Origin of the sequence: Thermococcus nautili (assembly GCF_000585495.1) — an archaeon.
GTDB lineage: Archaea > Methanobacteriota_B > Thermococci > Thermococcales > Thermococcaceae > Thermococcus > Thermococcus nautili.
On the sequence record NZ_CP007264.1, the window covers coordinates 218,158 to 327,106 of the forward strand.

At 55.1% G+C, this 108,949-nt stretch carries 125 protein-coding genes and 1 tRNA gene (2 of these 126 running past the window's edge); 61 read left to right on the top strand and 65 right to left on the bottom strand.

The features are described 5' to 3' along the window. The 9 genes from BD01_RS01240 to BD01_RS01275 all read right to left on the bottom strand — a co-directional run. Positions 1-623, bottom strand: partial view of an aldehyde ferredoxin oxidoreductase family protein gene (locus BD01_RS01240; RefSeq protein ID WP_042689103.1) — the 5' portion only. 1,237 nt of this gene lie to the left of the window's left edge; only the first 623 of its 1,860 coding nucleotides appear in the window; its start codon is at positions 621-623; its stop codon lies off the left edge, out of view. Then, entirely contained in the window at positions 623-1,450 is an 828-nt protein-coding gene (locus BD01_RS01245) for an aldo/keto reductase (RefSeq protein WP_042689107.1), read from the bottom strand. The genes BD01_RS01240 and BD01_RS01245 overlap by 1 nt, the downstream gene beginning before the upstream one ends. A gap of 83 nt (positions 1,451-1,533) precedes the next feature. Then, complete coding sequence (locus BD01_RS01250) at positions 1,534-1,722, bottom strand: hypothetical protein (protein ID WP_042689110.1); 189 nt, start codon at positions 1,720-1,722, stop codon at positions 1,534-1,536. Between the two features lie 23 nt (positions 1,723-1,745). Beyond that, complete coding sequence (locus BD01_RS01255) at positions 1,746-2,039, bottom strand: ArsR/SmtB family transcription factor (RefSeq protein ID WP_042689112.1); 294 nt, start codon at positions 2,037-2,039, stop codon at positions 1,746-1,748. Positions 2,040-2,099: 60 nt separating this feature from the next. Next, the gene (locus BD01_RS01260; RefSeq protein ID WP_042689115.1) at positions 2,100-2,789 is read right to left on the bottom strand and encodes a DUF2202 domain-containing protein; all 690 of its coding nucleotides are present in this window, start codon (positions 2,787-2,789) and stop codon (positions 2,100-2,102) included. Further along, positions 2,786-3,418: a translation initiation factor IF-2 N-terminal domain-containing protein gene (locus BD01_RS01265; RefSeq protein ID WP_042689117.1), complete on the bottom strand. Its 633-nt coding sequence runs from the start codon at positions 3,416-3,418 to the stop codon at positions 2,786-2,788. The genes BD01_RS01260 and BD01_RS01265 overlap by 4 nt, the downstream gene beginning before the upstream one ends. Before the next feature lie 43 nt (positions 3,419-3,461). Further along, on the bottom strand, positions 3,462-3,629 hold the full coding sequence (locus tag BD01_RS11275) for a hypothetical protein (RefSeq protein WP_169730283.1): 168 nt from the start codon (positions 3,627-3,629) through the stop codon (positions 3,462-3,464). A gap of 57 nt (positions 3,630-3,686) precedes the next feature. Next, on the bottom strand, positions 3,687-4,514 hold the full coding sequence (locus tag BD01_RS01270; protein ID WP_042693083.1) for a DUF2202 domain-containing protein: 828 nt from the start codon (positions 4,512-4,514) through the stop codon (positions 3,687-3,689). A 201-nt stretch (positions 4,515-4,715) separates the two neighbouring features. Then, on the bottom strand, positions 4,716-5,951 hold the full coding sequence (locus tag BD01_RS01275; protein ID WP_042689119.1) for a 2,3-bisphosphoglycerate-independent phosphoglycerate mutase: 1,236 nt from the start codon (positions 5,949-5,951) through the stop codon (positions 4,716-4,718). A 92-nt stretch (positions 5,952-6,043) separates the two neighbouring features. Here BD01_RS01275 and BD01_RS01280 point away from each other — a divergent pair, with 92 nt between their 5' ends. The 3 genes from BD01_RS01280 to BD01_RS01290 all read left to right on the top strand — a co-directional run bounded on the left by BD01_RS01280 (position 6,044) and on the right by BD01_RS01290 (position 7,811). After that, positions 6,044-6,976: a sodium:calcium antiporter gene (locus BD01_RS01280; RefSeq protein ID WP_042689121.1), complete on the top strand. Its 933-nt coding sequence runs from the start codon at positions 6,044-6,046 to the stop codon at positions 6,974-6,976. A 40-nt stretch (positions 6,977-7,016) separates the two neighbouring features. Continuing rightward, on the top strand, positions 7,017-7,511 hold the full coding sequence (locus tag BD01_RS01285) for an HIT family protein (RefSeq protein ID WP_042689124.1): 495 nt from the start codon (positions 7,017-7,019) through the stop codon (positions 7,509-7,511). A gap of 87 nt (positions 7,512-7,598) precedes the next feature. Beyond that, positions 7,599-7,811, top strand: coding sequence for a TRAM domain-containing protein (locus BD01_RS01290; RefSeq protein WP_042689126.1), 213 nt, complete (start codon positions 7,599-7,601; stop codon positions 7,809-7,811). A gap of 6 nt (positions 7,812-7,817) precedes the next feature. Here BD01_RS01290 and BD01_RS01295 read toward each other — a convergent pair whose 3' ends face one another. Both BD01_RS01295 and thyX read right to left on the bottom strand, forming a co-directional pair. Next, positions 7,818-8,504 carry a hypothetical protein gene (locus tag BD01_RS01295; RefSeq protein WP_042689129.1) on the bottom strand — a complete coding sequence of 229 codons (687 nt, stop codon included), beginning with the start codon at positions 8,502-8,504 and terminating at the stop codon, positions 7,818-7,820. A 65-nt stretch (positions 8,505-8,569) separates the two neighbouring features. Next, a complete protein-coding gene (thyX, locus tag BD01_RS01300) occupies positions 8,570-9,307 on the bottom strand; it encodes an FAD-dependent thymidylate synthase (RefSeq protein WP_042689131.1) in 738 nt (245 codons plus the stop codon). 218 nt (positions 9,308-9,525) lie between these two features. Between thyX and argF the strand changes: the two genes are divergently transcribed. Continuing rightward, positions 9,526-10,473 (top strand): ornithine carbamoyltransferase, encoded by a 948-nt coding sequence (argF, locus tag BD01_RS01305; protein ID WP_042689134.1) that lies wholly within the window; start codon positions 9,526-9,528, stop codon positions 10,471-10,473. 167 nt (positions 10,474-10,640) lie between these two features. After that, positions 10,641-11,570, top strand: coding sequence for an NOL1/NOP2/sun family putative RNA methylase (locus BD01_RS01310; protein WP_042689136.1), 930 nt, complete (start codon positions 10,641-10,643; stop codon positions 11,568-11,570). Here the strand turns inward: BD01_RS01310 and BD01_RS01315 are convergent. After that, complete coding sequence (locus tag BD01_RS01315; RefSeq protein ID WP_042689138.1) at positions 11,557-12,555, bottom strand: hypothetical protein; 999 nt, start codon at positions 12,553-12,555, stop codon at positions 11,557-11,559. The genes BD01_RS01310 and BD01_RS01315 overlap by 14 nt on opposite strands. Continuing rightward, positions 12,555-13,127: a metallophosphoesterase gene (locus tag BD01_RS01320; protein ID WP_042689140.1), complete on the bottom strand. Its 573-nt coding sequence runs from the start codon at positions 13,125-13,127 to the stop codon at positions 12,555-12,557. Before BD01_RS01320 ends, BD01_RS01315 begins: the two co-directional genes overlap by 1 nt. Positions 13,128-13,224: 97 nt before the next feature. Here BD01_RS01320 and BD01_RS01325 point away from each other — a divergent pair, with 97 nt between their 5' ends. The 8 genes from BD01_RS01325 to speB all read left to right on the top strand — a co-directional run bounded on the left by BD01_RS01325 (position 13,225) and on the right by speB (position 20,153). Next, complete coding sequence (locus BD01_RS01325) at positions 13,225-14,298, top strand: saccharopine dehydrogenase family protein (RefSeq protein ID WP_042689142.1); 1,074 nt, start codon at positions 13,225-13,227, stop codon at positions 14,296-14,298. Beyond that, positions 14,276-14,938 carry a 16S rRNA methyltransferase gene (locus tag BD01_RS01330; protein ID WP_042689143.1) on the top strand — a complete coding sequence of 221 codons (663 nt, stop codon included), beginning with the start codon at positions 14,276-14,278 and terminating at the stop codon, positions 14,936-14,938. The genes BD01_RS01325 and BD01_RS01330 overlap by 23 nt, the downstream gene beginning before the upstream one ends. A 97-nt stretch (positions 14,939-15,035) precedes the next feature. Then, positions 15,036-16,415, top strand: a complete 1,380-nt coding sequence (locus BD01_RS01335) for a sodium-dependent transporter (protein ID WP_042689145.1) — start codon at positions 15,036-15,038, stop codon at positions 16,413-16,415. Between the two features lie 67 nt (positions 16,416-16,482). Beyond that, positions 16,483-16,893 (top strand): translation initiation factor IF-5A, encoded by a 411-nt coding sequence (locus BD01_RS01340; RefSeq protein ID WP_042689148.1) that lies wholly within the window; start codon positions 16,483-16,485, stop codon positions 16,891-16,893. Between the two features lie 60 nt (positions 16,894-16,953). Beyond that, positions 16,954-17,499, top strand: coding sequence for an adenine nucleotide alpha hydrolase family protein (locus BD01_RS01345; protein ID WP_042689150.1), 546 nt, complete (start codon positions 16,954-16,956; stop codon positions 17,497-17,499). 9 nt (positions 17,500-17,508) lie between these two features. After that, positions 17,509-18,786: an ArsB/NhaD family transporter gene (locus BD01_RS01350; protein WP_042689151.1), complete on the top strand. Its 1,278-nt coding sequence runs from the start codon at positions 17,509-17,511 to the stop codon at positions 18,784-18,786. 9 nt (positions 18,787-18,795) lie between these two features. Further along, positions 18,796-19,245, top strand: a complete 450-nt coding sequence (locus BD01_RS01355; protein WP_042689154.1) for a universal stress protein — start codon at positions 18,796-18,798, stop codon at positions 19,243-19,245. Between the two features lie 38 nt (positions 19,246-19,283). After that, positions 19,284-20,153, top strand: a complete 870-nt coding sequence (gene speB / locus BD01_RS01360) for an agmatinase (RefSeq protein WP_042689157.1) — start codon at positions 19,284-19,286, stop codon at positions 20,151-20,153. Here speB and BD01_RS01365 read toward each other — a convergent pair. The 3 genes from BD01_RS01365 to BD01_RS01375 form a co-directional block, all read right to left on the bottom strand. After that, positions 20,148-21,473: a cation:proton antiporter gene (locus BD01_RS01365; protein ID WP_042689159.1), complete on the bottom strand. Its 1,326-nt coding sequence runs from the start codon at positions 21,471-21,473 to the stop codon at positions 20,148-20,150. The genes speB and BD01_RS01365 overlap by 6 nt on opposite strands. Positions 21,474-21,622: 149 nt before the next feature. Then, a complete protein-coding gene (locus BD01_RS01370) occupies positions 21,623-23,338 on the bottom strand; it encodes a chloride channel protein (RefSeq protein WP_042689161.1) in 1,716 nt (571 codons plus the stop codon). A gap of 5 nt (positions 23,339-23,343) precedes the next feature. Further along, positions 23,344-23,814: a hypothetical protein gene (locus BD01_RS01375; RefSeq protein WP_042689163.1), complete on the bottom strand. Its 471-nt coding sequence runs from the start codon at positions 23,812-23,814 to the stop codon at positions 23,344-23,346. Positions 23,815-23,904: 90 nt separating this feature from the next. Between BD01_RS01375 and BD01_RS01380 the strand changes: the two genes are divergently transcribed. The 10 genes from BD01_RS01380 (at position 23,905) to BD01_RS01425 (ending at position 34,014) form a co-directional block, all read left to right on the top strand. Continuing rightward, on the top strand, positions 23,905-25,170 hold the full coding sequence (locus BD01_RS01380; protein ID WP_042689165.1) for a TIGR00375 family protein: 1,266 nt from the start codon (positions 23,905-23,907) through the stop codon (positions 25,168-25,170). A gap of 90 nt (positions 25,171-25,260) precedes the next feature. Then, the gene (locus tag BD01_RS01385) at positions 25,261-25,509 is read left to right on the top strand and encodes an AbrB/MazE/SpoVT family DNA-binding domain-containing protein (RefSeq protein ID WP_206205103.1); all 249 of its coding nucleotides are present in this window, start codon (positions 25,261-25,263) and stop codon (positions 25,507-25,509) included. Between the two features lie 40 nt (positions 25,510-25,549). After that, positions 25,550-26,503 carry a thiamine-phosphate kinase gene (locus BD01_RS01390; RefSeq protein WP_042689169.1) on the top strand — a complete coding sequence of 318 codons (954 nt, stop codon included), beginning with the start codon at positions 25,550-25,552 and terminating at the stop codon, positions 26,501-26,503. A 35-nt stretch (positions 26,504-26,538) separates the two neighbouring features. After that, on the top strand, positions 26,539-27,399 hold the full coding sequence (locus BD01_RS01395; protein ID WP_051482145.1) for a lysylphosphatidylglycerol synthase transmembrane domain-containing protein: 861 nt from the start codon (positions 26,539-26,541) through the stop codon (positions 27,397-27,399). Next, positions 27,375-28,520, top strand: a complete 1,146-nt coding sequence (locus tag BD01_RS01400; protein WP_042689171.1) for a glycosyltransferase family 4 protein — start codon at positions 27,375-27,377, stop codon at positions 28,518-28,520. Before BD01_RS01395 ends, BD01_RS01400 begins: the two co-directional genes overlap by 25 nt. After that, the gene (locus tag BD01_RS01405; protein ID WP_042689172.1) at positions 28,513-29,235 is read left to right on the top strand and encodes a polysaccharide deacetylase family protein; all 723 of its coding nucleotides are present in this window, start codon (positions 28,513-28,515) and stop codon (positions 29,233-29,235) included. The genes BD01_RS01400 and BD01_RS01405 overlap by 8 nt, the downstream gene beginning before the upstream one ends. 24 nt (positions 29,236-29,259) lie before the next feature. Next, positions 29,260-30,309: an AmmeMemoRadiSam system radical SAM enzyme gene (gene amrS / locus BD01_RS01410; protein WP_042689173.1), complete on the top strand. Its 1,050-nt coding sequence runs from the start codon at positions 29,260-29,262 to the stop codon at positions 30,307-30,309. Between the two features lie 2 nt (positions 30,310-30,311). Next, positions 30,312-31,106 carry a hypothetical protein gene (locus BD01_RS01415; protein ID WP_042689176.1) on the top strand — a complete coding sequence of 265 codons (795 nt, stop codon included), beginning with the start codon at positions 30,312-30,314 and terminating at the stop codon, positions 31,104-31,106. 193 nt (positions 31,107-31,299) lie between these two features. Continuing rightward, positions 31,300-33,183, top strand: a complete 1,884-nt coding sequence (locus BD01_RS01420) for an S-layer protein (protein ID WP_042689178.1) — start codon at positions 31,300-31,302, stop codon at positions 33,181-33,183. A 51-nt stretch (positions 33,184-33,234) separates the two neighbouring features. Next, positions 33,235-34,014: a hypothetical protein gene (locus BD01_RS01425; RefSeq protein WP_042689181.1), complete on the top strand. Its 780-nt coding sequence runs from the start codon at positions 33,235-33,237 to the stop codon at positions 34,012-34,014. Here the strand turns inward: BD01_RS01425 and BD01_RS01430 are convergent. After that, on the bottom strand, positions 34,004-35,749 hold the full coding sequence (locus BD01_RS01430; RefSeq protein WP_042689182.1) for a radical SAM protein: 1,746 nt from the start codon (positions 35,747-35,749) through the stop codon (positions 34,004-34,006). The genes BD01_RS01425 and BD01_RS01430 overlap by 11 nt on opposite strands. 46 nt (positions 35,750-35,795) lie before the next feature. Between BD01_RS01430 and BD01_RS01435 the strand changes: the two genes are divergently transcribed. Continuing rightward, the gene (locus BD01_RS01435) at positions 35,796-36,329 is read left to right on the top strand and encodes a ferritin family protein (protein WP_156927370.1); all 534 of its coding nucleotides are present in this window, start codon (positions 35,796-35,798) and stop codon (positions 36,327-36,329) included. On the opposite strand, the gene rsmA is transcribed toward BD01_RS01435, so the two are convergent. The 6 genes from rsmA to BD01_RS01465 form a co-directional block, all read right to left on the bottom strand. Beyond that, a complete protein-coding gene (gene rsmA, locus BD01_RS01440) occupies positions 36,307-37,140 on the bottom strand; it encodes a 16S rRNA (adenine(1518)-N(6)/adenine(1519)-N(6))-dimethyltransferase RsmA (RefSeq protein WP_042689187.1) in 834 nt (277 codons plus the stop codon). The genes BD01_RS01435 and rsmA overlap by 23 nt on opposite strands. Continuing rightward, complete coding sequence (locus BD01_RS01445) at positions 37,137-37,757, bottom strand: DUF655 domain-containing protein (RefSeq protein WP_042689188.1); 621 nt, start codon at positions 37,755-37,757, stop codon at positions 37,137-37,139. Before BD01_RS01445 ends, rsmA begins: the two co-directional genes overlap by 4 nt. Before the next feature lie 69 nt (positions 37,758-37,826). Next, positions 37,827-38,195, bottom strand: a complete 369-nt coding sequence (locus tag BD01_RS01450) for an RNA polymerase Rpb4 family protein (RefSeq protein ID WP_042689190.1) — start codon at positions 38,193-38,195, stop codon at positions 37,827-37,829. 2 nt (positions 38,196-38,197) lie between these two features. Further along, the gene (locus BD01_RS01455; RefSeq protein ID WP_042689191.1) at positions 38,198-38,494 is read right to left on the bottom strand and encodes a 50S ribosomal protein L21e; all 297 of its coding nucleotides are present in this window, start codon (positions 38,492-38,494) and stop codon (positions 38,198-38,200) included. A 178-nt stretch (positions 38,495-38,672) separates the two neighbouring features. After that, the gene (locus BD01_RS01460) at positions 38,673-40,190 is read right to left on the bottom strand and encodes a CGP-CTERM sorting domain-containing protein (RefSeq protein WP_042689193.1); all 1,518 of its coding nucleotides are present in this window, start codon (positions 40,188-40,190) and stop codon (positions 38,673-38,675) included. 60 nt (positions 40,191-40,250) lie between these two features. Beyond that, on the bottom strand, positions 40,251-41,411 hold the full coding sequence (locus BD01_RS01465) for a tRNA pseudouridine(54/55) synthase Pus10 (protein ID WP_042689196.1): 1,161 nt from the start codon (positions 41,409-41,411) through the stop codon (positions 40,251-40,253). 44 nt (positions 41,412-41,455) lie between these two features. Here BD01_RS01465 and BD01_RS01470 point away from each other — a divergent pair, with 44 nt between their 5' ends. The 5 genes from BD01_RS01470 (at position 41,456) to BD01_RS01490 (ending at position 46,256) form a co-directional block, all read left to right on the top strand. Then, complete coding sequence (locus tag BD01_RS01470) at positions 41,456-41,749, top strand: transcriptional regulator (RefSeq protein WP_042689199.1); 294 nt, start codon at positions 41,456-41,458, stop codon at positions 41,747-41,749. Between the two features lie 62 nt (positions 41,750-41,811). Next, positions 41,812-43,131: a Glu-tRNA(Gln) amidotransferase subunit GatD gene (gene gatD, locus BD01_RS01475; RefSeq protein WP_042689200.1), complete on the top strand. Its 1,320-nt coding sequence runs from the start codon at positions 41,812-41,814 to the stop codon at positions 43,129-43,131. 5 nt (positions 43,132-43,136) lie between these two features. Then, on the top strand, positions 43,137-45,029 hold the full coding sequence (gene gatE, locus BD01_RS01480) for a Glu-tRNA(Gln) amidotransferase subunit GatE (RefSeq protein WP_042689203.1): 1,893 nt from the start codon (positions 43,137-43,139) through the stop codon (positions 45,027-45,029). A 30-nt stretch (positions 45,030-45,059) separates the two neighbouring features. Beyond that, on the top strand, positions 45,060-45,575 hold the full coding sequence (locus BD01_RS11040) for a hypothetical protein (protein ID WP_051482146.1): 516 nt from the start codon (positions 45,060-45,062) through the stop codon (positions 45,573-45,575). Between the two features lie 108 nt (positions 45,576-45,683). Then, positions 45,684-46,256 (top strand): hypothetical protein, encoded by a 573-nt coding sequence (locus tag BD01_RS01490; protein ID WP_042689205.1) that lies wholly within the window; start codon positions 45,684-45,686, stop codon positions 46,254-46,256. Here the strand turns inward: BD01_RS01490 and hmgA are convergent. Then, complete coding sequence (gene hmgA / locus BD01_RS01495) at positions 46,253-47,473, bottom strand: hydroxymethylglutaryl-CoA reductase (NADPH) (RefSeq protein WP_042689207.1); 1,221 nt, start codon at positions 47,471-47,473, stop codon at positions 46,253-46,255. The two genes, BD01_RS01490 and hmgA, sit on opposite strands and share 4 nt — an antisense overlap. A gap of 16 nt (positions 47,474-47,489) precedes the next feature. Beyond that, positions 47,490-48,233, bottom strand: coding sequence for a MinD/ParA family ATP-binding protein (locus tag BD01_RS01500; protein WP_042689209.1), 744 nt, complete (start codon positions 48,231-48,233; stop codon positions 47,490-47,492). A gap of 193 nt (positions 48,234-48,426) precedes the next feature. Between BD01_RS01500 and tdh the strand changes: the two genes are divergently transcribed. The 5 genes from tdh (at position 48,427) to truA (ending at position 54,025) form a co-directional block, all read left to right on the top strand. Next, positions 48,427-49,476, top strand: coding sequence for an L-threonine 3-dehydrogenase (tdh, locus tag BD01_RS01505; protein ID WP_042689212.1), 1,050 nt, complete (start codon positions 48,427-48,429; stop codon positions 49,474-49,476). Between the two features lie 68 nt (positions 49,477-49,544). After that, the gene (gene pheS / locus BD01_RS01510; RefSeq protein ID WP_042689215.1) at positions 49,545-51,044 is read left to right on the top strand and encodes a phenylalanine--tRNA ligase subunit alpha; all 1,500 of its coding nucleotides are present in this window, start codon (positions 49,545-49,547) and stop codon (positions 51,042-51,044) included. Between the two features lie 5 nt (positions 51,045-51,049). After that, entirely contained in the window at positions 51,050-51,274 is a 225-nt protein-coding gene (locus tag BD01_RS01515) for a DUF2283 domain-containing protein (RefSeq protein WP_042689218.1), read from the top strand. A gap of 2 nt (positions 51,275-51,276) precedes the next feature. Continuing rightward, positions 51,277-52,983, top strand: a complete 1,707-nt coding sequence (gene pheT / locus BD01_RS01520) for a phenylalanine--tRNA ligase subunit beta (RefSeq protein ID WP_042689219.1) — start codon at positions 51,277-51,279, stop codon at positions 52,981-52,983. 238 nt (positions 52,984-53,221) lie between these two features. Next, positions 53,222-54,025 (top strand): tRNA pseudouridine(38-40) synthase TruA, encoded by an 804-nt coding sequence (truA, locus tag BD01_RS01525; RefSeq protein ID WP_042689222.1) that lies wholly within the window; start codon positions 53,222-53,224, stop codon positions 54,023-54,025. Here the strand turns inward: truA and BD01_RS01530 are convergent. Next, complete coding sequence (locus BD01_RS01530) at positions 53,972-55,360, bottom strand: DEAD/DEAH box helicase (RefSeq protein WP_042693090.1); 1,389 nt, start codon at positions 55,358-55,360, stop codon at positions 53,972-53,974. The two genes, truA and BD01_RS01530, sit on opposite strands and share 54 nt — an antisense overlap. A gap of 73 nt (positions 55,361-55,433) precedes the next feature. On the opposite strand from BD01_RS01530, the gene BD01_RS01535 reads away from it, so the two are divergent. Continuing rightward, positions 55,434-56,699, top strand: a complete 1,266-nt coding sequence (locus tag BD01_RS01535; RefSeq protein WP_042689225.1) for a UbiD family decarboxylase — start codon at positions 55,434-55,436, stop codon at positions 56,697-56,699. Here the strand turns inward: BD01_RS01535 and BD01_RS01540 are convergent. The 7 genes from BD01_RS01540 to BD01_RS01570 form a co-directional block, all read right to left on the bottom strand. After that, entirely contained in the window at positions 56,689-57,279 is a 591-nt protein-coding gene (locus BD01_RS01540) for a hypothetical protein (protein WP_042689227.1), read from the bottom strand. The two genes, BD01_RS01535 and BD01_RS01540, sit on opposite strands and share 11 nt — an antisense overlap. A 79-nt stretch (positions 57,280-57,358) precedes the next feature. Further along, positions 57,359-58,276: an ABC transporter ATP-binding protein gene (locus tag BD01_RS01545; RefSeq protein ID WP_042689230.1), complete on the bottom strand. Its 918-nt coding sequence runs from the start codon at positions 58,274-58,276 to the stop codon at positions 57,359-57,361. Between the two features lie 5 nt (positions 58,277-58,281). Then, positions 58,282-59,172 carry an ABC transporter permease subunit gene (locus tag BD01_RS01550; RefSeq protein ID WP_042689232.1) on the bottom strand — a complete coding sequence of 297 codons (891 nt, stop codon included), beginning with the start codon at positions 59,170-59,172 and terminating at the stop codon, positions 58,282-58,284. A 76-nt stretch (positions 59,173-59,248) separates the two neighbouring features. Next, on the bottom strand, positions 59,249-60,037 hold the full coding sequence (locus BD01_RS01555; protein ID WP_042689233.1) for an N-glycosylase/DNA lyase: 789 nt from the start codon (positions 60,035-60,037) through the stop codon (positions 59,249-59,251). Further along, complete coding sequence (locus tag BD01_RS01560) at positions 60,034-60,411, bottom strand: HEPN domain-containing protein (RefSeq protein WP_042689235.1); 378 nt, start codon at positions 60,409-60,411, stop codon at positions 60,034-60,036. The genes BD01_RS01555 and BD01_RS01560 overlap by 4 nt, the downstream gene beginning before the upstream one ends. Next, complete coding sequence (locus tag BD01_RS01565) at positions 60,387-60,788, bottom strand: nucleotidyltransferase domain-containing protein (RefSeq protein ID WP_042689238.1); 402 nt, start codon at positions 60,786-60,788, stop codon at positions 60,387-60,389. Before BD01_RS01565 ends, BD01_RS01560 begins: the two co-directional genes overlap by 25 nt. A gap of 3 nt (positions 60,789-60,791) precedes the next feature. Continuing rightward, positions 60,792-61,763, bottom strand: a complete 972-nt coding sequence (locus tag BD01_RS01570; RefSeq protein WP_042689239.1) for a beta-ribofuranosylaminobenzene 5'-phosphate synthase family protein — start codon at positions 61,761-61,763, stop codon at positions 60,792-60,794. Positions 61,764-61,811: 48 nt separating this feature from the next. Here BD01_RS01570 and folP point away from each other — a divergent pair, with 48 nt between their 5' ends. Continuing rightward, complete coding sequence (gene folP / locus BD01_RS01575) at positions 61,812-62,630, top strand: dihydropteroate synthase (protein WP_042689241.1); 819 nt, start codon at positions 61,812-61,814, stop codon at positions 62,628-62,630. Here the strand turns inward: folP and BD01_RS01580 are convergent. From BD01_RS01580 to sppA, 3 genes are read right to left on the bottom strand one after another with little or no spacing between them, the layout of a single operon-like run. Beyond that, a complete protein-coding gene (locus tag BD01_RS01580; protein WP_042689243.1) occupies positions 62,608-63,612 on the bottom strand; it encodes an AI-2E family transporter in 1,005 nt (334 codons plus the stop codon). The genes folP and BD01_RS01580 overlap by 23 nt on opposite strands. After that, complete coding sequence (locus BD01_RS01585) at positions 63,602-64,081, bottom strand: PH1570 family protein (protein ID WP_042689246.1); 480 nt, start codon at positions 64,079-64,081, stop codon at positions 63,602-63,604. The genes BD01_RS01580 and BD01_RS01585 overlap by 11 nt, the downstream gene beginning before the upstream one ends. A 4-nt stretch (positions 64,082-64,085) precedes the next feature. Continuing rightward, complete coding sequence (sppA, locus tag BD01_RS01590; protein ID WP_042689248.1) at positions 64,086-65,072, bottom strand: signal peptide peptidase SppA; 987 nt, start codon at positions 65,070-65,072, stop codon at positions 64,086-64,088. Between the two features lie 93 nt (positions 65,073-65,165). Here sppA and BD01_RS01595 point away from each other — a divergent pair, with 93 nt between their 5' ends. Then, the gene (locus BD01_RS01595) at positions 65,166-65,972 is read left to right on the top strand and encodes a sugar phosphate isomerase/epimerase family protein (protein ID WP_042689249.1); all 807 of its coding nucleotides are present in this window, start codon (positions 65,166-65,168) and stop codon (positions 65,970-65,972) included. On the opposite strand, the gene BD01_RS01600 is transcribed toward BD01_RS01595, so the two are convergent. From BD01_RS01600 to BD01_RS01620, 5 genes are read right to left on the bottom strand one after another with little or no spacing between them, the layout of a single operon-like run. Then, complete coding sequence (locus tag BD01_RS01600) at positions 65,958-66,353, bottom strand: ribonuclease III family protein (RefSeq protein ID WP_042689251.1); 396 nt, start codon at positions 66,351-66,353, stop codon at positions 65,958-65,960. The genes BD01_RS01595 and BD01_RS01600 overlap by 15 nt on opposite strands. Before the next feature lie 5 nt (positions 66,354-66,358). After that, a complete protein-coding gene (locus tag BD01_RS01605; RefSeq protein WP_042689254.1) occupies positions 66,359-67,381 on the bottom strand; it encodes a mannosyltransferase family protein in 1,023 nt (340 codons plus the stop codon). A gap of 34 nt (positions 67,382-67,415) precedes the next feature. Next, entirely contained in the window at positions 67,416-67,700 is a 285-nt protein-coding gene (locus tag BD01_RS01610) for a DNA-directed RNA polymerase subunit L (RefSeq protein WP_042689257.1), read from the bottom strand. After that, on the bottom strand, positions 67,690-68,319 hold the full coding sequence (locus BD01_RS01615) for a DUF2067 family protein (RefSeq protein ID WP_042689259.1): 630 nt from the start codon (positions 68,317-68,319) through the stop codon (positions 67,690-67,692). Before BD01_RS01615 ends, BD01_RS01610 begins: the two co-directional genes overlap by 11 nt. Then, positions 68,316-68,909 (bottom strand): exosome complex RNA-binding protein Csl4, encoded by a 594-nt coding sequence (locus BD01_RS01620; RefSeq protein ID WP_042689262.1) that lies wholly within the window; start codon positions 68,907-68,909, stop codon positions 68,316-68,318. Before BD01_RS01620 ends, BD01_RS01615 begins: the two co-directional genes overlap by 4 nt. Before the next feature lie 111 nt (positions 68,910-69,020). Between BD01_RS01620 and BD01_RS01625 the strand changes: the two genes are divergently transcribed. After that, positions 69,021-70,901, top strand: a complete 1,881-nt coding sequence (locus tag BD01_RS01625; RefSeq protein ID WP_042689265.1) for a threonine--tRNA ligase — start codon at positions 69,021-69,023, stop codon at positions 70,899-70,901. On the opposite strand, the gene BD01_RS01630 is transcribed toward BD01_RS01625, so the two are convergent. From BD01_RS01630 to BD01_RS01645, 4 genes are read right to left on the bottom strand one after another with little or no spacing between them, the layout of a single operon-like run. Beyond that, a complete protein-coding gene (locus BD01_RS01630) occupies positions 70,860-71,621 on the bottom strand; it encodes a hypothetical protein (protein WP_042689268.1) in 762 nt (253 codons plus the stop codon). The two genes, BD01_RS01625 and BD01_RS01630, sit on opposite strands and share 42 nt — an antisense overlap. Before the next feature lie 3 nt (positions 71,622-71,624). Next, positions 71,625-72,299, bottom strand: coding sequence for a TBP-interacting protein (locus BD01_RS01635; RefSeq protein ID WP_042689270.1), 675 nt, complete (start codon positions 72,297-72,299; stop codon positions 71,625-71,627). A gap of 60 nt (positions 72,300-72,359) precedes the next feature. After that, on the bottom strand, positions 72,360-73,154 hold the full coding sequence (gene uppS / locus BD01_RS01640; RefSeq protein ID WP_042689272.1) for a polyprenyl diphosphate synthase: 795 nt from the start codon (positions 73,152-73,154) through the stop codon (positions 72,360-72,362). A 5-nt stretch (positions 73,155-73,159) separates the two neighbouring features. Next, entirely contained in the window at positions 73,160-73,684 is a 525-nt protein-coding gene (locus tag BD01_RS01645; RefSeq protein WP_042689275.1) for a gamma carbonic anhydrase family protein, read from the bottom strand. Positions 73,685-73,755: 71 nt separating this feature from the next. Here BD01_RS01645 and hjc point away from each other — a divergent pair, with 71 nt between their 5' ends. From hjc to BD01_RS01675, 6 genes are all read left to right on the top strand, one after another. Next, positions 73,756-74,154 carry a Holliday junction resolvase Hjc gene (gene hjc, locus BD01_RS01650; protein WP_042689276.1) on the top strand — a complete coding sequence of 133 codons (399 nt, stop codon included), beginning with the start codon at positions 73,756-73,758 and terminating at the stop codon, positions 74,152-74,154. Further along, the gene (locus tag BD01_RS01655; RefSeq protein WP_042689279.1) at positions 74,144-75,706 is read left to right on the top strand and encodes a COG1470 family protein; all 1,563 of its coding nucleotides are present in this window, start codon (positions 74,144-74,146) and stop codon (positions 75,704-75,706) included. Before hjc ends, BD01_RS01655 begins: the two co-directional genes overlap by 11 nt. 76 nt (positions 75,707-75,782) lie before the next feature. Continuing rightward, positions 75,783-76,823 carry a lysyl aminopeptidase gene (locus tag BD01_RS01660; protein WP_042689281.1) on the top strand — a complete coding sequence of 347 codons (1,041 nt, stop codon included), beginning with the start codon at positions 75,783-75,785 and terminating at the stop codon, positions 76,821-76,823. A 60-nt stretch (positions 76,824-76,883) separates the two neighbouring features. Then, complete coding sequence (locus tag BD01_RS01665) at positions 76,884-77,447, top strand: archaemetzincin family Zn-dependent metalloprotease (RefSeq protein ID WP_042693093.1); 564 nt, start codon at positions 76,884-76,886, stop codon at positions 77,445-77,447. Beyond that, positions 77,444-77,980, top strand: a complete 537-nt coding sequence (gene cyaB / locus BD01_RS01670) for a class IV adenylate cyclase (RefSeq protein WP_042689282.1) — start codon at positions 77,444-77,446, stop codon at positions 77,978-77,980. Before BD01_RS01665 ends, cyaB begins: the two co-directional genes overlap by 4 nt. Next, on the top strand, positions 77,981-78,829 hold the full coding sequence (locus BD01_RS01675; RefSeq protein ID WP_051482148.1) for a hypothetical protein: 849 nt from the start codon (positions 77,981-77,983) through the stop codon (positions 78,827-78,829). It abuts the gene before it with no gap. Here BD01_RS01675 and BD01_RS01680 read toward each other — a convergent pair. Beyond that, positions 78,732-79,565 (bottom strand): energy-coupling factor ABC transporter ATP-binding protein, encoded by an 834-nt coding sequence (locus BD01_RS01680; protein ID WP_042689284.1) that lies wholly within the window; start codon positions 79,563-79,565, stop codon positions 78,732-78,734. The genes BD01_RS01675 and BD01_RS01680 overlap by 98 nt on opposite strands. Further along, on the bottom strand, positions 79,562-81,040 hold the full coding sequence (locus BD01_RS01685; protein ID WP_042689285.1) for a TrkH family potassium uptake protein: 1,479 nt from the start codon (positions 81,038-81,040) through the stop codon (positions 79,562-79,564). The genes BD01_RS01680 and BD01_RS01685 overlap by 4 nt, the downstream gene beginning before the upstream one ends. Positions 81,041-81,130: 90 nt before the next feature. On the opposite strand from BD01_RS01685, the gene map reads away from it, so the two are divergent. Continuing rightward, on the top strand, positions 81,131-82,018 hold the full coding sequence (gene map / locus BD01_RS01690) for a type II methionyl aminopeptidase (RefSeq protein WP_042689288.1): 888 nt from the start codon (positions 81,131-81,133) through the stop codon (positions 82,016-82,018). A 209-nt stretch (positions 82,019-82,227) separates the two neighbouring features. Here map and BD01_RS01695 read toward each other — a convergent pair. After that, positions 82,228-82,314 (bottom strand) — tRNA-Ser (locus tag BD01_RS01695). Positions 82,315-82,450: 136 nt separating this feature from the next. Between BD01_RS01695 and BD01_RS01700 the strand changes: the two genes are divergently transcribed. Continuing rightward, entirely contained in the window at positions 82,451-83,626 is a 1,176-nt protein-coding gene (locus BD01_RS01700; RefSeq protein WP_042689291.1) for a CBS domain-containing protein, read from the top strand. Here the strand turns inward: BD01_RS01700 and BD01_RS01705 are convergent. Genes BD01_RS01705 through BD01_RS01715 form a run of 3 tightly spaced genes read right to left on the bottom strand, consistent with a single transcriptional unit; the run spans position 83,619 to position 86,757 of the window. Continuing rightward, a complete protein-coding gene (locus tag BD01_RS01705; RefSeq protein ID WP_042689293.1) occupies positions 83,619-84,734 on the bottom strand; it encodes a DUF835 domain-containing protein in 1,116 nt (371 codons plus the stop codon). The genes BD01_RS01700 and BD01_RS01705 overlap by 8 nt on opposite strands. Then, a complete protein-coding gene (gene glmU, locus BD01_RS01710) occupies positions 84,731-85,987 on the bottom strand; it encodes a bifunctional sugar-1-phosphate nucleotidylyltransferase/acetyltransferase (protein WP_042689294.1) in 1,257 nt (418 codons plus the stop codon). The genes BD01_RS01705 and glmU overlap by 4 nt, the downstream gene beginning before the upstream one ends. Beyond that, positions 85,984-86,757: an undecaprenyl-diphosphate phosphatase gene (locus tag BD01_RS01715; protein WP_042689297.1), complete on the bottom strand. Its 774-nt coding sequence runs from the start codon at positions 86,755-86,757 to the stop codon at positions 85,984-85,986. Before BD01_RS01715 ends, glmU begins: the two co-directional genes overlap by 4 nt. A gap of 56 nt (positions 86,758-86,813) precedes the next feature. Between BD01_RS01715 and BD01_RS01720 the strand changes: the two genes are divergently transcribed. Genes BD01_RS01720 through BD01_RS01735 form a run of 4 tightly spaced genes read left to right on the top strand, consistent with a single transcriptional unit; the run spans position 86,814 to position 89,421 of the window. Further along, entirely contained in the window at positions 86,814-87,608 is a 795-nt protein-coding gene (locus tag BD01_RS01720) for an MBL fold metallo-hydrolase (RefSeq protein ID WP_042689298.1), read from the top strand. Positions 87,609-87,668: 60 nt separating this feature from the next. Further along, positions 87,669-88,739: an NOG1 family protein gene (locus BD01_RS01725; RefSeq protein ID WP_042689300.1), complete on the top strand. Its 1,071-nt coding sequence runs from the start codon at positions 87,669-87,671 to the stop codon at positions 88,737-88,739. Between the two features lie 54 nt (positions 88,740-88,793). Continuing rightward, a complete protein-coding gene (gene vapB / locus BD01_RS01730) occupies positions 88,794-89,021 on the top strand; it encodes a type II toxin-antitoxin system VapB family antitoxin (protein ID WP_042689302.1) in 228 nt (75 codons plus the stop codon). Then, a complete protein-coding gene (locus tag BD01_RS01735) occupies positions 89,008-89,421 on the top strand; it encodes a type II toxin-antitoxin system VapC family toxin (protein WP_042689304.1) in 414 nt (137 codons plus the stop codon). Before vapB ends, BD01_RS01735 begins: the two co-directional genes overlap by 14 nt. Positions 89,422-89,575: 154 nt before the next feature. Here BD01_RS01735 and BD01_RS01740 read toward each other — a convergent pair whose 3' ends face one another. Next, complete coding sequence (locus tag BD01_RS01740; RefSeq protein ID WP_042689306.1) at positions 89,576-89,965, bottom strand: 30S ribosomal protein S8e; 390 nt, start codon at positions 89,963-89,965, stop codon at positions 89,576-89,578. Positions 89,966-90,082: 117 nt separating this feature from the next. On the opposite strand from BD01_RS01740, the gene BD01_RS01745 reads away from it, so the two are divergent. Continuing rightward, a complete protein-coding gene (locus tag BD01_RS01745) occupies positions 90,083-90,922 on the top strand; it encodes a hypothetical protein (RefSeq protein WP_042689308.1) in 840 nt (279 codons plus the stop codon). On the opposite strand, the gene pyrG is transcribed toward BD01_RS01745, so the two are convergent. The 3 genes from pyrG to BD01_RS01760 form a co-directional block, all read right to left on the bottom strand. Beyond that, on the bottom strand, positions 90,916-92,514 hold the full coding sequence (gene pyrG, locus BD01_RS01750) for a glutamine hydrolyzing CTP synthase (protein ID WP_042689309.1): 1,599 nt from the start codon (positions 92,512-92,514) through the stop codon (positions 90,916-90,918). The genes BD01_RS01745 and pyrG overlap by 7 nt on opposite strands. 62 nt (positions 92,515-92,576) lie before the next feature. After that, positions 92,577-92,954, bottom strand: a complete 378-nt coding sequence (locus BD01_RS01755) for a DUF555 domain-containing protein (protein WP_042689311.1) — start codon at positions 92,952-92,954, stop codon at positions 92,577-92,579. Between the two features lie 10 nt (positions 92,955-92,964). Next, the gene (locus tag BD01_RS01760; RefSeq protein WP_042689314.1) at positions 92,965-93,252 is read right to left on the bottom strand and encodes a DUF357 domain-containing protein; all 288 of its coding nucleotides are present in this window, start codon (positions 93,250-93,252) and stop codon (positions 92,965-92,967) included. Positions 93,253-94,355: 1,103 nt separating this feature from the next. On the opposite strand from BD01_RS01760, the gene BD01_RS01765 reads away from it, so the two are divergent. The 3 genes from BD01_RS01765 (at position 94,356) to BD01_RS01775 (ending at position 95,956) form a co-directional block, all read left to right on the top strand. Next, on the top strand, positions 94,356-94,856 hold the full coding sequence (locus BD01_RS01765; protein ID WP_042689317.1) for a hypothetical protein: 501 nt from the start codon (positions 94,356-94,358) through the stop codon (positions 94,854-94,856). Between the two features lie 68 nt (positions 94,857-94,924). Further along, entirely contained in the window at positions 94,925-95,185 is a 261-nt protein-coding gene (locus BD01_RS01770; RefSeq protein ID WP_042689319.1) for a hypothetical protein, read from the top strand. Positions 95,186-95,194: 9 nt separating this feature from the next. After that, positions 95,195-95,956, top strand: coding sequence for a 7-carboxy-7-deazaguanine synthase QueE (locus tag BD01_RS01775; protein WP_042689320.1), 762 nt, complete (start codon positions 95,195-95,197; stop codon positions 95,954-95,956). Here the strand turns inward: BD01_RS01775 and BD01_RS01780 are convergent. Continuing rightward, complete coding sequence (locus tag BD01_RS01780) at positions 95,943-97,715, bottom strand: CGP-CTERM sorting domain-containing protein (RefSeq protein ID WP_156927371.1); 1,773 nt, start codon at positions 97,713-97,715, stop codon at positions 95,943-95,945. The two genes, BD01_RS01775 and BD01_RS01780, sit on opposite strands and share 14 nt — an antisense overlap. Before the next feature lie 222 nt (positions 97,716-97,937). Here BD01_RS01780 and BD01_RS01785 point away from each other — a divergent pair, with 222 nt between their 5' ends. From BD01_RS01785 to BD01_RS01795, 3 genes are all read left to right on the top strand, one after another. Continuing rightward, complete coding sequence (locus tag BD01_RS01785; protein WP_245599261.1) at positions 97,938-98,897, top strand: hypothetical protein; 960 nt, start codon at positions 97,938-97,940, stop codon at positions 98,895-98,897. After that, positions 98,894-99,835 carry a hypothetical protein gene (locus BD01_RS01790; protein ID WP_042689324.1) on the top strand — a complete coding sequence of 314 codons (942 nt, stop codon included), beginning with the start codon at positions 98,894-98,896 and terminating at the stop codon, positions 99,833-99,835. The genes BD01_RS01785 and BD01_RS01790 overlap by 4 nt, the downstream gene beginning before the upstream one ends. A gap of 117 nt (positions 99,836-99,952) precedes the next feature. Next, positions 99,953-101,227, top strand: coding sequence for a RuvB-like domain-containing protein (locus tag BD01_RS01795; protein WP_394296085.1), 1,275 nt, complete (start codon positions 99,953-99,955; stop codon positions 101,225-101,227). Positions 101,228-101,257: 30 nt separating this feature from the next. Here BD01_RS01795 and BD01_RS01800 read toward each other — a convergent pair whose 3' ends face one another. Genes BD01_RS01800 through BD01_RS01810 form a run of 3 tightly spaced genes read right to left on the bottom strand, consistent with a single transcriptional unit; the run spans position 101,258 to position 103,201 of the window. Continuing rightward, positions 101,258-102,256 carry a PIN domain-containing protein gene (locus tag BD01_RS01800; protein WP_042689329.1) on the bottom strand — a complete coding sequence of 333 codons (999 nt, stop codon included), beginning with the start codon at positions 102,254-102,256 and terminating at the stop codon, positions 101,258-101,260. Next, on the bottom strand, positions 102,243-102,740 hold the full coding sequence (locus BD01_RS01805) for a hypothetical protein (RefSeq protein WP_342665197.1): 498 nt from the start codon (positions 102,738-102,740) through the stop codon (positions 102,243-102,245). Before BD01_RS01805 ends, BD01_RS01800 begins: the two co-directional genes overlap by 14 nt. Beyond that, complete coding sequence (locus tag BD01_RS01810; protein ID WP_042689331.1) at positions 102,740-103,201, bottom strand: DUF2284 domain-containing protein; 462 nt, start codon at positions 103,199-103,201, stop codon at positions 102,740-102,742. Before BD01_RS01810 ends, BD01_RS01805 begins: the two co-directional genes overlap by 1 nt. 71 nt (positions 103,202-103,272) lie before the next feature. Between BD01_RS01810 and BD01_RS01815 the strand changes: the two genes are divergently transcribed. Further along, positions 103,273-103,824, top strand: coding sequence for a YbhB/YbcL family Raf kinase inhibitor-like protein (locus tag BD01_RS01815; protein ID WP_042689334.1), 552 nt, complete (start codon positions 103,273-103,275; stop codon positions 103,822-103,824). Here BD01_RS01815 and BD01_RS01820 read toward each other — a convergent pair. Both BD01_RS01820 and BD01_RS01825 read right to left on the bottom strand, forming a co-directional pair. Further along, positions 103,821-104,081 (bottom strand): hypothetical protein, encoded by a 261-nt coding sequence (locus tag BD01_RS01820; protein ID WP_042689335.1) that lies wholly within the window; start codon positions 104,079-104,081, stop codon positions 103,821-103,823. The genes BD01_RS01815 and BD01_RS01820 overlap by 4 nt on opposite strands. Positions 104,082-104,180: 99 nt before the next feature. Further along, entirely contained in the window at positions 104,181-104,648 is a 468-nt protein-coding gene (locus BD01_RS01825; RefSeq protein ID WP_449449434.1) for a hypothetical protein, read from the bottom strand. 82 nt (positions 104,649-104,730) lie between these two features. Here BD01_RS01825 and BD01_RS01830 point away from each other — a divergent pair, with 82 nt between their 5' ends. Next, entirely contained in the window at positions 104,731-105,336 is a 606-nt protein-coding gene (locus tag BD01_RS01830; protein ID WP_042689338.1) for a glutaredoxin, read from the top strand. Positions 105,337-105,397: 61 nt separating this feature from the next. Then, positions 105,398-106,123 carry an electron transporter gene (locus BD01_RS01835; protein ID WP_042689340.1) on the top strand — a complete coding sequence of 242 codons (726 nt, stop codon included), beginning with the start codon at positions 105,398-105,400 and terminating at the stop codon, positions 106,121-106,123. On the opposite strand, the gene BD01_RS01840 is transcribed toward BD01_RS01835, so the two are convergent. The 4 genes from BD01_RS01840 to BD01_RS01855 form a co-directional block, all read right to left on the bottom strand. After that, a complete protein-coding gene (locus BD01_RS01840) occupies positions 106,106-106,462 on the bottom strand; it encodes a thioredoxin family protein (protein WP_042689342.1) in 357 nt (118 codons plus the stop codon). The two genes, BD01_RS01835 and BD01_RS01840, sit on opposite strands and share 18 nt — an antisense overlap. 66 nt (positions 106,463-106,528) lie before the next feature. Next, positions 106,529-107,104: a hypothetical protein gene (locus BD01_RS01845; RefSeq protein ID WP_042689344.1), complete on the bottom strand. Its 576-nt coding sequence runs from the start codon at positions 107,102-107,104 to the stop codon at positions 106,529-106,531. Between the two features lie 11 nt (positions 107,105-107,115). Continuing rightward, entirely contained in the window at positions 107,116-107,928 is an 813-nt protein-coding gene (locus BD01_RS01850) for a sugar phosphate isomerase family (RefSeq protein WP_042689346.1), read from the bottom strand. A gap of 70 nt (positions 107,929-107,998) precedes the next feature. Beyond that, the gene (locus tag BD01_RS01855) at positions 107,999-108,385 is read right to left on the bottom strand and encodes a transcriptional regulator (RefSeq protein ID WP_042689348.1); all 387 of its coding nucleotides are present in this window, start codon (positions 108,383-108,385) and stop codon (positions 107,999-108,001) included. Between the two features lie 168 nt (positions 108,386-108,553). Here BD01_RS01855 and hcp point away from each other — a divergent pair, with 168 nt between their 5' ends. Further along, positions 108,554-108,949: the 5' portion of a hydroxylamine reductase gene (gene hcp, locus BD01_RS01860; protein ID WP_245599262.1), read on the top strand. Its footprint extends 978 nt past the window's final position; 396 of the gene's 1,374 nt are visible here — the first part of the coding sequence; its start codon is at positions 108,554-108,556; its stop codon lies off the right edge, out of view.

Genomic DNA, 108,949 nt, shown 5'->3' on the forward strand with positions numbered 1-108,949 from the left:
GCAACAGGTGGCTTCTCCCCCGGCTCAACCACAACGGCCTTAACCTTCTTGCTCCCGAGGACTGCCCCGAGACCGCCCCTTCCGCTCGCGCGCTCGGTGTCGTAAATCACGTTGGCAATCCTGCTGAGCCTCTCGCCGGCCGGGCCAATTAAAGCTAGGCTCGCCTTCGGGTGCTCCTTCCAGAGTTCTTTAGCGACCTCGTAGTTGCCCCTGCCCCAGAGGTGCTTTGCATCTCTGATTTCCACCTCCCCATCGTGGACGTAGAGGTAAACCGGCTCCTCGGCCTTCCCCTCGATGATTATCGCGTCGAAGTGCCCCTTGAGCTTGGGTCCGAAGGCGTCTCCACCGCTTGAATCGCTGATTAGCCTCGTCTCGGGGCTCTTGCTAACGGCTATGACCTTGCTCGAACCCGGAATCAGGCCGGTTAATCCACCGGTGGCGAAGACGAACTTGTTGGCCGGGCTGAGCGGGTCGGTTCCCGGCGGGACCTCCCGGTAAATCAGGTAGTAGCCGAGGCCCTTTCCGCCGACGAACTTCCTTATCACCTCATCGGGAAGTTCCTCGTAGGTGACCTTTCCCTCAGTCAGGTTCACTCTCGCTATCCTGTTCTTGTATCCATACATCAAACACACCTCCGGGCTTTCTCCCTATCTTCCCTACTCAATCTCCAGCTCATAGCGCCGGCGTTCTCTTCCACGTGCTCCTTCCTGCCGGCTTTGGGAATCGCAACAACATTCTCCTCCCATATCAGGTAGTTTAGCGCGACCTGGGCCGATGTTTTTCCGTATTTTCTCCCAATCTCGGCCAGGCATGGGTTCCTCGCGAGGGAACCCTTCTCCAGCGGGGTGTAAGCTATCAGCGCAATCTTTTCCTTCTTCATGTAGTCGAGAAGTCCACTCGTTTCGGGCCAGCGGTCGCGGAGGGAGTACTTTACCTCGTTGGCAACGATTTCGTACTTCCTCATTGCCTCCTGAGAGCGTTTCAGAAGCTCCAAGTCGAAGTTGCTGACGCCGATGTATCTTACGACCCCTTCATCAACCAGCTCCTCAAGGGCGTGGAGGGTCTCCTCTATCCTTCGCCACTCGGTTCCGGGCCAGTGGAGGAGGTGCAGGTCAATGTATGTGCCGAGCCTCTTAGCGCTCGCCCTTACCGCTTTCTTCGTCCTCTCGTAGCCGAAGTTCGTGGGCCAGACCTTGCTGATGATGAAGAGTTCATCCCTGTCAAAGCCCTCGATGGCCCGTCCAACCAGCTCTTCAGAGTGGCCGGCACCGTAGAACTCGGCGGTATCTATGAGGTTAATCCCGAGTTCGAGGCCGTAGCGGAGAACCTCAACGCTCTCCTCGTCCCGCGAGTAGTCGGGGCTCTCGTAGCCACCGATTCCCCAGGTGCCGAGGCCTATGGCGGTCACCCTATCCGAACCGATGACCTTAGGGTCTCGAAGAGCACCCACGCTATCACCTAATAAAATAGAAGCGTTTAACCCTTTTAAGGTTTCCGTTTGAACGCTAAAATCTATGTCACAAAGTTGTGGAATCAGACCTCTTCGAGCTTCTTCCTGACTTCCTCGGTGTTCCTCCTGGTTTCCTCAAGGGCGTTCTTCAGCTTCTCCAGCTCGACCTTGAACTCGTTCAGGGTCTTGTTTACCTGGTAGAACGCGAATATGAGCACGACGAGGATAATCAGACCGAGGATTATGCTTATCCATCCGCTTGGGGTCGACATATGCTCACCTCCCCAGGGCATTTTCATCCCTCCAGGTTCTTTACCACGTCGTTGTCTATGACGAGCTTGAAGGGCCTGGCCCGGTAGTACTTCTTGGCCCTCGGGTCATCTGGCTCAAGGCGGAGCTCGCTCTCGACGAGTCCTGCCTTCTCAAGCTTTTTGAGGTGGAGATACAGGAGTTGCCTCGATATTCCAAGGGTCTTGGCGAGTTCGTAAACGTACCACTCCTTTTCACAGAGTAGCTTAAGTATCTTAACCCTGACTGGGTTGGAGAGTGCATCGCATACCTTTGCCAGCTCCTCGACGCTCTGGACCATGGTCAACACCGCTGATTGGGCCTGGAGGGGATAGGAAAAGAAGAGATAAAAGCTTTCCGCTCAGCCCACTATACTTTTGTATTCCTCTTCACTCAACACCTGGGGCGTGTAGGTGACGCCATACCTGTTCTGAAGCAACCTGGTGAACGCCCTCAGGTGGTTTTCACTTCCGCTCCTCAGGCTCTCGAACACCGCTTTTATGTCCTCGTTGTCCGTCCTCTTGAGCCACTCGTCCAGGTCCTTGATGTCAATCTCCTCTATGAGCGCCCCCACTTTGAGCGCCTCAACCTCGCTTTCGCTTCCCTGGGCAACGAGCTTTTCATAGAGTTCCTGCATCTCCGTGCTGTTGAACTCGCCAACTCCCATTCCTGCAACCGGGTCGGTCAGGTTGTATTTCTTGATGAGCTCAAGCACCATGTCCATGTGGGTCTGTTCGCTTCTTGCTATGTTGTTGAATATCGGAAGGCCTGTCTCGTTGTAGAGTGTGAGATAGACGTCCCTCGCGAGCTTTTCTTCCTCCCTCATGTAGAGGATTGCCTCAATCTCGTCCTGGCTCAGGTTTTGAGCAGGATACGCGGAGACGTTTACCATCGTTCCCTCTGGACTCGCTCCGGCACCGTAGCCTTTATCCTCCGGAGGTCCCATCGTGCCGGAACTTGTCGTTGTGCTCGTATCCGTGCTCGTTATACATCCGGCCCCAACCGTGGCCAGGAGGAGCAGGGCAACGAGCAGGAAGCTCATCTTTTTCATCCACTCTCACCCCGGAGTTCGGTTATAATCTCCTCCAGCATGGCCTTGAACTCCTCCCTGTCCAGGTCGTACTTGTACTCAATCTCAACCAGCTTCTCGTCAGGGGTCGCCTCTATCCCCTTCTCCTTCAGCTTCTCTATCAGTGCGTCCGTCGAGACGTTGAACTCGTTGGCGAGCTCCTGGACGGTGTAGTACTTCATCATGGTTCCCGTTATGTAGACCGTTGAGTTGGTTGACTCCTCGTAGTAGGAGTCTGAGGTTGTGTCGCCCTCCTCGCTACCAACGTAGGCCGAAAAGGCCTGGTATCCTCCCGCGAGGAGCAGGAGGGGTATTATCAGTCCCGCGATGACCTTTACCTTGGAGCTCTTGAAAGCGGACTTCAGCATGACCCACATGCTCCTGAAGCCAACGGCCAGGTGGACTGCCACGAGACCAATCATGACGAAGCCAAGGTAGGTGTGAACGTTGGTCAGCGTGTCCTTGTCCATTCCAAGGAACGTCCACCCAATGCTGTCCGCTATCCTTCCGCTGGGCGCCAGGTACAGGCCTATTCCCGTTATCGCTATCGCTACGAAGACTATCAGGAGGAGCAGGTCAACGACTCCCCTGAGGAGTGCGGAGGCCCTCATTGGACCACCTCCGGTGGGCATTTTCCTATACAGAGCATCTTTTTCACCTCATCAACGCGTATATTATGAGCCCTATCACGATGAAGGGCAGGAGCAGGAAAGCCAGCTTGGCGAATATTATCAGCAGGGCAAAGGGGAGGAAGGGCCAGCCGAAGCCAAATCCCCTCCTCCCGTGCATTGGACCCATTACCGGGCCGAATCCCCTCGGCATTTTCACCACCAAATCACGCCGTCTGCTTTAACTCTCGACGAAAAGAAATGAAAGGCTTCAGATGCCGAACCTTCCAAGGAATCCCCTCATCCACTTCCAGGCGTGGGCGAAGGCGTTGGTGATGGTGTTGGTTATACCGCCGTCCTGGGCGGCCTTCATCTGACCACCCATGGCGCCGTGGCCGTGGCCCATACCGCCCATACCGCCCATTCCGTGGGCCGGTGCGGAGCTTAGTATCTCGTCAACCTGGTCCTGCGGAAGCACCTGGGCGGTGTAGTTCACGCCCATCGCCTCGAGCTGGCCGACGAAGGCCCTGAGGTGGTTCTCACTGCCGGCCATGAGGTTGCTGTAGACGGTCTTGATGTCATCGTTGTCGGTCTTGGCAATCCAGTCCTCGAGGTCCTTTATGTCGGTCTCCTCGATGAGGGCACCGACCTTAAGGGCGTCCTCGGTGCTCTGGCTTCCCATCTGGACGAGCTGGTCGTAGAGCGCCTGAAGCTCCTCGTTCTGGAAGACTCCTACCTGGTTGAGCGTGTCCGGGGCGGTCAGGTTGTACTTCTCTATGAGGCCGAGCACCATGTCCATATGGGTCTGCTCGCTCTGGGCTATGTTGTTGAATATCGGAAGGCCGGTCTCGTTGTAGAGCGTCAGGTAAACGTCCCTGGCAAGCTTCTCCTCTTCAACCATGTAGAGCAGGCCGTTAATCTCGTCCTCGCTCAGGGGTGCGTAGTAAGTGGTTAGCGTGCCCTTGAGCATGGGTGCCGTCTGGGTGCTCTGGCTCGCGTAGGGGTTGGGTCCCGGCTGACCGCGCCACGCCGCGACTCCTCCCAGGGTCATTCCTATTAACAGGGCAATCAGCCCCAATCCAAACCACATCTTTCTCATGTTCTCAACCTCCTCCATGTGTAACTTCAATGTTACATATGCACGGATGGTTTATAAAGTTTGCGGTTATTGAGAAAGGTAACTGGGGGACCAAAAGGGAACCACTGAAAAAGTAGGGGAGACATTCTACTCAAGGAATCCGTCAGGAAAACCCAGTGATGGTGCAACGCAGTCTAAAAAGTTGAAATTTGGAGAAAAGGATTAAGCTCCGAACTTCTCGGAGCGGTTCATGAGGTCCATCATTATCGGCACTATGTCGTGGCCCCTTATCCTGCCGAGTCCGCCACGCATGCACTCGCGCTCGCCGAAGCTCTCGGTGTGGTCTGGCCTGACGCCACCGCCGGCTATGAGAACCGGAACGGGGTCCCCGCTGTGGTTCATGACCTCGCATGGCGTGCTGTGGTCGCCGGTTATTGCTATGACCACGTCCTCGAGGTCAACGTGCTCGATGATGTAACCTATCATCCTGTCGGCCTTCTCAATCATCTCAGCCTTGAGCTTCGGGTTGTTGTCGTGGCCGGCAGCATCGGTCGGCTTGAAGTGGAGGAACACGAAGTCGTACTCCTTGAGCAGTTCGACGGTCTTCTTTGCTTTAGCCATCTCGTCGGTGTTGTACTCACCGGTTGCACCCTCCGGCGTGTAAACGTCGAAGCCTATCGCCCTCGCAACGCCCTTGACGAGTGAGACCGCTATGACGGCTCCTGCCCTGACCTTCCACTGCTCGGTGAACTTCATCGGAATGTTCGGGTAGGTTCCGGCTCCCCTTATCAGGAGGTAATTGGCCGGGGGCTTGCCCTCCTTCCTGCGCCTCTCGTTGATTGGGTGCTTCTCAAGAACCTCGTGGGCCTGCCTGACGAACTCCTCAAGGATTTCCGCGACCTTCTTGCTCTCCTCGTCCTCCCAGGTGAACCTGTGGGGGGGCTTTCCAGCCTCGTGGGGGTCGTTCTCGCCGACACGGTAGCCCTTGGCCATACCCTTGAGAACCAAGACCGCCCTGTGACCGGTGGCCCCAACGAAGATGAAGTCAACCGGGAGCTTCACCTTCTCCTGAATCGCCTTCGCGAGCTCGTGGGCTTCCTCGGTGCTTATCCTTCCCGCCCTTCTGTCAACGATTATCCCGTTCTCGATTGTTGCGAAGTTAACCCTAAACGCCAAATCGTCCTCATCCAAATCCAACCCGACGCCGAGGGCCTCAAGGAAGCCCCTTCCGCGGTAGACCTTGTAGGGGTCGTAGCCGAAGATGCTCAAATGGGCCGTGTCGCTACCAGCTGGCTGGCCGGGCTTTATCGGGTCCTGCTGGCCGAGGATTCCAAGTTTCGCAAGCTTGTCCATGTTCGGGGTTTTCGCGTACTCCAGCGGGGTCTTTCCTCCAAACTCTTTAATCGGTCTGTCGCCGAGGCCGTCGAGGATTATGAGAAGTCCCTTCCTCTTCTTCATACCTATCACCGGGGGTGATTAGTCGGGCCGGTTAATAAGTTTGTTGGGCAACCTTTTAAACGGCTCCCGGGAAGGTGTTCAGGGGGAGAAGAATGCTTGAGTTCGCAGTATGGACGCTCTCAATAGTCATCGGAATAGCGATTCTCGTGCTTGCAGGGGACAGGCTGTCCGATAAGATAATCGAGGTCGCGAGGAAGGCCGGAATCTCGCCCCTCGTCATAAGCATTGTCCTCGTGAGCCTTTCAACCACGTTGCCGGAGATAACGACGAGTGCCCTCGCAAGCTACCAGGGCGTCAACGGAATAGCCCTTGGAAACGCCCTCGGGAGCATATTCGCCAACATCGCCCTAATCCTAGGTCTCGCTTCGATGATTAGGCCCCTGAAAGCGGGTAAATCGGCCTACGAGAACTCCCTCGTCATGCTCGCTTCCCTCGTCTTCCTAATCCTCCTCTCCCTCGACGGCACCCTCAGCCGGCTCGACGGACTTCTACTCCTCCTTGCCTACGCGGTTTACCTCCGCTGGCTCCTCAAGAAGCACGCGAGGAGCGAGGTCGACTGGGAGCCAAGCGGAAACGTTACGGCCCTCGACTACGTTCTCCTAATCGTCCTCGGCCTCTTCCTCGTCGGCGGTGCCGAGGCTGTAGTCTTCGGTGGCAAGAACATCGCCCAGGCCCTTGGAATCTCGGACTTCGTGATAGGGGCGACCGTCGTCGCAATCGGAACGTCCCTCCCCGAGATGACCAACGCCCTCTACGGGGCAATAAGGGAGCGCGGGAGCATAAGCGTCGGCAACATAATCGGCGCCAACATAATGAACGCCCTCGTCGTCCTTGGAATAGCCTCCGTAATAAGGCCCATCCAGACCGGGGCTTCCGTGCTGACAATCCTCCTCGTGCTCTTCGCCATGATTCCGATGATAGTTTCGCTGAAGAGAACCGGCGGGATAGACAGGCGCGTCGGGGCGTACTTCCTCGTCCTCTACGTCGTCTACCTCGTCCTGATTTTCTCGGGCGTGGAACTGTAAGGTTTTTAAGTCCTCTCCCTTTCTTCCTTCGGTGGTGAGAATGAAGGTCCTGTGGGCACCGTGGAGAATCGAGTACATACGCTCACCCAAGCACGATGGCTGTATCTTCTGCGACTTCCCGAAGGAGAACCGGGACAAGGAGAGGCTAATCCTCTACCGCGGAAAGCACGCCTTCGTCATAATGAACAACTACCCATACAACCCCGGCCACGTGATGGTCGCTCCCTACCGGCACGTCGCCAACTGGGAGGAGCTGACCGATGAGGAGTTGCTCGAAATTATGAAGCTCACCCAGCTCATGATTAGGGCGATAAAGAAGGCCATGAACCCGGACGGCTTCAACCTCGGCGTGAACCTCGGCAGGGTTGCCGGTGCGGGAATAGACAGCCACGTTCACCTTCACATAGTCCCGCGCTGGAACGGCGATACGAACTTCATGCCTGTAATAGCGGACACCAAGGTCATCCCCGAATCGCTTGAGGAGGCCTACGACGAGCTCAAGAGGGCCATAGAGGAAGTCGAGAGGGAAGTTTGAGCTTCCATATGGATTCTCCTTCTTCTGGCAAGCTTTTTATAGTTCCTCGTCCCCTCGTTTCTTGAGAACCCTTTGGTGGTGTCTGAGTTGGAGCGGAAAAGCCTTCCCTCCAGGAAGCCCCCTGTAAAGAGGGGCGAGCGCTACAAGGTTCGGATTGAAGGCCTCGGGAAGGGCGGAGACGGCATCGCCCGGATTAAGGGCTTCGTGATTTTTGTGCCGAACACCGAGGTTGGAGAAGAGGTTCAGATTGAGATAAAAAGTGTGAAGGAACGCTTTGCCTTCGGGGAGGTCGTTGGCTGACCTCCCTCATATCTTCCTTGCCCTAATCTTGAACTTCTTGTCGAGGGGAAGGCCCTCGAAGGGCTCGCTCCCGAGCTCTATGACCGGTATCTCGGCCTCGATTACGGACTCCTTCATACCGTGCCTGACCCGCAGCTCCCTCAGCTTGCCGTCCTGAACCTTGACCGCGAGGTACGTTCCATCCTCCGCCTCTCCCTCTAAGAGGAAGTCCTTACCGAACTCCATCGCGATTCTCTTGACGAGGGCAGGTGCGGTCTCCGGAGTTATGTGCTCGACCTCTCCCTCACTTCCGTTGAACCTAACCACCGGGCATGCCATCGAGGAGCAGAACTCCTTTATTGCCTCCGCTATGCCCTTTGCGAAGTTTTCGAGAGGTTTCCCCATAAAAGCCTCTCCAAAACCTGCCCAGCTGGCGGTTACCTTGAGCTTTCGCCCCTCCATCTTGAACGTGACCGTCAGGATTCCCTTGTCCCCTCTGAAGGTGTAGATTGCCTCCTCCCTTCCCATGCCGACGTCGAGCTCGAACTCGTAGCCGAAGTTGAAGATAAACCGCGGGACTTTGAACCTGACCCGACCGTTCTGGAAGCTCTCGAAGTACGGGAAGAACGGCAGGGTCTTTTCGGGCTCGCTGAGTATGACCTGGAGTGTCTCCCACCCGTACGGCAGTTCAACTTCAAAGCTCTTCGACTTCACGTTTGTCCACCCCTTTTTAAATACGAAGAAAAGACAGTTGAAGGATTTTTAAAACCTACGGAATATCACTCGCCGTTTGCAACTTTTTCCCACCTTTCTTTCGTCCTCTTCCAGCAACCCGGTGGCATGAGTTCCCTCTCCGGGCAGTAGCCGAGCTGAATGCAGCGCGGCCCGAGCTTTGCCCACCTTATAATCGGTCTGAGCTCGTCGTTTCTGGCAATCTCCTCCAGCATCTTCCAGGCCACTTCGCGAATCTCCCATTGAGCCCTCTCGCAGAGCCTGAGGCCAAAGAAGTGCTTCAGCTCGCGCAGGTTCATCGTTACCACTATCTTCGTCCGCACCGCCTGGGGGAGAATGAAGCGCGCGTCCTCCTGATGAATTCCAGCTTTGTAGCTCTCCTCGTAGAGCTCGATGGCTTCGCGCATCAGCTTTTTCCATTTTTCGTAAAGCTCCGGTTTCTCCTTGATGCTCTCGGGGATTACAAAGGTCTCTTCAACATCATTTGGGTTTAGTTTTATGTATCTTTGTGACTGTTGGGTATAACTTGCTATTCTATGACGGACAAGTTGATGCGAACAAACACGAGAACAGCCCTCAATCGAGAACGTCAGGACCGCGTGTTCAAGTATTGACTCGTGGCCGTAGCCGAGAACCCTCGGGAGGTGCATCTCAACATCCTTCTCGGTGGTTCGCTCGAAGGCCTCGCTCTCCCATTCGTCCCAGTAGCTTATGAGGGCCGACCATGTGACGGTTTCAAGGGGCTTTTTCGTATAATTGACGAGCCTGACCCTGATTCCACTCATGCCGAGAATCACCAACGGGCAAAGGTGCTCCTCCTTATTAGGTTTGCTTTGACGCGGGGGAGTTAAAGGAGGGGTTTATTTTGGTGCCTCTTCTCGCCAGTTTAAGTCTACGTTTAGAAAGGAAGGAACGAGATGACTTCAAATAATTTCAGGAAAACCGATGTTTTTCCGACGAAAGGGTTATTAAATTCAGGGAACAGCCTTAAACGGTGATGCACATGGTGGTTAGCCTTGCCGGAAGGGACGTTCTCTGCCTCCAGGACTTCACGAGGGAGGAGATTGAGACTATTCTCAAGACCGCCGAGATGATGAAGATTTGGAACAAGATTGGAAAGCCCCACCGCGTTCTCGAGGGCAAAACGCTCGCCATGATTTTCCAGAAGCCCTCGACCAGGACAAGGATTTCCTTCGAGGTTGGAATCTACCAGCTCGGCGGCTACGGCCTCTACCTCAACGCCAATGACCTTCAGCTCAGGCGTGGTGAGACCATCGCCGACACCGCGCGCGTCCTCAGCAGGTACGTCGACGGAATAATGGCGAGGGTCTTTGACCACAAGGACGTTGAGGACCTCGCCAAGTACGCGAGCGTCCCTGTCATCAACGGTCTGTCCGACTTCTCCCACCCGTGCCAGGCCTTAGCTGACTACCAGACCATACTCGAGAAGAAGGGCAGGATTCAGGGCCTCAAGATAGTCTACGTCGGTGACGGAAACAACGTTGCTCACTCACTTATGATAGCCGGAACCAAGCTTGGAGCCCACGTCGTCGTTGCAACTCCCGAAGGCTACGAGCCCGACGAGAGGGTCATCAAGTGGGCCGAGCAGAACGCATCGGAGAGCGGTGGAAGCTTCGAGCTCCTCCACGACCCAGTTCAGGCCGTCAAGGACGCGGACGTCATTTACACCGACGTCTGGGCGAGCATGGGCCAGGAAGCCGAGGCCGAGGAGAGAAGGAAGATATTCCAGCCGTTCCAGGTCAACAAGGAGCTCGTCAAGCACGCCAAGCCCGACTACATCTTCATGCACTGCCTCCCCGCCCACAGGGGAGAGGAAGTTACCGACGACGTCATAGACAGCCCGAACAGCGTCGTCTTCGACCAGGCCGAGAACAGGCTCCACGCCCAGAAGGCCGTTATGGCCCTCGTCATGGGTGGAATAAAGGTTTGAAGCCCTTTTCTCTCTTTGTCCCTCTATTGAACGGTTTTTGTCCGTTGTGAAAGCGGGCTTTCGTAAATGGTGCAATCTATGAAAGTGAGCTTTCATAAAATGTGCAGTCTGTGAAAGTCTTGTTTCACAAACGGGGAACCTTTTAAACCCTCCCCCCAACTCCCCACATGCTCGAAAAGCTCTTCAGCCTCGGTTACTCCAAAACCTTCGCGGAGCGCTATTACGAGCTCTGGGGTGAGAGGGCCTTAGCTATCGCCGAGGCCATGGAAAGGCCCCTGCCGAGGTGCTTCCGCGTAAACACCCTACGAATAGAGGTTCCTAAGCTCACCAAGCTCCTCAACAAGAAGGGCTTTCAGTTTAAGAGGGTCCCCTGGGCGAGGGAGGGCTTCTGCCTGACGAGAGAACCCTTCTCAATTACCTCCACGCCCGAGTATCTGAGCGGTCTCCTCTACATCCAGGAGGCCAGCTCGATGTATCCGCCGGTTGCCCTCGAACCAAAGCCCGGTGAAACCGTTGCGGACATGGCCTCCGCCCCGGGCGGAAAGACGAGCTATTTGGCCCAGCTGATGGAAAACGAGGGCATTATCTACGCCTTCGACGTCGGTGAGGACAGGCTGAAGGAGACCCGCTTAAACCTCTCGCGCCTCGGCGTTACGAACACCGTTCTCTTCCACCGCTCTTCGCTCTACATAGACGAGCTCGGCGTTGAGTTTGACAAAATCCTCCTCGATGCACCGTGCACCGGCTCGGGGACGATACACAAGAACCCCGAGCGGAAAGCTAACAGGACGATGGAAGATGTTAAGTTCTGCCAGAACCTCCAGATGAAAATGCTTGAGAAGGCCTTGAGCGTCCTCAGGAAGGGCGGAATTCTGGTCTACTCCACCTGCTCGCTCGAGCCGGAGGAGAACGAGTTCGTAATCCAGTGGGTTCTCGATAACTTTGACGTCGAGCTGCTTCCCCTCCGCTACGGCGAACCTGCCTTAACGAAGCCCTTCGGAATCGAGCTGAGCGAGGAAATAAAGAAGGCGAGGCGCTTTTACCCCGACAGACACGGGACGAGCGGTTTCTTCGTCGCGAAGCTCAGGAAGCTTTAGCCTTCTCCGCTTCTTCGCCCGTTTCCCCAAGGAGCCTCTCCTCTATCTCGTGGAGCTTTTCCCTGACATCGTCGCTTAGCATCTTTTCCAGTTCCTCCCGCGCCTTCTCGGCCAGCTCGAACTTTGAATTGAACTTTCCGAGCTTCACCCAGTCTATCTTTTTGCCCTCGACGAAGACGTCTATGTCGCAGAGCCTCTTGTAGCCCCTGTATTCGAGCCCCTTCAGCAGGAACTTCACGCGGAGCGGGTCTTCCCACGTCAGGAGCTTGAGCCTGTAAACTGGGACTCTCATGAAGGGCCTCGGGTAGTCCCAGTCCCAGCCCTCGCCGACGATGAAGCCGAGGTCGAGGTCCTCTATGACGAGCATGAGCCTCTCAATGTTCTCCTCGTAGCGCTTCGCCGTGTCGTAGAGCTTTATCGTTATCTCGTTCCACTCGGGCAGGAGCTTGAGGAGAAGCAGGGGAGTGTCCATGAGCAGTTCCCGATAAACGCTTAGAAAATCCTTTCTCACGAGGACTGCCCCTTCCACGTCTTCTGGCCCTATCGGTGAGCTCAGCTTTTTTCTCGTCAGGCCTATTATGGTGTCCATCGCCTCCCCCTCGTCGAGGGCGGTCCTTATGTCCATAACCTCCCCGCCGTACTTCTCGGCTATCAGCCTGAGCCCCTCCTCGACCCTCTCCGGAACCCTGAGGAATATTATCGCGCTCTCGACGTGAACCTTCTCGACGGGCAGGTTGGCGTTTATTATTCTGCTCAGAACCGCCGGAGCGTGGCACCTTATGAGGAACGCACTCTCGGGGGGAATGGTCTCCTTCTTCCACTCGTCCGTGACGAAAAGCACGGTCTCAAATTCACTGCTCTCCTTTATCGCGATGTCGGTTGGAATCTTTTCGACGCCAAAAAGCTCCCCGATTGCTGATTCGAGGGCTTCTCTGTGTGGAGTCCTCAGGAAGATAATTGAGGGCCCAAAGCGGAGCAATCTCATCACAACCCCCTCCTGAGCCTGTAACCGCGAGCGGTGTCGGTTCCCACGGGGTAGTCCACCTTCACAACTCTCCCGCTCGGCAGGAAGATGAAGTTGACGCCGAGAACAGCGTTCAACCCCTTCGAGATGACCTTGAAGTTGTGGCCGTAGAGCTTGAAGTCTGCATCTTTATCGGCAACATCCCTCCAGCAGTGGCCGAGGGCGAAGGTCCTCCCGCCAATCTCGACGACGCTTCCCGGCTCAACCAGGTTCTCCCCGAAGAACTGCCTCAAGAGTTCTGGGTCGTCTTCGTTGCCCGGGACGATGTAAAGCTTGGCACCGGAGCCCTTGAGAACCCGCGCGAGCTTTCTCAGGCCGGCCTCGTAGGCTGGCTTCAGGTCGGGCCTCCGTTCGAGCTTGACGTTGTCCACCAAGTCGCCGGTGTGGATTATCACATCCGGCTGAAACTCCTCGATGAGGCCCTCGATGAACAGGTAAACGCTCTCCGGTGTGTCCCCTATGTGCATGACGAGGGTTTCATTGACCTTCTGCCTGAGCTTTCTAAGCTTTCTCCTCCTCAGGAAGCCGAGCATCGGAAGCACTGTACATTGATTGGTGCTTGGTGTATATACGGTTTCCGTCCCGCGAAGGTTATTAAAGGTTCCTGAGTAAAGCGAATCGGTGTCCAAAATGAAGGTTCTCGTTCTCGGCGCCGGAAACGTTGGAAGGGCCATAGCGTGGGATTTGAGGGACGAGTTTGACGTCCACGTCGCAGACTTAAGCGAGGAGAGGCTGAAGGCCGTCTCTGAGTTCGCCACGTCGCTCAAGCTCGATGCTTCCCGCTTCGACAAGCTCGTCGAGGCAATGAAAGGATTTGAGCTTGTTATTGGCGCACTGCCCGGTCGCTTCGGATATTCATCAATCAAAGCCGCGATAAAGGCCGGCGTTGACATGGTGGACGTCTCATTTATGCCTGAAAACCCCTTTGAACTCCGTGAGGAAGCTGAAAACGCACAGGTTACGGTGATATTCGATGCGGGCTTCGCCCCCGGGCTGAGCCACATTCTGATGGGCAGAATTTGGAACGAGCTTGACGACATGAGCGAGGGGTACATCTACGTTGGAGGCCTTCCGAAGGAGCCGAAACCGCCACTTTATTACAGAATTACATGGTCACCTAAGGATTTAATTGAAGAGTATACCCGGCCGGCGCGGGTTATACGGGACGGCGAAGTTAAGGGGATAGACCCGCTCTCGGAGGTTAAGACCGTTGAAATAGAGGGCTTCACCTTCGAGGTTTTTCTGAGCGACGGCCTGAGGAGCCTGCTTGAGAGCGTGAGGGTCGAGAGACTTGAGGAGTGGACGCTCCGCTGGCCGGGACACCTTGAGAAGATGAAAGTTTTAAGGGAGCTTGGGTTCTTCAAGGAGGAACACGTTGACAAGACGCTCGAGGTTATAACCCCGCTGATGACCTATGAGAGTCCGGACTTCTCGATTATGAGGGTTATCGGAAGCGAGCCCGGAAGGACGATAAGCTACACCCTCTACGATGAGGAGAGAGAATTCACCTCGATGGCGCGCGTAACGGGTTACACCGCCTCCGCCATAGCGAGGCTCGTGGCAGAAGGTAGTTGCATCTTCGGCGTCATTCCGCCCGAGATTCTCGGCATGCGCATAGACACCTTCAGGAGAATTCTCGACGACCTTGAGGAGAGGGGAATAAGGCCGAGGAGGGAGGAGAATGCTTCACCTGGTGATAGCTGATTCCGAGCTTGAGCTCGTGCCAAAATCGATAGTGGAGCATCCAGCCGTTGTGAACTACGCAAGGAGGAGGGGCAAGAAGCCGGAGGAAGTGATACTTGACAGCAGTTACCACCACGCGGCGCTCAGGAAGCTCGAAGACGGTGAGAGGCGCGGAAGACCGGACATAGTGCACATCTGCCTCCTCAACGCTCTGGAGAGCATAGCCAACAAGGAGGGGAAGCTCCGCGTTTACGTCCACACGAGGAACGACGAGGTGATATACATAAAGCCAGAGACGAGGCTTCCAAGGAACTACAACCGCTTCCTGGGCTTAATGGAGAGCCTCTTCAAGAACGGGGTCGTTCCAAAGGATTTAGCTCTACTCCGCATCGAGAAGAAAACGCTGGGTGAGCTCGTGGAAGAAATAGGTCCCGACGGGGTCTTCGTGATGCACGAGGAAGGGGAGCTAATGAAGCCGAGGGACTTCGGAAAGGTTCTGGCGGGGCTGGAGAAACCGCTCGTAATCGTTGGCGGCTTCCCGCACGGGGACTTCAGGAGCTCCGTTGAGGGAAAAAAGGTTAGCCTCTACCGCGAGCCCCTGATGGCGTGGACTATCGTTAACGAGGTGCTGGTCAATTTTGAAGCGTTCCTGAACTTTTGAACTTATTCCCATCCTTCTCCGCGTTCCCTATGCACAATGTTTTTATACAATCTATTACATCCCGCTTTGAACGTTCTAAAATATGGGGGTGCTTGCAATGAGGAAGGTAAACGTGATGATGGCCCTGCTTATTACGGGCTATATCCTCGGTGTGTGGAGCTTTCTAGTGGTTCCAAAGTACTACATGGTCTTTGGTCTCAAGGGATTCCTGATTTCGCTGGTTCCGGCTGTCGTTGCGCTGTTCCTGGCATACAATGAGGCTCAAAGCACCAAGAAGACAAGGTACCTCATCTACGAGCTCCTCTTCAAAGTTGCGAGGGTTCCGGCTGTTATATTCACGCTACTGATGTTCCTGCTTGTAATCCTTGGTGTCACCGCTTACGCCTCGGGCTGGGGTCTTGTGTATCTCTTTGGAGGCAACACCGAGTACACGGTTCCCCTGGCCATTCTAACAATACTCCTCGCGGCACTTCTCCTCATGCTCGCTAAGGGCAGAACCCTTGAGTTCATATCTGGAATATCAGTCCTCATGATTCTGTTCACCATTGTTTCAACACTCCTCATCAGGAGCAAGGCCATGAGCGTCGTCACATCCGAGCAGGCGAAGTATTACATGAACCAGGCTGTTTCGAGCATAACCTCCTTCAGCCAGCCACTCACCTTTGAGGGCGTCATTATGCTCCTTGCTTCGGTTATTGTAGCCTTCGGTCTTGGTGCTGGAGTCTACTACGTTCTCGGCAGTTTTGCTCCCGAAGACCTTGATTTCAGGCGCGTTCTAATAGGGGTGTTCTTCCTTCAGATAGTCCTCAGCTTCGCCGCCGCTTACACAATGGCGTACTCCCTCGGCCCCGCGTTCCAGGCCTTTGAGAAGAGTGTTCACAACCCCAACCTTAGCGTCGAAGAGACCTACAAGATGTACTCCCAGTTCAGAGCCCTTCAGGCCTACGCCACCAACAGCACGACCCCACTTCCGCAGTCAATCAAGGTGTTCTACTTCATCCCGCAGATTATCAAGGGCAACGTTCCAGGTGCAAGCGCCATAACGCTCTTGCTCGTCCTGTCGTTCTACTTCGCGGGTCTTACCACAATAATAGTCCTCCTTGAGATGGGAACCCAGATGATCTCTGAGGTTATGCAGCTCGGCAGAACAAAGGGACTCGCTGGCGTTTCAATAGTGGGCATATTGATTTCAATAGTTATGACACTGGGCTCTGCCAAGACCATGTTCTTCGCAGTTCCCTTCAGCGTTGGTGCGATAATAGCGCTGATTGAAGCATATCCCGTGCTGAAGTCGGACCTGGCCTCTAAGAAGGGCATTGTTTCGATTTCAATGGCTTTCCTGGCATTTGTGGGCATCTCTACACTCTACTACGCATTCAAGAGTTCAAGCGATGCCGTTAAGCTCGGCGCGGTGCTCGGACTCGTTCTCCTGGTGCCCCTCCTGATGAACGGGGTGCTCCTGAAGAGCCGCCGCTGAGCTTTTTCAAAAATTTTTTAAACGCCTTCCCGAACTCAAACCAGAACGCTTACGGGAGGTATGTGAGATGGGAGACAAGACCAAGGTTCAGGTCAGCAAGCTCAAGCCCGGAAGGTACATAATTATCGACGGAGAGCCCTGCAGGATTGTGAACATAACCGTTTCTTCCCCTGGAAAGCACGGTTCAGCCAAGGCCAGGATTGAGGCCGTTGGAATCTTCGACGGCAAGGTCAGGAGCATCGTCAAGCCGACCAGCGCTGAAGTTGACGTCCCTATTATCGACAAGCGCGTCGGCCAGGTTATAGCGATAACCCCCGATACTGTTCAGATTATGGACATGGAGACCTACGAGCTCTACGACGTTCCCTTCGAGGGCGGCGTCGAGGACGAGGTCAAGGACCAGCTCAAAGAGGGCATCACCGTCGAGTACTGGGAGACCCTCGGCAGGATTCAGATTAAGAAGGTCAGGGGCGAGTGAGCCCCTTTTCTTTGCACAACCTTTTAAAGCCCCTCTTCTCGAAAACTCTGGGGTGGGCCTATGGTTAACTTCAGCGAGCTGATTCTACGCAAGTTCAGGAACATCGCCGGGTCGCGCTACGAGGAGATAATGAAGGCCTATCAGGAGTTCTTCCTGACAGAGGAGGAGCTTCAGATTCCAGTGATAACATCGATTCTCCTCGTCGTGGACCGGTTTTCCGGGAGGATTCCCAACGAGGTTTTTGACGTTCTATCTGCTTACCCGGGTGCAAGGGTCGACGTGGTCTACCTGATAGACGAGGGGCTGTTCGCGCTAATCCGCGAGACCTTAGGCGAGAGGGAGGCAAAGGCGTTCCGCGAAAAGGAAGAGGCCCTAGGGAAGGAGATAATAAAACTGGCCGAAAGGGCCCTTTCTGAACTCGGCATGGAGTACTCGGTGGGGATAACCTTCGCGGACAAGGTTGAGTTCGTTGAAAGGGAGAGTGAAGAGAGGGATTTGCTAGTCATATCGAGGCACTTTGGCTCCGAGAGCGTGAAGACCCATCGGGTCAGTCCGGTCGTTTTCAGAATCGTCCAGGGGATTAAGAAACCCGTAGTCGTTTACTGAGGTGATAACATGAACGCCCAGGAGATTATAGCGCTCGCAGTGTTCCTCGGGGTTTATGCCTTCATAATAACCGAGAGGATTCACAGAACAGTTGCCGCGATGGTCGGAGCGAGCGTCATCCTGCTCGTCGGCATAGTGCCCTGGGAGAAGGTTCCCGAGTACCTTGACCTGGGGACGATTCTCCTCCTTGCCGGGATGATGGTCGTCGTGAACGTCTCCCGCGAGAGCGGGCTCTTCGAGTACATTGCCATAAAGACGGCAAAGCTCTCAAAGGGCGACCCCATGAAGGTCCTCCTGCTGTTCTCGGTCGTCACCGCGGTTGTGAGCGCTTTCCTTGACAACGTGACGACGGTTCTCCTGCTAACCCCGATGCTCCTCTACATAACGAAGAGAATGAACGTCAACCCTGTTCCCTTCCTGCTCGCCGAGATATTCGCGTCAAACATAGGCGGAACCGCGACGCTAATCGGCGACCCCCCGAACATAATGATTGGCTCCGCCGCGAAGCTCAGCTTCAACGAGTTCCTCACCAACATGGGGCCGATAGCGGTCGTTGACCTGTTCGTGACTATAGCCATCGTCTACTTCGCGTACAGGAACTCGATTAAGGTCAGTCCGTCAAAGAGGGCGGAGATTGAGAGGCTGATAATGGGGATGGACGAGCGCGATGCAATACGTGACAGGGAGCTCTTCAGGAAGTCGGTGATAATAATCCTCGCGATAGTTCTTGGCTTCTTCCTCCACGATACAATGGGGGTTGAGCCAGCGGTCATAGCGCTCCTCGGCGCCTCAACGATGCTCCTCTGGAGCGGCTTCTCTCCCGAGGAGGCCCTAGAAAAGGTCGAATGGGCGACGCTGTTCTTCTTCGGTGGGCTATTCCTCATAGTTGGTGGCCTCGTCGAGACAGGCTTCATAGACGCGCTCGCCGAGAAGATTATAGGCATGATACACAGCGAGGCACAGGCAATATTCGTAATCTCGTGGTTCTCGGCGATATCAAGTGCAATCGTTGACAACATCCCCCTCACTGCCACGATGATTCCGCTGATAAAGGCGATGGGTTCGAGCATGAACACCTACCCCCTCTGGTGGGCGCTCTCACTCGGCGCGTGTCTCGGTGGAAACGGAACCGCTATCGGCGCGAGCGCCAACGTCGTGGTTATCGGTATAGCTCACAGGGAAGGTGTCAGGATAACCTTCGGCGAGTTCCTGAAGGTCGGCGCGGTGATAATGTTCTCGACCGTCGCGGTCGGGAGTCTGATGCTCTGGGTTAGGTACGGACTGTGAGGTGATATCATGAGAATACTCGTACTCGTTGACGGCTCGAAGTGGAGCCAGAAGGCGGCGCTCCATGCCTTTGCCGTTGCGAAGAGCAAGAAGGCCAAGGTGGTTCTGTTCTCGGTTCTCGACAGGAGGGAAGCCCGGGCGATAGCGTTCCACGCCAGCGTTCGGAGCGGAAGCCTGGAGGAAATAAAGCGCTTTGAGGAGACCCTGTGGGAGGAGAACAAGAAGAGCATAAAGGACCTGCTGACGACCCTCCTTGAGCTCGGCCAGCGTGAGGGGGTCAACTGCGCCTTCAAAATCGTTGAAGGCCCCGCAAAGGACAGAATCCTTGAGGAGGCGAACTCGGGCAACTACTCCCTCGTGGTCATGGGCGCCTACGGGAAGAGCGGGAAGACGAGGATAGGCTCGCTCCTCGAAGAGGTCGTTGGCCACATCGAACCTCCAGTGATGATTGTGAGGTAGCTTTAAAACCCCCATTCCAATTCCGGCCGGGTGGTGGTATGGAGTTCCTCTACACCTACGAGACCCTCAAGCTTGAGTTTCCACTCGCTGAGCCGGAGGAAGCGAGATACGTTATCCTCGGGGTTCCCTTTGACGGGACGACGAGCTACAAGGCTGGGGCGCGCTTCGGGCCGACGCTGATACGGCAGGCGACGCTGAACCTTGAGAGCTACGTACTGGACTACGACCTTGACATAGCCGAACTCCCGATAGCGGACATCGGCGACATAGCGGTCGTCGCCGGCGACCCGAGGAAAACCGCTGACAGGGTCAGGGAGACGATTGAAGAGCTCAAACGGGTGAACCCGAACGCGATACCGATACTTCTCGGCGGAGAGCACTCCCAGACGCTCGGAGCGGTTGAGGCTTTAAGACCCAAAAGCTACGTCGTCTTCGATGCCCACCTCGACCTTCGCGACTCCTACGAGGACAACCCCTACAACCACGCCTGCGTCGCCAGGAGGATAGCGGAGCTGGGCGTCAGGGAGGCAATGTTCGGAATCAGGAGCGGGACGAGGGAAGAGGTGGAATTCGCAGAGAAGGGCGGAATCCGCTGGGTTCACGCGAGGGACTACGACTTCGATTCTTTTGTCGAACTCGTTGAGCCCCTCCCGGAACCGGTTTACCTCTCTGTGGACATAGACGTCTTTGACTTGGCCATTGTCCCGACGACGGGAACGCCCGAAGCCGGCGGTCTGGGCTTCTGGGAAGTGATAGAGGCAATAGAGTGGCTGGTGGAAAACAAGAGAATAGCGGGCTTTGACATCATGGAGGTAGCCGGAGAAACGCTGGGCAATCCAACAGCTTTGACCGCCGCAAAGCTCCTCTTCTACTTCATCGGGGCAATGGAAAAAATGGGGAAGTTATGATGCCCTTGCCCTCTTCTTTTCCTGGTACTTTCTCATCCTGTCTTCCACAGTTTCCGGCTGGAGGAGCTTGCTCTTTAGGAAAGGCACCCAGATTGTCTCAGTTATCACCGACGCGAGAACCGTTATGACGGTCACCGCGAGAATCACTTCTCCCCAGTAAACCGTCAGTGTACTGCTTTGGTACTTCATTGCGAGGCTGAGTGGCAACGCTGCGAGCGCCGATGGAACCACACCCCTCGGACCCTCAAGGGCTATGAAGAGGTACTCCTTCGGCCCCCACCACTTGAGGATTGGCAGTGCCGCTATTGGCCTGGCGACGAGCATTATGAAGTATGCCACAAGGATTCCTCCCCAGAGGTTCTCGGCGAGGGGCTTGAGGTCGAGGCTGGCACCGAGGAGCACGAAGATAAAGACCGTGGCAATCGCCGCTAAACTCTCGTTGAAGTGAACTTCCTTCTCGATGGCCTTCATAACCCTGTTGAGAACCTGTGGCTTCTCCTTCTTGCTGAAGACCTTGTAGTTACCGAGGATTATTCCCGTAACTGTCGCGACGAGGTAGCCGGAAGCCTGAAGTGACTCGCCAATCATGAAGCCGCTGAAGGCTAGGAAGAGTGAGAAAATCTCAATCTCCGGGAACTCGAATATCCTGGTCTTCTTGATGAACCAGTAGCCGAAGGCGCCGACGGCGATTCCCACCGCTATCGAAACTGCAACCTCATAGAGGAAGTACATCACGGCGGCACCGTAGACGTTTATGTGGGAGCTTAGGCTCGCGAAGAGCCCTCCGCTGGCCTGGGGAACGAGCATGGCAATCGCAACCGCTGTTAGGACTATGCCGAGCGGGTCGTTGAAGATGGACTCCGTAACTATGGTTGTTTCGATGTCCTGCTTGACCCTGTACTGCCTGAACAGAGGGATGAGCGTTGCCGGGTCGGTTGCGCTTATGATGGCACCGAAGAGGAAGCCGATGAGAAACGGCGCATGGAAGACGAACGAGAAGAACCAGGCCGACAGAAGAGCCGTGATGAGGAGCCCAACCGTATCGAGGGTTGCTATCGTTGGCAGGTTTCTCTTCAACAGCTTCCAACTCAGGTTGTGTCCCTCCGTGAACAGAATCATGACCAGACCGAAGACACGGACGTAATCAAAAAGCTCGTGGGCAACGCTCCTCGGCATGAGAGCGGCTATCGGACCGAGTACCATACCCGCGATTATGAAGAGCGGGACGTATGAGATGTTGTAGCGCCTGCTTATCAGCATGGCGATTATTCCTGAACCCAGCACCGCGACAAGGACCCTTGCAATGACGTCCACTGCCATGGTATCGCCTCCTTGTTTCTTCGTTCATCGTGTCGTCATCCAGATTTTAAAGCTTTCCCCGGGCATTTTTAAGAATTAGGCCGCTCTAACGATAGAGTTTCGGAAAAAGAGCCCGGAAATTGGCTTTTATGTATAGAAGGTTGAACCACTCACCAGAGGTATATGCCCTCGATGGCGTGATAATACGCGCGGTAGATGTCTTTCTTCGTAACGACCCCGAGGAGCTTTCCGTTCTCATCCACCACCGGAAGAAGGTTCTGGTCGTTCATCAGAATCTTCTCCAGAGCGTCCTGCGCGGTTTCCCTCGGCGTTACAACCGCGAAGTTCCTCCTCATAAACCTCTCGACAGGAAGCTTTTTGATGGACGTTGATTTGCCCAGTATGTCCGGGACCCCTATTATTCCTATGACCCTGCCCTCATCGTCCACAACGGGAAGGAAATCGTGGCCGGTCGATGCTATTATGCGCTCAACTTCCATGAGGGGTCTCTTCGCGTTGATTCTAACGACCCTCGTGCTCATTATCTCGTGAACCGCTATCGTTTCAAGGATTAATGGCCTTCCAGTTTTGACTTTGATTCCCTTGCGTTCGAGTTTGATTGTGTAGATGGAGGAGCCCTTGAAGAAGGCCCTTGCCGTCAGGAACGCAACGACGGAAGTCAGGGCCACAGCCGGGGAGTAGGCGTAGGTTCCCGACATCTCGGTTATCATTATTATCTGGGTCAGAGGAGCCTGCGTGGCCGCCGCGAAGAAGCCGGCCATTCCCGCCAAGGCGTAGGCCTCGACGTTTGCCGGGACGAAGTGAGAAACTATGGTTCCGAAGGCGGAACCGAGCATCGTACCTATGAAAAGGCTCGGGGCGAAGATTCCGCCGGAAAAACCAGAGCTTATCGCCAAAAGCGTTGCTGTCATCTTCGCCAGCGCGAGAATGATTAGCGTCTCAAGGGCGAACTTTCCAAGGAGGGCGTCCTTTATGCCGCCAAATCCGATTCCAAAGATGCCATCGCGGGGCAGGAGCATTCCGATTAGGCCGATTCCCAGGGCGCCAATTAAAAGGCGAAGCTCAAAGGGATACTTTTTGGAGAACCTGTCGAAGGCGTCGGTTGCCATGTAAAGGGCCCTCGTGTAGGCGTATCCGATGAGACCGAGAACGACGCCGAGGAGGAAGTAGAAGGGAATCCCCGCGAGGACGCTTATGTTGGGATTCAGAACCGGAAAGCGAGCCGGATTGTGGAGAACCACGAGGGTTATGGCGTTGCCGATTATAGCGGATACGAATATCGGAACGAGGTTTATCGTTATCGCACCCATGTAGATGACCTCAAGGGCGAACATTGCACCTGCAAGGGGTGTGTTGAAAGTTCCCGCGATTCCAGCGGCCAGGCCGCAGGTCGTTATGAGCTTCCTCGCCTGCGGTTTTGGGAGCTTCTCCGCCAAAGCTGAATCGAGCGCGGCACCTATGAACGCGGCCGGGCCTTCACGGCCGAGCGGTGCTCCAGAACCAATGGAAATCGCAGTTGCAAGGGTTTTCAGAAAAGCGAGCCTCGCGCCAATCTTACCGCTCTTGAAGATTATGCCCTCGATGACCTCGGGGACACCGTTTCCCCGTAACTCGGGGTATTTCTTCACCATCGGCGCTATCAGGAGCGCGCCGAACACCGGGAGGAGAATGTACCCGAGGTTGACCCCGTGGAACTCGTAGGAAATCCTTGGAAGCATGGAGGTGAAAAACAGGGAGTGGATGGCCTCGATTAGCAGGCGGAAGGCCAAAGCACCAAGCCCACCAACTAAGCCCGCTATTGCGGCTATCCCGAGGAGGATTGACCATTTTCTGACGTACTTCCCGAGGTCCCACTCCCCGTTCATAGTCCTCAACCGAAGAAGGCTCCCATCATGTCCATCTGCTCGTCGCTCATGGACTTCACTTTGAACTCGGGCATCTCGGCCTTGAGCTTCTCGTACTCCTCCCCGGTTATCTCCCTGGCCTCGCCGTTCTCGACGAGGTAGAATATTCCGTAGTCCGGGTCGCGGTAGGCCACGAGGAACTTCCCGACCTCAATGTCGTCGAAGTTCACGAAGATGACGTTTCCGCCGGTATAGGGCTTCCTGCACTTGAAGGGGAAGCTGGAGGAGTTGAGCATCGCATCACCCAAGGCCTGGTTGGCCCTCTCACCGTTTATCTCGGTCCAGAAGGGCCTTCCCTCGAAGTCGCCCTCGACGACGATGAGGAACCTCTGACCGTCGAGCTCGACTATCGGGGCTCCCTTCTCCTGAAGTATCTTGAAGAGCTCACCGATTGTCTCGGCGTTTCTCAGAGAGGCAACGAATCCCTCAACCTTCATGTCTTTCACCGTTCCCAACTCCAAAATCCGGGTTATAAGCGTTTGGGAGAAGGTTTTTTAGAGGCCCCGAAAACTTTGGGTGGTGGTGAGATGTTAGTAGATGCCGACCTTCACCTTCACTCTCGCTACTCCAAAGCCGTCTCGAAGGCGATGACGATACCCAATCTGGCAGAAAACGCGCGCTTCAAGGGCCTCGGTCTCGTCGGAACGGGTGACATTCTCAACCCCCACTGGGAATCAGAGCTCCTCAGATACGCCAAGAAAGTCGATGAAGGAACTTACGAGCTCAACGGGATTCGCTTCCTTCTCACGGCGGAGGTCGAGGACAACAGGAGGGTTCACCACGTCCTGATTTTCCCGAGCATCGAGACGGTTCGCGAGATGAGGGAAATCCTTGGGAAGTACTCAAACGACATCGAGACCGAGGGTAGGCCCCACCTGAGCCTCTCCGCGGCTGAAATAGCGGATATGGCCAACGACCTCGATATTTTAATCGGCCCGGCCCACGCCTTCACCCCCTGGACGAGCCTCTACAAGGAGTATGACAGCTTGAAGGAGGCATATGGAAACGCAAGGGTTCACTTCCTCGAGCTCGGCCTCTCTGCCGACAGCGAGATGGCTGACATGATAAAGGCCCATCACGGATTAACATACCTCAGCAACAGCGATGCCCATTCGCCCATGCCCCACCGCCTTGGGCGGGAGTTCAACCGCTTTGAGGTTGAGGAGGTTACCTTTGAGGAAGTCCGGAAGGCGATTCTAAGGCGCGGCGGAAGGAGAATCGTCCTGAACGCTGGTCTCGACCCAAGGCTTGGGAAGTACCACCTGACGGCCTGCTCCCGCTGTTACGCCCAATACTCCCTCGGCGAGGCGAAGGCCTTCAAGTGGAAGTGCCCCAAGTGCGGTGGTCGGATAAAGAAGGGAGTTCGCGACAGAATACTCGAGCTGGCCGATACAAAGGAAAGACCGAAGGACAGACCGCCTTACCTGCGCCTCGCTCCCCTCGCCGAGATTATCTCAATGGTCATCGGCAAAGGGATTGAGACCAAGGCAGTTCGGCTGATATGGGAGCGCTTTTTGAGGGACTTCGGGAGCGAGATTCGGGTTCTCGTCGACGTTCCCGTTAAGGAACTTGCAAATGTCCACGAGGAGGTAGCTAAAGCCATATGGGCCTACCGCAACGGGAAGCTCATCGTTATCCCTGGCGGTGGCGGGAAGTACGGGGAGATAAAGCTCCCAGAGGAGATTAGAAAGGCGAGGGTTGAAGACCTTGAGAGCGTTGAGGTAGAAATTCCCGAGGAGACCGAGAAGCCGAGGCAGAGGAGCATAACGGACTTCCTCAAGGTTGCCCGGTGAGATTGGCAGGATTCGTGAAAAGTTGCTAAACGTGATTGGCAAGTTTGCCCGAAAGGGTAATAAGTAAGAAAGTAGGAAATTCCTACGGTGATGGGAGTGGAGGTGGTGAAGGTATCCACCAAGGGGCAGGTCGTCATACCCAAGGAAATCCGCGATGCCCTTGGGATACGGAACGGGGATTATCTTGTCGTGATAGAGAAAAACGGCTACATCGTGATGAAGAAGCTGAGCGTTGAGGACGTTTTCAAAGAGGGTGAGGAACTCGCAAAGACCCTTGAAATCACGAGGGAAGACGTAATCAGGGCCGTGAGGGAAGTGAGGTATGAGGATTCTACTTGACACAACCACTGCTTCAAAATCTTAAGCCGGGTGAGTTCAAATGAGGGAATCCGAAATCATAGACCTCTTCCTCAGGCACCTCAACCGGCAGGGTGACCTGCCACTCGGGGACGATGCCGGTGCCTTGAAGCTCGGTGAGAAGTGGCTCGTCGCGACCAACGATATGCTCGTCAGGAAAACGGACGTGCCCGATATAATGACTCCCGAGCAGGTCGGCTTCAAGGCAGTAACGATGAACGTGAGCGATATAGCTTCGATGGGGGCAAGGCCAATAGGTTTTCTCTTCTCGCTCGGGATTCCAGGGGATTTGGATTCGGACTACCTTGAGGGGATTGCGAGGGGAATCGGTGAGGCCCTCAACTTCTACGGCCTCCCTGTCCTGAGCGCCGACACCAACGAGGCCGACGACCTAATCATAGACGGTATAGCTCTGGGGCTTGCCGAGAGACCCCTCACGCGCTCTGGAGCGAGGCCGGGTGAATTGCTCTGCGTTACCGGCGACCTGGGGAGGGCTTTGGCCGGCTACCTCGTCTGGAAGAACGGGCTCGAGGTGAGCGACGCCGTCAGGAAGGTCCTCTATGAGAAGTTCCTTGAGCCAAGGGCGAGGGTTGAGGAAGGGATTGCGCTCTCAACAGTGGCCAGCTCGGCGATAGACATCAGCGACGGCCTCGCGAAGGAGCTTTACCTCCTCGCGGAGATGAGCGGTGTTGGACTCGAGGTTTATCCGGAGAGACTACCCATCGGCGAGGGCGTTGAGGAGGTGGCGGGGCTTTTGGGCCTCGACCCGGTGGAGGTCGCCCTCGCGAGCGGGGAGGAGTTCGAGCTGGTCTTCACGGTTCCACCGGACATCGTGGATAGCATTGATTTTGAGTTTTCTGTCATCGGTGTCGTCACTAATCAAAAGGGCGTTTACTCAGTGGCAAACGGGACTAAAAAATGCCTTCCTAGGCTTGGTTGGGAGCACCTGAGCCACCAGAAGGTTTATAACCGCTGACATGGAAGGACTTCCGTATGTTCAGTAGTATCAAAATGGAAGTGCTGACCGGCATTCAGCAGGTGAGATGCGCGAGTTGGCACTACTTCTTTCTCGCCATCGCCACGTATTATGCGAGTGTTCTCCTCTTCGCCCTTCGCTGGAAGTATGTTCTCAAGGGAACCGGCGTTGACGTCCCCCTGGGTGAGCTCTTCAAAGCAAACCTGGCGGGACTCTTCATGAACAACATAACTCCGATGAGCAGAGGTGGGGGTGAGCTTCTCAGGATGCTGTGGGTCTCCAAACTTCGGGGAGTCCCAATGGGAATCTCGGCCGTTACCATAATCTACGAGAGGATACTTGAGTCAATACCCGTCATGGCTATGGTAGCCGTTGGTTTTCTGTACTTCACGACTTCAGAAGCGCTGGTGTTAATGCCCCTCATGGTAGGGCTTGCCCTTATATGGATGAAGTGGGAGAGGTTCATAGAGCTCACCCTTCGTGTCTTTCGGGTAGACCTCTCAAAGGAGGAACGGGAGAGAATAGTTGCCCTTAGAAAATGCAGCAACGTCAACCTAGTTGGAATCGGGGCCAGTTCCCTCGTCTGGATTCTTGACGTTTTGAGGCTCAAACTAATCACACTGGCCTTTGGGTTGAATGTCTCCCTCCCCATCTTGGTGTTCGTGTCGGTGGTTAACCTCATACTTGGCATCGCCGCCTTCACTCCCGGCGGGATTGGAGTTGTCGAGGGTGGCTTGGTCGGAACACTCACATACTTTGGCCTTCCCCCAACACTGGCCGTTTCGGTTGTGGTACTCGAAAGGTTTATCTCCTATGTGTTGGGTAGCCTATCGGGACTGATGGTGCTCCTCACATCCGGGGGAAGGGAAGTATGGAGAGCCTTAAAATCGCGCTAGTGAGCGACTGGTACTACCCAAAGCTCGGCGGCGTCGCGGTTCACATGCACGACCTCGCGCTCTACCTGCGGGGACTTGGACACGAGGTCGCTATAATCACGAACGACCGCGAGACGGGCAAGGAGGCCGAGCTGAAGAGGGAGGGGATAGATTTAATCAAGGTTCCCGGGTACACCCTCGGGAGCGTTGGCATAAACATGAGTGTATTCTCCCACAACGCGACGAGTATGATTCCTTACATAAAGGATTACGAGGTCGTTCACGGGCAACACGCCTTCACGCCTTTGGCGCTTAAAGCCGTCTCCGCAGGGAGAAAGGCGGGAAAAGCAACCCTAATCACGACGCACAGCATTAACTACGAGAATTCCTCCGCGATACGCGCCCTTGCCAGGATGACCTTTCCCTACTTCAAATATTACCTCCGCAACCCCCACAGGATAATAGCCGTCAGCAAGGCCTCGAAAGAGTTCATAAGGCGTTTTACCCGGGTTCCGGTTGAGGTAATCCAGAACGGGGTTAACGTCGGGTTCTTTGACATTCCACTCTCAAAGGAGGAAGCCAAGGAGAAGCTGGGCCTTGGGGGGAGGGTTATCCTCTACGTGGGCAGGCTGGAACCGAGGAAGGGCGTGAGCACGCTCATCAACGCAATGAAGCACGTGAACGGAACCCTTCTGATAGCCGGCCAGGGGAGCATGCTTCCCCTCCTAAGGGAGAGGGCAAAGCTCCTCGGGGTCGCTGACAGGGTCAGGTTCCTCGGCATGGTCGAGTACTCGAAGCTCCCCGTACTGTACCGCGCGAGCGACGTCTTCGTCCTTCCGAGCCTGAGCGAGGCCTTTGGAATAGTCCTGCTCGAGGCAATGGCCAGCGGGACGCCGGTCATCGGGACGAGGGTCGGTGGAATCCCCGAGATAATAGACGGCTGCGGTCTGCTCGTCCCGCCCGGGAACGCCCGGGAGCTCGCCAACGCAATAAACCTCGTCCTCGGCAACCAGAGCGTTGAGAGACGCCTCGGCCGTCTCGGGAAGAGGAGGGTCGAGAGAGTCTACGACTGGAACGTCGTCGTGAGAAGAATAGTGGCGCTCTACCGGGAGGTCCTCGACGAGGTGGCAGAGAATGGCTAAGACGGTAATGCTGACCTTCGACGTTGAGCACGACTGTCCCCCCTTTGCGGAAACCAGAAGGGGCATGAAGGAAAGCCTCCCTCGCGTTATGGACCTCCTTGAGGAGTTTGGAATAAAAGGAACTTTCCTTTTCACAGGCAGAATCGCGGAGGAATTCCCGGAGCTGGCGGAGCGCGCTGGAAAAAAGCATGAACTCGGCTGTCACGGTCTTGAGCACGAACGCTTTGACCGGCTTTCCTTTGAGGAGGCGAAGCGCAGGCTTGAAGAGGCTAAAGAGATTCTCTCCCGCTTTTCCGAGCCGGTCTCTTTCCGCGCCCCCAACTTCCAGTTTCCGGATAGCTACTATCGCATCTTGGCCGAGCTCGGCTTTAGGGTTGACTCAACCAAGGCCCGCCACAAGGGCTGGCGCAAAGGGGTTACCGAAATCAACGGCGTTCTCGAAGTTCCCGCCACGACGACCTCCATAGTTACGCGCCTCCCGTGGAGAATGCAGGAAAGGTTTCACAGAAAGTTTGAGAGCCCAATCGTTTACATCTTCCACCCTTGGGAGTTCGTGAGGATGCCCAAGCGCTTGAGGCCAGACTGCTGGTTCGGGACCGGGGAAGGGGCGTTGGAAAAGCTCAGGAAGTTGATTGAGTTCCACCTCGATAACGGTGCGAGGTTTTTAACGCTCCGGGAGTTCTATGAGGAATACCAAAAGCTTAAACGTGGATGAACGGACTTCTTCTGGGTGAGAGTCATGAAGGAGGCCCTTTACTGGGAGCCCTTAGAGGGGGGTAAAGTTCGCTGTAAGCTCTGTCCTCTCAACTGCATCATAAACGAGGGCAAGAGGGGTTCCTGTAAGATTAGGAAGAACATCGGAGGAAAACTTTACACGCTCAACTACGGCAAGGTTTCAGCCATCGGAGCCGACCCTGTGGAGAAGAAACCGCTCTTCCACTTCTGGCCCGGCTCGTGCGCGCTCTCGATAAGCTCTGTCGGCTGTAACATGCACTGCAAGCACTGCCAGAACTGGGAGATAAGCCAAGCGGATGAAAGCTTTCCATACCTCCACGACATGACGCCCGAGATGGTCGTTGCCATAGCGAAGCGCTACGGCTGTGAGAGCATAGCCTACACCTACAACGAGCCCGTAATCTGGTACGAGTTCGTTCTCGACACGGCGAAGCTCGCGAAGAAGGAAGGAATCCACAACCTCCTCATCACCAACGGCTACATCAACGAGGAGCCTTTTAGAGAACTCGCGCCCTACATCGACGCGATGAACATCGACATCAAAGCCTTCAGCGACGAGTTCTACATGAAGATAGCCGGAGTTCCGAGCGGTGAGCCGAGCAGGAGGACGGCGGTAATAGCGAAGAAGGACTTTGGAATCCACGTCGAGTTAACGTATCTCATAATCCCGACGCTCAACGATAAGGAAGAGGAGATACGGGCATTCGCCAGATGGGTTGTCGATGAACTCGGCGACGACACGCCGGTGCACTTCTCCCGCTTCTTCCCGCACTACAAGCTCCTCCACCTTCCACCGACACCGCTCGAGACGATAGAGATGGCCTACCGCGTAGCTAAAGAAGAGGGTCTGAAGTTCGTCTACATCGGCAACGTGCCGGGTCATCCGGGTGAGCACACTTACTGCCCCAAGTGTGGAAAGCCTTTAATAGTCCGCTACGGCTTTGAGATTACCGAGTACAATATCACCGAGGACGGAAGGTGTAAGTACTGCGGTGAGAGAATCCCGATAGTTGGCACCTACAAGAAAAGGCGCTATCCGGGGATGTGGTGGTGAAAATGGATAAGATTGAGGCGATTTTTTACATCGAAGGCCTTTCCAACGACAAGAAAGCTTTGGAAAGCGCTGTAGAAAATATCGTGAAAGAGCTAAAGGGGGAGAACCTGGTCGAAGTTCTCGAAATTAACCCCGAGGATATAATGGAGGGGGAAGGGGTACTCAAGTACTCCGCAGTAATAGAGGCGAAAGTTCGGGGAACCTTTGAGGGAGTTGTCAATGCCGTCCTAAAGTACGGTCCTGCCATCGTTGAAGTTCTCGCTCCCGGTAAAATCGAACTGGACTCAAAGAGCCTCATGAAGATTCTCGGGGATGTATCCCTCGTAATGGGGAAGCTGATGAACAAATTTGGCAGTCTCGCGGCCTATCCGGACCTGAGCGAGGTTCCAGAACCTAGGATTGGGTATTCGAGGGAAGAAATTGAATCCCTAATTCTCGACGACAGGTACATCAGATATCGCCTTGTAATAGAGGTTTCCGGCAAAGACAGAGCTTCTGTTGAGGAAACCATGAAAAAGGCCCTGTCGCTGGAGGGGTGTTTGATAAACGTCATGGCACTTGAGGGCTCAGAGGAAGACGGAGAGTTCAAGGGACTCCTTGCGGTTGAGCTCTTGTCGAACTTTGAGACGCTGTTCCAGCTGGTTGGCAAGTACGCTCCTGTTGCCATCTCAATCCTTGAGCCAGAAATCATAGACGTTACCGCGGGAGAACTCCAGAACACTTTGACTGACCTTGGAGGCTTCGTTAACGAGCTCACGAGCAGACCAGTTAAAAAGGCCCTTATGTCGAACCAATGATATTATCGGCAAAAGGCGAATTTGCCATAGGCATTTAGTTAAGCTTTCTTTTATCATTTACGGCAATCGGCGAGCTTTTTTGGGCCAGTGAAAGGGTCTGAAAGCGAAAAGTATATATACCCTTTGGGCGCCAAATGACAGTGACAACACTTAGATGGGGCTTTAGCCCAACAACTTAGGGAGGTGTTGTGAAATGAAGGTGAAGAAAATCGCGGCACTTGCTGTTGGTGCCGCAATGATTGGCGCCACCATCGGCTTCGCCAGCGCCACTACCGATGTTCAGAAGATACCGAAGAGCTTCTTCGTCAAGTCTGACGGTACCCCGAACGTTAAAATCGTGGTTGGAAGCAACGCTGCTGCTATGGACGTTGCGAGCGCCGCTGACATAGCTGTCGCCCTTGGAAGCCTGCTCTACACCACCAAGCAGGTTGAGGCTCAGAACGCTTACGTTAAGGTTAAGGCTGAGTACCCGCCTGAGACCGAGGCCATGTGGACTATCTACGCTTACAACTTCACTACCATCAACGCTACCAACGACGGTAACATAACCAGCTGGGCCACCAGCTATGACGAGCTTCCGGGCACCTACTGGTGGAACGGTGCTGACTCCCCGACCGCCTACACCTACAACTACACCGAGTTCGTTGAGAACTTCAACGTTCCGGTCACCCTCACCGGCAAGGACAAGGCTGGTGACTACAGCATTGACTGGCACGTTACCATAGCCAACCCCGAGCTCAAGAGCATTGACCCGAGCAACTGGACGATGGTTGCTCCGCCGAAGAAGGCCGACATCGTCGTCGAGCCAGGCAAGCTCAGCATCCTCGTTGACTACGTCCTCTACAACTACAGCGTCACCACCACCGAGACCACCTACGAGGGCGAGCCCGAGTGGGGTGCCATCGCCAAGGAGGAGAGCGTTACCAACTACTACATCGGCGACGCTGAGGAGGTTGCCGCCAACGGCGGTACCATCGTCGATGAGGTCTTCCCGGGCGTCAGCGCTGGTATGAGCTTCACCGTCTTCGGTAAGGAGTACAACATCCTTGAGGTCGGCAACGGCACCTTCACCGCAGGTATGCTGCCCGACGACAACCCGATGTGGTACGAGGTTGGCCAGAGCAAGACCATTCCGGGAACCAACTGGGTCGTTACCGTCCTCGACATCAACCTCCAGGAGACCAGGGCCCTTGTCATAGTCAAGGACGCCGCCACCGGCGCCCAGACCGGCCAGGTCATCCTTGACAAGAACGCTCCGAAGTACTTCGTCGAGGAGGACGGCCAGGTTGAGGCCTACGACAGCCTCGCCGACGCTGGCTACAAGGCTGACCTCGTGCTCAAGCTTGAGGACACCTTCGTCGGTATCGACAACCACATCATCGCGAGCATCTACGCCGAGTACGACATCCAGACCCTCGGTCCGGTCTTCCACCCGGCCGACGGATGGAACGCTACCGTCAACACCGCCCTCAAGGACGGCACCTGGTACATAACCAACATCACCCTCGTCAACGACAAGACCCTCGAGGGCAACCCGATTGACGTCTTCGGCGTCTACGACCTCAAGTACAAGTACGAGGAGAAGGCCTACGACAAGTACTACAACCCGGCCACCGGTGAGTTCGTCGCTGCTCCTGAGGGCAAGCAGTACATAGTCGCCTACGCCTACATCTGCCTCAAGGAGAAGGAGGGCAAGGTCGTCGAGAAGGAGCTCAAGGTCGGCGACCAGATTCCGGACAGCGACTACACCATCGAGGGCATCTACGCCACCGCTACCACCGTTGAGCCCAAGCCGGTCACCGAGCCGATTGTCTACATGGACTACGAGATTAACGTCAACGACCCAGGAAGCAACCTCATCCTCGTCGGCGGTCCGGTTGCCAACAGCGTTACCAAGTACCTCGTCGAGCACAACGTCAGCAAGGTTGACTGGTACAACAGCGCTGGCGACGTTGAGTACCTCCAGGACGCCCTTGGTGGCTACGACGTCGTCATCGTTGCTGGTGCCACCAGGAACGAGACCAGGGTTGCCGCCGAGAAGCTCATGAAGCACATCGCTGAGCTCGCGAAGGAGTGAACTCCTTCCCCTCTTTTATCTTCGCTTCTTATTCCCTGGGAGGTCTTCTGAATGAACAAAAAGACAGTTGCTCTAATCATTGTACTGCTAGTTGTTCTGGCGCCAGTTTCCTACGTTCTCTATAGCTACTCAAAGTTCTCCAATGTCATTAACCCTGGAAATCCCAAGGGCGAATCTCACTACGTGGTTTTGTACTCTGGCGGTCAGTTCTACATCATGAATCCAGCTCAGTACAGTCAGGTTCAGAAGTCTCTTCCTCCCGGTTCAAAGGCCTTTAACATAACACTCAAAAGTTACATAACGGGCAGTCCAGAGGTTGACCTGAACCTTACGCTGAGAGGTCTCTATGATAGGTTTGTGATAGTCTTAGGGAGTCCTGATGTTCAAGAGTGCAAGACTAATCCCAATCTTTACCCTGGAAGTTGCCAGTTCAGGACGGCCGCTGTTACTGAGATTTCCGCACTAGTGTCGAGCATATTTTCAATGAACTACTATCTGCTCGCGAAGTCCAAGGGCTATGACAATGCCAGCGCAAAGGAATACGCCTACGAACAGACCCAGCTGAGACACGATGTGGCCTACCTAAGCTTCTGGACAAAGTTCGAGATAGGTAGGGGAGCCCTCGGAAACGAAAAAGTGCTAACGGTCCTCCTCATCGGGCCAGCTGAAGGCGCGAAGTGCAATTGCGTTTACATCCCCCGCAAGGGTCTTCTCGTTATCGAGGGGACAACGGACGAAACCCTTCGCGCGGAGATAGTTCTCATTGAGAACATCATAGGGTTCCAGTGGCCCGAGGGCAAAAACCCAGAGATAGTCTCGGCTACAGGCTGATTTTTCCCTCAAGGATTTCCCTTTTATCCTCTCCAACAGCCCTGAAGAACTCATCCTCGTCCTTGAAGGGTCTCTTTGCGAGGATTCTGGTTGCGGTCTTCTTTCCGATTCCAGGGATGAGCTGCAGAACCTTCGGACTCTCGCGGTTCACGTTTATCGGAAGGGGAACTCCCGTTATGCTCCTGAAGCCGTGGTCAACTATGAGAACGTCGTAGAAGCGGTTGAGGGGAACTTCCTTGGGAATCCCTACGATGAGAGGGTAGCTTCCTATCTGCCTTCCGTAGGTCAGGCCATTGTCGAAAACCTCTGTCCGAACGTCCCTCAGCACAGTTCCAACGGGGACAACCCTCTTGAGCATCGGCAGGTCAATCTCGTGCCTTATCTTGTGCCGGTAGTGCTGAATCAGCCGCTTGTGCTTTTCAGTCCTGACCTTGTTCCGCATATGCCACAGGGGCGTTCCCGGGAAAACCACTACCTGCCTTATGTTTATCCTCCTCACCATCAGCCCGTCGTCAAGGAGCCTCTTAAGGAACTGGAAGGTTATCTCGTAGCTTTTCTTCGTCTCGCCCGGCAGGCCGAAGATGATGTTTATCCCCGGCAGAAGCCAGGGCATCCCGTTGTAGCCCCTCCTCGCGCCGACCTCGTTGAGAATCTTCACTGCCTCGTAGGTTTCTTCGGCGGTCGCGTTCAGATTGTTCAACTTGGCAACCTTGGGGTCGGCGCTCTCAAGGCCGAAGGCAACGACGTTGCCCGGCGTCCCGTACTTTATGAGCGCCTTTGCAATCCTAACGCTCTCCTCAGGATAGTTGGCTATGACTGCTGGATTCGCGTTGTCCACGTGGAGCGTTTTAACGTCCGGCGCGGCCGCGCGGATTCCGGCGAAGAGCCTCTCTATTGCATCGGGATTGGGAACCGGAACGCGTCCGTTCGGCCTCGCCATGTAGGAGAATATGCAGCTCTGTCTTCCAACCCTGAAGTGCCTCACACCGAGGTTGTAGAGGGCTTTTACTTCCGCAACAACATCCTCAATCGGCCTGTCCTCAACTTTCCTGTATCTCACCGGCTCGGTGCAGAAGGAACAGCCCCCAATACCCATCGCCTTTGGACAGCCCCGCTGGGTTTCAATCTCCACGATGACGAAGTCGGGATAATCTGGAAACTGCTTCACGACCTCCGCCCCAATAATTGCATAATCGCGTAATTCGTTATAGTTTCTGAACCTGAGAGGGTCTGCGTCCTTCGGATTGGTTAGATAATCGAAGAGAAAAGCCTCCAGGTCCCCGTAGACGACGTGGTCAAACACGCTCTCGGCCAGCTGGAGCTCCCTGCTCGTGATTTTAACGCCTCCCATCGAGGCCGAACCCATAAAAGCTGGCCCGCCAAGGATTTTGGTCGCCTTCACGTCCCTCAGGAACCGTGCCACCTCTTCAACGCTTCCAGGGACGGCTGAGAGGTATTTTCCGGGTGTGTGCAGACCACCAATGTAAACTACCAAATCGGCCTTCTCCAGAATCTCTCTGGTCTTTGGAAAGTTGGGGGTCTTGTTCCTCGTCTCTATCCCCCTCTCACCGAGGAAGGTCGCGCGCAGGTCGTCAATCGTCAGGTAGAATACCTGGGCGTCCTTTCGGGCCTTCTTTATCGCGCCGTAGGCGTATCTGGGGTAGATTCCAAGGTAGGGTGGAACGCCGAGACCCGCCGGCTCATCGGTGTAGCCGTCTATCAGCACTATCCACATGTCCCGCCGTACGCGATGGGTTTTAAAAACCAATCGGCCAACAGTGATGGGGGTAATCATGGAAGGGGGAGCCGTTCCCGACTGGGTTGATGAAGTGCTGAAGGAGCTTTCGAGGCTCGGTCCAAAGGAAATTCTCTCGCATATAATCGCGCAGGAGCTCAAGAGGGCCGAGCTCTACTATGAGCTTTACGAGATGAGCGGCGAGGTAACCTGGGACCAGAGGGTGCCGAGGCTTTTCAAGCACCTTTATGAGAACTCCCTCAAACGGGCAGAAGGCTACGTTAATCTCTTCCGCGAGCTTTTTCCGGGGGAATCTCCGGAACCGCCCAAGGTTGACACACCCGGCCCCAAAATTTTAAAGGACAGGCTCTGGAGGCTGGTCTACTCCGGCAACGTCGGCGAAATAGTAGAGTACCTGATTCAGCTTGAAGACCTCTCTGACAGAATCCTGACGAGGCTTGAGGGACTCCTCTCGGAGGACGCTAAGGAGGCCCTTTCCCGGGCAAGGGCGCTTGAAAACACGAACCGAGAACTGTTGAGGGAGCTCTACCGCGAGCTCACGGGTGAAGAGCCCCTATAATCCCCTCATCCCTCAGGCGCTCTTCAATCTCCTTGACTTCAGCCGGGCCGAGCTGGAAGACTCTCTTGCCCGAGTGGGGGACGGAGTTCAGCAGGTTTCTCACCTCTTTGAGCTTTCTCTTGTCAACTCCGAGCATGTGGGCCGACTTCTTGAGGGCCGAAGCGACCGTGCTCCTTCTGTGCTGGAAAAGGGCCTTGACGAGGTTTTCGTCGAGCTCTATACGCTCGTCCCTCGGTTTTGGCTCGATTACGACGACGGCCGAATCAACCTTCGGTCTCGGCCAGAAGGCGCCCTTGCCAATCCTCTCGACGAGCTCGACGTTGGCCTTCGCCTGAACCATCAGCGAAAGGCGTGAGTAGTTCTTATCTCCCGGCCTCGCGACCATCCTCTCGGCGAACTCAAGCTGGTAAATCAAAACCGCCCGCTCGAACTCGTGCTTTAGGAGCTTGAATGTCACCGGCGAGGAAATCTGATACGGCAGATTGGAAACCATCTTGTTGAATTCCGGCCACTCGACCTTAACTGCATCCCCCTCGATGAGCTCAACGTTTGGCCAGGCATACTCCTTCCTCAGAATCTCTATTATCCGCCTGTCCTTCTCGATGGCGTAGACTTTTCCCGCCCTCTCGGCGAGCTCCTTTGTGAGAACGCCCAGACCGGGCCCTATTTCGAGAACGACATCGCGTTCGCTCAGCTCTGCCCTCTCGACGTTCCTCTCGATGATGTCGGGCACTATCAGAAAGTTCTGGCCGAGGTCGCGGTTGGGTCTGAGGTTGTACTTGTAAATAAGGGAGAAGAGCTCGTCCCTCATCCCCTGAAAATCCTCCTGTGGCCGACGAAGAGCTTGTAGCGGTCCTTGTCCTGGAGCTCATCAACGATTCTCTTGGCTATCATCTTGACCGGGTCGGGGAGGCCCTTAACGCGCTTTCTCAGGTCCTCAAAGCTCTTGAAGGGCTCCCTCTGCCTCTCTTCAATGATTTCCCACATGTGCTTCTTTCCTATGCCCGGCAGGAGCTCGAGGCTGTGGAGCCTGTTGGTTATCGGAGGGGCAACGTTGAAGAACTGGATGAAGCGTTCTTCATTGTTCTTAACAATCTCCTCTACGACGTAGGGGAGTTCCGCTTTGGCCGTGTCGGTCAGGTCGTTGTAGGTTATCTTCTTGTTGATGAGGAGGATTTTATCACGGTTCCCCTTGCCGATGAAAACCCTCTCGTAGAGCATTAGGTCCTCTTTGGGCGTTACCTCAAGGAGCGTGAAGGCCTTCTCACCGAGCACCTGGGCAACTGGCTTCCCGCTTCGCCTGCCGGTCGAGATATCGAGGTAACCCTCGGGAAGGTAGTCGAGCACGTAAGCGTACTCCTCATATTCAAGGTTTCGCCTCTTCTTCTCGAGGCTTTCACGGTAAGAATGTCTCCTGTACCTGTCCATTCTCTCTCCCCCAGAACTTATTTTGGCCCGGAGTTTTTATACTTTCCTCACGCTAAGAAAAGGAGAAAATCAGTCGAGGGGCCGGTACTCATCAACGAGCTTGACTATCTCCTCGGCCTCCTCGGGCGAGGGCATGTAGTCCTCCTTCGCGAAGATGACCCTGATGTCGAGGTAGTCCTCGGGGAGGATGTCCACTATCTTCGAGGCTATTCTGTCGTCAATCCAGTCAAAGAGCTCCATGAGCTTCTCTTTGAGCTCCTTCGCCTTCTCTGGGCTGAGCTTGGCGAACTTCTCGGCATGCTCAAGGCTAACCCTTGCCTCGTAGAACATCGGCTCCTCGGGATTCTCCTCCATGCCCTCTTCTTTCCTGCGCTCGAGGAGCTCCCTGGTCTCGGCTATCGTGAGGTAGCGCTCCCCGAGCTTTTTACGACCTATCATGCTCATCCCTTCTGTGGCCTGAGGTGAACCGGGTGTATGAAGAAGGTCTTAACCTTACCCCCGTCCCTTATCTGGACGATGTAAGCATCGCCGCGCTTGCCGACGACGGTTCCGGTCCTTCCGTGGAACCTCGGGTCGGGCATGCCCTTGTGGTAGCTCGGCTCTATGACGATGTGAACCCTCTGCCCGACCTCAAACTCCTGAAGGAACCTGGTGAGCGGGGGAAGACCCCTCTTTCTCGGCTTCTTGCTGAGCTTACCCCTGGTCTTCCTCCTAAAGCTGTGCGCCTTCTGAACCATTTCCACCACCTCTCAACTTTTACGGGCCCCAACGGGCAAACTCGGATTTACGACACGGGATTTTTCAAGGGGGAACGCTTTTCGCTCCGTTTAGACTTAGGACTAACCCCCTGGGAATCACTAAAACCTACAAGGGCCCCTTTATAAATCTTTCACTCAAAAGGTGGAAAAAGGAAAGTCATCCGCGCCTCCGCAGTGCAACGAGAAGCGAAAGTAGAAGGATGATTCCCGGCCCGCAGATGCTCCCTTCGGAGGATTCCTCTGTTGTGAATACCTTGACAGGAACTCCCTGTGTTTTCTCGATGGTTACCGGTTCCTCCACTGTCTTCACGTCGAGTTCTCCCTTTGTGGCCACTGGTCCGGGAGTTAGTTCAACGTCCACAGGCATTACGTTGACCCTGAAGCCGTACGTTCCAATGACGGGGCCCTCTGGTTTTGATTGCAGGTTGGACAGTATTGCAAAGCCCCGGAAGTGCAGCACCGCTCCTGAGGCGGTTGTTTCCCTCCAGATGGCTATGAAGGAATTCCCGTTTGCGCTCACTCCCACGGGCTCTGACAAGAACTCAGGCAGGGTCGTTTTTTCCCATGGCATTCCATTGGAGACCGCGACAAAGCTACCAACCACTATTCCCATCGTGTCGGTTTTTATGACCGCGTAGGTGGTGTTAAGGCCATCGTTGCAGGCCAGCCTGAACGCCTCAACGACAGTTGGCTGGAAAAGGAGGTAGTTTCCTGAAACGGTCAGCGCCGGTGCCGGTTCCGTTGAAGATGTTCTCGTGCTCAGGACGGTGACGTTTTCACTTTTTTCAGTGCAGGTTTTCTCAGGAATCAGGATGTACAGCTTGGCCCAGATGGTGGAGTTCCCGACGATTGCCCCAAGAACCGTCCCGTTTGAGGAACCTCCGAGAAAGTAGACTGTATTCCCCAGCGAGAGCGCCGATTTTATGAAGAACCCCTTGAGCGAACTCGTCACCTTCCACGTTCCAACTGGGTTGCCCTCTTTATCGAGCCTCAGGTAGTACCAGTTCCTCTCATCGTGCAGTATCAGGTAGTATCCGTCCCCAACCTTTCCAATCGCCGTGCTGTAAAGTTCTCCGGGGCCGTGAGGTATCCTGTACTCCCTGGCCCAGAGGAGTTTCCCGTTTCCGTCGAGTGCCAGGACGACCGGAACCGTGACCTGCTCGTTCCCCCTGAAGCTGTCAACGTGGGTCGCGATGAGTATCTCATTTCCCGCCTGAACAGCGTCGTCAACGGTCATTATCCAGCCCGGGCTCACGTTGAGCAGGTAATCCTTGGACCACAGGAGTTTTCCGTCCCTGTCGAGTTTAATCACCCAGATGTCTGTGTGATTTCCCTCGTCGCTCTGCCCGATGAGAAGGATTGAGCCGTTGGCGGTTGCCCTGAAAATTCTCGGTGAGGGGTGCAACGGGGCACCTTTTACGTTCTCGCCCCACTTAAGCGAGCCGTTGGGGTAGAAGTCCCCAACCCAGGCCCCCGGAACCACTGGCGTTCCATTGGAGGTCATGTTGAACGGAACAACAACCACGAAGCCTCCATCTCCATCGCTTCCTACACCCGCTATCACCTCTGGATACGTTGCCATACCTTCTGGCGGCGCAAGTATGACCGCAGAACCGCTGACAAGGCCAATCGTAAGCAATGCAACAAACACAGCTGGGGGAACCCTCCAAGACATATCTACCACCAAATCCAACTTTGCAGAGGAAATATAAAAAGATTTCTTGGGGGAACACAACTACTCGTCTAAGATGTTCAGCACGTCGAGCCTCTCGCACCAGGCTTTCTTCCCGAGCAAATCGCTAACGCTCGGCTTAGTTCTCCCCTTGTCGCCCGAAACCAGCTCCTTGATGTAGAGCCCTCCGTCGGTGACGAGACGAAGCTCGAAGTGCTTCTCGTCAACCCACCTCGCCTCGGCCTCGTGAACCTTCCTCACCCTCACCTTGTCGGCCCTCGCCTTCCTGACGCGCCAGGGCGTTCTCTGGTGTATCTCAAGCCCCTCCAGCTTCCTCGCAACTTCCTCGGCTTCCTCCGGCGTTATGCCCTCCTCGACGAGAACGAGAGCGAGGTATTCCTTCCTGTGGTTCTTAGTTAGAACCTCCTCGGCTTCCTTCGCCGAGACGAAGCGAAGATTAAGAACCTCCACCTTCCCACTCGCGTTTATCTCCTCCGCTATCTTCCGGAGGTCAACCCTTCTCCTCCTCGGGCTCTTAATTTCAACTATGAAGGGCCTTCCGTTGCCGAGGGTTCTGACATCAACGTCCTCTCTCCCCGCGCCTTTGAAGACGCACTTACCTTCGAAGGCCTTCGAAAACGCCCGACAGATTATCGAGGCTACGCTGTCCTCGAAGTCGGGCAGAGGCGTCTGGGGAATCCTGCGCACGAGCTTTCTATAACGCCCGTAAACGTAAACCGGGTTGATTTGAAGCTCTATCTCACCAGAGAACGGCTCGACTATGAAAACAAGGTCGGGGTTCTTCGAGGTCTCTTTTTCCATTGCCCTCCCAAAGGCCTTGCCGAGCTCGCGGTTGAACTCACGGTTTATCGGCTCGGCGGTGTCAATATTGAACTCCTCCCAGATAGCCTTCTCTTTCTCCTTGATTTCCTCCGGGAAGCGGGAACCGACGAGAAACGTCTCGAACTCGATATCCTTGCTCGCTTCCTCCATGGCCTCCACGAGCTCGGGAATCCTCTCAAAGACGTTGTGGCAGAGCTCACACTCCTCTGGCTCAGCTATCGGTTCTAAGCCCCTCGCGGAGCGCTCCATGTTGAGGACGAACCTTATTGCTTTCCCCCGCTCCTCGTTCGTCCCCTTACCGAGCCTGGCGAAGAGCCTGCCGAGGCAGTGGTCGCAGAGTTTGTGCTCCTCAAGAACCCTTTCGGCCTTCTCGACTATCATCGTCCCACCCTAAAGTTTTTTATTCCTCCTCCCAAGTTCCTCCGATGGCCACTCGACGGGAACGGATAATAAGCCTTTTGGAGGAGCGGGATTATTCGGTGAGCGAGTTAGCCCAGGTTCTCGGAATCCGGGGCAGGGGGAGCAAAAAGCTCATTCTGGAGGACCTCAAGGCGATTCAGAAAATCCTAAGGCGCGAGGGAAAGGTTCTGCTTGTCAAACCGGCCGAGTGCAGGAAGTGCGGTTTCGTTTTCAGGCCCGAAATCAACATTCCCTCCCGCTGTCCGCGCTGTAAGAGCGAGTGGATTGAGGAGCCGAGGTTCATGATTGCCGAGCGGTGAGGCAAAAGCCCTTATAAGCCGGGCCCCTATTCTCATCGGTTGAAGTGTACGAGGGGATGCTTATGAGGAAGGTTGAGGAGTTCATGAAGAGACATGGACTTGAGGTAGGCGACCTCGTGAGGGTCGTCAAAAGGGAAGGGGACGAGAGAATTACCTTTGAGGGCCTCGTGATGCCTCCGTACGAGCTTTCGCCCGGCGAAACGCTGACGATAAAGCTCGACAACGGCTACAACGTCGGCGTTCTCATTGATGCAATCGAGGGCGTTGAAATCCTTGAGAAGGCCGTCGAGAAGCCGAAGATGGAGTTCAAGGAAGTTCTCCCGCGGAAGGAGGGCCTCCCGAACGTCAGGATTCTCGGAACCGGAGGAACGATAGCGAGCAGGATTGACTACAAGACTGGGGCAGTTCACCCTGCTTTCACCGCCGAGGAGCTTGCGAAGGCCGTCCCGGAGATATTCGAGATGGCCAACGTTACGCCCGAGCTCATAATGAACATTTTAAGCGAGGACATGAAGCCGGCCTACTGGGCGAGGATAGCCGAGGAGGTAGCCAAAGCCCTCAACGGCGGTGAGGACGGCGTTGTGATAGCGCACGGAACTGATACAATGGCCTATACCGCCTCGGCCCTGAGCTTCATGCTGAGGAACCTTACGAAGCCGGTCGTCCTCGTTGGTGCGCAGAGGAGCTCTGACAGGCCGAGCAGTGACGCGGCCATGAACCTCACCTGTGCGGTCAGGATGGCGACGAGCGACGTTGCCGAGGTCATGGTGGTGATGCACGGCGAGACGAGCGACACCTACTGTTTAGCCCACCGTGGAACGAAGGTCAGGAAGATGCACACCAGCAGGCGCGATGCTTTCAGGAGTATAAACGACGTCCCGATAGCAAGGATATGGCCGAAAGGTGGGATAGAGTTCCTCAGGAGCGACTACAGGAGGAGAAGTGAGGGAGAAGTCATAGCCGACACGAAGATTGAGGAAAAGGTTGCAATCCTGAAAATCTACCCAGGAATCAGCGGTGAGCTCCTCGACTTCCTCGTTGATAAGGGCTACAAGGGTGTTGTGATAGAGGGAACCGGTCTCGGTCACGTTCCGCAGGACTTCATCCCCCACGTCCAGCGCGCGGTCGAGGAAGGCGTGGCAGTCTGCGTCACGAGCCAGTGCCTCTACGGCAGGGTGAACCTAAACGTCTACTCCAACGGCAGGAAGCTCCTGAAGGCGGGGGCGATACCCTGTGAGGACATGTTGCCAGAGACGGCCTACGTCAAGCTCATGTGGGTCCTCGGCCACACGAGGGAGCTTAGTGAGGTAAGGAAGATGATGCTGACGAACTACGCCGGCGAGATTACGCCCTACACGAGGTACGACACGTTCTTGAGGTGATGAAGATGACCGAGAAGTTCGATTACAAGGAGCTCGGCCTTAAGGTCGGTCTTGAGATTCACAGACAGCTCGATACCAAGAAGCTGTTCTCGCTCGTTCCGAGCGAGCTGACCGAGAAGGTGGACTTCACCTTTGAAAGACGCCTCAGGCCCACGATGAGCGAGCTCGGCGAAATTGACCCCGCGGCACTTGAGGAGTTCAAGAAGGGGAGGAAGTACATTTACGAAGGCAACTACGAGCTGAGCGACCTCGTTTATATGGACGAGGAACCGCCAAGGGGACCTGACAGAGAGGCTTTGGAGGTTACACTTCAGATTGCCTACCTGCTGAACGCCAAGCCCGTTGACGAGGTCCACTTCATGCGTAAAATCGTCATTGACGGCTCGAACGTTTCGGGCTTCCAGAGGACGGCGATAATAGCGCTCGACGGAAGGGTTGATACTCCATGGGGAAGCGTTGGAATCCCGACGATATGCCTTGAGGAAGACGCCTGCAGAATCGTCGAGAGGAAGGAGAAGGAGGTAATCTACCGCCTCGACCGCCTCGGCATCCCGCTCGTTGAGATAAGCACGACACCGGACATACACCACCCGGAGCAGGCTAAGGTGGTCGCGAAGTACATCGGCGACGCCCTGAGGGCCACCCGGAAGGTCAAGCGCGGTCTCGGAACGATAAGGCAAGATTTGAACGTCTCGATTAAAGGTGGCACCCGCGTCGAGATTAAGGGAGTGCAGGAGCTCGACATGATTCCGCTCATCATCGAGAGGGAAGTTGAGAGACAGCTTAACCTGCTCAAGATAAGGGACGAGCTCCGTGAGAGGGGTGTTAAGCCTGAGGACATTAAGGAGGAGTTCTACGACGTTACCGACGTCTTCGAGAACACTGAGTCCAAGATAATCGCCCGGACGATAAAGAAGGGCGGTAAGGTTTTGGCAGTCAAACTGCCGAAGTTCAGGGGTTTAATCGGCAGGGAAATTCAGCCCGGCAGGAGGCTCGGCACTGAGATGGCCGACAGGGCCAAGAAGTACGTGAAGGGCATCTTCCACATCGATGAGTTACCGAATTATGGAATTACAGAAAAAGAGGTTAATGCAGTTATTGAAAAACTCAACCTCGGAGAGCTCGACGCCTTCGTTCTCGTTGCGGCGGACGAGGAAACGGCAAAGAAGGCCCTCCGCGAGGTGATTAAGCGCGCGAGAGAAGCTATAGAGGGCGTCCCAGAGGAGACGAGGAGGGCCCTGCCCGACGGAAACACTCAATACATGCGCCCGCTCCCCGGAAAGGCGAGGATGTATCCTGAAACGGACATACCCTCGATTTTCATTCCGCCTGAGGAGAAGGAGAGAATTAAGGCCAACCTGCCAGAGCTCCCGCAGGAGAGGGTTGAGCGCTACGTGAAGGAGTATGGGATTGACAAAAGCCTGGCAGAGACCCTCGTAAACGACGAGCGCGACGAGCTCTTCGAGGAGCTCGTGAAGAAGGGAGTAAAACCCTCGCTGGCCGCTTCAATCCTCGTGGTCGTCCTCAAGGGCCTCAAGAAGGAGGTTCCGATTGAGAACATCACGGACGAGCACATCAGAGAAGCATTTGAGCTTTACCTCGACGGTAAGATTGCCAAGGAGGCCTTTGAGGAGATATTCAAGGAGCTTGCGAAGAATCCGGAGAAGACCGCCGAGCAGGTGGCAGAGGAGAAGGGTCTAACGCTCCTCAGCGAGGAAGAGGTTGAGAAAATCATTGATGAGGTAATCCAGGCAAACATAGACGTCATCAAGGCCAAGGGAATGGGCGCGATGGGCATGATAATGGGAAGGGCAATGGCAAAGCTCCGCGGAAGGGCCGACGGCAAGCTCGTGAGCACCTTAGTGAGAAGGAAGATTCGGGAGCTGAGCGGGAGCTAACTTTTTAAGTTCTTTTTCTTACTTTTATTGATGGTTAAGGCAAAGTTCGTTGTCAGATACTTCGTGGTCGACTCTAGGGATGTTGATGTCAGAAAACTGGCGGGGACTTATATAGCCCTGCCTAGCCCTGACGTGGAGAGCCTGTACTGGGCACTTTATCAGATTCTCATGTCGGAGAGTAGTGCAACGGTTATCAAAACGCCAGAAGACATCTATTACGTCGCTGAAGGCGCTCACGTTATTAAAAACGCCAAGGAGAGCTATGAGTTCATTATACGTAGAGAAAACGGGCTAAGGAGGGTTGCTGAAGAAATACTCGGTGTGAAGAGGCTCAAGCTCGACACCGTTGTGAATATCGTCCAGGCCGCTCTTTGGGGTTTGGCAATCCTCCTCGGCTACTTGGGCTACAAAAACGACGCTCTCAACGAGGTTTCCTCATACATGGCCCTTCTCTTTCTGCTCTCTGGGGTTATTGAGAACTTCAGAAGGGGCTACAAAAAGCGGGAGCGGGTCAGAGCATCGGCTCCTCATCACGCCTCAGAGTGAGGGAAAAGCGCTCATCATCCCCGTTTCCGTTTTCCCTCTGCCCTTTTAAAGCCTGCCTTACCAACGCGGGGCGAAAACCATTTAAAGCGTGAAGTCGTTTTCTCTCCGATGAAGTTCGTCAACGCCGTCCCAATCCTCTACTACGAGCTCAACGTTCCGCCGGAGAGGGTTAGGGAGGCCTTTCCTTTGGCACTTGAGTTCAAGAACCCTACTCCAGAGAGCTTCTCAATCGTGCAGCCACCTGGAAAGAACGCGGGACTGCTCGTGATTGATGTCAAAGCTGAAAACCGCTACGTCTTCGTCCTTTCGGTTAAAGATGAGCTGGTTTTAATCAACGAAACCTTACCGAGAGTCTTTGTAATCCATCCAAAGAACCTCGGAGAGTTTTTCAGGGCCCTCGCTGAGGACGAGCTTGAGAGCCTCAAGGGCACCAAGAGGAAGGGAAAGTGGTGGCGTTTTCTCATAGACTTCGCCGCAACTTCGGGGGTCATTTACATCGAGAACGAGCTTCACATAGGCTTCTGGACGGCGATTCTCCTGGCTGTAATCTTCGCGGAGGTTGAGTACCTCTTCGGCCCCAAGCAGGTCAAGGGACCTGCCACTGAGCTCGATGAGAAGACAGTCAGGAAAATGTACGAGGTTTCGGAGAAGAAGGGAAAGGTGGTGAAGGTCTCCCTTTAGCGTCCCAGCTCCTTGTGGGCTTTCGCGAGGTGCTTCGCCGCTATCGCCGCGAGGAGCGAGAGTTCCCCAGCCAAAACCGCTCCCGCAACTATCTCCGCGAACTTCTTGGCGTTTGTTCCAGGTGGGTCGCCCCCTCCAGCGACGCCCATAATGCTTAAAGCCTCCCTCTGGGTCGGGACGCGCGTTCCTCCCCCAACCGTTCCGATTTCGAGGCTCGGCATTGTTATGCTGATGTAGAGGTCTCCCTCAGGCGTAACTTCGGCGAGGGTTATGCCGTGTGAACCTTCGGTAATCTGTGCCTCGTCCTGCCCCGTGGCGAGGAATATTGCCCCGACTATATTGCCGAAGTGGGCGTTGAAGCCGTAAGAGCCGGCCTGGGCCGACCCGACGAGGTTCTTGCGGTAGTTCACCTCCGCTATGAGTTCTGGCGTCGTCTTCAGCTTCCTCTCGACTATCTCACGCGGAATTATTGCCTCCGCTATCACCGTCTTACCGCGTCCGTTGATGAAGTTCATCGCGTTGGGTTTCTTGTCAACGCAGAGGTTGCCAGAGAGAGCGAGATAGCGAACGTCGGGGAACTTCTCTTCGATGACCTTCATTATCTCCTCGCTCGCTATCGTCACCATGTTCATTCCCATAGCGTCGCCGGTCTCGAACTCGAAGCGCAGGTATAGGTTGTTGCCCACTATGAAGGGCTTAACGTCCCTGAGCTTTCCGTGCCTGGTGACCTTGCTGACGGCCTTCTCCTGGAGGTAGTCGATGTTCTCCTTCACCCACTCCGCGACTTCCCTCGCCCTCCTCGCGTCAGGGCACTTGAGGAGCGGTGCACGGGTCATCTTGTCGTCGATAAGCGTCGTTTTGACGCCACCTGCCTCGGTCAGGGCGGAGCAACCGCGGTTCACGCTGGCAACGAGCGCCCCCTCTGTTGTGGCGAGGGGTATGTAGAACTCGCCCTTCGCGTACTCGCCGTTGATTTTGAGCGGTCCGGCAACGCCCATGGGTATCTGGACGACGCCTATCATGTTCTCGATGTTCCTGCCGATGACCTGCTCGGGGTCTATGCTGTAGTGCCCGATGTGTTCGAGCTTCACGCCGAGCTTTTTCTCAAGGGCCTTTCTCCTGACCTCGGTCGCGGTTCTCTTGTCCGTGTACTTCTCAACCTGGTGGAGCTTTACCTCTCCCTTAACGACCTTCTCAACGAGCTCCTCAAACTCCATTTCAACACCCCCAGAATCAGCCGAAAATCCATTCCTCGAGGACTTCTCCGATTTCCTTGAACGCGACGGCGGCGTCGCTGTTGGGGAGGTACTTGATTATCGGAACTCCAACGTTTATGGACTCGGGGACGTTGTAGTCGAAGGGAACCCACCCGAGAACCGGGACGTCCAAATCCTCTTCTATGGCTTCTATTATCTTATCAACGACATCGGCGCTCTCGCGAACCTTATTCAGGACGACGCCGATGTTGAGGTTGTACTTCTCCCCGAGGGCCTTCAGTTTTTCTATCTCGTTCTTAACCATAGTCTCGAACGAGTAAATCGGAGAACGCTCTATTTCAACGACTATAAGCTGATAGTTGGCGACCTGAAACGTTGGGAGGGTATCAAAGGGAACACCCGTGGGGGAGTCGACAAAAACGACGCCGAACTTGTACTTCACCCTCTCAAGGATGTCAACGAGCCTCCTCGGAGAGATTCCAAGGACGTCCTGAAGCTGTGTGCTCCCCGGCATCACGTAGACGCCGGTTTCCTTGTGGCGGTATATGGCCCACTCCGGGTCAACGTCCGGGTTCTTTAGGAGGGTGTGGACTGTGTATTTAACCGTGTCTAGGGCGAAGTGAAAACCGAGGTTGGGCAGGTAGAGGTCGCCATCAACGGCCAGAACGCGGTACTCCTTCATGGCAAGGTAAGAGCTAAGGTTCGCCGTTGTGGTTGTTTTGCCGGCTCCGCCACGCCCCGTTACGACTATCAGTGCCATCGCTACCCCTCTAAGCTTCTCTGTTGGGAGTTGAGGATATAAGGTTTCCGATTGAACTTCCGTCGGTACGTCGCTTTCTGCGTATGCACCTACACAATTCTGTCCAGTGATGGGCCTTAAGGACTCGATGAACACAAAAGGTTTATATCGTCCCCGTTTAGATTCCCATTGTAAGGTTAAGGAGATGGTTGCCATGGCTGAAAAAATGCCCGCTATTATGAAGACCAAACCTGCCTACGGGGCGGAGCTCGTTGAGGTTGACGTTCCCAAGCCCGGGCCGGGCGAGGTTCTTATCAGGGTTCTCGCGACGAGCATCTGCGGAACCGACCTCCACATCTACGAGTGGAACGAGTGGGCGCAGAGCAGGATTAAACCGCCCCAGATTATGGGCCACGAGGTCGCTGGAGAGGTCATCGAGGTTGGCCCAGGTGTTGAGGACCTTCAGGAGGGCGACTACATAAGTGCGGAGACACATATCGTCTGTGGAAAGTGCTACGCCTGCAAGCACAACCGCTACCACGTCTGCCAGAACACCAAGATTTTCGGCGTCGATATGGACGGTGTCTTCGCGACCTACGCCATCGTTCCGGCCCAGAACGCCTGGAAGAACCCCAAGGACATGAAGCCCGAATACGCCTCACTCCAGGAGCCCCTTGGCAATGCAGTTGATACCGTTCTTGCCGGCCCGATAGCGGGCAGGAGCACACTCATAACCGGAGCCGGCCCGCTCGGACTGCTCGGTATAACCGTCGCGAAGGCGAGCGGTGCTTACCCGGTCATCGTGAGCGAGCCAAGCGACTTCAGGAGAAAGCTCGCCAAGAAGGTTGGGGCGGACTACGTTATCAATCCTTTTGAAGAAGACCCTGTTGAGGTCGTCATGAGCATAACCGACGGAGCGGGAGTTGAGGTCTTCCTCGAGTTCAGTGGTGCCCCCAAGGCCCTTGAGCAGGGCCTTAAGGCGACGACCCCTGGAGGAAGGGTCTCCCTGCTCGGGCTGTTCCCGAGGGACGTTACGCTCGACTTCAACAACCTGATAATCTTTAAGGCCCTTGAAGTTCACGGCATCACCGGAAGGCACCTCTGGGAGACATGGTACACCGTCTCAAGTCTCATCCAGAGCGGAAAGCTCAACCTCGACCCGATTATCACCCACAAGTACAAAGGCTTTGACAAGTTTGAAGAGGCCTTCGAGCTCATGCGCGCCGGAAAGACCGGCAAGGTCGTTTTCTTCCCGAAGGAGTGATTTTTCCTCCTTTTCTTTCACCGCAATTCTTAAGTAAACCCTTCCCCACTTCCCCCGGAGGTGTTGGAATGGAGCTGAGTTATCAGGAGAAGCTCACCCTCATCAAGCTCAACGAACTGAAAAAAGCGAAATTCGAGGAACTCGTTAAAGAGACCGGTCTCGAGCAGGTAGCGGTCATGAGGGCAGTTCTCGGCCTGCAGGCAAAGGGTTTGGCCAAGCTCCACGAGAGGAGCGAGAGGGTCGTTAAGCTCACCGAGACCGGGAAGAAGTACGCCGAAATCGGCCTTCCAGAGTGGAGGGCCTTAAAGCTTCTCCGCGGGAGGGGAAAGGTCACGCTCGACGACCTCAGGGAGGTTCTCAGCGACGACGAGCTCAAGCCGATAGTTGGCCTCCTCAGGAAGGAGGGCTGGGCGAGCGTCAGGAAGGAGGACGGTAAGCTAATTCTCGAAATCACGGAGAAGGGGCTTGAAGCTGGGGAAAGGCCCATTGACAGGGCCCTAAAGCTCCTCGCCGAGAAGGGAGTCGTTCCGGTTAACGAAATCGAGAAGCTCGTTCCCGTCAAGGAGCTTAAGAGGAGAAAAATCGGCGAGGAGGAAACTGTAACCGAGAGGGAAGTCGAGATTACACCGGCAGGCGAGGAGCTGGCTCCGAAGGTGGAGCTGAAGCGGGAGGTTTCTGTTCTAACTCCGGAACTCATAAAGTCCGGCAAATGGAGGGAAGTTGAGTTCAGGAAGTTCGACATAAAGGCCCCTGTGAGGAGGATTTACCCGGGCAAGAAGCAACCCTACAGAGCGTTCCTCGACAAGATAAGGAGAAGGCTCATCGAGATGGGCTTCATCGAGATGACTGTTGAGAGCATGATTGAGACCCAGTTCTGGAACTTCGATGCCCTATTCCAGCCCCAGAACCACCCCGCCCGCGAATGGACCGACACATACCAGCTCAAGTACCCGAAGAGCGGGCACCTGCCCGATGAGGAGCTCGTTGAGAGGGTTAAGACCGCCCACGAGCGCGGTCTGGCCGGCTCGCGTGGCTGGGGCTACGTCTGGTCTCCGGAGAGGGCGATGCTCCTCATGCCGAGGGCGCACGGTACTGCCCTTGACGCGAGACAGCTCGCGAAAGGTGTCGAGATTCCAGGGAAGTACTTCACGATTCAGCGCGTTTTCAGGCCGGACGTCCTCGATAGGACTCACCTCATCGAGTTCAACCAGATTGACGGCTTCGTCGTCGGCGAAGAGTTGAACTTCAGGCACCTCCTCGGAATCCTCAAGCGCTTCGCTGTCGAGATAGCTGGGGCCAGGAAGGTTAAGTTCCTGCCCGACTACTACCCGTTCACCGAGCCCAGCGTCCAGATGAGCGCCTACCACCCTGAACTTGGCTGGGTTGAGTTCGGCGGTGCCGGAATCTTCCGCGAGGAGATGACTAAGGCTTTGGGCATAGACGTCCCGGTCATCGCGTGGGGAATCGGAATCGACAGGCTGGCCATGTTCAAGCTCGGAATAGACGACATACGCTACCTCTTCAGCTACGACCTCCGCTGGCTGAGGGAAGCAAAGCTGGTGTGGTGAGCGAAATGGCACAGAGCGTAAGGTACGACCCTGACGTTGATATCCTTTACGTTCAGCTCTCAAAGAAGAAGCCCGTTGATGCCGATATGAAAGGGGATGTGGTCATAGACCTCGATGAAAACGGAGAGGTCGTTGGCTTCGAGATATGGCGCGCGAGGGAGCTAATCCTGCCGGAGTTCATGAAGTTCATCGAGAAGATAAAGGCCGAAAGGGCCCACGTGGAGGGTTGAAGATGCCAAAGTTCGACGTGTCAAAGCGGGATTTGGAGAGGCTTGTCGGTAGGGAATTCACGGTCGAGGAGTGGGAGGACCTCTTCCTCTACGCCAAATGCGAGCTGGACGACGTGTGGGAGGAGAACGGTGAAATCTACTTCAAGGCCGACTCCAAGGACACGAACAGGCCCGACCTCTGGAGCGCTGAGGGGATAGCAAGGCAGATACGGTGGGCGCTCGGCTTCCAGAGGGGCCTGCCGGAATACGAGGTCGAGAAAAGCGACGTTACCGTTTACGTTGACGAGAGGCTGAAGGATATCCGTCCATACGGTGTTTACGCAATCGTTGAGGGGTTGAGCCTCGACGAAGAGGCTCTCAAGCAGATGATTAACCTCCAGGAGAAGGTGGCTCTGACCTTTGGAAGGAGGAGAAGGGAGGTAGCAATAGGCATCTTCGACTTCGACAAGGTGAAGCCCCCGATATACTACAGGGCGGGGGAGAAAACCGAGAAGTTCGTCCCGCTCGGCTTCGAGGAGGAGCTTACACTGGAGGAAATCCTTGAAAAGCACGAGAAAGGGAAAGAGTACGGTCATCTGATTAAGGACAAGCCCTACTACCCTCTCCTCGTGGACAGCGAGGGTAAGGTCCTATCGATGCCCCCGATAATCAACTCCGAAACGACAGGAAGGGTGACAACGGAGACGAGGAACGTCTTCGTCGACGTCACCGGCTGGGATTTGAACAAGGTCATGCTCGCCCTTAACGTCGTCGTTACTGCCCTGGCAGAGCGCGGAGGAAAGATTAGGAGCGTTAAAGTCGTTTATCCCGACTTTGAGATTGAAACGCCCGATTTAACTCCCAAGTCCTTCGAGGTCGAGCTGGACTACGTAAGAAAGCTCGCCGGCCTAGAGCTGAGCGACGGCGAAATCAGGGACCTCCTCGAGAGGATGATGTACGAGGTGAAGCTTGAGGACGGTAAAGCAAAGCTCCTCTATCCTGCCTTCCGCGACGACATAATGCACGCCAGGGACGTTCTGGAAGATGTCCTCATCGCCTACGGCTACAACGAGATTGAGCCTGAGGAGCCGAAGCTTGCCGTCCAGGGCAGGGGCGACAAGTTCGTCGAGTTCGAGGATGCCGTTAGGGAACTCATGGTCGGCTTTGGCCTTCAGGAGGTCATGACCTTCAACCTGACCAACAGGGAGGCCCAATACGAGAAAATGAATCTCCAATACGGAAGGGACTACTTTAACAACCCGCCGGCTGAACTCGTCGAGATAGAGAACCCGATAAGCCCGAAGTGGTCAGCGCTGAGGAACTGGCTTCTGCCGAGTTTGCTCGACTTCCTGAGCCAGAACACCCACGAGGAGTACCCGCAGAGGCTCTTTGAGGTCGGCAAGGCCACCCTGATAGACGAGGACAGGGAAACGAAGACCGTCAGCGAGAGCAAGCTTGCCGTCGTGCTGGCCCAGCCGAGGGTTACCTTCACCGACGCGAAGGAAATCCTTGACAGCGTGATGAGGCATCTCGGCTTCGAATACGAGCTTGAAGAGGTCGAGCACCCGAGCTTCATCCCCGGCAGGGTTGGAACGGTAATCGTAAACGGCCAGACCATTGGCGTAATCGGCGAAATTCACCCAGCGGTTTTAGAAAAGTGGGGAATCGAGATGCCCGTTGCGGGCTTCGAGCTGTTCCTAAGGCCCCTCTACACGGAGCCCTACCTTTAGTCCCTCTTTTTCCTCTTCTCAAGGAGGGCGCACATGAGCTCGAAGTTTGTAACACTTATGAGCACCTCAACGTCAAAGACTTCCTCCATTCTCTCACCCCAATTTTAGGTTCTCGTGCCTCTTTATCAAGTTTGCTGGAATTTTTTCGTATTTCGTTCGAATTTTGAGTTTACAAAAGTCAAGAAAGTTGGAGGATTTTCGGGGAAGGCTTTTTATACCCTCCGCTGAAGCGCCAACCATGAAGCTGGCTCTCCGCGTGGCCTACGACGGAACGGCATTCTACGGCTTTCAAAGACAGCCCGGAGTGAGGACGGTAGAGGGGGAACTCATCCGCGTTTTGACCAAACTAAAAATCATCGAAAGCCCGGAAGAGAACGACTTTAAAGGTGCCTCGCGGACGGACCGCGGAGTTTCCGCGTTCTTCAACGTGGTTTCGTTCGTTCCCGGCGAGAGGAGTGACCTGGCGAGGCCAGAGGTGCTGAATCACCATCTCCGAGATGTCTGGGTTCTCGGCGTTGCCGAGGTTCCCGCTGACTTCCACCCGAGGTTCTGGGCGACCTCGAAGACCTACCGCTACTACCTCGTCGATGAGGGCTTCGACCTTGAGAAAATTCGTGAATGCGCCAAGCTCTTCGAGGGAACCCACGACTTCTCGGCTTTTGCGAAGCTTGAGCCGGGCAGGGACCCGATTAGGGAGATAACGCGCATCAGCATCGTTCCAAGACACGGCTACTACGTGGTTGAAATCACGGGCAAAAGCTTCCTCTGGGAGATGGTGCGGAGAATCGTCAACGCGCTCCGCTTCTGCGGACTCGGTCTCCTCGAGCAGGAGGACGTTAGGGCCATGCTCGCGGGGACTTACAGGAAGAAGGTTCCGCCCGCTCCTCCAGAGAACCTCGTTCTGTGGCATATAGAATATCCGGGCGTCGACTTCAAAACCGACGAGAAGGGCCTTGCCAAAGCTAAGCGCGACCTCTTCGAGCGCTACTCAAGAGCTCTGACGAGAGCGGCGCTTTTTGGTGACTGCCTCGTTGAGCTTTGATTCCTTGTCGTAGTACTTTCCGTAGTACTGTTTCAGAGCTTTCTGCCTCTCGATGAAGTGCGTGTAGAGAAGCGGGTCGTCGTCCGCGACGTCAACTATAACTGCCCTCATGCCCTTCTTCGGCCTCAAGGCCCTTCCTATGGTCTGTATCGTCATGATGTCGCTCTTCCCTCCTCCTGCGAGGATTATCGCAGAAATCTCAGGTATATCAACCCCTTCCTTGAGCAGGGTCGAGATTAAAACCGGAATCTCGCCGTTCTTGAAGGCCTCAAGGACCTCCCAGCGGTTCTGACTCTTGGAGCTGAGAAACTCGGCCTTTATTCCTTCTTTTTCAAGCATCTCCTTCAGGATTTTGCCGTGCTCTATGCGCTTTACGTCGATGAGAACGCGGTGGCCCTTTCTGACGAGCTCCTTGGCCTTTGCCACTATTGCCCTGTTCCTCTCGTCGTTGTTCATGACGACGTCCTCGTAGAGCTCCTTGTAGCGCTCGCTGAAGGACGGCATGCTCGACTCGTAGGTTATGACTTCAAAGCGGGGCTTGGCCAGGAAGCCCTCCCTTATCAGGTCCTCGGCCTTCACCTCGTAGATTATCGGGCCGACGACGGCCTCAATCTTTATCTCCTCACCGCGGACGCGCCTCCACGGTGTTGCCGAGAGCCCGAAGCGGTAAACTTGGGGAAGGCTTATTCCAAGCTGGTAAAATTTCTCGGCGGCGGAGGTCCTGTGACACTCGTCGAACATGACTATCGCGTAGTCGTTCTTCAGCTTGTCAACGCCCCTCGAAAGGAGGGTCTGTATCATGGCCACCGTTACGTTCTCCTCGTTCCACTTGTTGTCGCCGACGATTCCTGCTTTAACGCCGAGGAGCTCTTCAACCTTCTCGGCCCACTGGTAGAGGAGCTCCTTCGTATGGACGACGATGAGCGCTGAAAGGTCAAGCTCGTGGATTATCCTTAACCCGACAACCGTCTTTCCGCTCCCGACCGGCAGAGCTAAAACGCCCATCTTCTCCTTCAGGGCTTTCCTAACGGCCCTTTGCTGATAGCGCCTCAGGGAGTAGTCCTCGTTCCACGTTGAGTTGAGTTTAACCCCGCGAACCTGCCGTTCGTCCTTGATTCTAACGCGGTAGCCCTTGCTGTTGAGGAACTTCTTGACCCTCGGAAGCAGACCGACGGGGAATGTCTTCTCGTAGGGGTCGTAGAGGCTCTCGGGCTTCTCCCATTTGCCGTAGTCCTTCTTGTAGGTGAGCAGGTCGTAGATTTTGAAGTAGACGCTCGGCTCCGCCTTCTCGACCTTAACCAGTGCCGAACCGTCTGGAATCCTGAGGACAACCACGGGCATGGCCAATCAAAGCGAGTGTGGAAAAAGGCTTTATAGACCTTTTGGAACAACGGCCTAAGGTGGTGGCATGCTGAGGGAAATTCTTCAAACCTTCGACGACCTGATTGTCATAAAGGAACCCGTGAGCAAGGAACTTGAGATAACGCGCTATCTGCTGAAGTACCGCGACAGGCCGGTTCTCTTCGAGGACGTTGACGGCTGGAAGGTCGCCGGAAACATCTGGAGCACCCGTGAGAGGATAGCCCGCTTCCTGAACACGAGCAGGGAACGCCTGATGCACGTCGTGGCGGACGCGATGGAGAATCCCTCCCCCTACAAAACCGTTAAAAGCGCCCCGTTCCTGAAGAACTCGACGGAGGACTTTTCCCTTCTTGAACTGCCTGTTCCGAAGTACTATCCCAAGGACGGCGGGCCATACTTCACCTCGGCGATGGTCATCGCAAAGGACGATAACGGCTTTGTCAACGTGTCCTTCCACAGGATGATGGTCAGGGACGAGAAGACCGTTGCGATAAGGCTCGTCCCTAGGCACCTCTACGCGATGTGGAAGGACAAGGCCGAGCACGGAGAAGAGCTTGACGTTAGAATCGTCGTCGGCAATCCCATTCACCTGCTCCTCGCAGGCGCTACCAGCACAGCCTACGGAATCAGCGAGCTTGAGATAGCATCGAAGCTGAGCGAGCTCGCCTTCGGGAAGCCGGTTGAGGTCGTTGAGCTGGGCGGAATTCCTGTGCCGGTCGAGAGCGAGTTCGTCTTCGAGGCGAAGATAACTCCGGAGCTGGTCGACGAAGGCCCGTTCGTGGATATAACAGGAACCTACGACTACGTGAGGAAGCAACCGCTGGTAGTCTTTGAGAAGATGTACCACGTTGACGACCCGATTTTCCACGCCCTCCTGCCAGGTGGCTACGAGCACTTCATGCTCATGGGCCTTCCAAAGGAGCCTCAAATATACGCGAGCGTCAAGCGCGTGGTTCCAAAGGTTCACGGGGTAAGGCTGACGGAAGGAGGTGCCATGTGGCTACACGCCGTTGTTTCGATAACCAAACAGCACGACGGCGACGGCAAGAACGCGATTTTGGCGGCCTTCGCCGGCCATCCGAGCCTCAAGCACGTCGTCGTCGTTGACGAGGACATAGACATCTACGATGACAGGGACGTTGAATGGGCGATAGCGACGCGCTTCCAGGCAGATAGGGACCTCGTGATAGTCCCCAACGCCCGCGGTAGCTCCCTTGACCCCTCGGCGGAGAAGAGCTTAACCGCCAAGTGGGGCATAGACGCGACGAAACCTCTCGATAGAAAAGAAGAGTTCGAGAGGGCTAAGCTTTAGCCCCCTCCGCTTTTCTCACAATCTTGCCCACCAGCAGGTCTATTATCTCCACCTTCTCGTAGAGGTACCAGAGGACGAGGAAGCTAAGCCCCGTCGAGAGGAACGGGTTGATTAAGTAGAGCGGACTGAGGGCGATGAAGACGGCGTAGCCGAGCAGGAACGCCGAGAGCGAGTAGAGAACCTTACCCGCTCCGAGCCTGTAAGTCGCGTAGAGGCCGGCAACCGCTATCGGAACTTCCCAGGGGACGAGTATGAACTTGCCCCAGAGGTGCCAGCCGAGCCTTGGAAAACCGTACCAGACGCCATTCGGGAGGAAGGGAATCCCTCCTGTGAAGAAGTCCGCGAGCAGGTGCAGGCCGTTGCCCAGAACTCCAAGCGGACCGAAGGGGAGCATGTAAATGAACGAGATGAAGCCGTGGTTGAAGAAGGTCCTCGTGAAGTCGCCGGTGATGAGAAGCATCTGAATGAAGCTGTAATCGGGTGCGGAGTTGGCTATGACGAATAGCCCGAGGAGCTTCCTGTTCCATCCCCTCCAGGTCCCTATGAGGTAGGCAACGAAGATGTGCATCGGGAGTAGCATTCGAACACCTCAGAATTCTTCGAAATTAAAACCTAAAAAGTTTTCTGAACAAAATTGAGAAGTTGAAAACAGAACGCAGTCACTTCACGAGGGTTAGGAAGATTTCTTCAAGGCTTGGTTCTTTCACCTGCATTGTCAGAATCTTTGCTCCCTGGGAAGCCACGTAATCGTGAAGCTCCTCGCGAATGTCCTCGGGCGAGACGACACGATACTTGTTCTCCCCGAGAGGAGCGACGTTCCATTCAGCAGAACTCCAGTCTACGGGCCTGTTCGTCTCGATGATGATTGTGTAGCCTGCCTTCTTGAGGAACTCGCGCTTGATGTTCTCAATGCTGTCCTCCAGCACAAGCTTGCCCTTGACGATGACGCCAACGGTATCGCAGACTTCTTCAACATGCGCGAGAATGTGGCTCGAAAAGAAGACAGTCTTTCCAGCCTTCCTCTGCTCTCTGATAATTTCCTTGAACTCGGCGATGCCAGTCGGGTCGAGGCCGGTCATTGGCTCGTCGAGGATGAGCAGTTCGGGGTCGTTTATCAGGGCCTGAGCGAGGAGAAGCCTTTGACGCATTCCCTTCGAGAATTTGCCGACTTTTTTATTCCTGACCTCCCAGAGGTTAACCATTTTGAGAATCTCCTCTGCCCTCTTTTCCCTCTCCACCTTGGGAATTCCGAAGGCCTTGCCGAGTACATCAAGGGTCTGCATGGGGGTTAAGAAATCCCAAAGAGTGGCGTGCTCGGGCATGTAGCCGATTTTGGCTTTGGTCTTTACGAGCTTGCCCTCGTTGAATTTTCCGTCTCTGAAGACTTCCTCGCCGAGGAGTTCTATTCTGCCCTCCTGAGGAAAGACGAGGCCGAGTAAGCTGAGGATTGTCGTGCTCTTTCCTGCTCCATTCGGCCCGAGGAATCCGTAAACGACTCCCCTTGGAACCCTCAGAGTGAGCCCATCTAGGGCCCTAACATCCTTATAGGCCTTGACTAGGTTCTCAACCGTAATCATAACCATCACCTCATGTCCATACGGAGGAAGCGCCAGGTCGCGATGCCGAGGTAGACCAGGGTCATAACGACGAGCAACGCAACGTTTACCGCCCGCTTCTTCATCGCTTGGTCGATTCCGGCGTATTCGACTTTGTAATCGGTGTAAGTGTGGGTTTCCCCATTGATTTCGACTGTTTTCGTTACCTCCTTGTAGTCGTTAACTGCGTCCAGGATAACGGAGAACTGGGAGCTGGGTGAGTAGAAGAGGTATTTTGTGTAGTAGTCGGCTTTGTAATCTAGAAGCTCCTGCATACTCGAATTCTCGGGGGCATGCTCCCCTGCCTTGTACATGACGAAGGCGGGGAGGAATATGTACAGTAAAAAGAACACACCCAGTGCAACGCCGAGGGACGTTCCAGACGAGCGGACGAAGGTCGATATTATGTAGCCTATGGCAATGAACTCCAGCATCGTTAGGAGGAGCAACAGGTTGAGCAGGAAGACGTCTGAGGTTATCTTTGAAATGGAAACACCAACCCACTGAAGACCAGCGAGGGTGACGAAGCTCGTGAGGAGCAGTGCAACGCCGAAGACAACGAGCTGCCCAACGTACTTCCCAAGGATGTACCCGAGCCTCGTCACGCTCTTGCTGAGGGCTATCCTGATTGTTCCATCCTCAATCTCCTTGTTTATCGCCCCGGCTCCAAAGACTATTGCCAGGATTCCCAGGAAGAAGAGTGCCGTTTTGCTTGAGAAGGTTATTATCGCCGCTATTGCTTCGAGTTCGTTTGTTATCCCCTCCTGTTTCATGTAGTAGAACGCTGGGATGTACAGGGCGATTATTATCGCCATTATAGCCCACAGTTTCTTTGTTCGCATTCCCTTCATGAACTCAAGTTGGAATCCCCAAAACACTGGGAGCACCTCCCTTACTCTCGGTGGAAACTAAAGACGGGAGTATAAAAATTTTGTCCTCAGAATAGGAATGAAATTAGAGTCCCCTAAGTTCAAGAACGAGTTCCGCCCTTGGGCAGTGCCTCTTCAGCCTGTTTAGAACCTCACCCTTACCCCCGAGGACGGGCCAAAGGATTGAGTCTATGTGGAGCGGTGGAATTTCGGTTTTCTCCGCAATCCTGTTCCAGAAGCTAACCGGCGGCTCGGTGGTGAAGTGTTTGGTGTAGGCGTTTATCCTCACGTCGTCCGGAATCTCGATGGCCATCGGGTAGGGAACGAAAGCGCTAAAGGCAATCCTCCCCGCGTAGCCGAACATCTTCACGGCGAAGACTATCGTTTTCGCACTCCTTTTGGCGTTCATAACCTTCGCGAGGTCGTCTCTAAGCCTTTCCATGCCGTTGAAGTAGTAATCCCTCAGCTCGTCCATCGAGAGAGACTCTAAGAAGGGCTCAACCCTCTCGATTCTCTTGAGCTTTCCGGCAACGAGACGCCTGTTGGTCTTCGAGTTGGGGAGAAACTGGGCGTAGGCCTCCGCTATATCTCTGGGTGGGTTCTCTGAAAAGTGCCTCGAGAACTCCCACCACCAGTCCTCGCCCTTCCCGCTCAGCTGGTAGCTGACGAGCGCGTTGGCTATAACAAGTTTGATGAAGAGTTCATCGTCCTTCAGGTTTTTCTGGAGGTTTTTGAGGGCATCGAACTGCAAATCAACCTTCTCCTCAATGGTTCTCGCGCAGTCGATGCCGAGCTCCCGCAGTATTTCCACGAGCCGGTTAACTTTCTCGTTGTCCTCTCTGTATTTTACCCTCACGAAGCGGTCGAGCGTCATAACAGACCCCCAACCTTGGTGTATATCCGCTTGGCCACCTCATACCATCTCTCAACGTCTTCCCGTCGGTAGTCCGTGAAAGGATTAAAACCGGGAGTGTAGTATCGGCTTCGGGTGTATTCCCTTTCAATTTCCGCTAGACTCGTGATTTCGTCGTCCGAAAGCGGGATTTTCGCCAAGGCGACAAGCTGACCCAGTTTGTGGGTCCTCACATCTATCCCTCTTGAGAGTAGAAGCGCTTTGAGGCTCTTTTCTATTGCCTGTTGAATATGGAACACGGCAAAGTTCAACCTTCCACTTTGAATCTCGTCGAGGGCGGCGTTTAGATGCTCTTCAGCCAGTTTATACGTCAAATCAGCTGGGCTATCTCCCATGAACTCGCCCCCTCCACGAGCTTTGGTTTGAGTTCCCTTATCTTCCTCCTGAGCTTGGACAGGAGCCGTTTCCATTCTTTCTCTCCGTAGAGGACACGATAGCCTGTGAGAACCCCCCATAGGAGCGGGTTAGTGGGTCTGAGCGAACCTTCATCAACCACGATGACGTCTATCGAGAAGCCGGTCTTGGTTTCGAACAGGAAAACCCCCTTCCAGAATTCGGGACTTTCGACTTTTTTCTTGGTGATGATTAGAAAGTCGTAATCGGAGTCATCTCTGGCCGTTCTCCTAGCTCTGGAACCGAACAGAAGCACGCACTCCAAATTTTTTCCGAAGTGCTCCTTGGCGAGCTCGACTACTTTATCCTCAACGTTCATGTTCTAACTTCCTCCCACGCTCCTTATCAACCTTTCCAGAAAGGCATTCTCGCTCACAACCTCGGCCCCGGTGTTCCTCGGAAGGCCGAGCTCGACCTTTGCCCTTATCCCGTGCTCCTTAAGGTGGTCGTTAAGCTCCGCTGAGAGCCTCTGGAACTCCGCCTTCAGGATTAGACCGTAAACGGTCGGCCCCCAGCTGCTCTGGCCTGCGCCGTAGGTTTTCTTGCCCAGCCAGTCGAGGATTAACTCCACGTCCTCCCTGAACTCTCCTCCCTGGAACTCCGCGAAGTGCCTGCCGACGAGCCTCTGTATCGCCGAGAGGTGCTCACCGAAGGCCCTGACGTTCCTCTCCTTTAACGCGGGCAGTAAGCCGAGTAAAATGCGGTGGCTTATCTCCATGGCCACGTTGACGTCCCCAAAGTTTCCGCCCATTATCGGCTTCTCTTCCTCTTCATCGAGGCCCGGCTTGACCTCGGGAATCACGAGCAGGAACGCCCACTCCCCGGGAAACTCCTCGCGGAGTATCAGCGGGGGGATTCCTTCTTTAACCCCGCCATCGAGGACGAAGCCGCCATGGGCGAAGGCGTAAATCCCGGCCCCGCTGTTCTTCCCCCTTCCGAGAACCTCGGCGAGTTTCTCAATCGAAACGTTCAGGTTGTTGAGCCTCGCTATTGCTGTTCCAACGGCTAAGCTCAGCTGTGTTGTTGAGCCGAGACCGACGTGCCTTGGAATTGCCTTCCGCACCTCGATTAGGTACCCGGTTCCCGTTCCAAAGGCCGAGTTCATTCTCTCAACGGCCTTCTTTATTGTCTCCACGTCCTCGCCTTCAGCCTTTACCTCGAGCCGTTCAGCGGGCAGAACCTTCACCTCGTAGCCACCTTCGAGCGCCACCCCAAGGCTCCCGAAGCGCCTTCCGAGCGAGCCCGTTGGGTCTATCAGGCCGAGGTGAAGCCTCTTCGGTGTCCGAATTATCATGCCCATCACCCTTTTATTGACTCCCGAGAATCCTCTGCGGTGGTGCTAATGAAGTTTGCGGGAGTTAATCTTGACGAGCCGAGGGTAATGGGAGTCATCAACGTCTCGCCCGAGAGCTTCTACAAGGGGAGCGTGAGGAACGACGAGAAGGCCCTTGCCGAGACCGCCGTTAGAATGGTCGAGGAGGGCGCGAGCTTCATAGACATTGGCGCGAAGTCAACGGCCCCCTACCTCGAGACCCAGATTCCACTTGAAGAGGAAATCAGAAGGGCTGTTTGGGCTGTCAAGGTCGTCAAGGACGCGGTTGATGTTCCCGTGAGCATAGACACCACGAGCGCAAAGGTTGCGGAGGAAGCTTTAAAGGCCGGCGCCGACATCATAAACGACGTCACAGGCTTCAAGGGCGACCCGGAAATGGCGAAGGTTGCCTCTGAGTACAGCGCTCCGGCCGTTCTCTGCGCCCATGGGAATGTGAGAAACTTCTCTGACCCGGTCAGAACGGTTATTGAGTTCCTTGAGGAGAGCCTGACGATAGCGGAGGAGCACGGGGTTGAAGATGTTGCCGTTGACCCCGCCATCGGCTTCCTCCGACCGGAGTGGCCACCCTGGTACGAGTGGGACTCGAAGGTCATAGCTAACCTCAACCTGCTCAAGCTCCTCGGAAAGCCAATCCTCGTCGGCATCTCGCGGAAGTCCTTCATAGGCGCGATAACGGGCAGGAAGGACCCATCTGAAAGGCTCGCCGGCAGTCTGTCGGCAACGGCAATAGCGGTTCTGAAGGGTGCAAGAATAGTGAGGGCTCACGACGTGAGGGAAACCCTTGACGCGATTAAGGTCGCCGAGTTCATCGGGCGCTTTTCCACTTAGAGTTCTTCGCCCTCTTCCATTCTTCGAGGAGCGTTATCAGAAGCGACAGCGAGACGGGCCCGATGATGATTCCGACGAAGCCAAACGCGATGTAGCCCCCAAAGATTCCCACGAGGCTGACGAGCGCGTTAACGCCCCACTGCCTCTTGCCGAGCCTCTTGGAGAGGACTATATCCGGCGTTGGGGAAACTAGGATAAAACCGAGAATGCCCATCGCGAGGGCCTTCCAATAGAGACCCGAGGTGAACAGGTAAATCGAACTCGCGCTCCATACAATCCATCCACCAACGACCGGAAGGAGTTCGAGGATGACAACCAGTATTCCAGCTGCTATTGAGCCCCCCGCGTCCGATATTCCGAGAACGTAAAAGAGGAACGCGAGCACGGCACCTTTGCCAACGCTGACGAGGAGCCATCCACGTAGGAGGTAATGAAGGGTTTCCGTTGCGCTGTTTATGAGCTTTCTTGCTAGTTCTTCCCTGCTGGGGGGCAGGAGAGCATATATCTCGTCTTTTATCGCTCTCGCGTTCACGAGAACGCCGTAAAAGGCAAAGACCGCAACGATAATCTGGAGGGACAGCTTGGGAAGGGAATAAGTGTAGCCCAGAACGTAGGAGTTGAAGCGCTCCGCTATCGCGCTTGAGAGCTTGTTGAGAAGGTCGTAGACCCCTGATGGCAGGTTGAGGCCGAGGAGCCAGGCGAAGAACGTGTCAACGTAGTCGGTCAGGGAGTGCTTGATATCGTTTATCCAGAGAGCAAAGCCGAGGATGAAGAGAAACGAAAATACAGTCAAGAGCCCCGTGAGAAGAAGTGCAGACCAGCGGTTGCCTATTCTGAGGCTGAGCCTCTCGTGAAGGGGATAGAGGATGTAAGCGAGGGTAATGGCCACAATAAGGGGAGAAAGGACAGGACTAACGGTCTGCCACGTGAGGTAGAGGACTCCCAGTGAGACGCCAATCCAAACCGCCGTTTCAAGCTCCATCGAGCATCCCCAAGTATTTTAGGATTAGCTCCCTCGCGCTCGGCTTGCTGAAGACTATCAAATAGCCCCTCTCATCGAGGATGAAGTCCTTCCCGAGCGCGAGTAAAGTCTTCTTGAGCTTCACGATTTCGGCCTTCTCGATGTCCACCCGCTCCTTGACTTCAGCCGGCGCATCCATCTCCTTCAGGGCCTTCTCGAGCCTGTTGAGGACGCTCCTGTTGACGAACTTAATCGGGCTGAAGTCCGGCTCCTCCGCGACAATCTCGCCTGGGTCAATGTAGATGCCCCAGTGCTCCTTGGCGCACTCGAAGGGGTATACGTAGTCCTCCCCGTAGTCGGGAAGGTAGAGCTCCCTTATCACCGCGAGGAGAAGCCTCCTGGCGTCTTTCCCGTAGAACTCAATCCTGAGCTTGAACTTCCCGTCGTCGAAACCGTTCTCGAACACCTCAAGCTTCTCCTCGCAGAGCATCCAATCACCCCCTCAGGTAAGGTTCAAGGTAACTCGGGTCGAGGTAGAGCGCCTTACTTCCGGTTATTCCGAAGTTGCTTGGAGTTTCAAGGTTCTTGTATATCACAACCCTTGCGCTCGTAACGTTCATTAACTTTTCGAGGGTCGCCATGGCAGTGTCCATTCCACCGGTCTCGTCCACGAGCGTTCCGGTGACGTTCTCGGCGAACCACGTCCTTCCTGTGGCGAACTTCTTGACCTCAGAGACGCTCATGTTCCTGCCCTCGCTCACCGCCTGAAGGAACGCCTGGAAGTAGGTGTTTACCATGTTGGCTATGATTTTCTTCTCCTCATCCGTTAGTCCCCTCCACTCGGCACCCATGTCCTTGTAAGGACCGGTCTTGAAGACCTCAACCTTTACCCCGTTCCTCTGATAGTTCTCCTGCAGGTCGTAGTGAACGTACAGAACGCCAATGCTCCCCACCTCTGCGAGCGGACTCGCGACTATCTTGTCGGCCCCGCTGGCTATGTAGTAGCCGCCGGACGCCATTATTCCGCCGGAATAGGCAACCACTGATTTGACGAGGGCGAGTTTCTTGACTGCGGAGTAGATGTCCATAACGGGGCCGACATCACCGCCGGGGCTCTCAATCCACAGGAGAACCCCTCCGATTGAATCGTTGCTCGCGATTTTCCTCAGAAGGGGGACGACTTCAAGGGCCGTGTACTCGTTTATTATCCCGAAAATCGGGACGATGGCTATCGTTTTTCCTCCCGTCCCGTTGATGAGCGAGCGCAGGTAGGCAACTTCGTCCTTCAGCTGGCTGAGCTGGTAGCTTGATGTCCCGTTGCAGGTAACGTTTAGGGGAGTTTCCACTACCGCGGGGGCAGTCGCGTTTGGTGAAACCGCTATCGGGGAAGTCGCCTGGTAGAGCACCGCGATTGCCACAACTGAGAGCGCGAGCAGAAGAGCGAGGACGGCCGAGACGTACTTCCATATGTTCTCCCTCATCCTCTCACCTTAGACCCCTTGTCGGGCCAACTTTTAAACCTACCCTCGCTAAGCTTTTTATATTCCCCCGAGAAATTCGGGGCAGGTGATTGCATGGAGATTGGGGTGACAATCTATCCCCATTTCGTTACAAAGGACAAGAGCCTCGCGTCAATCCTGGCGGACGTCAAGATTAAGGACTACGACTTCGTTTCAATCTTCCCGCACACGCTCGGACTAATCAAGAACGGCATCGTCGTCGAGAAGAAGCTCAGGAACATCGAGACAACCCTCAGGGGAGTCGGGATAAGCTACATCGTCAGGATGCCGACTTCGGTTAACCTGCGCGACCACATCTACTACACGAGGCACTTCCGCGTCGCCAAGGCCGTCGCCGATGTTGCAATCAAGCTCGGCGCCAAGGTCATAGTCATGCAGAGCGGAAGGACCGGGAGGCTCGACCTCGAAATCGAGGCCATACAGCAGTTGGCCGACATGGTCGGACCCTTTGACATAAAGATAGCCCTCGAGAACACCTTCAGCGTCAAGGACACGCTCTACGTCGTTGAGAACGTCGAGAGGGATAACGTTGGCTTTGCCCTCGACGTGGCTCATGCCTTCCTCAGCGCCCAGGGCAACGAGGAGAAGCTCTTGGAAGATGTGAAGCTCGGCACCGACAAGACGGTAATCCTGATGATACACGACAACTTTGGAAAGCTCTTCCCGCAGGTCGAGCCAGAAGATGCCCTCGCCTACGGCGTTGGCGACCTCCACCTGCTCCCGGGCGAGGGTAAGATACCCTTCGGCAAGGTTCTCCGCCTGTTTGGCGACGTCCCGTTGCTCCTGAAGGTCAAGGACCCCGAGAAGTTCTCCAAGATACCGAGCAAGCAGGGGCTCATAGAACTGCTAACGAGCCTCTAATTCCAGCCTTTTCCCGATTTCCCTGTAGAGAACCGCGAGGGCCTTTCCTATCGCCTCTTTCTTCCTCGTGAAGTGTGTGACGTCCTCGCTCAGATTCTCGCGGATTATCCTGGCCGCTTCATCAATCGTTATAATGCCCTCGAGCCACGCGTAGGCGAATATTGCCTCGGCAACGTCTCCCCTCGCGTGCTTGTCGCTCCTCGGCGGGGCGAGCTTTCTCAATCCAGACATCTCAAGGGCTATGCTCAAAGAAGCGTTCGGAACCCTCTCGCCGGTCGGCCTTCCGAGGTACTCGCTCAACGCCAGGGAGAACGCAAAGTTGAGGAGCGAATCCCCGAACTTGGCCAATCCCTTGTCCGTGAAGTCCCTCTCGTACCTCATCCCCATCACCCGAAGAACGCCTCCATGTGCCACAGCCCCGCGTAGTGAATCCCGACGAGCATCGCTACGATGAGGGTTATAAAAACGTAGTCCTCGGTCTCGGCAAGGGCGCACCACGCCGGAACGGCCGGAAGGAGGAGCCTCGAAGCGCTCACCGCAGGAACGCCGGTTATGAGGTACTGGAGAGCGACGGTCGGCGCCGAGAACGTGAAGTCCGCCCAGCGCCTCCTCCTCGCGAGCAGGAACAGCCCCACCGTGTAGGGGACGAGAAAGGCCCAGTGGTGGAGGAGCCAGTGTACTCCCCTCAGCCTGAAGTCCCCGACGTGCCAGTTCTGATTCACGAACCAGCTCCCGAGGAGCCATTTCGCCTGCGCAATGGGTCCGTCGAGGGAGGAATCCCAAGTTCTTTCGATTTCGAAGTACGTGAAAGGACTTCCACTGACTTGAACGAAGAACGCCGCGAGAAGGGCACAGAACACCGCGAAGGGAATCAGGAAGCGCTTCCATTCCCTGGAGAGAATGAAAGCCGGGGCGAGGAGGACCATTGAGTACTTTGCCGTGACCGCGAGCCCGAGGAGAACGCCCGCTGCTTCGGGCTTCCTATCCCTGAGGTCATAGGCCGCGAGAGCGAGGCTCAGCGCGAGGGCTTCACTGTAGGGGGCCGTCGTAAAGAGGACGTACGCTGGGTTGAGGGCCAAGAAAAGGGCCGGTCTCGGGCCCCACCTCCGGAGGACTATAAAGGGCGGTATGAAGCTCAGGAAGTTCGCGAGCAGAAAGGCTGAGAGCCACGTCTCAAGCCCGAGCTTCGAGAGTGCCCGTATCATCAGGGGAAAGAGCGGGCCGAAGGCGAGTTCATGAACGTCAAAGTAGCCGCTTTCTGCTATGGTGATGAAGTGCAGGCCGTCCCAGCGGAAGGAGAACTCCTCGACTCTGAAACCGACCGCGTGGAGCAGAATGAGCTTTCCCGCGAGGACGGCGAGGACGACTATGAGCCCCTTTTCTCTCGGAGTTAGCTCTCTTACTGCCATCAAGATGAATAAGAAAAACGTCTTAAAAGGGTATTCATTCGAGGGCCTTCTTCCAGGCGTCGAGAAGAACCCTCGCGCGGTCGAATATCTTCTGCGCGGCCTCCTCAAGGACTTCCTCCGGCTTGACCTTGCCGTCGGTAACGACCTTGAAGCGGGGCTTTCTGGCCATAAGAATCGGGTGCTCGATGGTGTAGCCGGCGAACTTGACGTGCTCGTTCTCGTGGAGCACCTCATTGAGCAGGTTGGCGAAGGTGTGGTCCTCTCCCTCAAGATAGAACTCCAGCAGGTTCTCCTCGCGCTTTATAACCTCAATCCTCATCAGCATCACCCGATAAAGCTTTCAACAGCTCTTCTAAGGCCTGCTCCTTGTTCTTGACCAGTTCGTATTTAAACTTATCCTCCTTCCACTCCGCCAGGCCGAGCTCGACAAGCTTTTCTATCACCTCGTCGGGCTCAAGGTTGAAGGCGACGCTGACGGGAACCACCACTTCTCTAATCTGCCTCGTCGTCTGGAGCGCGATTTCAGATAGAGCCTCGCCGAGCTTTCTCACGAGTTCAACCGCCTCGCCCCAGGGGAGGGAAGTTACGAGCTCATTATCTCTCAGCTCCGCCGTTTCGCCGAGGAGTTCGAGGGTTCTCAGGATTATGGCCGTTGAGACGCTCGTTCCGGCCTCGCGCAGGAGGTCGTCAACGGTGTAGTGGTAGAGCCCGCGCCTGTCAGGATAAAGTTTGGCCCTTACGCGGTTGTGAATCTCTCGTATCTTCCTTATCGCCTCCCTTATGTCGTCCTTCGTTCCCTGGACGTTTATCTTCAGCGAGTCGAGCTTGCCGTGGACGTAGATGAAAGCCGGCAGGCGGAGCCTCTGGAGCTCCTTCATGAACTCCTCCTTTTCCACGTCGCTCTTGACGTGAATCGTTATTACCTTCTTGGCCCTCATAGAGACACCTTCAGCTTTCTGTAGTAGGGGGAGAGCTTTCTCGTCTCGACGTTTCCACAGCGCGGGCAGATTAGCTTGTCCCCGCGCCTGATGAGGGGCGTTCTGCAACGGGAGCAGAGGGCGTAAACGACGCCGAGGTCCTTTCCTTTCGTCGAGAGCTGTATCGGGCTCTTCTCGTTGGCTATAACCTTCGCCCTGACCACGTCGCCAATTTTGAACTCCTTGGTTATGTCCTCAACAAACCCTTCCTTGACCTGCGAGATGTGAATTCCGGCGAGCTTTGAGGTCGCTATCTCCCTGTCGTTCTCGCGACCCTCTATCTGGAGGAGCTGGACGATTACGGCCTGTGGCTTGACCTCTATGACCCTCGCGAGGACTATGTCCCCGACCTTTGGAAGAGGCGGTGTGTCGGTTATAGGCTCAACGCTTATCTCCATCTTCTCCGGGTTGATTCTAACCTTGCCCGCTCTGGTTGCGTAAAGTTCGCCGTTCTCCTCTCTAACCCCTTCGCCAGGCATGAACTCCTCTATGACCCCGAGGTAATCTCCGGGGAGGACAAGGTCACCGTTTTTAACCTTCCTATCTTCCATCCCCTCACCTCCGAAGATTTTCCTACGCCTTCTTTTTAAGCGTTCCCCAACGTTTATAGGCCGAAGGAAAAAGTTTTAGTAATTCGAAACGATGGAAGGGTGGTGGTAGGAATGAGAATGCTTCTGATACACGCCGACTACCTCGAGTACGAGGTCAGGGATAAGGCCTTGAAGAACCCCGAGCCCATAAGCGACGAGCAGAAGAAGGGCAGACTCGACGAAGTTCTGGCGGTTTTCATAAGCGTTGAGAAGGTTGACGAGGCAAACCCCGACGAGGTCGTCGAGAAGGCCATAGCCGAGATAGAGGACGTTGCGAAGCAGGTCAAGGCCGAGAGGATATTCGTTTACCCCTTCGCCCACCTCAGCAGTGAGCTGGCGAAGCCGGGCGTCGCCCTTGAGATACTCAAGAAGATAGAGGAGAAGCTCCGCGAGAAGGGCTACGAGGTCAAGCGCGCTCCCTTCGGCTACTACAAGGCCTTCAAGCTGAGCTGTAAGGGACACCCATTAGCTGAGCTCAGCAGGACCATAGTCCCTGAGGAGGGCGTTTCAAAGGAGGAGCGCAACATAGCGCTGGAGAAGGAGGAGAAGGAGCTCGTCAGCTACTGGTACATCCTCACCCCAGAGGGAGAGCTCATAGAGGTTGACAAGTTTGACTTCACCGGTCACGAGAACCTGAAGAAGTTCGTCAACTACGAGATAGCCAAGAACAGGATTGCCGACAGGGAACCACCGCACGTCAAGCTCATGCTGGAGCACGAGCTCGTTGACTACGAGCCGGGAAGCGACGGCGGAAACCTCCGCTACTACCCGAAGGGACGCCTTATAAAGGGCCTCCTCGAGCAGTACGTCACCGAGAAGGTCGTCGAGTATGGAGCGATGGAAGTGGAAACCCCGATTATGTACGACTTTGAGCACCCCGCTTTAGAGAAGTACCTCAACCGCTTCCCGGCGAGGCAGTACATCGTCAAGAGCGGCGACAAGAAGTTCTTCCTCCGCTTCGCGGCCTGCTTCGGCCAGTTCCTCATCAAGAAGGACGCGATAATCAGCTACCGCAACCTTCCGCTCAGGATGTACGAGCTTACAAGGTACTCCTTCAGGCGCGAGAAGAGCGGTGAGCTCTCGGGCCTCAGACGCCTCAGGGCCTTCACGATGCCCGATATGCACACCGTGGCGAAAGACCTCAAGCAGGCGATGGACGAGTTCAAGAAGCAGTACAAGCTCAGCATGGAGGTTCTTAAGGGCGTTGGGCTAACTCCAGACGACTACGAGGTTGCCATAAGGTTCACCCGCGACTTCTGGGAGGAGAACAAAGACTTCATCGTCGAGCTGGCGAGGATAATCGGCAAGCCTGTCTTGATAGAGATGTGGGATCAGAGGTTCTTCTACTTCATCCTCAAGTTCGAGTTCAACTTCGTTGATAACCTCGACAAGGCGGCCGCTCTGAGCACCGTCCAGATTGACGTCGAGAACGCCGAGCGCTTCGGCATAACCTACTACGACGAAGAAGGCAAGGAGCGCTACCCGCTCATACTCCACTGCTCCCCGAGCGGAGCCATCGAGCGCGTTATGTACGCAATCCTCGAGAAGCAGGCCAAGCTCCAGGCCCAGGGCAAGAAGCCGGCCTTCCCGCTCTGGCTCAGCCCGATACAGGTTAGAGTGATTCCGGTCAGCGATGACGTCATGGACTACGCGCTCTACGTGGCAGGAAAGCTCGAGGGCGCGAAAATAAGGGTGGACGTCGATGACACCAACGACAGGCTCAACAAGAAGATAAGGAAGGCCGAGAAGGAGTGGATACCCTACATCATCGTCGTCGGCAGGAACGAGAAGGAGCAGAACACCGTCACCGTCAGGAGGAGGGAGGACGGCAAACAGCTTGAGATGCAGTTGGAGGACCTCATCAGGGAAATCAGGCAGAAGACGGAAGGCTTCCCCTACAAGCCGAGGCCCCTACCGCTTCTCCTCAGCAGGAGGCCCAAGTTCAGGGGCTGAAAGCTTTTTCAACATTATCTTTTCTCTTCCCCTGCTTACCTTGAGGGAGTAGACAACAGGCTCGAAGTCCGCGTAAGGTGCCTTCAGGAAGTAGAGGAGCTCCTTGACGTGGTCCTCCATTATCCAGGACTTGGCGAGAAGAACGTAGTCGCTGACGTTGGAGACCCACGCCACAAAGCGCCTTGATACCATGTCTGCGTTGAGGGGCAGGAGGAGCGTTGATTCCGGGAAGCGGATGCTCTTGTGGGCTATCGTCTGGTTGAGCAGTTTCAGCGTCTGCTCCTCGCCGAGCATGAGTGAGGCCCCATCGAGGGTGTAAATCATCCGTATGGCCTTTCCAGATTTCAGTTTGTCCCGGAGTGGCCCGCAGTAAATCATGTCCACCTTGGGGTTTATCGTCTCGGGCTCAACTTTATCGAGGTAGAAGACGTTTTCAATCTCGGTTCTCAGCGGGGAGTAGCGGGAGCCAAATATGTCGATTATCGCCATTTTTGAACCTTTGAGGGCATTGTCGGCGTCGAGCCCAACGCTGGCGCACCTGTGGAGCAGACTGCGGAGCGGGACGCTGTAGTTTGATATTACAGTAAAGTAGCCGCTCTCAATGGCCTTTCTCAGAAAGAGGAACAGAATCTGCCATGCGGAGGAGTAGGCGTCGTAGATAACTGCAACGGTGGAGCCCCTCATCCGGGAGGGAGGAAAAACTTCCAGGAGGGTCTCCATTCGTCACCCTCCCGGGGGCGTTCCCGAGAACACCTCGTTCAGGAACTCCCGAGCCTCTTCGCTGAACTGGTCGAGCTTGACCTCCTTGCCGAACTTGTCGTAGACCTTTCCGTCCCTGAAGTTGAGCTCGAATATCTCGTAGTGCTCCTCGCTCTTCTCGTGGAGCTTTATTCCGTGACCCTTCAGGTGGTTCTCAAGGTTCTCGATGTCAACGTACTTGCCGCACTCCTCGCACTTATAGAACTGCCAGAAGATGTAGTCTTGGCCCGCTAAAACGTTGGCCTTTATGTGGTTTATCAGCGCACCGCCGAGGTACTCGTAGACGTCCTCCTGAACGAGCTTGCCGTTGTCGTCAACGACCTTGAAGCCGGCCCAGACTATGTGGTCGTTTATGTCGGCGAGGGTCGCCTTGAGGTAGCGGTAGGTCAGCACGAAGCTCCCGTTCTTGATGTAGAAAACCCCCTTGTCGGGGATGGCCACTATGTGGATTCCCTTAACGTCCTTCCCGGCGAGCGAATCGGCTTCGTCCTTGTTCTTGGCCACATCGATGAAGACCTTGACGTTGCTCTTCTTGTGGATTCCTATTATCGTGCTTCCCTCAATTTCCCAGTGGTAGTCGTCGAGGTAGCGGACCTGCGTGTACACCTTCTTAACGCCGGGACTCAGTTCGCTGTACATGCTCACCACCTGAGAAGGTTCTCGCGGGTGTTAATAAGCTTTAGCGGAAAAGCTTAAAAACTACCGCCCAAAGCGCCTCTGCCTCTTCTGGAACTCGCGGATGATTCTGAGGAAGTCAATCTTCCTGAACTCCGGGAAGTAGACGTCCACGAAGAACAGCTCGCTGTAGGCTATCTGGTAGAGGAGGAAGTTGCTTATCCTTATCTCACCGCCTGTCCTTATCACGATGTCAGGGTCGGGCATGTTGGGATAGTAGAGGTAGCGCTTTATCAGGTCCTCGTCTATCTCTTCCGGTTTGAGCTTTCCAGCCAAAACGTCGCTCACTATCTCCTTCACCGCGTCTGCAATCTCGCTCCTTCCGCCGTAGGCCAGGGCGATGTTGAGGGTGTAGTTGCCGTACTTTCTGGTAACCCTCTCGGCTTCCTCCGCCGCCTTCCTGACGTTCTCGGGGAGCATCTCCTTCCTCCCGATGACGTTGACCCTTATCCCGTACCTGTGAACCCTCTCGTCCTCAACGAGCTCCTTGAACTTCTCCTCGAAGAGGTTCATGAGGGCGTTTACCTCCTCGGGGGAGCGCTTGAAGTTCTCGGTTGAGAAAGCGTAAACGGTCAGCGTCCTTATTCCGAGCTCCCGGCACCATTCGAGGATTTCTTCAAGTTTTCGCGAGCCGAAGAAGTGACCGTACCAGGGGGGTTTCTCGAGCTTCCGGGCCCACCGCCGGTTCCCGTCCATTATGATTGCCACATGCCTTGGAATGTTCCCCGATTTAACCTTCTCCAGGAGATAGCGCTCGTAGAGGTCGTAGGCAGGCCTAAAAATAATGTGGGGGATGTGGGAGAGGAGCCTGTAAATCATGGCCCTCACTCAAGCCTCTTCCTTGATTTGAGGTGCTTCTCGGCGAGCTCCATGTAGATTTCCGCGTTCTTCTTCGTCCACTCGATTTCCTCCTCGGTGAGCTGTCTCACGACCTTGCCCGGAACGCCGAGGACGAGGCTGTAGTCAGGAATCTCCTTGCCCGGCGGGACGAGAGCCCCGGCGCCGATGACGACGTGCTTCCCTATCTTCGCGCCATCGAGGATTACGGAGCCCATACCGATGATGACGTAGTCGCCTATCTCCGCTCCGTGAACGACGGCGTTGTGGCCGATGGTGACGTACTTTCCGATAATCGTTGGCTGGTTGTGGGAGGTGTGTATGCTCACGTTGTCCTGAACGTTGGAACAGCAACCGATGTAAATCTGCTCGATGTCGCCCCTGAGAACCGCCGAAGGCCAGACGCTCGTCTTCTCCTCCAGAACGACGTCCCCAATGACGGAGGCGCTCTCGTCAACAAAAGCGGTTGGGTGAATCTTCGGCTTCTTTCCGTTGAACTCGTAAATCGCCATTTTTCATCACCGGGTTATAGTCCCGGGGAGAACTTATAAAGATAACCGGCCAACTTAACCGGGGAAAGACCATGAGGTACAGGAGAGGTGCCAGCGCCGAACGGGAGCTGATACGACTCCTTGAAGGGGTTGGCTTTGCGGTCCTCCGCTCGGCGGGGAGCCACAGGGTTGACCTCGTCGCGGGCAACGGAAGGGACTACCTGTGCATCGAGGTCAAGAGCACCCGCTCAAAGAGGCTCTACATATCATCTGAGGACGTTGAGAAGCTCGTTTCATTTGCCGAGAGCTTCGGCGGGAAGCCGGTCTTGGCCGTCAAGTTCATAAACGTGGGCTGGCGCTTCTACTTCCCCGGTGAGCTAAGGAAAAGCGGTAAGAACTACCGCGTTGAAGTTGGTGACGCGTTCCACACCCTCGAAGAGCTCGTCGGGAAGCAGAGAACCCTTGACGGGGTGATTGGCGATGAGGTTTAAATTGTGCGCCCTCCTGATTGTCATGCTCCTGCTGGTTCACATGCCAGCCGTTTCGTCCGAGGGCTCATCCCTTCTGAGCGTTACGGTTCTCAACGACACCATTCCCGCACTTCCGGGGAGCACCATTGTCGTTCCGTTCTCGATAACCAACCTTGGAAACGAGACGATAAACAACGTTACCGTTTACGTTACCGGGCCTGCTCAGGGCTTTCAGTACAGTGTTAAGGTGATAAGGACCCCCATCGAGCCTGGAAAGAGTGTGAACGACACGATAACGGTCAACGTCCTCAACGTTCCGCCCGGGAAGTACAATCTGACCCTCGTCGCGAGGGCCGGGAACTTCTATTCAACCGCGAAGTTCGTGGTTTCCGTTGGTGTTCTCTCGGACTATTCCCTCTCCGTTGAGGTGGGAGGCAAGTACATATACGGAAACGACGTTGTCATTACCCTGAAGGCAATCTCCAAGTCCAACGGCGTTCTTCTGGGTTCCCTCGGCTATAAAATAGTCAGAGAAGGCGTTATTCTGAAGAGCTACGAGAACTCGACGTACCTGAACCCGGGCGAGGTCTGGGAGAAGGTAATCGTCCTGAAAAAGCCCGACGTTGGCAACTACACAGTGGTGCTCTGGGCGAACTTTGGAGGTAAATACAAGAGGGTCGTGAAGACGTTTGAGGTGTACCAGAGAAAGCTCCAATATGAGGTCTACTTCCGCGACGGTGCAATCTACGTTCGTGTCTTTAACTCCACGGGGGGAGTCCCTGGCATAGCGGTCTCCATAGACAACGTTACCTTCAAGACAGACGTTGACGGTGAGGTTTCCTACCTCGTTAACGAACCCGGCGTTTACAGGGTAACCCTCAACCTCGACGGGAGGATTGTAACGACCTTCGTGGACGTCAAGAAGCTAATCGTCAGCCCGCGCGTCCTCAACGGCTCCATCGTGGTCAGGCTCATGGACTCAACCGGTGTTCCGGTTTCCAACGTGACGGTTGTGGCATCGGGGCCGCTCGGTACGGACTATTCGGTGACCAACTCCTCGGGCATCGCGGTTGTGAACCTTAACAAGACCGGCTACGGAAGCATCGTCATCAAAGCCGAGAGCGACCGCTACCTCCCGGGTGAGGCTGTAGTGACGGTTTCAAAGCCCCCTTCCCCCACAACGTCAAGCTCCAGCCAAACCCAGGCTCCGACTAGCACATCCTCACCCTCGAACACTACCGCCCAGTTCCCTCCCGGGACATCAGAAGCCACACCAAGTGGCTCAACTCACGTAGGACTAATCCTAATCCTCGCCGGGTTAATCCTCGCGGGAACCTCCTACCTCGCCTTTGCCGTTCCAATAGTCCACGAGGAAACCCTCGACCGCTACTACTTCCTCAAGGTCCGCGCCCCGAGGCTCCGCCCGCTGAAGAACTACCGCGTTGAGCGTGCAGTTAATGCTGTTGAGGTGCGCGTGACAAGGGGCAACGCAAAACTCGAGAACGGAAAGCTCGTCTGGGAGCTCGACCTTGAGCCGGGTGAAGAGGCCTACCTCCAGGCCGTTCTAGGCTGACCTTTTCTTTTCCATTAGTAAACCTTATTAAGCCGGCCGAATACATTCAGATGACAGTCTAAAGGAGGCGAAAGCCATGGTGAACCTCGAACTGCTGAAGAAAATCGTCGAGGCCCCGGGCGTTTCTGGATTCGAGTTCCTGGGAATCAGGGACGTCGTTATAGAGGAGCTCAAGCCCTACGTTGACGAGATTAAGGTTGACAAGCTCGGAAACGTCATAGCGCACAAGAAGGGAAGCGGTCCAAAGGTCATGATTGCGGCTCACATGGACAAGATAGGCGTCATGGTCAACCACATAGACAAGGAGGGCTACCTCCACATCGTCCCCGTCGGTGGCGTTGACCCGAGGACGCTGGTTGCACAGAGGATAAGGTTCTTCACCGATAAGGGCGAGCGCATCGGTGTCGTCGGCCACATTCCGCCCCACCTCCAGAAGCCCGAGGACAGGAAGAAGGCCGCTGACTGGGATACGATAGTCGTTGACGTCGGCGCCGAGGGCAAGGAGGAAGCCGAGGAAATGGGCTTCCGCGTTGGAACCGTCGGCGAGTTCGCTCCAGCATTCACCCAGCTCAGCGAGAACAGGATTGCGACGCCGTACCTCGATGACAGAGTTTGCCTCTACGCCATGATAGAGGCCGCCAAGGCCCTCGAAAGCCACGAGGCGGACATCTATTTCGTTGCGAGCGTTCAGGAGGAGGTTGGCCTTCGCGGTGCCAGGGTTGCGAGCTACGCTATTGACCCGGAGATAGGCATAGCGATGGACGTCACCTTCGCCAAGCAGGTCGGCGACAAGGGCAAGATTGTGCCCAAGCTCGGGGGCGGACCGGTCATGGACGCCGTTGGCCCGAACATCCACCCCAAGGTTCGCGCCTTCGCCGAGGAGGTCGCCAAGAAGTACGACATACCGCTCCAGGCCGAGGCCAGCCCGAGGCCGACCGGAACCGACGCCAACATAATGCAGATTAACCGCGAGGGCGTCGCGACCGCCGTGCTGAGCATACCGATACGCTACATGCACAGCCAGGTCGAGACCGCGGACATAAGGGACATCGACCTTACCATAAAGCTCGCCAAGCACCTCCTCGAGGAGCTCAGGCCGATGGACCTCACTCCGTGATGGAGTTCCGCGATGGAAAGGTTTATTGGCTTTTCTTCCCTTCTTATATCCGGTGACCCGATGATAGCGGTCGTTTCAATTGGCCCCATCGAGCGGTCGCTCGTTGAGGGCGTCGTTGACTCCGTAAGGAATTACTACTCGCGCTTCGGGATTAGTGTCGAGTTCGTTGGTGAGGTTCCGGCCGAGCCCTTCTCGGTTGCCTTCAACGCCAGGAGAAACCAGTACCTTGGGAGGGTTTTCCTGCCAACGCTCTCCGCCCTTCGGGAGGAGCTTGGGGCAGTAGCTATTCTCGGCATCACGGAACTCGACCTCTACGAGGAGGGGCTGAACTTCGTATTCGGCCTGGCAAACCCCTCCTTGAGGAGCGCCATCGTCTCGGTTCAAAGGCTCAGGAACGAGTTCTACGGTCTTGAGCCCGACGACACGCTCCTTCTTGAGCGGACCGTCAAGGAGGCGATGCACGAGCTCGGCCACGTTTTCGGTCTCAAGCACTGTCCGAACCCGAGGTGCGTTATGCACTTCTCTAATTCCCTCCTCGACACCGACGCCAAGGGGCCCCTCTACTGCCCGAGGTGCGAGGAGAAGCTTGAGGAAAACCTTAGGAAACTGGGGGTGTTGTCGTGATTGAGGTTGAGGTCAAGGGCTACGCCGACGATAAGGTCTTTGAGCGCGTTAGGGAGAGCTTCCGGCTTATAAGGAAGGAGTACCACGAGGATACCTACTACCAGCACCCGTGCAGGGACTTTTCAAAGACGGACGAGGCCCTGAGGATTCGCGTGAGACGCTTCAACGGCCACTTCGAGGCCTTCTTGACCTACAAGGGGCCGAAGCTCGATTCCGTCTCAAAGACGAGGGAGGAGATAGAGGTTCCCATCGAGGACCCCGATGCCCACGCGAGGATTCTTGAGGCTCTCGGCTTCCGCGAGGTTCTGACCGTTGAGAAGGTTCGCGAGAAGTACTACGTGGAGAAGGGCATCACCCTGACCCTCGACGAGGTTGAGGGCCTCGGGAAGTTCGTGGAGATTGAGGCCTTAACAGACGATAGGGAAAAAGTTCCCGAGCTCGTCGAGAAGCTTAGGGGGATTCTGCTTGAGCTCGGCGTTACGCGCTTCGAGAGGCGCTCCTACCTTGAGCTACTGCTCGGGAAGGGGGGCTGAATGGGGAAGCTGGATGAACTGTTCGGTGTAATCAAGGGGAAGCGACCGGATACGGAAGTGCTAACTGAGATAGAGGACAGACTGCTCGTTGATGATGTTCCCGGGGCCATAGCTCTCCTAGAAGAGCTCGAGAAGGAGCAGAACGTCGTCATAGCTGTCAGGATGATTCTCCGAAAGATTCTCCGCATGAAGGAATCCGAAGAGACGGAGGTTCGTTTCGTTCCGCTCCTCAAGCAACTCGTTCCCTACATCAACGGGGTGAAAAATGAGCGCTACCGCGCACTCCTTCTCGGCGAACTGGCGATGGGTTTCTACATAATTGGGGCCGAACTTGAAGGTGATTTCGCCCTTAAAGCCTCGATAAACCTCGCTCTGAATCATCCAGACGTGCTGAGGGACATAATAATGGGCCTCATTAACGCCGGCCTCTTCCCAAAGGCCGGTTACGCAATGAAGTTCGTTAAGGACAAGGAAAAGCTCGACGTTGTTCTCGTTCACCTTGCCGAGGTTCTCTACGAGAGGGGAGAGGCCGAGAAGGCTCTGGCGGTGATAGGTCACATAACGAGCAACTTCCATCGGGCCGTTGCGCTGCTTCACCTGGCCCAGTTTGAGAAGGACAGGGACAGGGAGAAGGCCCTTCAGTTCGTTGACTGGGCAATAAAGCTCGCCGAGAGGATAGAAGACCCCGACGCGAGGTTCGAGCTGATGCTCAAGCTCTACGACCTGAGGCACGAAATAGTGGGTGAGCCGCTCAGTCTCTCCGAGCTACTCGCGAGGGAAACTCCTGAGGAGACAGGGCAGGCGGAAGACCAAGGGCCCTCGACAGGAGGAGGGAGTGAGGAACCTTAACCCCTATCTCGACGAGCTCTTCAACCCGTTCTGCAACCTCTCTGGGGGTTCCCTGGAGGATTACCCTCCCACCGTTTAAAACCACGAGTCTGTCAGCTTTTCTGAAGAGAAAGCGCGAATCGTGCTCGACCATAACGACCGTTGTTCCTGCCCTATTGAGCTCCTCAACGACCCTCAGAACCTCCCGCTTCCCCTTCGGGTCGAGCTGGGACGTCGGCTCATCTAGAATAAGGTGGCTCGGCTTCATCGCTATGACAGACGCTATGGCCAGCCTCTGCTTCTCGCCTCCGCTGAGATTGGGGGGAAACTCGTTTTCGAGGCCCCCGAGACCGACCACCTTAAGGGCCCACTCAACCCTCTCCGCTATCTCCTCCCTTGGAAGGCCGAGGTTTTCAAGGGCGAAGGCAACCTCATCCTCAACGGTCATGTTGAACAGCTGGCTCTCCGGGTTCTGGAGGACGAGACCGACGAGCGTTGAAAGCTTTGAAACCGGCGTTTCCGTTGTTTTGAAGGTCTTCCCCGTTTTCGGGTCCCGGACAATGACCTCTCCCGAGAACGCTCCCCTAATCGAGTTGGGGATTATCCCGTTCAGCGTTAGTGCGAGCGTAGACTTTCCGCTTCCACTCGGGCCGAGGATTCCCACGAACTCGCCATCCCCTATTTTCAGGCTCACGTCCATCAGGGCAGGGTTTTTTGAGCGCGGATACCTGAACGTCACGTCCCTGAGTTCAATCATTTCCTCGCCACCCTCGGGAGCAGGAACGCTATGCTGATTATGAACACCAGGGTTGAGAATATTTCCAGCCTGCCAATCCACATCAGGAGGATGTACAGAATCTTCAGGTCAACCGGCATGTGTGGGGAGGTTATACCGACGCTCAGTCCGACGTTGCCCTGGGCCGAAGCAACCTCGAAGAGCGCGTTCGCGAGGCTGGCCTTAACGCGTAGCATCGTGTAAACGGTGCCGAAGAGCAGGAACGCGAGGTACGTCATCGTGAAGCTCATGACCTCCTGTATGTCCTCCTCGCTGAAGACGTAGTTACCGACCTTCCTCTTTATAACCGCTCCCCTCGGGAGGATTGCACTCTCTATGGTCCACTTCAGGCTCTCGTACATCAGGGTAACGCGGATGAGCTTGATTCCACCGGCAGTGCTTCCCGCACCGCCACCGATGACCATAAGAATCGCGATTATGAACTTCGCGACCTCTGGGTAGTTCGAGAGGCTCGTTATCTGGAACCCGGTACAGCTGATGGCCGAGACCGCGTGGAATATCGCCCCCTGAAGGGCCTGGCCGACAGGGTCACCCACTTGGTAGAGGCTGTAGGCGATTATAGCGATTGCTGGAATCAGGAATATGAACATGTAACGAACCTGGATGTCCTCGAAGAAGGGCTTCAGAGACTTGCTTTTGAAGAGCTTGTAGTGAACGGTGAAGTTGACGGCGCCCATTATCATGAGAAAGATAGTGACGGCGTTGATTGCAGGGCTGTGGAAGAAGCCTATGCTCTGGTCGTGGGTGCTCATACCACCTGTTCCAAGACCCGTCATCGCGTGGGTGAGGGCATCGAACGGGTTCATCCCGTTTATGTAATACAGGTAAGCGCCGACGAGCGTGAGGGCAAGGTAAATCTCGAAGATGACCTTTGAGGTGTTGACGAGGTTGGGGAGTATCCTCTCGCTCCTCGCCTCGGCCCGGTAGAGCCTCGCCGCCGCGACGCCCGGCCTTATCAGAATAGAGAGGGCCACCAGGACTATTCCAATTCCACCGAGCCACTGCATCCACGCGCGCCAGAAGAGGAGTATCTTCGGGTAGCTGGAGAGGTGGCTCATCATCGTAAGTCCCGTTCCCGTCCACGCGCTCATGCTCTCGAAGTAGGAATCCACGAAGCTCATGTTCGCTATCTTCATGAAGGGAACGACGCTCACGAAGGACGCGAAGAGCCACGTGAAAGCGGCCGCAATCATGGCCTGCCTCAGGTTGACGTCTTCAACCTTGCTTGAGTGTCTGCTCAGCCAGGCACCAAAAAGAACGCACGCCATTCCTGGAATGGCGAAGTACGGGACGTATTCAATCTGGTCTGGGTAAAACCATACCAGGAGCACCGGGAAGAGGTAGGCGAGACCGACTCCCTGAAGGATTGAGCCTATGAGGTTCTTGACGACGAAGAGGTCAGTCGAGACGTTGATGCGCTTCCTGAATTCGAGCATCGCCTCACCGTCTCGCCTAAGGGTGGCGAGAATAAAAGGTTTTTCGTAAGGTTTAAGGGGAGCCTAACACCACTTGAGTCGGTGGTAGAGGTGGATGAAAGGGAAGCGCTGATTAAGGCCGGCGAGATAGCAAGGAAGGTCAAGGAAGAGGTTGTCGACCTAATCAAACCGGGTACGAAGCTCTACGATATAGCGGAGTTCGTTGAGAGGCGCATAGTCGAACTCGGTGGGAAACCAGCTTTTCCCTGCAACCTCTCGCTCAACGAGGTGGCGGCACACTACACCCCCTACCGTGGCGATGATACCGCCCTTAAGGAGGGAGACTACCTCAAGCTCGACCTCGGCGTTCACGTTGACGGCTACATAGCGGACACCGCGGTGACGTTCCGCGTCGGAATGGAGGAAGACGAGCTCATGGAAGCGGCGAGGGAAGCCCTTGAGAACGCCATAGCAACAGTCAGGGCTGGGGTAATGGTTAGGGACGTCGCGAAGGCCATCGAAGAAACGATACGCGGTAAGGGATTCAACCCGATAGTTAACCTCAGCGGTCACAAGGTCGAGCGCTACAAGCTCCACGCTGGAGTTAGCATTCCCAACGTTTACAGACAGGCGGACACGTACGTTCTCCAGGAGGGAGACGTCTTCGCGATAGAGCCCTTCGCGACGACCGGCGCGGGGCAGGTGATAGAGGTCCCGCCGGCGCTGATTTTCATGTACGTCCGCGACAGACCGGTCAGGATGCTCCAGGCGAGAAGGTTGCTCATGCACATCAAGCGCGAGTACAAGACCCTGCCTTTCGCGTACCGCTGGCTCCAGGGCTTTATGCCGGAGGGACAGCTCAAGATGGCACTCGCACAGCTGGACAAGGCCGGTGCGATATACAGCTACCCGATACTGCGCGAGGTCAGGGGCGGTATGGTGGCACAGTTCGAGCACACGGTCATAGTCGAGAAGGACGGGGCTTACATAACGACGTGAACTCCCTTCTCTTTTGTTTGTCCCAGATGACTACAACATCTCGAGTCCCGCGCTTCTATTGGGGATGTATGAGAAGTGTAGAGTTCTTTCAAACACACGCATGAGTTATGTTTTCTATTTCCCACGTCCGAAGGACGTTTTTGATGTTTGAAAACGATAGAAGGGTAGAAATTTGAGTAGGAACCCCCAAACGGGCTCGGCAGTTTGTTTGGCGCCGGGGCAGGGATTTGAACCCTGGTGGGCGGACGCCCACGGGATCTCGAGTCCCGCGCCTTCCCAGGCTAGGCTACCCCGGCGCGGTCTTTGGTTTGCTAACCGGTTTTATAAATCTTTCCGCGAAAACTTTATTAACCTAAGTTAACTAAAATGTCGCCGGTTGCAAAGGTTTAAATCCCAGGAGAACCAATATATAAATTGCAGGAGGTGGCAGAAATGGTCGGAATTCAGGTGCAGAAGGTAATGACGGACAGGTTCCAGAAGATAGACATCGACGCCCCCCTTTCTGAGGCGATAGGAATCTTCGAAAAGGAAGACCCCGACCTCATTCTGGTGTTTGATGGAAACCTGTACAAAGGCGTTCTGACCCAGGACTTGATTATCCGCTCCCACCTCAAGTGGGACCCAACCAAGGCCAAGGTTAGGGACGTTTACAAACCTGCTCCGGTTATAAAGCCTGACGAGGACTTGAGCAAAGCGGCAAAGCTCATGATGGAGGTTGACCTCCGCTCCCTTCCCGTCGGGGAGAGCAAAGCTGAAATCATCGGTGTTATAAACGATATAGCCGTTCTCGATAGGGTCGCCGAGACCGAGTTCGGTAAGAAGACCGTCGAGGAGTTCATGACAAAAGACGTCATAACCCTCAAGCCGGACGACACCGTCGCCAAGGCCCTCGCGACGATGCGCGACCACGCGATATCGAGGATTCCGATAGTTGACGAGGAGGGAAGACTCGAAGGCCTCGTCACGCTCCACGACCTAATCGTTAGGTTCATCAAACCCCGCTTCAGGGCCAAGGCCGGTGAGCTGGCCGGTGAGAAGATACCACCCTTCAGCATGCCCCTCCGCGACGTGATGATTAGGGGAGTCATAACCATACTCCCGGACGCGAAGGTCAGGGAAGCGGTCGCCACGATGAAGGACAACGATATAGACGGCCTCGTCGTCGTCAACGAGAACAACAAGGTCGTCGGAATACTCACCGTCAAGGACCTGCTCCTGCCCATCTCGAAGATGACGGAGAAGGAGGCAAGGTTCTACCTCCAGCTTGGCGGTGACGCCTCGATACTCAGCGACTTCACGAGGGAAAGGATAATCGAGGACATCAAGCGCTTCGTCGACGGCTACGAAGATTTACTCGGCCAGGAGGGCATAATATACCTCTACATCAGGCGCTTCCCGGAGAAGTTCAGGGGAGTTCACCTCTACCAGGCTAGGATGAGGGTCGTCACCGACAGGGGCGTCTTCGTTGCCACCGGCGAAACCTGGGGAGCGATACAGGCGGTTCACGACGCTTTGAGGGCCATCGAGAGGCAGCTCCTCCAGAAGGCAGAATTGGAAAAGGACACGCGCTACGCCAAGAGGTTCCTCGAAAAGCTCGGCCTCAGCTGAGCTCCTCGAACTCCCTTTCTATTATCCTTCTCTGTTTCTCGTTGAGAACCTCCAGGTTTATCACAAGAACGAGTGCTCCTCCCTCTGCAACAACCCTGTCCTTAAGGTTCAGCAGGAACTTAACTGCGTTCTCGAAGCCGTTCTCAAGCATTAAGTACTCGAAGGCCTCGACGTATATCGTTCTGTAACCCTGGGCCAGCGCACGGGCTATTAAATCGGTGAGGATTTCAATTTTCGTCGGGCTTATGGCGTAAACCTGTGGTCTCTCCTCCAGCTTGCCCTCCTTCGCGCGCGTGACCCAGAACACGAGGGTCTCAGGATTCAACGAGTTCTTTAAAGTTCTCAGGTCTTCCCTTGTTAGGACGACGGTTCCGGGCATGGCCCACAGCTTGCCGAGCTTTCTGAAGGCCTCTTCTCTTGAGCGGAAGAGGAAGACTCCTTTCTGGGGGGAAAGTTCTCCGTCCGCTTTGACGGGGGTTACGGGATAGAACACGAACTTCACCGCGCCAATAGCGGCAATCAGGCGGAACATTCCCCCAAGGAAAAACCCTATGGGCGCAAACCAATCTATGAACCTCGTGACGGGGTAGGTTATGTTGAGGGCGCCAAGCAGAATTAGACCCCAGGGGAACATTGCCTCAGGCGTTCCGCGAGAGATAACGTATTTATCCAGAACCCAGCCGAGGTAGACAAGCGACCCTCCGAGAACCAGGGAGGGAAGCACTGCCTCTTGGGTTGGGCTCTTGAAAACATCTGTCGCAAGAAGAAAGAGCCAGATGTACGAGGCAACAGCTAGAATGGAGATGTAAACCGTGTGCCTGAAATCGGTCTTCCCGTACTTCAGATGGAACGCCCCCCAGATTATCAGAATTCCAAAGAAGAAGTTTGGAATCTTGGCGGCTATAACGTAAGCCTGGGGATTTATATGGACACCCAAGGGGGCCAGAATGTAATCTTCGATTCCAATTGCGTCTATGAAGAACGCGGTGCTAATCAAAACCCACCCTTTGTCCCTAGTTTCATAGGCTTTGTAAGCAACGGCAACGAAAAGTACCCACCTTGAAATAAAGTTGAGGTAGGGTATGAGGTTGCTTCCAGGGATGCTCATTTCTCCATCACCAACTTCTCCTGCCTCACTACCACGAGGCTGTTTGGCGGGACGTTGCGGTCAACGATAACGCCCGGCCCTATAAAAGAGTTGCTCCCAATCTTCCTGCCCGGATAGATGCTGACGTTGATACCAACCTTTACGTTGTGTCCGATTATCGCCCCGAGCTTGTGCCTGCCGCTGTCCTCGAGCTTCCCCTTGATTTCAACCTTGACGTTGCCCCTGTCATGCCTCAGGTTTGCCGTTATCGTCCCCGCGCCGAGGTTCGTGTTTTCTCCTATTATCGAGTCGCCGACGTAGTTGAGGTGCGGTGCGTTGCTGTTGTCCATTATGATGGAGTTCTTGACTTCAACCGCGTTGCCGATGTGGCAGTTGTCGCCTATGCTCGTGTACGGCCTTATGAAGCAGTTCGGCCCTATCCGGGAGTTCCTGCCAATCTTCACGGGCCCGATTATGTAGGCCCCACTCCTGACGACGGTTCCCTCGCCGATTTCAACGGGGGGAACTATCACCGCCCCTTCCTCGACCGTTCCTCTAATCTCGTGCCTGAGCCTGTTCTTGAGCAGGTATTCGTTGAGCTCGAGTAAATTCCACGGCCTTCCGACGTCGTTCCAGTAGCCGTCGTAGGGAACCGCCACAACCTTAAGCCCGGCGTCAATCATGAGGTTAATCGTGTCGGTTATCTCGTACTCCCCGCGCTCACTCAGGCCGGTTTTCTCTATGAAGTCGAAGACGCTCGAACGGAAGGCGTAGATGCCGAGGTTGGCGTAACCCGCTATTTTGCCGGGCTTTTCGGCTATGCGCGTTACCCTTGAGCCTTCAACCTCGACCTTGCCGAAGTGACTCAAATCCTCGAAGTGCTTGACGACGATGGCGACGTCCGCTTTCTCCCTCCTGAAGGCCGAGACGAGCTCCCTAACCGCCTCCTCCTCGAAGTAGATGTCACCGTTTGCAACTATAAACTCGTCCTCCACGCTCTCCCTGGCGCTCTCTATGGCCTTCGCCGTTCCCTCTCCGGGCAACTGCTCCACGTAGGTTATCGGCTTGCCCCCGAACTCGTCTCCAAGGGTCTTCTTTATCCACTCGCTCCGATACCTAACCACAATCACGAACTCGTCAACGAACGGGTACAGGTTCTCGAGGACGTACTCGATTATCGGCCGGTTGGCGACCTTGAGAACCACCTTCGGCCTGTCGTCCGTGAGGGGGCGGAGCCTTTCACCCTTTCCAGCTGCGAGGATTACACCCTTCACGTTATCACCTCCAGAGCGTAGACAACGACGGCAACCAAACCGAAGAGGATTAGGAAGTATCTTCCGTTTTTCTCGGCCATGCGCTCAAGGAGGGGCATCAGCAACAGGCTCCCGAAGAAGGCAGAGGCAAAGGCAGTGAAGGGAACCCACGCCGGGTCGCTCGACTGCCAGCTCCCGAGCTGGACGAGACGAAGGATTAGGTATGCCGGTGCCACCATGAAACCCCACTGAAGGGCTTTCTTGGCGCTGTGGCCGGGCAGAAGGAGCCCGAGGGTGACTGTGCCCGTTCTCGTGAGGGGGCCGAGCAGGGCAAAGCCCTGAAGGATTCCGGCGGAGATGGAGTCGAGTATGCTCGGCTGTTCCGGGAGCTTTCTGTCAAGCTCTTTGAGCGGGTTCTTCGTCGGGTTGAGGGCCGCGAGGAGAACTATGGCAACCCCCACGAGGGCGTTAACTACCGTGGAGACCTCGGCCGAAACCCTGCATGAAAAGCTCGAGACTGGGAGCCCTATCAGAACCGTGAAGAGGGTCGCAAAGAAGAGGTACTTAAGCTCGGCCTCGTAGATGCCCTTCATCGCTTCAAGAAGGAGCCTCGAAAACCTCTCCCTGAAGCGGAACAGAACGGCGAACGTTACACCGAGGTAGGCCGGAACGAGGAAGGAGGAATAGCCCTCGACCAGCGAGGAGACCCAGTTCGCCTCGGGGCTGAGGGGAAGCCACGACGTCAGCGCAACGATGAGCCCCGAGAGGAGCGCTTCTATAGGCGTGCCCATATCTACCACAGCTTGATTTAAAACGGGGAGAACATAAACTTTTCGTGGTGGTGGAAATGAAGGTTACCATCATCTACGAAAACCATTCCGGCTTCAGAAAGGGCCTCCTCGGCGGGCACGGCTTCTCGGCCCTCGTGGAGCACGGGAGCGTTAGGGTGCTCGTCGATACTGGAACGGACGGTAGAGTCCTTCTCAACAACATGGAAGCTCTGGGAATCGAGCCGGACTCGATAGACTACCTCTTCATTACCCACGGCCACTACGACCACACCGGGGGCTTGAAGGCCCTCCTGGAGGCACGCTCGAAGCCGCTGAAGGTAATCGCCCACCCCGGAATCTTCCAGAGGAGGATTGCCCTGAAGCCGAGGAGGAGAGAGATAGGGATTCCCTTCACGCGGGAGGAGCTTGAGGGGCTCGGCGCCGAGTTCGTTCTGAAGGAAAAGCCCTTTGAGTTCGCCGAGGGCTTCATGAGCTCCGGCGAGATTGAAAGACTGACCTGGGACAGGGCCGTCGGCTACTTCCCCGATGGAACGAAGGACCCTGTGAAAGACGATATGGCGCTCATCCTCGACCTCGGCGATTCAACGGCCGTAATCACCGGTTGCGGGCATTCGGGGGTTATCAACATCGTCAGGCACGCCGAGAAGGTCAGCGGAAAGCCGGTGAAGGCCCTAATCGGCGGACTGCACCTGATTGGCGCGAAGGAGGAACTGCTTGAAGACGTCCTCAAAAACGTCAAAGCCAGGCTCTACGCGGGCCACTGCACGGGGCTTGAGAGCTTCGCCTACCTCCGCTGCCGGCTCGGGGAACGGGTCGAACCCCTGCACGTGGGCAAGGTCATCGAGCTTTAGCGAACCTTTAAATACTCGGCGGAGAAGGCAAGCACCGCGAGAGAAAGGAGGGTGAGAGAGATGAAGAATCCGTTTGAGAAGATGCCAACTGTCCTTACCGCTGACGAGCTCATCGACAAGGCCTTCAGGAGGGCCGAGAGGGCTGCATCAGCCTACAACCCGCCCGGCGGGAAGGTCGCGAAGGCAAGACAGCGAGAAGAGCTCAGAGTTAGAACCGTCTCGAACGTCGTTCGCGACAACCTCAGGAAGATACTCGACAGGACGCCGGGCGTTTCGACGCTCCCGAAGTTCTATCAGGAGTTGGTTGATACTCTCGTCGATAGGGACCAGTTTCACAAATCCCTCGCGAGGGTCAACTGGGCGATAAAGACCATCAGGAACCTCGAACAGCGCCACGTCGAGAAGATACGCTACGAGCGCGACCCGAAGGAAATAGCCAAGCTCCGGAGGGCCTTCTACGGCCGAGTTGCGGACATACTCCACGAGATTGACGACGATTTACGCTATCTGAATCAGGCAAGAAACGTTCTCAAGGAGTTGCCAGTCGTCGATTTGGAGCTCCCGACGGTCGTCATAGCCGGCCACCCGAACGTCGGCAAGAGCACTCTCCTTCGTGCCCTGACCAACGCGAAGCCAGAGGTTGCGAGCTATCCGTTCACGACGAAGGGCATAAACGTTGGCCAGTTCGAGGAGCACTACCTCCGCTACCAGGTCATAGACACGCCCGGTCTGCTCGACAGACCTCTCAGCGAGAGGAATGAGGTTGAGAAGCAGGCGATACTCGCTTTGAAGCACCTCGGAGACGTCATCGTCTACATCTTCGACCCGAGCGAGTACTGCGGCTTCCCAATCGAAGAGCAGATGCACCTCTTCGAGGAGATACTGAACGAGTTCGGCGAGTTTCCGTTCATAGTGGCGATAAACAAGGTAGACATAGCGGACGAGGAGAAAACTAAGGCCGTCGAGGAGTTCGTTAAGGCCAAAGGACTTGAGCCCGTTAAGATTTCTGCCCTAACTGGTGAGGGCCTCGACGAGCTGAAAGAGAGGGTAATAGCTGTCGTCGAGCCGAAGGCGAGGGAGCTGGCGAAGAAGATTATGGAAAAAGAGCTCTCGAAGTTCAGGGAAGGATAAGGTAGTGCGGAACTTTTATATTTTGTAATACCAATTTCTCTTTTGGTGAACTACATGGGCTCCGCGGTGATGAGCATAAGGATTCCGCAGGAACTCAGGCGGGAGATGAAGAAGTACGACATCAACTGGAGCGAGGAGATAAGGGAGTTCATTCGGAAGAGGATTGAGGAGGAAGAGAAAAAACGGGCCCTTCAGGAGGTCATAGAACTCGTCGAGTCACTTCCCGGAGTCCCCGAAGGGACAGCAAAACGGCTCGTGAGGGAGGACCGTGAGGGTCATTGACACCTCAGCCCTCTGTAAATTTCTCCTGAATGAGAGCGGGTGGGAAAAGGTCATACCCCACCTTCAGCCCGAGAACGATGCCCGAACTGTTGAGATGCTCATCACCGAGTGCGCCAACGTCATCTGGAAGAACGTTAGGATACACAAAACTCTCCAGAGGGAGGAAGGAGAGAGGCTTCTCGATGCCCTTTGGCTTCTCGTTGATAAGGGAGTCATAACAGTTGAGGAGAACCGAAAATACCTTCGGGAAGCCTTTGAACTGAGTGTTGAGCACGGCATAGCGGTCTACGATGCCCTCTTCATAGCGCAGGCCAAGGAACTCAACGCAACCCTCGTTACCTGCGACGAGAAGCAGGGGCGGATAGCCGAGAAGCTTGGGGTCAACGTGGTAGTCCTATGATACCTGCAATTTACTGTTAACATCGTAAACTCCGGGAACTTTACGCTACCGTTAACTTTTTTGAGGTTTACGGTGTTAACGGTGCAATACTGTTTTCTTCAAATCCCCACAAAATCACACTCAGAACAAGACCAAAGGCAAATTAAGAAAAAGTTCAGGCCTCCTCCTTGAGGAGAACCGCGTTGACAACTCCGTCCTGGCCGGGCCTGCTGGTGACGACGGCCTTGCCAATCTCGGTCTGGATGATGGCGCCCTTGGTGATGATGTTTCTCCTCGCGTACTGCCTGTTGGCCGGGTTCTCGATGACGTTGAGTATCTTGACCTTCTTGCCCTTACCACCGTCGAAGACGTTCGCGTAGAGGGCCTCGACGAGGCGAACCTTCCTGTTACCGCCGTAGGTCCTGATTATCTTCCTCCTCTCCCTGTCCTCGGCGACCCTGGTGTTAGCCGGCTCTCTTCCGAGCTCCCTCTTCCTCTTCTTCCTCGCGAGGACAATCCTTCCACCTGAGGGCTTTTTAAGTGACCTTCCCTGCCAGATAGCCATTTATCTCACCTCGATTAGCCTGATGAACCCATCGCCACTTTCGGGGGTTCGTTTATAAGCTTTTCTTAGGGACAACGCTTTTAAACGCTTCCGTCGTTACTAACATCGGTGGTGTATATGGGAGCGCTGGATGCCTTTTCAAAGGCCTTCTCCCTCGTCGCGGAGAACAAGAGGGCCTACCTCCTCGTCCTCGTGGCGTTACTGCTTCTGTCAGCTCTGAGTTTCTCTCAGTTCACTCACTCGAATGAGGCAATTGTTAGAGAGAAAGCCTACTCAAACGTTCTCTTCGAGGAGTATGGAACGACCTCTACCTCCCCCGATGCTCTGATTCATGAGCTTGAAGCTTCCCTCTTGGAGCTGTTCATCACTGTAATTGTGCTCTCCCTCGTTGAGTACAGCGTTGTTAAGGCTTACTTCCTCTCGCTTGAGGACGAAGATTATTCCCTTCTCGAACTTCTCACAGAAGCCGTTCCAAGGATTCCGGCGGTGATACTGGTCAACATCCTCGCGTACATAACGGCGCTTCTTGTTGCTGCTATACCCCTTGTACTCCTCCTCGTAGGTGCGGCCACTTTGAATCTTCCCATCGCGTTCTTTGGTCTGTTGCTGTTCTTTGCAATTCTCCCGGTAATTCTGACGTTCTTTGTCCTCGTTGTTCCCGCGTACGTTGAGAGCGAGGGCATTGGGGCGTTTGTTGAGGCTTTTGGACTTACCTTTAAGAACCTTCTCAGCAGTTTCGGTTACGGTGTTCTTTCGTTCATTCTCGCCTTCGGACTCGCCCTCCTGATGGCGCCGCTCCTCATCCCCTTCATGTTCTCCAACGCTAATCCGCTTGTGATTGCTGTTGTTGAGGCTCCCTTCAAAGCCCTTTTCGTGTGCTTCCTCTGGGCAGGAGGGGTTCTCCTCTACAGGGACTTCAAGGGGATTAAGGGGAGAAAAGAGGAGTTCCTTTACTGATACCTTTTCTTTTTCGCGGCCTCGACTAGCCCCTTGAAGACCGGCGCCGGGTTCATGGGCCTCGACTTGAACTCGGGGTGGAACTGGGTCGCTATGAAGTAGCTGTGCTCCGGCAACTCAAGTATCTCCATCCTCCTCTCGTCGTCGCCCGCGATTCCGCTGAAGACAAGGCCCGCCTCCTCAAACTTCTCGATGTAGTCAGGGTTGACCTCCCAGCGGTGCCTGTGCCTCTCGTAAACTATCTCCCTGCCGTAGAGCCTCTTCGCGAGGGTGTTCGGCTTTATGTGAACCGGGTAAGCGCCGAGCCTCATAGTCCCGCCGAGCCTGTCAAGGTCCCTCTGCTCCGGCATCAGGTCAACGACAGGATAAGGCGTCTGCGGGTCTATCTCCGTCGAGTGCGCCCCCTTGAGCCCGAGAACGTTCCTCGCGAACTCAACGACCGTCAGCTGGAAGCCGAAGCAGATTCCGAGGAACGGGATGTCGTTCTCCCTCGCGTAGCGTATCGCCATCATCTTGCCCTCGCTTCCGCGCGCTCCGAAGCCTCCGGGAACGATTATGCCGTCAACGCCCTCGAGGAGCTTAACGCCCTCCCTCTCGACGTCCTCGGCCTCAATCCATCTGATTTTGACCTTGACGTCGTTGGCGACGCTCGAGTGCTTCAGGGCTTCCTTAATGCTGAGGTAGGAATCCGCCAGCCTGACGTACTTCCCTACGATTGCAATCTCGACCTCCTTATCAAGCGCCTTATACTTCTCCACCATCTCGCGCCACTCATCAAGGCTGGGCTCCCTCTCGGGAAGGCCGAGCCTCCTCACGAGGTACCTCGCAAGTCCCTCCTTCTCGAGCATTAAAGGCACTTCGTAGGTGTCCTCGACGTCGTAGGCACTGATTACCGCCTCCTCGGGAACGTTGGTGAAGAGGCTTATCTTCCTCCTCGCGCTTTCCTCAAGGGGCTCCTCGGAGCGAGCCACTATCGCGTCGGGCTGAATTCCAAGAGAGCGCAGTTCCTTGACGCTGTGCTGGGTGGGCTTTGTCTTCTGCTCGCCGACGACCTTGAGCTTGGGCACGTAGGTGACGTGGACGAAGGCGACGTTCTCTCTTCCTTCCTCGAGTTGCATCTGTCTCGCGGCTTCAAGGAAAGGCATCCCCTCGATGTCTCCCACCGTTCCGCCGATTTCGACGATAACGACGTCGTAGTCCCTCGCGATTCTTCTTATGCGCTCCTTTATCTCGTTGGTGATGTGCGGAATCACCTGGACGGTCGCGCCGAGGTATTCGCCCTTCCGCTCCTTCTCGATGACGGCAGAGTAAACCTTCCCCGTGGTTATGTTGTGGTCGAAGCTCAGGCTCGTGTCTAAGAAGCGCTCGTAGTTTCCGAGGTCGAGGTCAACTTCACCGCCGTCGTCGAGAACGAAGACCTCACCGTGCTGGTAGGGGTTCATCGTTCCCGCGTCGTAGTTGAGGTAGGGGTCAATCTTGATGTTCGTCGTTCTGAAGCCCCTTGCCTTCATGAGCATGCCGAGAGAAGCGCTGGTGATTCCTTTCCCGAGACCGCTGACGACACCACCCGTAACAAAGATGAACTTCGTCATGGCAAAACCTCCAGAGGTTATGTGGGGCTTTGATGGAAGGGTGTTTAAAAAATTAACTTAACTCAGAGCTCGGCCTCGATGCCGTCTTCCTCGTCCTCCTCGAGCTCCCGAATCTCGTAGACCTTGAGGGGGACCTTCTTGAGGGCCTTGCCGACGACGGCCTTGGCTATCCTCTCGGCGTGCTCTATCGTCTGGGCGTTGTAGACCTTGAGCGTTAGATACATGCCGACGAGGCCTACGTTCCCGATTACGAAGGCGCTCTCGAAGTGCGCCCCGCAGACGGGACACTGGGAGTAGCCGAGCTCAACGCGGACGAAGTCAAGCTTCTCCCTGTTGAGTGCCTTCGTTACCTTGCTCACGGCCACGTTTATCGCGTCCTCGCTCGTCTCAACGTCCCTCACGATGATAGGCGCCTCGAGAACCACCAGATAGTCTCCCATCTCGCTCACCTCACCCGAATGCGAAAAGCCTGTCGTCTTCACCCCTAAATACGCCGAGCCTCACGCCGGCATCTATGAACCCGTGTGCGTAGTTCAGCGCGGCAAAGGCCGTGACGTAGTCGCCCTTCTCGTAGTAGTACCTTGCGTCCTCAAAATAGCTCTTTGCCATCGTCAGGAAGTCCATCGCAACCGCGTGGAGAAGGCTCTTCTCGTGAACGGCTACCTCAAGTCGCTTGAGGGCCTCTTCGGTGATTCTAAAATACTTCTGGAGCTTCTCATCGGTTACCTCGCGCTCCACACCGCTCGCCTCGGTCGTGCTTTGAAAGTCCTCTTATAAACCTTACCTCAAAACTTTGCTGGGCAAAGTTTTATCAAAGTTTGTAGCTTCTTCTAAAGCGCTAAGTTTTGAGTGATTTTCTAATCACCTAGCTCTTTTGAGAGGGAAAACTTTTCAGTTTGCTCCTTTACTGTGGGTTTACCTTTAAATCGACGCCCGACGGGCGTCAAGAAAGAAGTAAACCCCTTGGAAAGGCTTTTTTGGTGTGTTCTCCTTTTGAAAAGTGCAATTTTGCAAGCAAAATCTGCTCTACTTGAGCCTTGGATTGGGAGCTACTAACTTTTGGTGAAGCTTTTTCTAAAAACTTCAATCACCGACCTTGGTCAAACTCTGTGGGACTTTCGTCCCTCGCGTCGAGCAAAGCTCGACGTTGCGCAGGCGAGCAAGCTTTAGGAAAGCTTGACCAAAGAAGTTCCCTTCTCACCAACGGGGCAAAAAGTCAGTCGTGCACTATCGAGTTGAATAGTTCAACGCGAGTTTAAAATTAGTAGGGACTCAGCGAAACAGTTTCAACGTATTTTTGGCGTCCTCCGGACGCCGTTTATAGAGTGAAACTCTCTCCAAAGAGCAAGTCAAAAAGAAACTCCTTGCAAACTGTTGAATTTCAAAAAAGCACCTAACCTTCCGCCAGCGCTGAAACTTTGCCTTCGCAAAGTTTCATCAAAGTTTGTGATTCTTTTTGTAGGGGTTCCCTTGGGAGTGTTTGCGCTTTTAACGGCTTTTTGGAATGCGAATTCCTAAATTTTGGAAGCTTTCTTGCTTGGGTTTACTTTTTATCGCGCTCCGGAGGAGCGCTTTTAGAGAAACCCCTTCCAGAGGGTTCCTTGAAGAGAATTCTCTGAGAGTACCCAATCCAATTGAGAGTGCAAACTTCTTAGAGTTGCGTTTTTAGAAAAGAATCACCGACCTTGGTCAAACTTCGCGCAGGCGAAGTTTGTAAGGGGGGCAGTAGGGGTTGTCGCCCCCCTGGGGGTCCCGACGTCATCGCAACCCCGTACTCGTCGGGCAGATGAAGTAGGGCAAAGGTCTTATAACCTTCACCCCAACCGAGAACGGTGCGAAATATGGGTGGAACAGTGAGCAAGATAATCCGCTTCCGCGACGAGGAGGAGTTCATAGAGGATATAGACTTCGCCCTTGAGCGCTTCTCGTATCTGGCGAGCAAGTACGGCCACAACCCGGTTGGGGGAATCGTCCTCTGGGACAGCATAGCGGTTAGGGACGACGAAGGGATAAAGCTCTTCCGCGTCGGTGAGTTCCCCTACTTCGAGGGGACTCTAAGGCTCGACCTCGAAACGCTCCGCGTCATGGAGCGCTACTTTGACGAGCTTGAGAGCAGGTGGGACGAGCTCACCGTTGAGGAGATAAACTACTTCGTCGAGATGCTCAACGAGGCTTTAGGTGAGGAGAGGGTTTACTACGACGCCTACTCGCTCGGCCTCGACAGGAACACCGCCTACATAATCCTCGATTTGGTTGCGCTCAACTACCTTGAGAGTGTTCTTGACGGGAAGGACAGGGAAATATTTGAGGAGGCCGTTGAGGTTCTGCTCAAGTACATCTAAGCGGTTGATGAATTGTTTAATTACAGAGTTACATAATCCTTTGATTGAACAATCGCGGGGTGATATCGGTGCTCTTCAAGAAGAAAGGCGTCTTCACTGATGAGGACGCGAGGAAGGTAATCGAGGAGATGAGCAAACATCCGGAAGAGAAGGAGCTCATAGTGATGGCCGAAGCAGTTACGGCCGAGGCAAAAAGGCGCCTCTGGGACTACGCGAGGGCAGTAAAGCTGATGGCCGACATGACGGGCGAGGAGAGGGAAGTTCGCGTTGAAATCCTCGAGGGCTACGTGAGTGAGAAGGTGAAGGGAATAGACGTTGAGACCCTGTGAGGTGTGACAATGAAACTCATAATGGCCGAGGTCTTCAACAGCTGGCAGGGCGAAGGAGGAAGCGTTCCGGGAAGTGCCTTTGGGAGGAGGCAGATTTTTGTCCGCTTCGCCGGTTGCGACCTCCACTGTGCCTGGTGCGACTCAAGGGAGTTCATTGACGCATCTCGCGTTTCGCGGTGGCGCTACGAGGTCGAGCCCTTCACCGGAAGGTTTGAGTACAGGCCAAACCCAGCTGAGTTTGATGAGGTCGTTGAAGCCATTACTCGCCTCGACACGGGTGATATACACTCGATAAGCTACACCGGGGGAGAGCCAACCATTCAGGTGAAACCCCTGAAGGTCCTCATGGGAAAGATGAAGGAGCTCGGCTTCGACAACTTCCTCGAAACACACGGCGGACTCCCGGAGCTCATAAGAGAGGTCGCCCCGCTCACCGACTACGCGAGCGTTGACATAAAGGACGAGACCGCTAAAGCGACCGAGGACTGGCGCTCCCTGGTTCTCCGCGAGGTTGAGAGCATCAGGATTCTGAAGGAAGCCGGGGCCAAGGTTTACGCCAAGCTCGTGGTCACTTCAGAGACAAAGGTTGAGAACGTCCGCTGGTACGCTGGGCTTCTAAAGGGCCTTGCTCCCCTTGTAATCCAGCCGAGGGAGCCGATTGATATCAGCCAGGTGAGGCTGATGGAACTTTACCGCGAAGCTTCGCTCATCATGGGGCGGAAGAACGTTGGACTGAGCTTCCAGGTTCACAAGTACCTCAACGTTCTCTGAGGATGGCGAGCAGGGCGATAAGGACCATTAACCCGGGTCCACAGATTGATTTAGCCTCGCTTCTCTCCGGCGTTTTTCCGGTGTTTGAGCCGGTGGAATTGGTGGTTCCCCCAGTGCCCGTGGAGGAAGCCGTTAGGTTCGTGGAGGTGGTAACACTCGTCTTCTCACGAGGCGCCTTACTGTACTCCACGAGTTCGGGGTAAATGGTAAAGTTGCCCCCCACCCTAAAGAGGCCGTAGACTGTGCCGTTGGTAAGGAAGGCGTATACCGGCCAGAGCGAGCAGGTTGGGAGTATTCTTTTTCCAACTTTCGCGTATCCTGCGGGAAGCCCGTAAAAGCTGACCGAATATCGCTCGGGGTAAACAAGCACTCCGCCCTTGACCGGAACGTATTCCAAGACCGGAGTTGAGAGGAAGTATTTGGAGTAATGGGAGACGTTGGAAAGCCTGGTTCCCTTTGTTGAATCCCTCATCATCTTCTTCCAGGTTTCTGGTGATACGGAACCTGCCTTAACCCATTCCCTCTTTTCGGGCATGAGGCGTATCAGCGTGACGTTTTTCGAGTTGTTCATCGAGACGCCCAGGTAGGGGGTTCCGTTCACAAAAGTCACGCCGAGGTGGAAGATTTCCTCATCGGCACCGCCGAAGTAGAAGGCCGGGTTGCCGTCCTCGTCCTCCTCAGGCGGGTTGAAGGTTCTCAGTATGGAACTCAGGTTTACCTGGAAAAGCCTGCCGTCGTAGCCGAAGAGGAGGGTGTAGTGTATGTCCGCCGGAACGTTGGGGCCACCAGGGATTAGGATTCCGCTGGCGGACAGGTTCAGGAGAAAGAGGGCGAAGGTGCCGTTTGTGAACCCGCTGACGTTGACGCTGACATTGTGGGGAGCGACGTAGACGTAGGAGTAATTCCTTCCTCCCGTGAGCTCAACGGGTGGTTCCACCGGCCTGGGGAGTTCAAGGTTCGAGGGGGAGCAGGCGTAGTAATAGCATCCCCAATCCCCCTTCCTTCTCTCCGTTTTGAGCTCCAATACAGGTTTCATGCTCCCGTTGCGGTAGGCGAGAATCAGTGGCGGGGCGCTCGGAGTTGAGCCGTTGAAAACCAAGGGTATTATCGGGGAAACGTAATTCCCCGTCGCGCGAAATTCCTCGGGTATGAATTTATCGCAGTCCACGAACTCGGCCTGGGGGAAGTAGACGTAGATTGTTCCCTTGTAAACGAATCCTCTCATTCTCGAAACGACGTCTGGCGTGCCGTTAAATTTCGCCAGGAGGGGTTTGAGGTCCGGGGAATAGGTGTAGTTCTGGGTGAACGTCCCGGTGATGTTGAGAACCGAGAGGTACTTTTCGAGAACGCCAAACGAAAACGAGACGTTGGAGCCGTTCAGCACCACGACCGACCCGTTCAGGAGCTTTAGGGGGTATGTTTTCAGCGGGATTCCATCAACACCGCCGAGCCTTCCGACCGCGCGCCCATTCTCGATGGTATAGTGAACCGTAAAATCGAGGGCCCCGGTGTCCAGACACTGAAGCCTGTCGGTTAGGCTTGAAATCGGACACATTCCTTCGTAGAACTGGTAGAAGTAGTAGACGTCCAGCTCGAAGACGAGGGTCCCGTTGACGATGTAGGGGGTCGTGGCGAAGAGAACGGGGTCCGGCAGTTCGACCTCTGGCGGACAGGTACTCTTTCCCGAAACTTCGTGGGGGTGATACGTTAGAGACACCATCAGGAGGAGCATCAGGACAATACCTTTCATTTTTGACATTTTACTCGCCACAGTTGTTTCTCACCAAACGTTTAAAAGCATTTGGTCAACCTTCTTTGGCGATGATGACATTGGCCTTTGGGGTGACCGATGCCCGGAAAACCCACCTGAGCCATAAAGCTTAAATCTTTGCATCTTCTCCTTATCTTGGTGGTAATAATCGAGGTTCTCCGGTGTGAGCACTGTGGAGCACCGCTCGATGTAACCCCCGAGGATATAATAGTGGTCTGCCACTATTGCGGTTATCCCAACGCCTATGACAAAGTTTTCACGGAGAAGAACGTCTTCTTCGTTGAGAGCCTTCCCAAAAAAGAAATCCTTCGCCTTTTCTGGGAGCGGGTTAAGAAAGACCCTGATTACAGCGGGATACGGGGAAAGATAAAGGTTATCAAGGTTGAAGGGGTTTACGTTCCCTTCTGGTTTGGAATCGTTAAGGGGCAGGGCCAAATGAGATATGTCGTCTATGAGAAGAAGGGTAGCCAGACCAGAGCCGTTGTTAAATCTAGGAAATTCGACATGGAGTCCCTCGTCTGCGTTCCTGCCCGGAGAAGCGTCTATGATATTGCAGTTGAGACCTTGGCGCTAAAATTTGAACGATATGGGTATTTATCCTTCAAAAGGTTGGAGGATACGTTGAGGTATATGATGGACATTAAGCCGATAGCAGAGTTAACTCCAGATAAGTGGGGCAACCTTAAACTGACGTTTCTGAACGCTGACTTTGGAAAGGACTACGCCAGAATTGCCCTTCAGGACAGGGCTTCTGATGTTGCCAAAGAGCGCCGTGTTCCCGATGATGCTGAACTCCAGTTCTTTAGGTTCGAGGGGGAGACCCTTGACATGGCCCTCGTGTTTTATCCCCTATGGAAGGTCTATTATGACGTCGAGGGTGGGACGTACTTCGTCGCCTACGATGGTCACAGGGGAAAGGAAGTCCTGGCCGTTGAGCCCGTTAGGATATGGAGAAAGGTCTGGTATGCATTGGTTTCCCTACTTGGAATCTCTCTCGCGGGGCTTTTCTCTTCCCTCTACGGGAACATTGGCTACTGGAAGGCCCTCTCGGATGCAGGGAAGAGTGGACTGGGCATGCTTGTGCTTCCGGCGCTGGGAGCGTACATCGGCTTTGAGCTGGCAAGGGGCTATGGACGGAAAGTGGCCCGCGACGTGAGGGTTGAGAAATGAAAGTCCGGTGTCCCCATTGCGGTGCGGAGTTTGAAGCCAAGGAAGAGGGCATCGTGGTGTGTCCCTACTGTGGATTCCAGATAAAACTCGGCGAATCCAGAACGTTTACTTACCCCCTGCGGGTCGAAAATCCCTGGAACGTGCTGGCCTCGTTTATACGCCTTCAGCGCCTGTCCCCGACCGACGTTGAATGGAAGGCCCGTATCATTGAGAGAGAACTCCTCTATGTCCCATTTTATGTCTTCTTCGTGAAGGCAAAAGGCGTTGCCCGAAGGGGTATAATTTCCAAAGAAGGGGCAGGTTACGTTGAGTTCTTTAACTATGCCACCGTGCCCGCAGTCGAGGGCTTTGACGAGCTCGTTAACTACCCCTTACCCGTGAGAGGCAGGAGGTATTTCGATGGACACGTCAACGGCAGACTCCTTGAAAAGACGATTGAAGCCTCCGAGGCCGTGAAACGACTCAGGGATGAACTCAGAAACATCCTCAAGAACGAAGCGCGACGGTACTTCCACTGGAGCAACGTTGAGGTGGGAATGCCAACGTTTGATGTCCACCTTGACGGACTTGTCTATTATCCAATCTGGCGAATCAGGTATAAATATGGCTTTTTCACGTATCTGGCCTACATTGATGGGGCTGACGGTAGAGTTCCCTACGCTGAGTTTCCTGTGTCTCCTGTTAAACGAATGACGAACCTCTCCCTCGGATTTCTGCTCCTGGCCTCGGGGTTTTTAATCGGCAAGTTCCTGTATTCGTATGGTGTAACAGCCCCAATTGGTTCCGTTGCAACTGCGATATGGGCTTCATATCCCTCTTTGAAGAGGGCCTTTATGGTCAAGGGCAGGGCGAGTGAGCACAGGCTTTTGTCTGAGGTCGCGGGGGATTACATCCCAGAGGACGAGGTCTTTAAGACAATACGGCGCTTCCTGAAATAACGCCGTCCGTCAAATTTTTAAATCCCCTCTTTTAGTTACCTTCGGAAAGATTAAGGGGGTGAGACCTTGCCGGCGGTCATAGAGGAGGTCGCCAAGGTTTCATTCGAGAGGGTTGGAATGCACTCCCACATAAAGGGCCTCGGCCTTGACGAGAACGGAAGGGCCAAGTTCATCGCCGACGGTATGGTCGGTCAGGTTAAGGCGAGGGAAGCTGCCGGAATAGCGGTCGAGCTCATAAAGCGCGGGAAGCTCGCCGGCAAGGGAATCCTCCTCGTCGGCCCGACCGGGAGCGGTAAAACGGCGATAGCGATGGGCATAGCGAGGGAACTCGGCGAGGACGTTCCCTTCGTCCAGATAGCGGGAAGCGAGATTTACTCGGCCGAGGTCAACAAGACGGAGTTCCTCAAGCAGGCGATGAGGCGGGCGATAGGCGTTAGAATCAGCGAGGAGAGGAAGGTCTACGAGGGCGAGGTCAAGAAGATTGAGATAAGGCGCACGAGGCACCCCTTCAACCCCTACGTCGAGATTCCTGAGAGCGTCATCATAACCCTCCGCACGAGGGACGACGAGAAGACGATAAGGGCCGGCAGGGAGATAGCCTACCAGCTCATGGAGCTCGGCGTTGAAGAGGGTGACGTCATACAGATTGACGCCGAAACGGGCAAGGTCTCGAAGGTCGGGACGACGAAGGAGGAAGAGGGGCTCTTCTTCAAGCGCAAGGTCAGCCTTCCGAGCGGTCCGGTGCTCAAGATAAAGGAGTTCACCTACACCGTTACGCTCCACGACCTTGACGTTGCCAACGCCCGCGGAAACATCTTCGGCCTGCTCTTCAGCACTGGGGCGGAGATAAGCGACGACGTCAGGAGGCGCGTCGACGAGACTGTTAAGAGCTGGATTGAAGAGGGAAGGGCCACGCTCGTTCCGGGAGTGCTCTTCATAGACGAGGTCCACATGCTCGACATCGAGGCCTTCTCATTCCTTGCGAGGGCCATGGAGAGCGAGCTCGCGCCAATTCTCATCCTGGCCACCAACAGGGGAAGGACGAAGATAAGGGGCACCGACATCGAGGCACCGCACGGAATACCCGTTGACATGCTCGACAGGTTGCTCATAATCAACACCGAACCTTACAAGAAGGAGGAAATCAGAGAGATAGTCAAGATTCGCGCAAGGGAGGAGAAGATTGAGGTGAGCGAGGAGGCCATAGAGTACCTCGCGGAGCTCGGCGAGAAGACCAGCCTGCGCTACGCGGTTCAGCTCCTCGCCCCGGCGAGCGTCTTGGCCAAGGGCGGAAGGGTCGAAAGGGAGCACGTCGAGAAGGCCAAGGAGTACTTCGCCGACCTCAGGAGGAGCATCGAGTTCGTCGAGAAGCTCGAGGGAATGCTGAGCTGATTTTCTCTGTTTTCCCAACATAATTCTAATTCATTCCATAATCTTCACCAGCTCCCTGCTCAGCTTGAGGTGGAATATGAACTCGTTGTAAACTCTATCCTCCCGCTCGAAAACGAGCTTGAGCTCATCGAGGTTCGCCTTGCCTCCAAACTCACCGAAGACGAGGATTCCGTTGAGCTCTATCACACCGAAGACTGCCGCGAGATTGAAAAGGAGCGTCCTGAGCTGGTAAGCCGAGACCTCGTGTTTTCCAAGTTCCTCCCTTGGATATTTAAAGAGGAAGTACTCAAGTCCCTCCATCTCCGCCACGTCGGTTATCGCTATGTCTGCCGTCAGGAAGACGAGCAGGGTGGGCGTCATTCTGTCGTACCTCTTGAGGGACTTGACGATAATCTCGTCGTTGTTGTGGGCCGGCTCGCTCACGCTCTCGGCGATGATTATCCTCGGCTTCAGCCTCTCGAACTCCTTCAGGGCTATGTATGCCGCTTTCCGGCTCCTCTTCGTCCGCCTGTTGCTGAACTCCCTCAGGAGGTGGGCGTTGAGAACCTCACGTGAAATCTCCTCAAGCTGTTTGTGCCTGTACTTGTAGTTCATCGCGTCCTCGATTTCCTTCTTGACGCCCTCGGCGACGACTATCTGATAACCCTCAAGCGGTCTGTATGAGGATATGAAGCGGTGGTAGAAGAGGTTCGTATCGGGCGCGAATGCAACGCCTTTCTCCAGCCTCTCGTAGAGCTCCAGCGTCCTTTCAAACTCGTCGAGGTTGTCGTAGCGGAGGATTCCGGCGGAGATGAAGCACTCATAGAAGTCGCTCCACGTCGGGAGTTCTGAGGAGAGCCTTGGCGGAACGCGGGCGTTGAAGGTCTTCCTGTCCGTCAGGACTTCAAGGTTATAACCTCTCTCGCTCGGCTCCGCCCGGAGGAGAGGAAGGCCGTAGAGCGGGTAACTCACCCGTAGCTCGCCCCTCTCGGCGAGGACGTTCATGAGGACCTGCAGTTCTGGCTTCACTATGACCTCAGCGGGCCTCATCTCCATCCCCCAGGAAGTTCTTGATGGGTTGCATGTGGGTTGGAATCATCATGTAGGGCCTGTCCGGGAAGTCCATGTCGAGCAGGCCCATGTAAACTATGAACGACACAGGGAACTCCCGAATCTGGACTATCGCGGCCGCGACCAGAGCCTTCCTGCCGGAGGTTATGTCGAGGCCTATCCGGTAACCCTCGCGTTCGAGCTTGGTGAAGAGCTCCTTGAACTTCCTGTCGGCCTCGAAGAAGCCGTAGTCTTTAATCACCACGGTCTCAATCCTCGGCCTGAGGTTGTAGGCTTTGGATATGGCCTCTATGGCCTTCACCACCTTCGGAAGGAGGTTCCTGTAGCGCTCCTCGGTGAATACATAGACCCGCCGGATTTCCCGCTTTCCCTTGCCCTCCTTCAGGACTTTGTAGTAGGTGTTCACGACCGCCCAGGGCGAGCGACCGAGCAGGGTAACGTACGCTATGGGTGCCATGTTCATCACTCCACCAGTATCATTCCGTAAAGGACGCTCTCTGAAAAGTCTATTTGAACCAGCGAGCTGATTTCAATCCCGATGGCGTCGAGGCTCGGCCGGACTTTCGTTGGAAGCCGGCAGGGCCCACCGCGCTCGAAGGGGCAGTCCGGGCAGAGGTTGCAGTTGCCGGGGAAGAGGGCCATCGCGTAGAGCTTTCCTTCCCTGAAGAGCTCGGCCTCGCGCTTGAGCAGATATAGGATTGCCTCCCGTTTCTCCTCCTCGAAGCGCTCCATGTCAATTTCGAACTTTATGATGATGGCCCTGCTGAAGTGGCTCACCCACTCCTTTGCCTCCCTCCAGTCGGGGGCGTGGGGAGGACAGCTCGGCCTCTTCCCGTACATCGGGCAGGTTCGACACTTCCAGACCGGTCTTGGCGAGATGACGATTTTCTCGGCCGGTATCTCCTTCTCCCAGAGCATGCGCATGGTAGGTTAAACGCCGGCGGAGTATTTAACGTTGGCGCAACCCTTTTACGGATGAAGACATAGGTTTGAACATGAGGACATGGATACCTCTGCTAATAATCGCGCTTCTAATCGGGTCGGGCTGTATAAGTGGGGGAGGTGAGAAAACGACCGCACCTAAGACCCTTGAGGTCGGTTCAGTCTTCCACAACGGGAGCTACATCCCCGTTAAGTTCACCTGCGACGGAGAGGACATAAACCCGCCGATATTCATCGGTAACATCAGCGAGAAGGCGAAGAGCCTTGTCATAATCGTGGACGACCCCGATGCTCCCGCGGGAACCTTCACTCACTGGATTGCCTGGAACATTCCGCCGGTGGGCGAGATTCCCGAGGCGGTTCCGAAGGTCGGCGAGGTTGAGAAGCCGATTCCGATGGTTCAGGGAAGGAACGACTTCGGGAGGATAGGCTACGGTGGTCCCTGCCCGCCTGGGGGGAGTGTTCATCACTACCACTTCAAGGTCTATGCCCTCGACACGACGCTGAACCTTCCGCCGGGGGCGACGAGAAAAGAACTGGAGAAGGCCATGGAAGGCCACGTTATCCAGTGGGGAGAGCTCGTGGGGCTCTACAGGCGGAGTTAGGTGCTTTTCTTTTCCCTCAACTTCACCACGAGGTTTATCGCGCTCTGCAACGCCGCGAGGAAGTTCAGGGCGAAGAATATCCAGTCCCCGATTATGTAGGAGTATATCGTCAGCAGGGTCGAGGCGGTCACGTAGATTATTATGAACTGCATGTTCAGGGGACACTTTCTCGTCCTTATTGTTTCCAGGGTCTGAGGAACCCAAGCGCTCACGAGGAGCAGCATTCCGAGCAGTCCGATTATCTCTCCACCGTTCATGGTCTCACCCGGGATAAAAACGGGCTCCACTAAAAAAGGGTTGTGGCGGGGTTTCTGTCAAAAACGGCAGATAAAACGGCTGGTTTTAACTTCCTCGCGCTAAAGCTCGCTCGCGAGCATTGAGGTTGCCCACGTTTTGACGTCCTCGTCGAGGATGTCTTCTATGAGCTTCATCGCTCTATCGAGTTCACCCTTCCTCGCGAGTCTGAGCGCGACCTCCGCCTGCACCTTCGACCTGTTGGCGAGGTCGGTTATATGCTCCGCTATGTAGAGGGCGTCGTCGAACTTCCCCATCTCAAGGAACTCAAAGGCCAGCCCCATCAGGTTCTTCGTCGGGTTCTTTGTTGATAGTGCCGTCTCTATCGCCCTGTCAAGGGCATCCCTGTAATCCTCTCCCTCCTTCGCCATCTCCACGACTATTCCGTTGACGGCCTTGGAACGGACGCTCCCGTCAGGTATTCCCCCGGCGAGCTTCATAGCCTCGTCAAATTTCCCTGCCTTCACGAGCTTCATGACTGCATCGTAAAGGGCCCGCGAGCGGTACCATGCCTGCATGAAGACCCCCATATCATTATGACCCCGCCCGATTTAAGGGTTCTGGTTGTGTTAACTTTATAACCTCTCCATTGGATAGAACACCGGTGGTCTGATGAAAAAGGCTGGAGTGCTCCTACTGTTGCTGGTTCTCCTCGGTTTCTCCGCGGGCTGTATCGGGAGCAACGGCACGACGGGCACTTCTTCAACATCGACAACCTCAAAACCGGCCTACGTTGACGTCAACGGCACGAGGATTTATCTGAACGAGATTCACTTCTACATGTACGGTATGAAAACCTGCCCCCACTGCCGGCACATGCACGAGTGGATTCCCCAGGAGTACGGCGAGAAGGCCTTAACCTACTACGAGCTCGTGGGCAACCAGACTAACATGATGCTCTTCAACGAGCTCGCCCAGCTCACGGGCATAACCGGCGTTCCGGCGATAGCGATTACCTACAACGGAACCCTCTACGCGGTCATAGAGGGAGAGTTCAACGTGACCGCAACGCCCGAAATAATCGCGACGGCAATCAAGAACGACGGCGTGCTACTCCTAACCGGCAAGACCTACCTGCTCTCATACAAGGACCCCAAGGCCAAGCTCGTCATCAATGCCCTCTACACGATATTCGTGAAGCACCAGTCGGTTGACGTCCAGAAGATTTTCAATGAGCTGAAGGCCAACTCAACATCGACCGGGAACTCGACGGGCTGACCTTTCGTTTTCAACCTTTCGTTTTGGAAAGGGTGAAAAGCCCTTTCGGGTATTCTCAACCATGAAGAGCGAAATCAAGGCCCTCGCGATAATCCTGCTGGCTTCCTTCGGGTTAAGCGCCGTAGTTCTCTACCTCCTGGGCATTCCGGGCTTTATCCCCAAGTTCTACGCCCTGGCGATGAGCGACTCGATAAACCCATGCACCTTTGTGATTTACACCATGCTCCTCATCGCGATATCAGTGAGGGAAGTGTCGCGGAAGAGACTTTACATCATCGGCTCGGCCTTTATCCTGGCAGTTTACGTCTCGTACTACCTCCTCGGCGTCGGCCTGCTCTTTCTGGGACAGTACATCCCCCTGTGGCTCGCCGGAGTCTTTGCGATAGGCTTCGGAGTCTACACAATAGTCACGGGGATAATGGAGCGCTCGAGGATAGGCGACAAGGGGAAGATAAGAAAGAAGATATTCAGCGCCGACGCGACCTTCGCGGGTTCGTTTGCCCTCGGCGTCATTGTCTCGACGACGCTCCTCCCCTGTTCCGCCGGCAGTTACCTCGTCTACGCGACGATAATAGCCCACGGGAGCAGGGCCCTCGCTTTCTTCCTCCTGGCCCTCTACAACGTCATTTTCGTGCTTCCCCTCGTCGTAATACTCCTCGCCATGGGGAGCGTGAGCGAGAGCAAGCGCTTCTCCCAGGCGATGGTCAGGCACAGCATGGAGCTTTCCGTCATCGCGGGAATTCTGCTCATTGCGATAGGCGTCTGGGTTTTATCGGGGGGCTCCTAACCCGAGCCGTTCCCTGACCCTTTTCTCGAACTCCGCGAAGTTTGGAACCCCAATGAACTCCACTCTGTTGTCGATGAGTATCGTCGGCGTTCCGAGGATGTTGTGTTCCATGGCTTTCCTCTGCCCCTCTGGCGTGGCAACGCTGAGCTCCCTGGCCACGACACCCTCATACTTCCCCTCAAGTTCTTTGGCCATCTGGACGGCAATCGGACAGTAGGGGCATCCCGGGGCCGTTATGACCTCGATGACGACCTTACGTTTCGGCTTTACCTCAATCATGCCCGCTCGCTTCATGAGTTCAAGCATCTTCTTTCTCCTTATCATCTCCAGCTCGTCCATACTATCACCTGAGGGAGAAATCCGCAGAAAAATTAAAACGCTAACGGCGGAAATCTGCAAAACTCTTCAATCAACGGCGTTCAGGTGAATCGCGAGCAGAACCGCGAAGAGCACCGCGAGCGCTATGTGGGCCTTTTTCCAGCGCTGGTACATCTTCACGTATCTGGCAACCTCCTCCTTCCGTCCGGTCTTTGCAAGGGCGAGTATCTTCCTGTTTATCGCCCGGCCAATGAAGCCGAGGACGTTGAGGGCAATGAGGGTTACTCCCATCGCAAGACCAGCGATGCCACCGATTCCCACGTAGTTCCCGCAGGAGAGGAAGTGGACGAAGACCAGAACCGTTCCCGTTATCGTCAGGGCGTGGTGAACCGTCATTGGGGATACCGGGCCTATAAAGGTCACGTACGGGTGCTCGGGCTGGATTTCAAAGCCCCACTTATCGTCCTTGCGGTGCTTTATCAGGAGCTTTCGCTTCGTGAGGGCGTAGTAGACAACGCCCGCGCCAATCAGCACAACGCCGAGTACCGCGAACGCTGTATAGCCGGCATCGTACTCGTTCTCGTCCTCCCCGTACTCGTCGGCAAGGGCAAGGGGGAGGAGCAGAAGCATCAAAACGAAAAAGACGGCGAGCTTTCTCCTCATATTGACACCTCTCAGATTGTTTTACTGCCCAGTCCGCATATGCCCGCGAAGGGACAGACCGAGCAGTCCTCTGTGTAAGGCTTGAGCGGGGGTTCGCCCTTTACGGCCCTTGTTATCTCCCTCGCCCTTTCCATAGCTTCATCGTCGCCCTGAAGCACGAGGGTGACGCTTCCCTCAGCCCCTCCAGCGCCACCTGAGGCTATGGGTACCGCCTCCACTCCTGCAAGTATCTTGTAAGCCTCGACCTCCGTCACAGGGTGTGAGTGAGGTATCGGGACGAGCGCCGCGTAGAGGCCCGTTCCCCAGTCGAAGGAGTATATGCCCGTGAGCTTGGCACTTTCCTCAACCGGCGTTGGCACGAACTTTTCAAGGCTCACAGGGGTGATTGTGAAAACCCCCTTCGTTATCGTCCATCCGAAGGTCTTGCCTATCGTTCCCCCGTCCGGAGCCGCGGCAAAAACCGCGACGTTCCAGTTTATGTCGATGGCGTTGGCGCCTTTGATAAAGACGTCCTTCGGGCCCATTCTCCGGAGGGCCTCCTGAGGGTCGTCGAAGGGCTCTCCCCGGTACAGAACGAGGTGCTTTGGCCACGTTTTTTTCGGAGTAACACAGGTTCTTCCATTGCTTATTGTCCCAATCGTCCACTTCTCCTTCTCTATTTCCTTACCCAGTATCTCTTCCGCAATGTAAGCGGCAGTTGTTCCCGTCGCTATGTAAACGAAGCCCTCCTTCAGCGCGCGCTGAACTTCCGGCATGGCAACAACGGCCTTCGCTATGAGCCTCTTGCTCTCGGGTGGCGTCAGGGTAACGAGCGCCCTTTTCACGTTAATCACCTGGCTAAAATACGCATCGAAAGGTATAAACCTTCTCTTAGAGGGTCCGAGAAGCCTTAGCTCAGCCGAACAACTCTATGCAAACCCTGCACTCGACGGGGTTCACCTCGGGGTCTATCTTGGCGTGGAAGGAGCAGACGTAGCCCTTGCCGAGCATCTTGAGGGCTATGCCGATGAGTCTCATGTGAATGTCGTATTCGCTCGGCCGGAACTCCGCTATCTCCTCGGCAAGGGTTCTTAGCTCGTCGTCAATCTCCCTGAACTTTGAAACGTCTATGAGGGCACCCCTGTCCATATTGAGGTAGCGCGAAACCGCCGACTGGGTGACGTGAAGGAGCTCCGCTATCTCGGTCTGCTTCAACCCCCTCCCCCGGAGGTGCTCCACGAGGCGTCTTCTGAGGGAGGGGTAAACGTAGCGGGATGCGACCTCGAAGGCGTTGACCTTCATATGCAAAACATGACCCGCGGAATACTTAAGGCTTTTGGTCCTTTTGAAAACTTAGTCGGCTTATTTTTGTTGATTTGTAAACCGAGAGCTGGCCTTGTTCTGGATAAAAAATTTAAATCACTTACCATAACATTCATATGACAAGTGTCATAATAAGGGGGTGGAAAGATGGCCGTGAAGGTTCCGAAGGGCGGAAAGGAAGCGGGCGTTCTGATGAGGTGCGACCAGTGTTCGATGAGCCTGCCAGGAGGGTGTACCTTTAGGGGAATCTGTGGCAAGGACCCCGACCTGAACTCCCTTCAGGAGGCTCTCATCTACGGAATAAAGGGAACCGCCGCCTACTATTACCACGCCTACGAGCTCGGCTACAAGGACGATGAAATCGGCTTCTTCCTGTCAAAGGCCCTCTACTCAACGCTCACCAACGTGAACTTCGACAAGAACCGCTTCCTTGAGCTCATCCTTGAGAACGGCAGGATACACCTTAAGGCGATGGAGCTCCTTGACAAAGCTTACACCGAGACCTACGGAAACCCGGAGCCGGTCAAGGTTCCGACCGGAACC

Bases quoted from the DNA above. Each gene is read 5' to 3' on its own strand.
- BD01_RS01250 (WP_042689110.1), bottom strand. From the start codon at position 1,722: ATGTCGACCCCAAGCGGATGGATAAGCATAATCCTCGGTCTGATTATC.
- BD01_RS01255 (WP_042689112.1), bottom strand. From the start codon at position 2,039: ATGGTCCAGAGCGTCGAGGAGCTGGCAAAGGTATGCGATGCACTCTCC.
- BD01_RS01260 (WP_042689115.1), bottom strand. From the start codon at position 2,789: ATGAAAAAGATGAGCTTCCTGCTCGTTGCCCTGCTCCTCCTGGCCACG.
- BD01_RS01265 (WP_042689117.1), bottom strand. From the start codon at position 3,418: ATGAGGGCCTCCGCACTCCTCAGGGGAGTCGTTGACCTGCTCCTCCTG.
- BD01_RS11275 (WP_169730283.1), bottom strand. From the start codon at position 3,629: ATGCCGAGGGGATTCGGCCCGGTAATGGGTCCAATGCACGGGAGGAGG.
- BD01_RS01270 (WP_042693083.1), bottom strand. From the start codon at position 4,514: ATGAGAAAGATGTGGTTTGGATTGGGGCTGATTGCCCTGTTAATAGGA.
- BD01_RS01275 (WP_042689119.1), bottom strand. From the start codon at position 5,951: ATGAAGAAGAGGAAGGGACTTCTCATAATCCTCGACGGCCTCGGCGAC.
- BD01_RS01280 (WP_042689121.1), top strand. From the start codon at position 6,044: ATGCTTGAGTTCGCAGTATGGACGCTCTCAATAGTCATCGGAATAGCG.
- BD01_RS01285 (WP_042689124.1), top strand. From the start codon at position 7,017: ATGAAGGTCCTGTGGGCACCGTGGAGAATCGAGTACATACGCTCACCC.
- thyX (WP_042689131.1), bottom strand. From the start codon at position 9,307: ATGAGTGGAATCAGGGTCAGGCTCGTCAATTATACGAAAAAGCCCCTT.
- argF (WP_042689134.1), top strand. From the start codon at position 9,526: ATGGTGGTTAGCCTTGCCGGAAGGGACGTTCTCTGCCTCCAGGACTTC.
- BD01_RS01310 (WP_042689136.1), top strand. From the start codon at position 10,641: ATGCTCGAAAAGCTCTTCAGCCTCGGTTACTCCAAAACCTTCGCGGAG.
- BD01_RS01315 (WP_042689138.1), bottom strand. From the start codon at position 12,555: ATGAGATTGCTCCGCTTTGGGCCCTCAATTATCTTCCTGAGGACTCCA.
- BD01_RS01320 (WP_042689140.1), bottom strand. From the start codon at position 13,127: ATGCTCGGCTTCCTGAGGAGGAGAAAGCTTAGAAAGCTCAGGCAGAAG.
- BD01_RS01325 (WP_042689142.1), top strand. From the start codon at position 13,225: ATGAAGGTTCTCGTTCTCGGCGCCGGAAACGTTGGAAGGGCCATAGCG.
- BD01_RS01330 (WP_042689143.1), top strand. From the start codon at position 14,276: ATGCTTCACCTGGTGATAGCTGATTCCGAGCTTGAGCTCGTGCCAAAA.
- BD01_RS01335 (WP_042689145.1), top strand. From the start codon at position 15,036: ATGAGGAAGGTAAACGTGATGATGGCCCTGCTTATTACGGGCTATATC.
- BD01_RS01340 (WP_042689148.1), top strand. From the start codon at position 16,483: ATGGGAGACAAGACCAAGGTTCAGGTCAGCAAGCTCAAGCCCGGAAGG.
- BD01_RS01345 (WP_042689150.1), top strand. From the start codon at position 16,954: ATGGTTAACTTCAGCGAGCTGATTCTACGCAAGTTCAGGAACATCGCC.
- BD01_RS01350 (WP_042689151.1), top strand. From the start codon at position 17,509: ATGAACGCCCAGGAGATTATAGCGCTCGCAGTGTTCCTCGGGGTTTAT.
- BD01_RS01355 (WP_042689154.1), top strand. From the start codon at position 18,796: ATGAGAATACTCGTACTCGTTGACGGCTCGAAGTGGAGCCAGAAGGCG.
- speB (WP_042689157.1), top strand. From the start codon at position 19,284: ATGGAGTTCCTCTACACCTACGAGACCCTCAAGCTTGAGTTTCCACTC.
- BD01_RS01365 (WP_042689159.1), bottom strand. From the start codon at position 21,473: ATGGCAGTGGACGTCATTGCAAGGGTCCTTGTCGCGGTGCTGGGTTCA.
- BD01_RS01370 (WP_042689161.1), bottom strand. From the start codon at position 23,338: ATGAACGGGGAGTGGGACCTCGGGAAGTACGTCAGAAAATGGTCAATC.
- BD01_RS01375 (WP_042689163.1), bottom strand. From the start codon at position 23,814: ATGAAGGTTGAGGGATTCGTTGCCTCTCTGAGAAACGCCGAGACAATC.
- BD01_RS01380 (WP_042689165.1), top strand. From the start codon at position 23,905: ATGTTAGTAGATGCCGACCTTCACCTTCACTCTCGCTACTCCAAAGCC.
- BD01_RS01385 (WP_206205103.1), top strand. From the start codon at position 25,261: ATGGGAGTGGAGGTGGTGAAGGTATCCACCAAGGGGCAGGTCGTCATA.
- BD01_RS01390 (WP_042689169.1), top strand. From the start codon at position 25,550: ATGAGGGAATCCGAAATCATAGACCTCTTCCTCAGGCACCTCAACCGG.
- BD01_RS01395 (WP_051482145.1), top strand. From the start codon at position 26,539: ATGGAAGTGCTGACCGGCATTCAGCAGGTGAGATGCGCGAGTTGGCAC.
- BD01_RS01400 (WP_042689171.1), top strand. From the start codon at position 27,375: ATGGAGAGCCTTAAAATCGCGCTAGTGAGCGACTGGTACTACCCAAAG.
- BD01_RS01405 (WP_042689172.1), top strand. From the start codon at position 28,513: ATGGCTAAGACGGTAATGCTGACCTTCGACGTTGAGCACGACTGTCCC.
- amrS (WP_042689173.1), top strand. From the start codon at position 29,260: ATGAAGGAGGCCCTTTACTGGGAGCCCTTAGAGGGGGGTAAAGTTCGC.
- BD01_RS01415 (WP_042689176.1), top strand. From the start codon at position 30,312: ATGGATAAGATTGAGGCGATTTTTTACATCGAAGGCCTTTCCAACGAC.
- BD01_RS01420 (WP_042689178.1), top strand. From the start codon at position 31,300: ATGAAGGTGAAGAAAATCGCGGCACTTGCTGTTGGTGCCGCAATGATT.
- BD01_RS01425 (WP_042689181.1), top strand. From the start codon at position 33,235: ATGAACAAAAAGACAGTTGCTCTAATCATTGTACTGCTAGTTGTTCTG.
- BD01_RS01430 (WP_042689182.1), bottom strand. From the start codon at position 35,749: ATGTGGATAGTGCTGATAGACGGCTACACCGATGAGCCGGCGGGTCTC.
- BD01_RS01435 (WP_156927370.1), top strand. From the start codon at position 35,796: ATGGGGGTAATCATGGAAGGGGGAGCCGTTCCCGACTGGGTTGATGAA.
- rsmA (WP_042689187.1), bottom strand. From the start codon at position 37,140: ATGAGGGACGAGCTCTTCTCCCTTATTTACAAGTACAACCTCAGACCC.
- BD01_RS01445 (WP_042689188.1), bottom strand. From the start codon at position 37,757: ATGGACAGGTACAGGAGACATTCTTACCGTGAAAGCCTCGAGAAGAAG.
- BD01_RS01450 (WP_042689190.1), bottom strand. From the start codon at position 38,195: ATGATAGGTCGTAAAAAGCTCGGGGAGCGCTACCTCACGATAGCCGAG.
- BD01_RS01455 (WP_042689191.1), bottom strand. From the start codon at position 38,494: ATGGTTCAGAAGGCGCACAGCTTTAGGAGGAAGACCAGGGGTAAGCTC.
- BD01_RS01460 (WP_042689193.1), bottom strand. From the start codon at position 40,190: ATGTCTTGGAGGGTTCCCCCAGCTGTGTTTGTTGCATTGCTTACGATT.
- BD01_RS01465 (WP_042689196.1), bottom strand. From the start codon at position 41,411: ATGATAGTCGAGAAGGCCGAAAGGGTTCTTGAGGAGCACAAACTCTGC.
- BD01_RS01470 (WP_042689199.1), top strand. From the start codon at position 41,456: ATGGCCACTCGACGGGAACGGATAATAAGCCTTTTGGAGGAGCGGGAT.
- gatD (WP_042689200.1), top strand. From the start codon at position 41,812: ATGAGGAAGGTTGAGGAGTTCATGAAGAGACATGGACTTGAGGTAGGC.
- gatE (WP_042689203.1), top strand. From the start codon at position 43,137: ATGACCGAGAAGTTCGATTACAAGGAGCTCGGCCTTAAGGTCGGTCTT.
- BD01_RS11040 (WP_051482146.1), top strand. From the start codon at position 45,060: ATGGTTAAGGCAAAGTTCGTTGTCAGATACTTCGTGGTCGACTCTAGG.
- BD01_RS01490 (WP_042689205.1), top strand. From the start codon at position 45,684: ATGAAGTTCGTCAACGCCGTCCCAATCCTCTACTACGAGCTCAACGTT.
- hmgA (WP_042689207.1), bottom strand. From the start codon at position 47,473: ATGGAGTTTGAGGAGCTCGTTGAGAAGGTCGTTAAGGGAGAGGTAAAG.
- BD01_RS01500 (WP_042689209.1), bottom strand. From the start codon at position 48,233: ATGGCACTGATAGTCGTAACGGGGCGTGGCGGAGCCGGCAAAACAACC.
- tdh (WP_042689212.1), top strand. From the start codon at position 48,427: ATGGCTGAAAAAATGCCCGCTATTATGAAGACCAAACCTGCCTACGGG.
- pheS (WP_042689215.1), top strand. From the start codon at position 49,545: ATGGAGCTGAGTTATCAGGAGAAGCTCACCCTCATCAAGCTCAACGAA.
- BD01_RS01515 (WP_042689218.1), top strand. From the start codon at position 51,050: ATGGCACAGAGCGTAAGGTACGACCCTGACGTTGATATCCTTTACGTT.
- pheT (WP_042689219.1), top strand. From the start codon at position 51,277: ATGCCAAAGTTCGACGTGTCAAAGCGGGATTTGGAGAGGCTTGTCGGT.
- truA (WP_042689222.1), top strand. From the start codon at position 53,222: ATGAAGCTGGCTCTCCGCGTGGCCTACGACGGAACGGCATTCTACGGC.
- BD01_RS01535 (WP_042689225.1), top strand. From the start codon at position 55,434: ATGCTGAGGGAAATTCTTCAAACCTTCGACGACCTGATTGTCATAAAG.
- BD01_RS01540 (WP_042689227.1), bottom strand. From the start codon at position 57,279: ATGCTACTCCCGATGCACATCTTCGTTGCCTACCTCATAGGGACCTGG.
- BD01_RS01545 (WP_042689230.1), bottom strand. From the start codon at position 58,276: ATGATTACGGTTGAGAACCTAGTCAAGGCCTATAAGGATGTTAGGGCC.
- BD01_RS01555 (WP_042689233.1), bottom strand. From the start codon at position 60,037: ATGACGCTCGACCGCTTCGTGAGGGTAAAATACAGAGAGGACAACGAG.
- BD01_RS01560 (WP_042689235.1), bottom strand. From the start codon at position 60,411: ATGGGAGATAGCCCAGCTGATTTGACGTATAAACTGGCTGAAGAGCAT.
- BD01_RS01565 (WP_042689238.1), bottom strand. From the start codon at position 60,788: ATGAACGTTGAGGATAAAGTAGTCGAGCTCGCCAAGGAGCACTTCGGA.
- BD01_RS01570 (WP_042689239.1), bottom strand. From the start codon at position 61,763: ATGATAATTCGGACACCGAAGAGGCTTCACCTCGGCCTGATAGACCCA.
- folP (WP_042689241.1), top strand. From the start codon at position 61,812: ATGAAGTTTGCGGGAGTTAATCTTGACGAGCCGAGGGTAATGGGAGTC.
- BD01_RS01580 (WP_042689243.1), bottom strand. From the start codon at position 63,612: ATGGAGCTTGAAACGGCGGTTTGGATTGGCGTCTCACTGGGAGTCCTC.
- BD01_RS01585 (WP_042689246.1), bottom strand. From the start codon at position 64,081: ATGCTCTGCGAGGAGAAGCTTGAGGTGTTCGAGAACGGTTTCGACGAC.
- sppA (WP_042689248.1), bottom strand. From the start codon at position 65,072: ATGAGGGAGAACATATGGAAGTACGTCTCGGCCGTCCTCGCTCTTCTG.
- BD01_RS01595 (WP_042689249.1), top strand. From the start codon at position 65,166: ATGGAGATTGGGGTGACAATCTATCCCCATTTCGTTACAAAGGACAAG.
- BD01_RS01600 (WP_042689251.1), bottom strand. From the start codon at position 66,353: ATGAGGTACGAGAGGGACTTCACGGACAAGGGATTGGCCAAGTTCGGG.
- BD01_RS01605 (WP_042689254.1), bottom strand. From the start codon at position 67,381: ATGGCAGTAAGAGAGCTAACTCCGAGAGAAAAGGGGCTCATAGTCGTC.
- BD01_RS01610 (WP_042689257.1), bottom strand. From the start codon at position 67,700: ATGAGGATTGAGGTTATAAAGCGCGAGGAGAACCTGCTGGAGTTCTAT.
- BD01_RS01615 (WP_042689259.1), bottom strand. From the start codon at position 68,319: ATGAGGGCCAAGAAGGTAATAACGATTCACGTCAAGAGCGACGTGGAA.
- BD01_RS01620 (WP_042689262.1), bottom strand. From the start codon at position 68,909: ATGGAAGATAGGAAGGTTAAAAACGGTGACCTTGTCCTCCCCGGAGAT.
- BD01_RS01625 (WP_042689265.1), top strand. From the start codon at position 69,021: ATGAGAATGCTTCTGATACACGCCGACTACCTCGAGTACGAGGTCAGG.
- BD01_RS01630 (WP_042689268.1), bottom strand. From the start codon at position 71,621: ATGGAGACCCTCCTGGAAGTTTTTCCTCCCTCCCGGATGAGGGGCTCC.
- BD01_RS01635 (WP_042689270.1), bottom strand. From the start codon at position 72,299: ATGTACAGCGAACTGAGTCCCGGCGTTAAGAAGGTGTACACGCAGGTC.
- uppS (WP_042689272.1), bottom strand. From the start codon at position 73,154: ATGATTTACAGGCTCCTCTCCCACATCCCCCACATTATTTTTAGGCCT.
- BD01_RS01645 (WP_042689275.1), bottom strand. From the start codon at position 73,684: ATGGCGATTTACGAGTTCAACGGAAAGAAGCCGAAGATTCACCCAACC.
- hjc (WP_042689276.1), top strand. From the start codon at position 73,756: ATGAGGTACAGGAGAGGTGCCAGCGCCGAACGGGAGCTGATACGACTC.
- BD01_RS01655 (WP_042689279.1), top strand. From the start codon at position 74,144: ATGAGGTTTAAATTGTGCGCCCTCCTGATTGTCATGCTCCTGCTGGTT.
- BD01_RS01660 (WP_042689281.1), top strand. From the start codon at position 75,783: ATGGTGAACCTCGAACTGCTGAAGAAAATCGTCGAGGCCCCGGGCGTT.
- BD01_RS01665 (WP_042693093.1), top strand. From the start codon at position 76,884: ATGATAGCGGTCGTTTCAATTGGCCCCATCGAGCGGTCGCTCGTTGAG.
- BD01_RS01675 (WP_051482148.1), top strand. From the start codon at position 77,981: ATGGGGAAGCTGGATGAACTGTTCGGTGTAATCAAGGGGAAGCGACCG.
- BD01_RS01680 (WP_042689284.1), bottom strand. From the start codon at position 79,565: ATGATTGAACTCAGGGACGTGACGTTCAGGTATCCGCGCTCAAAAAAC.
- BD01_RS01685 (WP_042689285.1), bottom strand. From the start codon at position 81,040: ATGCTCGAATTCAGGAAGCGCATCAACGTCTCGACTGACCTCTTCGTC.
- BD01_RS01700 (WP_042689291.1), top strand. From the start codon at position 82,451: ATGGTCGGAATTCAGGTGCAGAAGGTAATGACGGACAGGTTCCAGAAG.
- BD01_RS01705 (WP_042689293.1), bottom strand. From the start codon at position 84,734: ATGAGCATCCCTGGAAGCAACCTCATACCCTACCTCAACTTTATTTCA.
- BD01_RS01715 (WP_042689297.1), bottom strand. From the start codon at position 86,757: ATGGGCACGCCTATAGAAGCGCTCCTCTCGGGGCTCATCGTTGCGCTG.
- BD01_RS01720 (WP_042689298.1), top strand. From the start codon at position 86,814: ATGAAGGTTACCATCATCTACGAAAACCATTCCGGCTTCAGAAAGGGC.
- BD01_RS01725 (WP_042689300.1), top strand. From the start codon at position 87,669: ATGAAGAATCCGTTTGAGAAGATGCCAACTGTCCTTACCGCTGACGAG.
- vapB (WP_042689302.1), top strand. From the start codon at position 88,794: ATGGGCTCCGCGGTGATGAGCATAAGGATTCCGCAGGAACTCAGGCGG.
- BD01_RS01740 (WP_042689306.1), bottom strand. From the start codon at position 89,965: ATGGCTATCTGGCAGGGAAGGTCACTTAAAAAGCCCTCAGGTGGAAGG.
- BD01_RS01745 (WP_042689308.1), top strand. From the start codon at position 90,083: ATGGGAGCGCTGGATGCCTTTTCAAAGGCCTTCTCCCTCGTCGCGGAG.
- pyrG (WP_042689309.1), bottom strand. From the start codon at position 92,514: ATGACGAAGTTCATCTTTGTTACGGGTGGTGTCGTCAGCGGTCTCGGG.
- BD01_RS01755 (WP_042689311.1), bottom strand. From the start codon at position 92,954: ATGGGAGACTATCTGGTGGTTCTCGAGGCGCCTATCATCGTGAGGGAC.
- BD01_RS01765 (WP_042689317.1), top strand. From the start codon at position 94,356: ATGGGTGGAACAGTGAGCAAGATAATCCGCTTCCGCGACGAGGAGGAG.
- BD01_RS01775 (WP_042689320.1), top strand. From the start codon at position 95,195: ATGAAACTCATAATGGCCGAGGTCTTCAACAGCTGGCAGGGCGAAGGA.
- BD01_RS01780 (WP_156927371.1), bottom strand. From the start codon at position 97,715: ATGTCAAAAATGAAAGGTATTGTCCTGATGCTCCTCCTGATGGTGTCT.
- BD01_RS01790 (WP_042689324.1), top strand. From the start codon at position 98,894: ATGAAAGTCCGGTGTCCCCATTGCGGTGCGGAGTTTGAAGCCAAGGAA.
- BD01_RS01795 (WP_394296085.1), top strand. From the start codon at position 99,953: ATGCACTCCCACATAAAGGGCCTCGGCCTTGACGAGAACGGAAGGGCC.
- BD01_RS01800 (WP_042689329.1), bottom strand. From the start codon at position 102,256: ATGAGGCCCGCTGAGGTCATAGTGAAGCCAGAACTGCAGGTCCTCATG.
- BD01_RS01805 (WP_342665197.1), bottom strand. From the start codon at position 102,740: ATGAACATGGCACCCATAGCGTACGTTACCCTGCTCGGTCGCTCGCCC.
- BD01_RS01810 (WP_042689331.1), bottom strand. From the start codon at position 103,201: ATGCGCATGCTCTGGGAGAAGGAGATACCGGCCGAGAAAATCGTCATC.
- BD01_RS01815 (WP_042689334.1), top strand. From the start codon at position 103,273: ATGAGGACATGGATACCTCTGCTAATAATCGCGCTTCTAATCGGGTCG.
- BD01_RS01820 (WP_042689335.1), bottom strand. From the start codon at position 104,081: ATGAACGGTGGAGAGATAATCGGACTGCTCGGAATGCTGCTCCTCGTG.
- BD01_RS01825 (WP_449449434.1), bottom strand. From the start codon at position 104,648: ATGGGGGTCTTCATGCAGGCATGGTACCGCTCGCGGGCCCTTTACGAT.
- BD01_RS01830 (WP_042689338.1), top strand. From the start codon at position 104,731: ATGAAAAAGGCTGGAGTGCTCCTACTGTTGCTGGTTCTCCTCGGTTTC.
- BD01_RS01835 (WP_042689340.1), top strand. From the start codon at position 105,398: ATGAAGAGCGAAATCAAGGCCCTCGCGATAATCCTGCTGGCTTCCTTC.
- BD01_RS01840 (WP_042689342.1), bottom strand. From the start codon at position 106,462: ATGGACGAGCTGGAGATGATAAGGAGAAAGAAGATGCTTGAACTCATG.
- BD01_RS01845 (WP_042689344.1), bottom strand. From the start codon at position 107,104: ATGAGGAGAAAGCTCGCCGTCTTTTTCGTTTTGATGCTTCTGCTCCTC.
- BD01_RS01855 (WP_042689348.1), bottom strand. From the start codon at position 108,385: ATGAAGGTCAACGCCTTCGAGGTCGCATCCCGCTACGTTTACCCCTCC.